This window comes from Paenibacillus sp. FSL H8-0537, assembly GCF_038051995.1.
Lineage (GTDB): Bacteria > Bacillota > Bacilli > Paenibacillales > Paenibacillaceae > Pristimantibacillus.
This window is the reverse complement of the sequence record NZ_CP150290.1, coordinates 758,870-874,212: the sequence shown is the minus strand read 5'-3', so window position 1 is coordinate 874,212 and position 115,343 is coordinate 758,870. Positions and strand designations below refer to the sequence as shown.

Annotated in this window: 97 protein-coding genes and 1 pseudogene (2 of these 98 running past the window's edge); 31 read left to right on the top strand and 67 right to left on the bottom strand. The window is 49.3% G+C overall.

Features of this window, described 5'->3' with window-relative positions; translation table 11 throughout:
• Both MHB80_RS03680 and MHB80_RS03675 read left to right on the top strand, forming a co-directional pair.
• Window positions 1-365, top strand: the end of a protein-coding gene (locus MHB80_RS03680; RefSeq protein WP_341280900.1) for an alpha/beta hydrolase. Its footprint begins 442 nt before the window's first position; 365 of the gene's 807 nt are visible here — the last part of the coding sequence; its start codon lies beyond the left edge, outside the window; its stop codon occupies window positions 363-365.
• Window positions 366-422: 57 nt separating this feature from the next.
• Entirely contained in the window at window positions 423-1,409 is a 987-nt protein-coding gene (locus MHB80_RS03675; RefSeq protein ID WP_341280899.1) for a sensor domain-containing diguanylate cyclase, read from the top strand.
• Between the two features lie 154 nt (window positions 1,410-1,563).
• Here the strand turns inward: MHB80_RS03675 and MHB80_RS03670 are convergent, their stop codons facing one another.
• From MHB80_RS03670 to MHB80_RS03630, 9 genes are all read right to left on the bottom strand, one after another.
• Complete coding sequence (locus MHB80_RS03670) at window positions 1,564-2,418, bottom strand: AraC family transcriptional regulator (protein WP_341280898.1); 855 nt, start codon at window positions 2,416-2,418, stop codon at window positions 1,564-1,566.
• 96 nt (window positions 2,419-2,514) lie between these two features.
• Entirely contained in the window at window positions 2,515-3,435 is a 921-nt protein-coding gene (locus MHB80_RS03665; RefSeq protein WP_341280897.1) for a hypothetical protein, read from the bottom strand.
• 745 nt (window positions 3,436-4,180) lie between these two features.
• A complete protein-coding gene (locus MHB80_RS03660) occupies window positions 4,181-5,917 on the bottom strand; it encodes an ABC transporter ATP-binding protein (RefSeq protein ID WP_341280896.1) in 1,737 nt (578 codons plus the stop codon).
• Window positions 5,886-7,811 carry an ABC transporter ATP-binding protein gene (locus MHB80_RS03655; protein WP_341280895.1) on the bottom strand — a complete coding sequence of 642 codons (1,926 nt, stop codon included), beginning with the start codon at window positions 7,809-7,811 and terminating at the stop codon, window positions 5,886-5,888. The genes MHB80_RS03660 and MHB80_RS03655 overlap by 32 nt, the downstream gene beginning before the upstream one ends.
• Before the next feature lie 16 nt (window positions 7,812-7,827).
• Window positions 7,828-8,022 (bottom strand): nitroreductase family protein, encoded by a 195-nt coding sequence (locus tag MHB80_RS03650; RefSeq protein WP_341280894.1) that lies wholly within the window; start codon window positions 8,020-8,022, stop codon window positions 7,828-7,830.
• 220 nt (window positions 8,023-8,242) lie between these two features.
• Window positions 8,243-9,217: an AraC family transcriptional regulator gene (locus tag MHB80_RS03645; RefSeq protein ID WP_341280893.1), complete on the bottom strand. Its 975-nt coding sequence runs from the start codon at window positions 9,215-9,217 to the stop codon at window positions 8,243-8,245.
• A gap of 197 nt (window positions 9,218-9,414) precedes the next feature.
• Window positions 9,415-10,458, bottom strand: a complete 1,044-nt coding sequence (locus tag MHB80_RS03640; RefSeq protein WP_341280892.1) for an ABC transporter substrate-binding protein — start codon at window positions 10,456-10,458, stop codon at window positions 9,415-9,417.
• A 93-nt stretch (window positions 10,459-10,551) separates the two neighbouring features.
• Window positions 10,552-12,225: an AraC family transcriptional regulator gene (locus MHB80_RS03635; RefSeq protein WP_341280891.1), complete on the bottom strand. Its 1,674-nt coding sequence runs from the start codon at window positions 12,223-12,225 to the stop codon at window positions 10,552-10,554.
• Window positions 12,226-12,262: 37 nt separating this feature from the next.
• Window positions 12,263-13,306, bottom strand: a complete 1,044-nt coding sequence (locus MHB80_RS03630; protein WP_341280890.1) for an NAD(P)/FAD-dependent oxidoreductase — start codon at window positions 13,304-13,306, stop codon at window positions 12,263-12,265.
• Between the two features lie 412 nt (window positions 13,307-13,718).
• On the opposite strand from MHB80_RS03630, the gene MHB80_RS03625 reads away from it, so the two are divergent.
• Window positions 13,719-14,063, top strand: a complete 345-nt coding sequence (locus MHB80_RS03625) for a hypothetical protein (protein WP_341280889.1) — start codon at window positions 13,719-13,721, stop codon at window positions 14,061-14,063.
• 81 nt (window positions 14,064-14,144) lie between these two features.
• On the opposite strand, the gene MHB80_RS03620 is transcribed toward MHB80_RS03625, so the two are convergent.
• Window positions 14,145-15,083 (bottom strand): aldo/keto reductase family protein, encoded by a 939-nt coding sequence (locus MHB80_RS03620; RefSeq protein WP_341280888.1) that lies wholly within the window; start codon window positions 15,081-15,083, stop codon window positions 14,145-14,147.
• Between the two features lie 118 nt (window positions 15,084-15,201).
• Window positions 15,202-15,504 (bottom strand): annotated as a pseudogene (locus MHB80_RS03615) (helix-turn-helix domain-containing protein); the annotation flags it as partial.
• A gap of 200 nt (window positions 15,505-15,704) precedes the next feature.
• Between MHB80_RS03615 and MHB80_RS03610 the strand changes: the two are divergent.
• The 4 genes from MHB80_RS03610 to MHB80_RS03595 all read left to right on the top strand — a co-directional run bounded on the left by MHB80_RS03610 (window position 15,705) and on the right by MHB80_RS03595 (window position 18,869).
• On the top strand, window positions 15,705-16,439 hold the full coding sequence (locus MHB80_RS03610; protein ID WP_341280887.1) for an SDR family oxidoreductase: 735 nt from the start codon (window positions 15,705-15,707) through the stop codon (window positions 16,437-16,439).
• 204 nt (window positions 16,440-16,643) lie between these two features.
• Entirely contained in the window at window positions 16,644-17,246 is a 603-nt protein-coding gene (cysC, locus tag MHB80_RS03605) for an adenylyl-sulfate kinase (RefSeq protein WP_341280886.1), read from the top strand.
• 50 nt (window positions 17,247-17,296) lie between these two features.
• Complete coding sequence (locus MHB80_RS03600) at window positions 17,297-18,055, top strand: sulfotransferase family 2 domain-containing protein (protein WP_341280885.1); 759 nt, start codon at window positions 17,297-17,299, stop codon at window positions 18,053-18,055.
• 43 nt (window positions 18,056-18,098) lie between these two features.
• Complete coding sequence (locus MHB80_RS03595) at window positions 18,099-18,869, top strand: HAD family hydrolase (RefSeq protein ID WP_341280884.1); 771 nt, start codon at window positions 18,099-18,101, stop codon at window positions 18,867-18,869.
• Between the two features lie 219 nt (window positions 18,870-19,088).
• Here MHB80_RS03595 and MHB80_RS03590 read toward each other — a convergent pair whose 3' ends face one another.
• The 4 genes from MHB80_RS03590 to MHB80_RS03575 form a co-directional block, all read right to left on the bottom strand.
• The gene (locus MHB80_RS03590) at window positions 19,089-20,066 is read right to left on the bottom strand and encodes a diaminopimelate dehydrogenase (protein ID WP_341280883.1); all 978 of its coding nucleotides are present in this window, start codon (window positions 20,064-20,066) and stop codon (window positions 19,089-19,091) included.
• Window positions 20,067-20,132: 66 nt separating this feature from the next.
• The gene (locus tag MHB80_RS03585) at window positions 20,133-21,392 is read right to left on the bottom strand and encodes a Glu/Leu/Phe/Val dehydrogenase (RefSeq protein ID WP_341282852.1); all 1,260 of its coding nucleotides are present in this window, start codon (window positions 21,390-21,392) and stop codon (window positions 20,133-20,135) included.
• 505 nt (window positions 21,393-21,897) lie between these two features.
• The gene (locus MHB80_RS03580) at window positions 21,898-23,697 is read right to left on the bottom strand and encodes a HAMP domain-containing sensor histidine kinase (RefSeq protein ID WP_341280882.1); all 1,800 of its coding nucleotides are present in this window, start codon (window positions 23,695-23,697) and stop codon (window positions 21,898-21,900) included.
• Window positions 23,694-24,449, bottom strand: coding sequence for a response regulator transcription factor (locus MHB80_RS03575; RefSeq protein WP_341280881.1), 756 nt, complete (start codon window positions 24,447-24,449; stop codon window positions 23,694-23,696). Before MHB80_RS03575 ends, MHB80_RS03580 begins: the two co-directional genes overlap by 4 nt.
• Before the next feature lie 221 nt (window positions 24,450-24,670).
• Here MHB80_RS03575 and MHB80_RS03570 point away from each other — a divergent pair, with 221 nt between their 5' ends.
• On the top strand, window positions 24,671-25,753 hold the full coding sequence (locus tag MHB80_RS03570; protein WP_341280880.1) for a peptidoglycan DD-metalloendopeptidase family protein: 1,083 nt from the start codon (window positions 24,671-24,673) through the stop codon (window positions 25,751-25,753).
• 112 nt (window positions 25,754-25,865) lie between these two features.
• Here the strand turns inward: MHB80_RS03570 and MHB80_RS03565 are convergent, their stop codons facing one another.
• Window positions 25,866-26,276 carry a GNAT family N-acetyltransferase gene (locus MHB80_RS03565; RefSeq protein ID WP_341280879.1) on the bottom strand — a complete coding sequence of 137 codons (411 nt, stop codon included), beginning with the start codon at window positions 26,274-26,276 and terminating at the stop codon, window positions 25,866-25,868.
• 780 nt (window positions 26,277-27,056) lie between these two features.
• Between MHB80_RS03565 and MHB80_RS03560 the strand changes: the two genes are divergently transcribed.
• From MHB80_RS03560 to MHB80_RS03550, 3 genes are read left to right on the top strand one after another with little or no spacing between them, the layout of a single operon-like run.
• Window positions 27,057-27,929, top strand: a complete 873-nt coding sequence (locus tag MHB80_RS03560; protein WP_341280878.1) for an ATP-binding cassette domain-containing protein — start codon at window positions 27,057-27,059, stop codon at window positions 27,927-27,929.
• Window positions 27,929-28,735: an ABC transporter permease gene (locus MHB80_RS03555; RefSeq protein ID WP_341282851.1), complete on the top strand. Its 807-nt coding sequence runs from the start codon at window positions 27,929-27,931 to the stop codon at window positions 28,733-28,735. The genes MHB80_RS03560 and MHB80_RS03555 overlap by 1 nt, the downstream gene beginning before the upstream one ends.
• A gap of 7 nt (window positions 28,736-28,742) precedes the next feature.
• Window positions 28,743-29,519 carry an ABC-2 family transporter protein gene (locus tag MHB80_RS03550; RefSeq protein ID WP_341280877.1) on the top strand — a complete coding sequence of 259 codons (777 nt, stop codon included), beginning with the start codon at window positions 28,743-28,745 and terminating at the stop codon, window positions 29,517-29,519.
• 21 nt (window positions 29,520-29,540) lie between these two features.
• Here MHB80_RS03550 and MHB80_RS03545 read toward each other — a convergent pair whose 3' ends face one another.
• The 4 genes from MHB80_RS03545 to MHB80_RS03530 form a co-directional block, all read right to left on the bottom strand.
• Window positions 29,541-30,044 (bottom strand): hypothetical protein, encoded by a 504-nt coding sequence (locus tag MHB80_RS03545; protein WP_341280876.1) that lies wholly within the window; start codon window positions 30,042-30,044, stop codon window positions 29,541-29,543.
• 93 nt (window positions 30,045-30,137) lie between these two features.
• Complete coding sequence (locus MHB80_RS03540; protein ID WP_341280875.1) at window positions 30,138-31,979, bottom strand: ABC transporter substrate-binding protein; 1,842 nt, start codon at window positions 31,977-31,979, stop codon at window positions 30,138-30,140.
• 165 nt (window positions 31,980-32,144) lie between these two features.
• On the bottom strand, window positions 32,145-33,653 hold the full coding sequence (locus MHB80_RS03535) for an ABC transporter permease (RefSeq protein ID WP_341280874.1): 1,509 nt from the start codon (window positions 33,651-33,653) through the stop codon (window positions 32,145-32,147).
• Window positions 33,654-33,667: 14 nt separating this feature from the next.
• A complete protein-coding gene (locus tag MHB80_RS03530) occupies window positions 33,668-35,089 on the bottom strand; it encodes an ABC transporter permease (RefSeq protein WP_341282850.1) in 1,422 nt (473 codons plus the stop codon).
• 177 nt (window positions 35,090-35,266) lie between these two features.
• Between MHB80_RS03530 and MHB80_RS03525 the strand changes: the two genes are divergently transcribed.
• A complete protein-coding gene (locus MHB80_RS03525) occupies window positions 35,267-37,003 on the top strand; it encodes an ABC transporter ATP-binding protein (protein WP_341280873.1) in 1,737 nt (578 codons plus the stop codon).
• Between the two features lie 102 nt (window positions 37,004-37,105).
• On the opposite strand, the gene MHB80_RS03520 is transcribed toward MHB80_RS03525, so the two are convergent.
• Together MHB80_RS03520 and MHB80_RS03515 are read right to left on the bottom strand one after the other, a co-directional pair.
• Window positions 37,106-38,005, bottom strand: a complete 900-nt coding sequence (locus MHB80_RS03520; RefSeq protein ID WP_341280872.1) for a manganese catalase family protein — start codon at window positions 38,003-38,005, stop codon at window positions 37,106-37,108.
• Between the two features lie 155 nt (window positions 38,006-38,160).
• Complete coding sequence (locus tag MHB80_RS03515; RefSeq protein WP_341280871.1) at window positions 38,161-38,985, bottom strand: AraC family transcriptional regulator; 825 nt, start codon at window positions 38,983-38,985, stop codon at window positions 38,161-38,163.
• A 126-nt stretch (window positions 38,986-39,111) separates the two neighbouring features.
• Between MHB80_RS03515 and MHB80_RS03510 the strand changes: the two genes are divergently transcribed.
• Window positions 39,112-40,572 carry an alpha-L-fucosidase gene (locus tag MHB80_RS03510; RefSeq protein WP_341280870.1) on the top strand — a complete coding sequence of 487 codons (1,461 nt, stop codon included), beginning with the start codon at window positions 39,112-39,114 and terminating at the stop codon, window positions 40,570-40,572.
• Between the two features lie 119 nt (window positions 40,573-40,691).
• Here the strand turns inward: MHB80_RS03510 and MHB80_RS03505 are convergent, their stop codons facing one another.
• Together MHB80_RS03505 and MHB80_RS03500 are read right to left on the bottom strand one after the other, a co-directional pair.
• Window positions 40,692-41,336: a DUF3885 domain-containing protein gene (locus tag MHB80_RS03505; RefSeq protein ID WP_341280869.1), complete on the bottom strand. Its 645-nt coding sequence runs from the start codon at window positions 41,334-41,336 to the stop codon at window positions 40,692-40,694.
• Between the two features lie 16 nt (window positions 41,337-41,352).
• On the bottom strand, window positions 41,353-41,787 hold the full coding sequence (locus tag MHB80_RS03500) for a GNAT family N-acetyltransferase (RefSeq protein WP_341280868.1): 435 nt from the start codon (window positions 41,785-41,787) through the stop codon (window positions 41,353-41,355).
• A 158-nt stretch (window positions 41,788-41,945) separates the two neighbouring features.
• Between MHB80_RS03500 and MHB80_RS03495 the strand changes: the two genes are divergently transcribed.
• Window positions 41,946-42,485, top strand: a complete 540-nt coding sequence (locus MHB80_RS03495) for a hypothetical protein (protein WP_341280867.1) — start codon at window positions 41,946-41,948, stop codon at window positions 42,483-42,485.
• Window positions 42,486-42,605: 120 nt separating this feature from the next.
• Here the strand turns inward: MHB80_RS03495 and MHB80_RS03490 are convergent, their stop codons facing one another.
• Window positions 42,606-44,243: an alkaline phosphatase gene (locus MHB80_RS03490; protein WP_341280866.1), complete on the bottom strand. Its 1,638-nt coding sequence runs from the start codon at window positions 44,241-44,243 to the stop codon at window positions 42,606-42,608.
• A 374-nt stretch (window positions 44,244-44,617) separates the two neighbouring features.
• On the opposite strand from MHB80_RS03490, the gene MHB80_RS03485 reads away from it, so the two are divergent.
• From MHB80_RS03485 to MHB80_RS03465, 5 genes are all read left to right on the top strand, one after another.
• Window positions 44,618-47,500, top strand: coding sequence for an S-layer homology domain-containing protein (locus MHB80_RS03485; protein ID WP_341280865.1), 2,883 nt, complete (start codon window positions 44,618-44,620; stop codon window positions 47,498-47,500).
• A gap of 314 nt (window positions 47,501-47,814) precedes the next feature.
• Window positions 47,815-49,356, top strand: a complete 1,542-nt coding sequence (locus MHB80_RS03480) for a spore germination protein (RefSeq protein ID WP_341280864.1) — start codon at window positions 47,815-47,817, stop codon at window positions 49,354-49,356.
• A 41-nt stretch (window positions 49,357-49,397) separates the two neighbouring features.
• Entirely contained in the window at window positions 49,398-50,618 is a 1,221-nt protein-coding gene (locus MHB80_RS03475; RefSeq protein WP_341280863.1) for a Ger(x)C family spore germination protein, read from the top strand.
• Window positions 50,619-50,652: 34 nt separating this feature from the next.
• Window positions 50,653-51,753 carry a GerAB/ArcD/ProY family transporter gene (locus MHB80_RS03470; protein WP_341280862.1) on the top strand — a complete coding sequence of 367 codons (1,101 nt, stop codon included), beginning with the start codon at window positions 50,653-50,655 and terminating at the stop codon, window positions 51,751-51,753.
• Window positions 51,754-51,839: 86 nt separating this feature from the next.
• Window positions 51,840-53,141, top strand: coding sequence for a PucR family transcriptional regulator (locus tag MHB80_RS03465; protein WP_341280861.1), 1,302 nt, complete (start codon window positions 51,840-51,842; stop codon window positions 53,139-53,141).
• 23 nt (window positions 53,142-53,164) lie between these two features.
• Here MHB80_RS03465 and MHB80_RS03460 read toward each other — a convergent pair whose 3' ends face one another.
• The 11 genes from MHB80_RS03460 to MHB80_RS03410 form a co-directional block, all read right to left on the bottom strand.
• Window positions 53,165-53,428: a hypothetical protein gene (locus tag MHB80_RS03460; protein ID WP_341280860.1), complete on the bottom strand. Its 264-nt coding sequence runs from the start codon at window positions 53,426-53,428 to the stop codon at window positions 53,165-53,167.
• A gap of 30 nt (window positions 53,429-53,458) precedes the next feature.
• A complete protein-coding gene (gene hydA, locus MHB80_RS03455) occupies window positions 53,459-54,910 on the bottom strand; it encodes a dihydropyrimidinase (RefSeq protein ID WP_341280859.1) in 1,452 nt (483 codons plus the stop codon).
• A 3-nt stretch (window positions 54,911-54,913) separates the two neighbouring features.
• A complete protein-coding gene (gene preA, locus MHB80_RS03450; protein ID WP_341280858.1) occupies window positions 54,914-56,218 on the bottom strand; it encodes an NAD-dependent dihydropyrimidine dehydrogenase subunit PreA in 1,305 nt (434 codons plus the stop codon).
• A 76-nt stretch (window positions 56,219-56,294) separates the two neighbouring features.
• Window positions 56,295-57,653: an NAD(P)-dependent oxidoreductase gene (locus tag MHB80_RS03445; RefSeq protein ID WP_341280857.1), complete on the bottom strand. Its 1,359-nt coding sequence runs from the start codon at window positions 57,651-57,653 to the stop codon at window positions 56,295-56,297.
• Between the two features lie 63 nt (window positions 57,654-57,716).
• Window positions 57,717-58,988: a M20 family metallo-hydrolase gene (locus MHB80_RS03440; protein ID WP_341280856.1), complete on the bottom strand. Its 1,272-nt coding sequence runs from the start codon at window positions 58,986-58,988 to the stop codon at window positions 57,717-57,719.
• Window positions 58,969-60,387, bottom strand: a complete 1,419-nt coding sequence (locus MHB80_RS03435; RefSeq protein WP_341282849.1) for an aspartate aminotransferase family protein — start codon at window positions 60,385-60,387, stop codon at window positions 58,969-58,971. The genes MHB80_RS03440 and MHB80_RS03435 overlap by 20 nt, the downstream gene beginning before the upstream one ends.
• 284 nt (window positions 60,388-60,671) lie before the next feature.
• On the bottom strand, window positions 60,672-60,830 hold the full coding sequence (locus tag MHB80_RS03430; protein ID WP_341280855.1) for a hypothetical protein: 159 nt from the start codon (window positions 60,828-60,830) through the stop codon (window positions 60,672-60,674).
• A gap of 139 nt (window positions 60,831-60,969) precedes the next feature.
• Window positions 60,970-61,686 carry an SDR family oxidoreductase gene (locus tag MHB80_RS03425; protein ID WP_341282848.1) on the bottom strand — a complete coding sequence of 239 codons (717 nt, stop codon included), beginning with the start codon at window positions 61,684-61,686 and terminating at the stop codon, window positions 60,970-60,972.
• Between the two features lie 293 nt (window positions 61,687-61,979).
• The gene (locus MHB80_RS03420; RefSeq protein WP_341280854.1) at window positions 61,980-62,837 is read right to left on the bottom strand and encodes an aminoglycoside 6-adenylyltransferase; all 858 of its coding nucleotides are present in this window, start codon (window positions 62,835-62,837) and stop codon (window positions 61,980-61,982) included.
• Between the two features lie 27 nt (window positions 62,838-62,864).
• Window positions 62,865-63,284, bottom strand: a complete 420-nt coding sequence (locus tag MHB80_RS03415) for a GNAT family N-acetyltransferase (RefSeq protein ID WP_341280853.1) — start codon at window positions 63,282-63,284, stop codon at window positions 62,865-62,867.
• A gap of 206 nt (window positions 63,285-63,490) precedes the next feature.
• Window positions 63,491-64,654: a Gfo/Idh/MocA family oxidoreductase gene (locus MHB80_RS03410; protein ID WP_341280852.1), complete on the bottom strand. Its 1,164-nt coding sequence runs from the start codon at window positions 64,652-64,654 to the stop codon at window positions 63,491-63,493.
• Between the two features lie 166 nt (window positions 64,655-64,820).
• On the opposite strand from MHB80_RS03410, the gene MHB80_RS03405 reads away from it, so the two are divergent.
• The 3 genes from MHB80_RS03405 (at window position 64,821) to MHB80_RS03395 (ending at window position 66,641) form a co-directional block, all read left to right on the top strand.
• On the top strand, window positions 64,821-65,672 hold the full coding sequence (locus MHB80_RS03405) for an AraC family transcriptional regulator (protein ID WP_341282847.1): 852 nt from the start codon (window positions 64,821-64,823) through the stop codon (window positions 65,670-65,672).
• Between the two features lie 198 nt (window positions 65,673-65,870).
• On the top strand, window positions 65,871-66,242 hold the full coding sequence (locus MHB80_RS03400; RefSeq protein ID WP_341280851.1) for a hypothetical protein: 372 nt from the start codon (window positions 65,871-65,873) through the stop codon (window positions 66,240-66,242).
• Between the two features lie 114 nt (window positions 66,243-66,356).
• Window positions 66,357-66,641 (top strand): hypothetical protein, encoded by a 285-nt coding sequence (locus MHB80_RS03395; protein WP_341280850.1) that lies wholly within the window; start codon window positions 66,357-66,359, stop codon window positions 66,639-66,641.
• 162 nt (window positions 66,642-66,803) lie between these two features.
• Here MHB80_RS03395 and MHB80_RS03390 read toward each other — a convergent pair whose 3' ends face one another.
• The gene (locus tag MHB80_RS03390) at window positions 66,804-67,655 is read right to left on the bottom strand and encodes an AraC family transcriptional regulator (protein WP_341280849.1); all 852 of its coding nucleotides are present in this window, start codon (window positions 67,653-67,655) and stop codon (window positions 66,804-66,806) included.
• Between the two features lie 122 nt (window positions 67,656-67,777).
• Here MHB80_RS03390 and MHB80_RS03385 point away from each other — a divergent pair, with 122 nt between their 5' ends.
• From MHB80_RS03385 to MHB80_RS03375, 3 genes are all read left to right on the top strand, one after another.
• Entirely contained in the window at window positions 67,778-68,776 is a 999-nt protein-coding gene (locus MHB80_RS03385; RefSeq protein ID WP_341280848.1) for a Gfo/Idh/MocA family oxidoreductase, read from the top strand.
• Between the two features lie 48 nt (window positions 68,777-68,824).
• A complete protein-coding gene (locus MHB80_RS03380) occupies window positions 68,825-69,763 on the top strand; it encodes an aldo/keto reductase (protein WP_341280847.1) in 939 nt (312 codons plus the stop codon).
• 426 nt (window positions 69,764-70,189) lie between these two features.
• A complete protein-coding gene (locus MHB80_RS03375) occupies window positions 70,190-72,145 on the top strand; it encodes an AraC family transcriptional regulator (RefSeq protein ID WP_341280846.1) in 1,956 nt (651 codons plus the stop codon).
• A 97-nt stretch (window positions 72,146-72,242) separates the two neighbouring features.
• Here the strand turns inward: MHB80_RS03375 and MHB80_RS03370 are convergent, their stop codons facing one another.
• The 4 genes from MHB80_RS03370 to MHB80_RS03355 form a co-directional block, all read right to left on the bottom strand.
• On the bottom strand, window positions 72,243-73,391 hold the full coding sequence (locus MHB80_RS03370) for a stalk domain-containing protein (RefSeq protein ID WP_341280845.1): 1,149 nt from the start codon (window positions 73,389-73,391) through the stop codon (window positions 72,243-72,245).
• 145 nt (window positions 73,392-73,536) lie between these two features.
• The gene (locus MHB80_RS03365) at window positions 73,537-74,499 is read right to left on the bottom strand and encodes an ABC transporter substrate-binding protein (protein WP_341280844.1); all 963 of its coding nucleotides are present in this window, start codon (window positions 74,497-74,499) and stop codon (window positions 73,537-73,539) included.
• Between the two features lie 86 nt (window positions 74,500-74,585).
• Window positions 74,586-76,253, bottom strand: a complete 1,668-nt coding sequence (locus tag MHB80_RS03360; protein ID WP_341280843.1) for an AraC family transcriptional regulator — start codon at window positions 76,251-76,253, stop codon at window positions 74,586-74,588.
• A 145-nt stretch (window positions 76,254-76,398) separates the two neighbouring features.
• Window positions 76,399-78,345, bottom strand: coding sequence for a helix-turn-helix domain-containing protein (locus tag MHB80_RS03355; RefSeq protein WP_341280842.1), 1,947 nt, complete (start codon window positions 78,343-78,345; stop codon window positions 76,399-76,401).
• A 349-nt stretch (window positions 78,346-78,694) separates the two neighbouring features.
• On the opposite strand from MHB80_RS03355, the gene MHB80_RS03350 reads away from it, so the two are divergent.
• Both MHB80_RS03350 and MHB80_RS03345 read left to right on the top strand, forming a co-directional pair.
• On the top strand, window positions 78,695-79,273 hold the full coding sequence (locus MHB80_RS03350) for a GNAT family N-acetyltransferase (RefSeq protein WP_341280841.1): 579 nt from the start codon (window positions 78,695-78,697) through the stop codon (window positions 79,271-79,273).
• 41 nt (window positions 79,274-79,314) lie between these two features.
• The gene (locus MHB80_RS03345; protein WP_341280840.1) at window positions 79,315-80,796 is read left to right on the top strand and encodes a methyl-accepting chemotaxis protein; all 1,482 of its coding nucleotides are present in this window, start codon (window positions 79,315-79,317) and stop codon (window positions 80,794-80,796) included.
• Between the two features lie 110 nt (window positions 80,797-80,906).
• Here the strand turns inward: MHB80_RS03345 and MHB80_RS03340 are convergent, their stop codons facing one another.
• The 3 genes from MHB80_RS03340 to MHB80_RS03330 form a co-directional block, all read right to left on the bottom strand.
• Window positions 80,907-81,656, bottom strand: a complete 750-nt coding sequence (locus MHB80_RS03340) for a (S)-benzoin forming benzil reductase (RefSeq protein WP_341280839.1) — start codon at window positions 81,654-81,656, stop codon at window positions 80,907-80,909.
• 27 nt (window positions 81,657-81,683) lie between these two features.
• Window positions 81,684-82,283, bottom strand: coding sequence for a TetR/AcrR family transcriptional regulator (locus tag MHB80_RS03335; protein WP_341280838.1), 600 nt, complete (start codon window positions 82,281-82,283; stop codon window positions 81,684-81,686).
• 461 nt (window positions 82,284-82,744) lie between these two features.
• The gene (locus tag MHB80_RS03330; protein ID WP_341280837.1) at window positions 82,745-83,101 is read right to left on the bottom strand and encodes a nucleotide excision repair endonuclease; all 357 of its coding nucleotides are present in this window, start codon (window positions 83,099-83,101) and stop codon (window positions 82,745-82,747) included.
• A 173-nt stretch (window positions 83,102-83,274) separates the two neighbouring features.
• Between MHB80_RS03330 and MHB80_RS03325 the strand changes: the two genes are divergently transcribed.
• Window positions 83,275-85,260, top strand: coding sequence for an AraC family transcriptional regulator (locus MHB80_RS03325; protein ID WP_341280836.1), 1,986 nt, complete (start codon window positions 83,275-83,277; stop codon window positions 85,258-85,260).
• Window positions 85,261-85,453: 193 nt separating this feature from the next.
• Here MHB80_RS03325 and MHB80_RS03320 read toward each other — a convergent pair whose 3' ends face one another.
• The gene (locus MHB80_RS03320; RefSeq protein WP_341280835.1) at window positions 85,454-86,344 is read right to left on the bottom strand and encodes a YwqG family protein; all 891 of its coding nucleotides are present in this window, start codon (window positions 86,342-86,344) and stop codon (window positions 85,454-85,456) included.
• A gap of 57 nt (window positions 86,345-86,401) precedes the next feature.
• Entirely contained in the window at window positions 86,402-87,394 is a 993-nt protein-coding gene (locus tag MHB80_RS03315) for an ABC transporter substrate-binding protein (RefSeq protein WP_341280834.1), read from the bottom strand.
• A 222-nt stretch (window positions 87,395-87,616) separates the two neighbouring features.
• Here MHB80_RS03315 and MHB80_RS03310 point away from each other — a divergent pair, with 222 nt between their 5' ends.
• Window positions 87,617-88,606: an ABC transporter substrate-binding protein gene (locus MHB80_RS03310; protein WP_341280833.1), complete on the top strand. Its 990-nt coding sequence runs from the start codon at window positions 87,617-87,619 to the stop codon at window positions 88,604-88,606.
• A gap of 177 nt (window positions 88,607-88,783) precedes the next feature.
• On the top strand, window positions 88,784-89,686 hold the full coding sequence (locus MHB80_RS03305) for an AraC family transcriptional regulator (protein WP_341280832.1): 903 nt from the start codon (window positions 88,784-88,786) through the stop codon (window positions 89,684-89,686).
• Between the two features lie 49 nt (window positions 89,687-89,735).
• On the opposite strand, the gene MHB80_RS03300 is transcribed toward MHB80_RS03305, so the two are convergent.
• The 7 genes from MHB80_RS03300 to MHB80_RS03270 all read right to left on the bottom strand — a co-directional run bounded on the left by MHB80_RS03300 (window position 89,736) and on the right by MHB80_RS03270 (window position 97,988).
• Window positions 89,736-90,023 (bottom strand): hypothetical protein, encoded by a 288-nt coding sequence (locus MHB80_RS03300; RefSeq protein WP_341280831.1) that lies wholly within the window; start codon window positions 90,021-90,023, stop codon window positions 89,736-89,738.
• A 122-nt stretch (window positions 90,024-90,145) separates the two neighbouring features.
• Entirely contained in the window at window positions 90,146-91,738 is a 1,593-nt protein-coding gene (locus MHB80_RS03295; protein WP_341280830.1) for a response regulator, read from the bottom strand.
• Window positions 91,728-93,698: a histidine kinase gene (locus MHB80_RS03290; protein ID WP_341280829.1), complete on the bottom strand. Its 1,971-nt coding sequence runs from the start codon at window positions 93,696-93,698 to the stop codon at window positions 91,728-91,730. The genes MHB80_RS03295 and MHB80_RS03290 overlap by 11 nt, the downstream gene beginning before the upstream one ends.
• Window positions 93,699-93,749: 51 nt before the next feature.
• Window positions 93,750-95,420 carry an extracellular solute-binding protein gene (locus MHB80_RS03285; RefSeq protein ID WP_341280828.1) on the bottom strand — a complete coding sequence of 557 codons (1,671 nt, stop codon included), beginning with the start codon at window positions 95,418-95,420 and terminating at the stop codon, window positions 93,750-93,752.
• Between the two features lie 37 nt (window positions 95,421-95,457).
• On the bottom strand, window positions 95,458-96,345 hold the full coding sequence (locus tag MHB80_RS03280) for a carbohydrate ABC transporter permease (protein WP_341280827.1): 888 nt from the start codon (window positions 96,343-96,345) through the stop codon (window positions 95,458-95,460).
• Window positions 96,346-96,362: 17 nt separating this feature from the next.
• Window positions 96,363-97,328: an ABC transporter permease subunit gene (locus MHB80_RS03275; RefSeq protein ID WP_341282846.1), complete on the bottom strand. Its 966-nt coding sequence runs from the start codon at window positions 97,326-97,328 to the stop codon at window positions 96,363-96,365.
• Window positions 97,329-97,829: 501 nt separating this feature from the next.
• Entirely contained in the window at window positions 97,830-97,988 is a 159-nt protein-coding gene (locus tag MHB80_RS03270; protein WP_341280826.1) for a hypothetical protein, read from the bottom strand.
• A 156-nt stretch (window positions 97,989-98,144) separates the two neighbouring features.
• Between MHB80_RS03270 and MHB80_RS03265 the strand changes: the two genes are divergently transcribed.
• A complete protein-coding gene (locus MHB80_RS03265) occupies window positions 98,145-98,798 on the top strand; it encodes a YfbR-like 5'-deoxynucleotidase (protein ID WP_341280825.1) in 654 nt (217 codons plus the stop codon).
• Window positions 98,799-98,899: 101 nt separating this feature from the next.
• Here MHB80_RS03265 and MHB80_RS03260 read toward each other — a convergent pair whose 3' ends face one another.
• From MHB80_RS03260 to MHB80_RS03195, 14 genes are all read right to left on the bottom strand, one after another.
• Window positions 98,900-99,334, bottom strand: a complete 435-nt coding sequence (locus MHB80_RS03260; RefSeq protein WP_341280824.1) for a GNAT family N-acetyltransferase — start codon at window positions 99,332-99,334, stop codon at window positions 98,900-98,902.
• A 72-nt stretch (window positions 99,335-99,406) separates the two neighbouring features.
• Window positions 99,407-100,978, bottom strand: coding sequence for an ABC-F family ATP-binding cassette domain-containing protein (locus MHB80_RS03255; RefSeq protein ID WP_341280823.1), 1,572 nt, complete (start codon window positions 100,976-100,978; stop codon window positions 99,407-99,409).
• A 55-nt stretch (window positions 100,979-101,033) separates the two neighbouring features.
• Entirely contained in the window at window positions 101,034-102,326 is a 1,293-nt protein-coding gene (locus tag MHB80_RS03250; RefSeq protein ID WP_341280822.1) for an extracellular solute-binding protein, read from the bottom strand.
• Complete coding sequence (locus tag MHB80_RS03245) at window positions 102,304-104,076, bottom strand: sensor histidine kinase (protein WP_341280821.1); 1,773 nt, start codon at window positions 104,074-104,076, stop codon at window positions 102,304-102,306. The genes MHB80_RS03250 and MHB80_RS03245 overlap by 23 nt, the downstream gene beginning before the upstream one ends.
• 171 nt (window positions 104,077-104,247) lie before the next feature.
• Complete coding sequence (locus tag MHB80_RS03240; RefSeq protein WP_341280820.1) at window positions 104,248-105,921, bottom strand: ABC transporter substrate-binding protein; 1,674 nt, start codon at window positions 105,919-105,921, stop codon at window positions 104,248-104,250.
• Window positions 105,922-105,950: 29 nt separating this feature from the next.
• Window positions 105,951-106,820, bottom strand: coding sequence for a carbohydrate ABC transporter permease (locus tag MHB80_RS03235; protein WP_341280819.1), 870 nt, complete (start codon window positions 106,818-106,820; stop codon window positions 105,951-105,953).
• 17 nt (window positions 106,821-106,837) lie between these two features.
• Window positions 106,838-107,812 carry an ABC transporter permease subunit gene (locus MHB80_RS03230; RefSeq protein WP_341280818.1) on the bottom strand — a complete coding sequence of 325 codons (975 nt, stop codon included), beginning with the start codon at window positions 107,810-107,812 and terminating at the stop codon, window positions 106,838-106,840.
• Between the two features lie 200 nt (window positions 107,813-108,012).
• Window positions 108,013-109,560, bottom strand: coding sequence for a response regulator (locus MHB80_RS03225; protein WP_341280817.1), 1,548 nt, complete (start codon window positions 109,558-109,560; stop codon window positions 108,013-108,015).
• Between the two features lie 240 nt (window positions 109,561-109,800).
• Entirely contained in the window at window positions 109,801-110,886 is a 1,086-nt protein-coding gene (locus tag MHB80_RS03220) for an S-layer homology domain-containing protein (protein ID WP_341280816.1), read from the bottom strand.
• A 136-nt stretch (window positions 110,887-111,022) separates the two neighbouring features.
• Window positions 111,023-111,805, bottom strand: a complete 783-nt coding sequence (locus MHB80_RS03215) for an SDR family oxidoreductase (protein ID WP_341280815.1) — start codon at window positions 111,803-111,805, stop codon at window positions 111,023-111,025.
• A gap of 364 nt (window positions 111,806-112,169) precedes the next feature.
• The gene (locus tag MHB80_RS03210) at window positions 112,170-112,382 is read right to left on the bottom strand and encodes a hypothetical protein (RefSeq protein WP_341280814.1); all 213 of its coding nucleotides are present in this window, start codon (window positions 112,380-112,382) and stop codon (window positions 112,170-112,172) included.
• A 225-nt stretch (window positions 112,383-112,607) separates the two neighbouring features.
• Entirely contained in the window at window positions 112,608-113,186 is a 579-nt protein-coding gene (locus MHB80_RS03205; protein ID WP_341280813.1) for a TetR/AcrR family transcriptional regulator, read from the bottom strand.
• A gap of 53 nt (window positions 113,187-113,239) precedes the next feature.
• A complete protein-coding gene (locus MHB80_RS03200) occupies window positions 113,240-114,238 on the bottom strand; it encodes an NADP-dependent oxidoreductase (protein ID WP_341280812.1) in 999 nt (332 codons plus the stop codon).
• A gap of 72 nt (window positions 114,239-114,310) precedes the next feature.
• Window positions 114,311-115,343: the 3' portion of an alkene reductase gene (locus tag MHB80_RS03195; RefSeq protein WP_341280811.1), read on the bottom strand. The gene runs 53 nt beyond the window's last position; the window shows 1,033 of its 1,086 coding nt (coding positions 54-1,086); its start codon lies off the right edge, out of view; its stop codon occupies window positions 114,311-114,313.

Here is a 115,343-nt window from a genome sequence, read left to right as displayed (position 1 = left end):
TGGAAATGAATTTTATTGGCTGGGCCAGCTACCTGGCACCCATTGTGATGCAAAATAACGAGCGCAAGGAACTAAGCGAGGAACTGGAAAAAAGCTTTTGCTCCAGAGACCCGCATATTGCGAGGCAGTTTGCAGAAGTCACTTTTTTCTCCGATTGCCGAATCAGCCTTCAGCATGCATCTGTGCCTACACTGATTCTTCAATGCACCGACGATAGTATCGCTCCGGTGGAAGTAGGCCATTATTTGCATGCTCATCTCAAAAACAGCGTCCTTCGGCAGATGACGGCGACCGGACATTATCCGCATTTAAGTCAGCCTGAAGAAACGAGCCAGATGATTAAAGAATATTTAGCCAGTGTGTAATAGGCAAGGTGAACCGGTTCATATCCTTTTCTATATTTAAAGAAAGGCAGCCCTTATATGGATACTCAATTAGATAAAGCTCCCTGCGGATATTTTTCCTTTTCGGACGCAGGCTTGATTCAATCAATTAATCAGACTTTACTGGACATGCTGCACTATGAGCGCGATGAGCTGCTTGGTCAGCATATTCACTCCACCATGTCGGTGACGAACAAAATGTTTTTTCAAACGTATTTTTATCCGTACATTCAATTGTATGGACATGTCGATGAAATGTACTTTTCTTTTCGGACGAGCAGCCATGAAGATGTGCCTGTATTGCTAAACGGGGTCAGGCAGGAGCGTGACGGAGTCACATTCATTGACTGCGTTGTCTTAATGATGCGCAAGCGTATCGAGCACGAGAAGGATATTTTACAAACAAAAACCAAGCTTGAAGAGTTGTATCAGGCGACCAATGAAGCCAATAGAAAGCTCGAGCTCCTGCATGCGGAATACGAGCTTAAACAGCAGGAACTGCTAGGGATAAACCATCGTCTGGAAACGATGGCCTCCACGGATGCACTAACCGGGCTTAAAAATCGGCGTTTTTTCCAAGACAGCCTGCTGGCACAGCTTGCCTTGTTCCAAGAAACACAGCAGCCCTTCTCGCTGCTCATTATTGATATCGACCATTTCAAAAAGATTAACGACACGTATGGACATCCGGTCGGCGATCTCGTGCTGACTAACCTGGCCCGCTTGCTGCAATCGATGTCACGGGAGAGAGATATCGCCGCCCGCTATGGGGGCGAGGAATTTGTCATCATTCTTTCCGGCGCCAATCAGGAAAAAGCGATCGTTGCCGCAGAACGATATTGCACGACGATAGCTTCTACCGATTGGGGCGAGCACAGTATTACAGTCAGCATTGGCGCAGCAACCGTTACGCCAGGAGATACCGACCAGACGCTGATTCATAAAGCCGATACTGCGCTCTATGCTTCAAAGACGGCCGGAAGAAACCGTATTACTCATGCTGACCATTTAGTGAACAGCAAATAGCAAGTAGTAGGATAGATATGCCCCAAGTGAAAGAAGAAGCCGCCTGCGCTGCGAGGCGAAGACGGCTTCTTTTTTTGTTATATTTCACACTTACTAGCTTGCCGAAATACGAGCAAATCACCTGCTAAATCGTGCAGCAGTTTCGTTACCCCTATTAAGCTTTCGCCTCAACTGCCACCCACAGCTCGTTACGGTTTTCTTCTGGCGGCAAATAACATTCGATAGCTGGCAAATTAGCCAGCCCGTAGGCCGAGGTAGGCAGCCATTCCGTATACAGCCGCTTCCAAATACCGCCCAGTTGATCTGGCCCGCCCTCCACTTCAAATACTACCCATGACGAAGGCGAAAACTCGCGGCGGACCATAGCCTCAGGAGCCTCTTGCTCCGTTTCAATCGCTAAAATGTAGTTCAAAAACTCATTTTGCCCATGCCCTCCATCAGCGCATACGCCAAGTATGCCGCGGATACCGGGCTCGGTCGCGCGAATCGTCCAAAGCTTTTCAAACAGTCCAGCCTGTGCTGCCTCAGCCCATAAACGCGGTACCGTCTCAAACACCTCGCTATTGCGCACCTGCTCGGAAATGCCGACGACGGAAAATGCGCCAAGCTCCTCGATTCGATAATTCATAGCTGCTGCTCCTTTTACTGAAATTTGAAAGGATAGGCGCGGATAGGCCTTCAGCTTCGTTCCGGCACTTCTTGCAGCAGTCGGTGTTGTACCATGCAGTTGCTGAAAAGCGCGGGCGAATGCTTCGGGGGAATCGTAACCATATTTGAGCGCCACATCGATGACCTTTACCGTGCTGTTTTGCAGTTCAAATGCCGCCAGACTGAGCCGCCGCCTGCGAATGTATTCCGATAACGACACCTCCATAATGTACGGAAACATCCGCTGAAAATGATAGAGCGAACATCCAGCAATACGGGCGGCTTCCGCATAATCAATCTCATCAGTCAAATGATCTTCAATATAGCCAATGGCCGCATTCATATGTAATACCCAATCCATAACCCAGCCCTCCTATGTTCATTACTATACCTAAACTAACATAGAGCAGCCTTGCATTCTCTGCACAAGAATGCAAGGCTCCTCCCTTGTAACCTATTATACCTCGTGCCCCAGTGATGGGCTGCTCACCTCTGAGCTCTTCCCGCCTATTACGGACTGCCATAACATATAGCACCCAGCGCCGATAGACAGCAAGAAGAAGAACAAAGCGAGCAGCGGCAGCGGCGACAACTCCAGCATGGCACCACCGATCCAAGTTTGCCAGCCTACTTCAAGCAGGCCAATGGTATAGGCTATTCCCGCCACATGTACCCACTTGCGGCGATCTTGGGGACGCAGCCTTGTGCGCTCCGACAGCCATGCGACAAGCGGCACAGCTTGGATAGCATGAAATCCAAGCCCATGAAGCCAGATGATATTCCCATTTCCTCCTGTCAGGCGGCTCTCCGTAATGGAAAGCCAAATGCCAGCGGCGAAGGAAAGCAATACCGCCACCATCGCGTAGCGGATCGCGAGCACAAGCTCCGGTCTTAGCTGATACGATCTGCTGCGGAAGAAAGCAACCGCCAGCACGCAATAAAACACGATCAGCAGCATGGCCACGAGGCCAAAACCGGCCGCCACAGCTATATCAAAAGCTGTACCGCCTTCTGCAAAACGCGGATTCATGCCGCGCATATTTTGCACATTTTCAGCGAAATATGAATATAGGGAGAGGATCACATAAGACCAGCGAAAAATTGCCTTCCCCCTTATACTCATAGCAGACAAAGGCAATACCGCCGCCGTCGAGAGCAGAAAAATGCCCAATGCTGCATTAAAGGAAGCCGCTTTGCTTACATCCCCGTTTGGCGCAACCTCGCCACCATAAAGCAGCATCCAGACCACACATACCGCTGCCAGCACAAAGCCAAGTATGCCTAGCGCCGCCAGCAGGCCTTCTCCCTGAAACAAGCGAACCCTTCTTGCTGGCCCCTCCCCTTGCAGGCCATCTTCCGTACCTAAATTCCGAATCATAATATCCCACCCATTCCCTACTATCTTCTTTCCTTAACTTTAATGGAATGGACAGGGTAACCGGAACGGACCTTTAACCAGTATTTCACAGGACGGAAAGCCGATTTTGACTCAGACCCCAGACGGAGAGACTATCTCCCCGGTAATCCCCTCTAACTGATGAACGCCCAAATCGGTATTCGTCATAATAATGGTTCCCGTGCCTGAGTAAGGGGATGGCAAAGCAATGCCCTAAGCGTAACTTTGCTGCTAGCAGTCCATGGATGAACCGGAACCTTCCATGAAGCAAGCCTATCATTTACATCCTCATCTAATGAGAGAAGACTATCCTCGACTAATTTCATAGCGAGCATGGACGTTAAAAACCTGCTAATGGAGCAAGCATTGAAAATTGTATCGTTATTCACCAGATGCGAGGCCCCTTGTTCCAGAACACCAAAGCTTTCTGCCGCACTCAGCTGTCCATGCCGAATAAAAGCAGTACTCAAACCTGCCACCCCATAATGCTACATACGTTCAACCACATTAATATTTAACGGCATATTCTGTATTAGCCCTCCCTCATTCCAATTCAATCTACTTTATTCCAATCCTTTCCTCACATTATAGAACACACGTTCCTATATCTCAACTATTAATTATAAGCTTTATCCTGCTCCCTTTTTAAAAAAAATGCCGAATGGATAAGCTCCATTCGGCATTCATTCCCATTTGGCCTCACTTTATCCATTCAGCCTGCAACCATTCAAGACGAAATCTGCCAGCCTGCCGTCTGCTGCTGCAGCTTCCACAGACGCGCATACAGGCTGTCTGCGACCAAAAGCTCCTCATGCTGGCCCTGCTCAACGATTTGGCCTTGATCCAGCACAATAATCTGGTCGGCATTCATGACCGTTTTCAGCCGATGGGCGATCGCGATAACGGTACGCCCTTGAATGAGGCGGTCGATCGCCTGCTGAATATCGGCTTCATTTTCAGGATCGAGAGAAGCCGTCGCTTCATCCAGCAGCACAATTGGAGCATCTTTCAATATCGCCCGCGCAATGGAAATCCGCTGCTTCTCCCCGCCGGACAATGTACTCCCTCCTTCTCCAACCAGCGTTTCATAGCCCAGCGGCAGCTTCATAATAAAATCATGGCAGCACGCCTGACGGGCTGCTTGCTCCACTTCATGCTGGGTGGCCCCGGCTTTGCCGACACGTATGTTATTCGCGATTGTATCCTGGAACAAATACACATCCTGAAACACCATAGATACTTTGCGCAGCAGTGCCTCCGGGTTCATCTCCCGAATATTTTCCCCGCTGAGCAGCACCTGCCCCTCGCTAGGATCGTAGAAACGGGCAATCAACCGCAGCACGGTGCTTTTGCCGCTGCCCGAAGGGCCGACCAGCGCGGTGAATGAGCCTGACGGCAAGCTTAAGCTCGCCTGTTGAATAACGGCATGCTCATTGTAGCCGAACGTGACATTGTCGAAAACAAGATCATGCCCAGCAGGGGGCTGCTTCTCTCCCGACATGACAGGCTCCTCTAGCAGCTCGATGATTCGTTTTCCCGCCTGCTCATTGTAACGAAACTCTGCATAGCTGGTCAGCGCAGTCGTCAACGGATCATAAATCCTCGTGCCTATAAGCAAGAAGGTTACGAACGTAATCAAATCCAGACTGCCGCCGAGCAGCAAATGGACTCCGATGATGGCCATGAGCGTCAAACCTGCCCGCAGTAGAGCAACGGCGCTTAACACGACTGGCCCCAACATCCCTTCAATGCGAATGCTGTGTTGCATGAGATCTTTAAACGACTGCTCCAGCCGGACGAAGCGATCACCCGTCAAATTAAACGCCTTAATGACCTGTATCCCGTTTAAATATTCCTGCAAGCGGTTGGAGGCGTTAATTTTCGCCCGCATATGATTCGCGCCAAGCTTGCGGGTGAGGCTGCTCGTTGCGAGCACGATTAAAATGGTAAAAGGCAGAGTCGCAAACAGGGCAAGCGCAAGCCGCCAATCGAGCAGCGAAAGTCCCAGCAGCGCCAAAATTGGCGTCAGTGCTGCCGCAAACAGCTGCGGTGCAACATGGGAAATACCATGCTCAACGAGCGCAAAATCTCCCATCATCATATTGGCGAGGTCGCCGGGATCACGTTTATTCAAATAGCCAAGCGACAGCTTGCGAAGATGCTCCGCAAGCCGGCTTCTCCCCTCTACCGCCGTCGTATAGGCACCGCGATATTGCGCTCGATAAGCGGGAATTTCACTTATAAAGAGCAGTACCATGGCTCCCGCCATGCTGGCGCATATCCACCACAGCCGCGTTATATCGAGTGAGGCAGCCGGATCGGCAAAGGAGGTGAAAATAATTTTGGCTACCTCCACCAGCAGCACAAACGGGATAATCGCAACCAAGTTGGAAAGCACGGTATAGGCAATCGGCTTCCATAATGCTTTGGGACTACCTGCTGTTATATTGCGCATCATTCCCATGCTGTTTCTCTGCCTCCTTTCCTAATCCGATTCGCCAGCCCGTCGCTGCCGTATATGCATCCCACAATTTCGCATAAAGCCCGCGGGCTGCAAGCAGCTTCTCGTGTTTCCCTCGTTCCACAATGCGCCCGTTGTCCATGACAATTATTTGGGCCGCATCGCGAATTGTAGATAGACGGTGGGCAATGACAATAACCGTCTTCCCCTTCGTCAGCTCCTTTAAGGCGAGCTGCATTTCAAATTCATTTTCAGGATCGGCAAAAGCTGTTGCTTCATCGAGCACAAGGATCGGAGCATTTTTCAAAATCGCCCTTGCTACTGCAATCCGCTGCTCCTCGCCGCCGGACAAATAGACGCCGCCCTCGCCAATCAACGTATCGTAGCCGTGTGGAAGCTGGCTAATAAATGTATGGCACTGTGCCGCTTTGGCTGCCGCGTATACCGCTTCTCGAGAAGCATTGGGCACGCCAATCGCAATGTTGTTGTAGACGGTATCATAAAATAGGAACGTCTGCTGGAAAACAAACGCTACCGTATTCATCAGCTCATCCGCAGCCATGTCGCGAATATCGACGCCGCCTATTTCAATAGAGCCCGACTGGGCATCCCAGAACCGCGGCAGCAGGCTCGCCACCGTCGATTTTCCTGCCCCGGAAGGACCGACAAGCGCGGTTACTTCCCCTTGCTGCGCCACGAAGCTGACTCCAGACAACACATACCCATCTTCGCGTTCCATTTCAGCTGCACGATCACTCTGCTTCTGGCCCGCGTTCCTGTCCTTGTCCACGTTCTCATCCATCTTGCCATAGGTGAAGGAAACCTCATTAAAGGACACCTCATAGGTAGCAGGACGCTTCGGATATTTCGGTTCCGGAATAGGCTTCTCGGCGAAGATCAGGTCAATCCGCACAACGCCTTCATTAATATCGCGCAGCGACGAGGCGATGTGCATGATTTTGAACATCGGCGCAGAAATGCCTGGCGACATAATGAGGAAAAAGAGCAGCATCGCGGCAAAAGCCACATTGCCCGGATCACGCTGGAGCAGAAATACGCCAACCGGCAGCAAGAAGGTGGCAAAGGAGCTGAGAATGACTTTGAAGGATAAAAAGCCGTACTGGAAATGATCCGTATATTTCACGCAAAAATCCCGGTATTTGACCATATCGTCGTAAAACTGGCGGAAGGAAAATACCGTTTGTCCAAACACCTTCACAACGGGCATTCCCCGCACGTATTGAACAGCCGAGCCATTCAGCCGCTCCAGCGAATCGTAATATTGCTTCATGCTGTTTTGCGCCTCGGAGCCTGACATCATTAGCCCCTGCAAAATGAACCCGATCACAATCGGAATCAAGCAAGCCGCAGCCAGCCAAACGTTGAGCCAAAACATTGCAATGATCATCAGTATGGTCGTGACTGCCATATGAACGAGATCCGGCAGCTGATGGGCAACGAACGTTTCAAGCTTTTCAACATTTTGATCCAGCGTCTTTTTAACCGCACCGGTAGATGTGCTGTTCAGCCAGCCGAGCGGCAGCTTTCCAATATGCGCGGACAGCTTCACCCGCAGCCCATACAATATCCGAAAAGCCGCAATATGCGAGGCCAGTCCTCCGCCATACATAAGAAGCAGGCTGCCCAGTAAGCCGCCCAGGGCCACCATGCTCCAGCGAACCATAAACCCGCCATCGGCAGCGAGCGGATTTGCCGCATGCTCCAGCAGTTCTTTTATAATAAAATAAACCGATACATACGGAACCAGCATGCAAACCGCGCTTATCGCTGAAAGCACCCCTGAAACAGCAAGCAGCCCGCGTTTTTCCCCCGCCAGCTCCAGCAGCCTTGCGATTCCCGTCTTATTAGCCGTTTTACCAGCTGTTTTTCCCGCCATTATAGCTTCCTCTCCTTCAAGCAATATGATCCGCCAGCCTCGCTTTCGACTCCATATCCGCTGCACAAATGAAGCGCCATGGCTCGCGCAGCTTATGATTTGGCGCCCACACCGCAATATTCATCAGCTCCAAAATCGTCTCCTGCGAAAGCGGCTGCGTATTAAACTTCCGTATCGTCCTTCTGTCTTTAATCAATTCCTGTATACTCAAGCGAAAAGCCTCCCTTAATGACGCTACTACTGAGAAACATTATCATCTTTTATGAAAATCAACTACCTCTGGACGGATTATTCCTAACGGTGGACGGAGGAACAGTTAAATATCAGCCTCTTTATATTAAAAAAAGCCGAAGCCCCGTCCGCTATCGTCATTTCTAACGTCAGCGCCACCGTGGCTCCGGCCCTCCTATGCTTTTCAATCGGGTTGCCACTCACATGGAGCGGCTCTGCTGCCTGGCATATTCACTCGGATTAATGCCGAACGTTTTGCGAAACAGCGAGGCAAAGTGGCTCATATTCGTATACCCGACCATAATCGCCGCTTCGCTGACATTCATTCTCCCCTGCTCCAGCAGCTGCTTCGCCTCCCGCATCCGCTCCTCGCGAATATAGCCGAACACAGTTGTGCCGAACAGCTCCTTAAAGCCTGCTTTCAGCTTAAAATCATTCAGTCCCGTCTGGCGCGCCAGCTCCAGCAAGCCCGGCGGATTGGTGCGATTGTGGTATAAAATATTTTTCGCCTGATGGAGCCGCTCCACATCTGCCGTCTTCAAGCGCGAAGCCGCCGACTCCAGCTCGCTCTTCTGCTCCAGCCCGTACCAAAATAGGGCAATCAGCTCAAAGGCTTTGCCTTCCAAATAATGCTGCCGAATTGGGCCAGTATACGGACAATTTTTCAACTGATCGAATACCTGCTTAATTTCCGGTGTCAGCTGCTGCTGCTCGCAATAAAACGTATCGCCAGCCTGCCAAGGGAAATACGAGAATAGATGCTTCCATATGCTAAAATCGATCCGCAGCTCCATATGGGCAAGCCGATCCGAATGCAGCTGCTCGAAATGGATACGCGTATCGTGCAAATAAATCATTTGCGTCCCGCCCGAGCCCATCGCCCGCTCCCCGCGCCTGCCCTCAATCGACCAACAGCCGTTGCCGTGCTGCGTTAATGAAATTTCCAAATGCGGATACTGCACATCAATATGAAAAATATGATTTTCATGCAGCTTTACATCAATCGTATGCAGCTCCATGCCCGGCCGCAGGCGCGTGCGCTGCAAATAGCCATCTCCCCAATGCTCAGGAAGCTTAACCGTATCTGCAAGCTGCTCCACCGGAACGCCTAGCTCTGCGCCGATCCATTCATTATATAAAGATTCGATATGTTGGGCTTCCAACGTATGTTTCATCCTTATTTCCCCACCTTTATTGAGAAACGTTTTCAATTAGAATTGTATCAGTATCGCGCCGGAATGAAAAGCTTTAAGTTGAATTGTACTCTTCAGCGCAAGCCGAACAGGAGCAAGCCTCCTAGTGTCCAAAATCAAGCAAGCCGCCGAAATTGCTTCGGCGGCTTTTCATTTTGAAAGCTTAATGCTGCTAATGATTAATTGCCTTTACTAAGCCAGTCCGCAAGCTCCTCGGTCTGAGCCAGCACCGCAAGCGGATCATAGTACCACGAGCGCTCCTCCGGCCATACGTACAGCTTGCCGTTTTTCACTGCCGGAAGGTTGCTCCAAATCGGATCAGCCTCAAAATCAGCCAGTGTCCAGACGTTCGAGGTCATGACAATATAATCCCCAGCATATTCTGGGACAATCTCTGCTGAAAGCTCGGCCCACTGCTTCTCCATAATGACGTCTGCTATTTCGGCTGGCGGCTTGCGTCCAAGCGCTTGATATACCGGCTGTCCGCCACGTCCAAAATTATCTCCGTAGGCATAGGTCGATTTCTCCGTATGCTCAAAAATGGAAAAGGTTGCGTCTGCCGGAATGGCCGCATCCACCTTCGCCTTCGCTTCAGCAATGCGACGGTCGAACTCCTCCAGCCATGTCTTCGCTTCCTGCTCCTTGCCCAGCACTTCCCCGAAATAAGTCAGCTCTTCATGCGCATTTTTGAGGTCGCCATATGGAATATGGAGGGTAGGTGCAATTTTGCTGAGCAGATCGTAGTTATCTCCATTGGCCGTAATAATCAAATCGGGAGCAAGAGCTGCAATTTTCTCGGCAGACGGCTTGCCATATTCCCCCGTATCATCAACGCCGGTAAGCGCCTCTTTAAAATAATAGTTTTTCAGCGTTAATCCCGGCGCCCCGACTGGCACAACGTCAAGGGCAATCAAGCTGCCAAGGTATTCTTCAGCCACGATGCGCTTTGGCTGAGCTGGAATTTCGATATCGCCATTTACAGTAGAAATCGTTCTGACTGCGTTCGGATCAGCGCTCGCTTCTGGTGTTGCTTCTGCAGCACCAGCATTGCTTGCTTCACTCGATGCCAGCGCCGTCGCTTCACTGCCTGCATTCGCCTTGCTTGTCTCGTTCGACTCTGCTGCTGTACCGCATGCTGTAAAGATGCTTACGCATAGCAGCAGCATAATTAGCATAGCAGCCATGCTGTGCTTATAATTTTGGCCTTGATTTTTCAGAAACACGTGTAAATCCCCCTCATTTTAAATCGATAATCATTCTCATTTACACTTTAACGTGTAAGCGAACAAATGACTATGCCTTAAAATGATCTGGCACTATGCAAATTTATGATGCGGCGCCAGTACGCTGGCCAGCTCCCCAAGCTGTGCCTGCGAGGACAAAGGGTCATACCCGTAGAACAGCTCCGACTCCTTCAAGATATGCACGCGATTCTCGCGCACAGCGTCCAGCTTCCTCCAGCTTGCGGATTGAAACAAACGCTGTACCCGCTTCTTGTCATCAGCATAAGTTGGCAGACCTGTTATAAAAATATGATCTGCCGGATAGGCGGCCAGCATCTCGATGCCGGTTTCGATGAAGCCTTTGGCGGTAATATTTTGTTCCACCAGCGGTGCTGGAGGGCGAAAGCCCATATCATCGTAAAGAATCTGACAGCCTCTTCCAAAGCTGCTGCTGAAGCAATAAGCGGTATTGTGGCCGATTTCCCAGACAATTGCCGTCCCCCGACTGCCCAGCTCCCGATCGAGCTGGCGGTTAATGGCATAGATTCGCTCATCGTATTGCAGCAGCCATTCCTCCGCCTGCAGCCTGCGATCTACGATGCCAGCAATCAGCAAAAATTGCTCTCGCCAGTTCATCGTCCGAATGGACAGCTCAATAACTGGAGCAAGCGGCAGCAAACGCCTATTCTCCTCTGCACCGCTGTAGTTGATAATGACATCCGGCTTAGCTGCCGCAATTGCCTCGTAAAACGTCAGCGGCGTATGCCCGTAGGGGTTAAAGCTCCCGTTTCCGTTTCCGTTTCCGTTCCCGCTTCGGCTTCCGCTCTGACTCTGGCGCAACCCCGGCTGCAAGCCTCCCCGCATCCCTTCCAGCCATGACGTATATACGCCGAGCTCCGGAATAATGCCGAGTGCCATTAGGCTGGCGGTATGGTTCAAATTCAGCGAAACGAGCCGTTTGGGCTTGCGCAAATAAGCGGTCGGAGACAAGCCGATGCCTTCCTTAAACTTGCGGCTGAGATAGATGCCCTCCTTGTAGCCAACCTCCTGCGCCAGCGTGCCAAGATCAGACGCTGTTCCCTCCAGCAAACGCTGCTGCGCACTCCGTATACGAAGCAGTGTCAAATGGGCATTGAATGTCCTGCCCGTATGCTTGCGGAACATTCGTGAAAAATGCTCTGGGCTGACCCCGGCGCGGCTCGCCATCTGATCCCTTGTTATATCCTCGCTATAATGCTGCTCGACATAAGCCTCTGCTTGCTCCAGCCATGAGCTGGCAGGCTTTTGCCGGCTTGCAAGCTCCTTATGCAGCTCAGCAAGCAGCTCGGTAAACAGCTGTTGAACGCGAAAAGGCGAATGGGGATCACGCTGATTCCACACATTCGCCAGTTCGCTGGCAAGCCGAAGGATGACAGCCGGGCAGTGCTGCAGCGGAGCCGAATGCTCAAGCCCGGCTCCTGCTTCGCCAGCAGTTGGAATACAGCTGTACTCCAGCAAAATGCCTCGCAATTCCGAACGCTGCTCTATTTGAAGCTTAGGCAGCGAAGGGCCGCTGAGCCACACGCTACCCCGGGACAGTTCATGATAATAGTTATGAATATAAAGTGCGCCCTCTCCGCCCCACACAATGAGGATCTGGTATAGAGGAGCAGCTGCTTCCTGATGTTTTTCTTCCAGGACCTGTTGAAGCTCCTGCAGCCGCACAGGCATATAGAAGCTATGCTGGACTTGAGGCCGGCCAGCATTTGCCGAAGAGCGCAGCATCATTTTTCACATCCTATCTAAGCTAATCTTCTTTCCTTCATTAAGCATCTTCTTCTTTAACGCCGAGGGCTAGATTTTTCTCCTTAAAGCGGGAATTATGCGAGGATACGTAAGCTACCCCATCCGCCTTCGGGTCTATGAAAAGCTTCGCACTGTTGACCGCTAGCGCGGCATCGGTGAACGCTCCAGCGATTAGATTCAGCTTGCTGTCATAAGAAGCAAAGTCTCCTGCGGCGAAGATGCCTGGCAAATCTGTCTCCAGCTTCGGAGTGACATATACGCACCACTCATCCATGCCAATGCCCCAGTCTCTAATGCCGCTGAAATCGGACTTCAGCCCGTGGTTGACGATGACCGCATCCACCTCCAGCTGCTCTGTTTCCTCCGACTCCAAATGTCTCACCGTTACCTTGCTGATCGTAGATCCATCGCCGCTGTACAGCTGCGTGACCTCCCATGGCGTGCGGACATCGCAGGAGGAGGTTTTCATCTTGATGACATTTTTCTCATGGCCGCCAAAATACTCCCGGCGATGAATGACCGTCACCTGTGCCGCAATCGGCTCCAGCTCATTCGCCCAATCGACAGCCGAGTTGCCGCCGCCGGAAATGAGCACCCGCTTGCCTCTGAAAGGCTCCAGCTCCTGCACCGTATAATGCAAATTGGATACTTCGTAGCGCTCGGCGCCCTCCAGCTCCAGCTTTGCCATCTTCAAGATGCCCCGGCCAATCGCCAAAATAACGGTACGCGTCCAATGCTTCTCCCCCGTGGATGCTTCAAGCATATACGTCCCATCCTGAAGCCTCGTCAAATTACGAATTTGCTGCCCAAGCTCAATGGTCGGGTCAAAGGTTTGCGACTGCTGCTTGAGCTGTCCAATGAGCTTCTCGCATAAAATAGGGGTGACTCCACCTACGTCCCAAATCATTTTTTCCGGGTAAATGAGCATCCGTCCGCCCAGCTCTTCCTGAGCATCAATCACCTTCGTCTTCATGTCCCTCATCCCGCTATAGAAAGCAGCATATAGTCCGGCAGGACCGCCGCCAATAATCGTTACATCGTATAATTCCAGCTGTTCTGACACTATTGTCCCTCCCAAACCTTGAATTTGATATTCATTCTCACTACACTCTTTATTGTAGCCTTCCTTTCCGGCAAAGAGCAATGGACAAAATAGAACAATCCTTTAGACAAATCTAATAAGAGGCTGTCTATATAGCTAGTCTTGGCGGACACAGGGGCCGCTATTTCAATAGAATAACGGGTGTGGCACAGGCTGCGGACACAGGAGACGCTAATGTACTGCCCATTGCCATTTTGACGGGATGATGCAGGTAATAGCGGCTTTCCTGTCCGCTTACAGCCTAAAATCGGAGCAAAAGCTAGAATAGCGGAACGTGAGTCCTCACAATGTTGATTTTTTCAAGTTTGGATCCACAATATTAATAATCTAATGTACAATAGTATAGATGGTGTAAGTCTGGAAAGAGGCATATATGAACAATCCTTCATTTCGTATTGTTGGTGAACTTTCAAGCTTGGTATTAGCTATATTTCTAATAAGTAATGATTTCATCTTCCTCGGAGCGCTTATTATCGTAGGCATAATATCCGATTTCATCCTGCACTTTGGGGTGAAGATGAATGCTAGTTCGGTGGAAGCCCGTTCTTTATTATTCAAGAAAACAGGCCACTATTCTTATTTGTTTAGCTTAGGTTATATAGCCATTATGCTATTTTTGGTACAGTTCAAATATCTAAGCGCTGATCTTGCTTTATATTTCATTATTATTGGCGTCATTCTTTCATTTCCTTTAATAGCGTTATTTCAAAAAAAATGAATTCTGTCTACTCAAAAAGCCGCTTGAGGAATAAACCCCAAGCGGCCTTCTCTATTTTCACTCACATATTCCGATTATCTATTAAGCCAATATTTCCTCGATTCGCTCCAAAACGTCAGCGCTAAGCTCTACGCCTGCTGCTTTGGCATTCTCTTCGACCTGTGCCGGGCGGCTGGCGCCTACAAGCGCACTGGACACATTCGGCTGGCGCAAAATCCAGGCCAGCGCCAGCTGTCCAACCGTCAGCTCCAGCTCGGCAGCAATTTTGCCCAGCTGCTGCACCTTGGCGATTTTCTCGTCGGTCACATTTTTGCGCATGTTTTCAAGCTTGGCTGCCCGGCTGTCCGCCGGCAGCTCACTTGCCGAGCTGTATTTGCCCGTCAGTAAGCCTTGCGCCAGCGGCGAGAACACCACTTGTCCAATGCCGCCACGTTCCCCGAAAGGAATGACTTCCTTCTCAATGTAACGGTTGAACATATTATAGATCGGCTGATTCGCTATGATGCGGTCCAGCAAATATCGATCGGCAATCGCATGCGCCTCCGCCATCTGTGCCGCTGTCCATTCGCTGATGCCGACGTACAGCACTTTCCCCTGGCGAACCAGATCGTCCAGTGCACGCAGCGTCTCCTCCATCGGCGTATTTGGATCATGACGGTGGCAGTAATAAAGATCAATATAGTCGGCGCCCAGACGCTTCAGGCTGGCATGGCACTGCTCCGTAATATGCTTGCGGGACAGCCCTTGGTCATTCGGGCCATCGCCCATTTTGCCAAACACTTTCGTTGCAAGCACGTACGATTCGCGAGGATACGCACGCAGCGTTTCGCCCATCACCTTCTCAGCCTCGCCCCGTTCATACACATTGGCGGTATCAAAAAAATTAATGCCTAAGCCATAGGCGGTCTCAATCGCCTTGACGGCGTTGTCGCGCTCCACGTAGCCCCCGTATGTCAACCAGCTTCCCAGACTGATCTCGCTGACCTTCAAACCGCTTCTTCCTAAATTACGAAATTGCATTTGAACTCATCCCCCCATACGTCCGGTCCGTCTTCCCGTTCACCTCGGCTGATGCCTTTGGTGGGAGGGAATTCGTGGCCTTATTGGTTTCCAGCTCTTTCACAAACCGGGCATGCTTCCTGCCCCAGCCGCACATGCTGTCCAGCACTGCCGACACGCTAAGCCCATGGTCGGTCAGACTGTACTCTACACGGGGCGGGATCTCCTGAAATATATCACGCTGCACAAGCCCGTCTTCCTCCAGCTCACGAAGCTGCTTTGCAAGTGTTCCTTGCGATACATCGGGTATCAACCGCCGCAGCTCGCCAAACCGTTTCGTACCTTCTACGAGTAAAATAAACAGGATGAGCGGCTTCCATTTGCCTCCGATTACTTCCAGCGTTGCAATAACCCCTGCCAATCTCGGCTCTTGTAAATTCATCCCAGTCTACTCCCCTCTCTATCATCATACCAGCTAAATGCCTATTCTGCACGCCCGCCGCCTAGCCTCCGCGCGCTTGCTGATGGTACGAAATTTCGGACTATGTACGAAAAAACTGCGTACTTGGCAGCGGTTATCTTCTCTCCAATAATAACTGTAATGGCAATAATCGCCCATCGATACAATCAGGAGGTTTACCTATGACCGCTCTAACTTTAAACAATCAACGCGTCGTCATTATTGGCGGCAGCTCGGGAATTGGACTGGCGACAGCTCGGCAGGCACTTGAACAAGGAGCAGCCGTCGTCATTGCCGGCCGCTCCGAGGAGAAGCTGACAGCCGCCCGGCAGCTGCTCAGCTCTGACAAGGTTGAGACGTATGCGCTGGATAATCGCGACAACGGCCAGCTGGAACGATTTTTCAAGCAAATCGGCAGCTTCGACCACTTGTTCACCCCGGGAGCCTCTTATGTGCGGGGGCCAATCACTTCGGATGAAGCGACAGCGGAAAGCTGCTTCAAGGCGAAGTTCTGGCCGCAATATTATGCGGTGAAATACGCACTCCCTTATCTTCAGCCAGCCGGCTCCGTCGTGCTTATGTCCGGCGCATTCAGCCAGCGGCCGCTTGCGGATGGAGCATCCTATGCCGCCTGCAATGGCGCGATTGAAAGCTTGGGCAAAGCGCTCGCTGTCGAGCTTGCTCCTAAGAAGATCAGAGCTAATGTCATCTCGCCGGGCACGATTTATACGGCATTCAATTGGGAGGGCGCCGAGCAAGCAACCCGCGATGCCTCTTATGAGGCCTACACGAATATGAATGTGCTGGGACGGGTTGGAGAAGCGGCAGAAGCCGCGCATTCAGTTGTCTATTTAATGACAAACAGCTACACGACAGGCACGACGCTGCATCCCGACGGCGGCTATTTGCTGCGCTAGCTCTATTCGTTTACACGAGTAGGACGTGAAGCCCGCATCAACGACTCTGGCAGCAAAACGGGGCAAAGAGGGGCTGTTCCGTCCCCATAAAATCAGGCACAGGCCACTGTGCCTGATTTTGTGTTATTGTACGAACGATTGTCGCAGCGAAACATAATTTAGTATAAAAAGGACCGTAGCGCCCTCCGGAAGCGAAGTGGATATATGAAACATGAAACGCCCCCTAATGTGCGGCATTCTCCCAAAGTAAGCAAGGACGTGCGGCATCAGCTGAATGGGCATAAAAGCTGCGTGCTATGGTTTACCGGCTTGTCAGGCTCCGGCAAATCGACGTTGGCTTACGAAATGGAGCATGAGCTGTTTAAGCGCCATATGCACAGCTATGTTTTGGATGGGGACAATCTGCGGCTTGGCCTAAATCAGGGGCTCGGCTTCAGCCAGCAGGACCGCAGTGAAAATATTCGCCGCATTGGCGAAGCCGCTCGGCTGTTCTCCGATGCCGGATTAATCGCGCTGGTCGCTGCCATTTCCCCCTACCGAGCCGATCGCGAGCGGGTCAGATCCTTTTTTTCCGAGGATGAGTTTATTGAGATTTATGTCAAATGCCCTCTTGTCGAATGTGAGCGCCGGGACCCGAAGGGGCTGTACAAAAAAGCCCGCGCCGGTAAAATTCAAGATTTCACGGGCATTTCCTCCGTTTACGAAGCGCCAGAGCAGCCTGAAATCATCATCGAAAGCGACAGGCAGACGCCTAAGGAATCCGTCCGCCTCATTTTGGATTATTTAAGAGACAACGGCTGCTTATAAGCGACGGAGGCATCCGCTAGTATTTCACGAATAAGGTGAGGTGCAAAATAATGAAAACAGCCAAGGAGCCACTGCTGCTCTATGTACACATTCCAAAAACCGGGGGAACCTCCTTCACGCAGGCGATTAACGAGCATTGCCCAAACGCTGTTTACTATTTTCAGGTGGCGGATAAACCCGACTTGCTGCGGCAAACCCTCAAACAGGCCGATGCGCTATGCGGCCACCTCCCATTTGGACTTCACAAAGCCACTAGCCGTCCCTGCCAATACGTGACGATGCTGCGTGATCCGGTGGACCAGATCGCCTCCTTCTTTTATTTTAAATACAAAAATAAGAGCTATCTCGATAACTACAATCCCTATCTTACGTTCGAGGAGTTTCTGAATAATTCGTATTTTGATCCCGAATATGTAAATTTGCAAACCCGGTTTCTGAGCGGAGAGCTATGGAGCACGACTCCCGATTTGAGCTTGGCGACCAGAAATTTGGAGCAGCATGTTTCATTCGCCGGCATTACGGAGCTGTATGCGGAATCGCAATTTTTGTTTATGAAAACAATGGGCTGGGAGCCGAAGGTTTATTCGAAAATAAACGCCAATAAAAGCCGCCCGCCAAAAACGGAACTGACCAGCGACATCATTGACATCATCCATAGCAAAAATGCCAGTGATGTTGAGCTGTACTATTTTGCTCGCCAGCTTCTGCTGAAAAAGCTTTATGCGCTTTCACATGCTTCTCGGGAGGAGCTCCGCCTGTATAAACGCAATTGCTGCTGGCAGGGCGAAGACCAATTGGGTTACTATTAGAGGAACTGACAATGAAATAGACGAAAACGGGAGAGAACTCGCCATGACGGATAATAGCTTAAAAAAAGGTGTTTTTTTCGATGTGGATGATACGCTGTATGATCATTTGCCTCCTTTTACGAAAGCAGTACAAGAAGTGCTTCAGCTTAGTGAAGCCTTCCCTTATGAAGCAGCCTATTGCCGCATGCGGCACTACAGTGATGTGCTATCCGAGCAAATGGGCGGCGCTGGCGCACTGGAGGCTGGGGCTGCGACGGAGCTGATGCGGACGCGCCGCTTCCAGCTGGCGCTAGGCGAGTTCGACGCAGCGCTTACGGACGAGCAGGCCGCAGCGATGCAGGCTGCCTACATTGGCTGCCAATACGACATCGTGATGTTTCCGGGGGCAAAAGCAATGCTTGAGCGGCTTGTAAAAGCCGGGTATATCGTTGGCCTCATTACCAACGGAGCTGGCGCCCATCAACGCCGCAAAATCGAAGCGATGGATATCGACGATTTGATCCCGCGTGACCGTCAGTTCATTTCCGGCGAAGTCGGCTGGGACAAGCCCGACCCGCGAATTTTCAAGCGGGTGAATGAGCGGACAGGAACGCTGCCGGAGAATTGCATCTACATAGGCGACTCTTGGAATAATGATGTAGTAGGCGCCCTGCAAGCAGGCTGGACCTCCATTTGGTTCAATCACCGTCAGGTGCAGCCGTTAACGGAGCATGCTCCTGCTTACATCATGTCTGGTTACTCAGATTTGCAGGAACAGCTGGTGAAAATGGGTGTTTTGCCTTTGCCAGATCACAAAGACGGTTACTCCAACTAAGCCAAATAGCATGGCGTCTATCTGACCTGTTGCTGATGCGTTATATGCCATTCAAAGTAACGCTTGCTCACAACACGCCGATTCAGCTGTTCCGTGCCAATCCATACAGCAAAAACAAGCCGCCCCTCCGCAGAATAAACTGCTGAAAGGACGGCTTGTTTTTCTTTTATAGCGTTAATAACTAGCAAAATATATACGAGCTAGTCTGATGTGAACGAATTACAGCAATTCCTTACGCAGCTGTGCTGCGGATTTCGGCGATAGCAGACCGAACGGAATATCAAAGACGGTTTTCGCGCCAGTTCCACCCTCTTGAGCAAGCTTGTAAGCTGCTCTCGCATAAGCGACAAGCACGCTTGCCGTGAACTCAGGGTTGCTGTCCAGCGTTAAGCCAAACTCAATGATTTGTGTGCTGTTTGCTCCGGTTTTGCCGCTGCGCAGCACTGTGCCGCCGTGCGGCATTGCGGAATGCTCCGCTTTCAGCGTCGCTTCGTCTACGAAATGCACAACCGTATCATAGTCGGCAAAATAGTTCGGCATATTGCGGATTTCATCAGCAATTGCTTCCTGATTCGCGCCTTCTTCTGCTACGATATAACATTCTCTAAGATGCTTCTCACGCGTTGTGAGCTCAGGATTTTCCCCGCTCCGCACACGATTGACCGCTTCTTCAACGGGAATCGTATATTGCACGCCGTTCTTCACGCCATTGACGCGGCGAATTGCATCGGAGTGGCCTTGGCTAACGCCTTTGCCCCAGAACGTATACTCCTTGCCCTCTGGCAAAATCGCTTCCGCCAGCAGACGGCTAAGGGAGAACAAGCCCGGGTCCCAGCCAGTGGAAATCACGCTGATCTTGCCGCTTGCTTTCGCAGCTGCGTCCACCTGCTCAAAATATTCAGGAATGCGAGCATGCGTATCAAAGCTGTCGACGGTGTGGAACAGACGGGCAAAAGCAGGTCCCTGCTCCGGCAAATCGGTTGCTGAGCCGCCGCACAAAATCATAACGTCAATGTCGCCAATAAATTTTTCTGCGTCTTCAATGGAATAAGCTTTCGTCTCAGACGGAATGGAATCTGGATTTCTGCGAGTAAAGATAGCATCCAGACGCAGGTCCGGACTTTGTTTGATGGCAAGCTCCACGCCGCGGCCCAAGTTGCCATAACCTACGATGCCAATGCGAATTTGTTCAGCCATGTGTATCGCCACCTCTTATATAAATTTAAAAAATGATTGCAGGCAGATCGGCACTAAAAGTCCGTTCTACACCCAGCCTCTTGCTTCCATTGCTGCAGCAATACGCTTGATGGAAATCATATAAGCCGCTGTACGAAGGTCAGTGCTGTGCTCTTTCGCCAAATCACGAACAGCCACGTACGACTGAATCATGTTCGTTTCGAGCTTCTCAAGCACTTCAGCCTCGCTCCAGTAGTAATTCATCAGATTTTGTACCCACTCAAAATAGGATACCGTAACCCCGCCTGCATTTGCAAGGACATCAGGAATAACAACGATGCCCTTCTGGAACAGAACGCGGTCTGCTTCCGGCGTCGTTGGGCCGTTTGCTGCTTCAGCGATGATTTTTGCTTGAATGCGGTCTGCATTAGCAGCTGTAATCACATTTTCCAGCGCAGCTGGTACCAAAATGTCAACATCCAGCTCCAGCAAAGCTTCGTTGGAAATAACGAAGGATTCGCCGTAGTCCAAAATGGACGCATTGTCCTTAAGGTCGGAAATTTTATCGATGTCCAGTCCGTTTGGATCGTAAATACCGCCGCGCGAATCGCTGATCGCCACGATTTTACAGCCTGCTTCGCTAAGCAGACGAGCTGCGATTCTTCCTGCGTTGCCGAAGCCTTGAACGGCTGCAGTCGCATTTTGTACCGGAAGATGCTTATCTTGGAGCGCCGCCAAAATGGTATACACACAGCCTTGAGCTGTCGCTTCATTACGGCCTTTCGAGCCACCGATAATAAGCGGCTTGCCTGTAATGACACCTGGGGAATATCTGCCCTTCATCTTGCTGTACGTGTCCATCATCCAGCCCATAATTTGCGGCGTCGTATACACGTCTGGTGCAGGAATATCTTTATCCGGTCCAACAAAGTCGGCAATAGCTTCCATAAATGCGCGGCTTACGCGTTCCAATTCGCCTTTGCTCATTTTGCGAGGATCACAGATAACGCCGCCTTTGCCGCCGCCATAAGGCAAGCCAACAACGCCACATTTGAAGCTCATCCACATCGACAATGCTTTAACTTCATCAAGCGTAACGTCTGGGTGGAAACGAATGCCGCCTTTAGTTGGCCCAATCGCATCATTGTGCTGGGAACGGTAGCCTTCAAAAACTTGTACAGAACCATCATCCATACGAACCGGGAAGTTAACCGACAATACGCGCATCGGATGCTTCAAAATTTGAGTTACATGCTCAGGCAGCCTCAGATGGGCAACCGCCGTATCAATCTGCTGCTGGGCAATTTTATAAGGGTTTAATGTTTCTTCTGCAACAACGACTGTCATTTTCGAAATCATTCCTTCACTCTAAATTGGTCTGCTTGAAAACTGCCGCTTTACCGCGACCGCGCACTATCGAATTACACCGACAATGAGTTTTTTTCATTTTACCTTTTTCACCTGCATATTAAAAGAATTTTCTTGATAATAATGCAAAAAAATATTCAAATCGTCCATTGTAATGTTATGTTTCTTTAAAAGTTATAAGAAGTGACATATGACATCAATTGATATATAAATCCGTGATTTTGTGTCAAAACTTGATTTTAAGCTCGGAAATTAATAACAAGTCAGGTTTACTACCACTTTATTTTTCGTCTCCGGCAAATCAAAAGCTTGTCTCGTCGTTTTCATGGCATTCATTGTCACACGAAAAAATGATGAAAGATAACAATAGCCTTGCCCGCTAAAAAAGAAAGGCTGGACGCTTTATGCATCCAGCCTTGCACTATTCCAACCTTCCTCCTGACCGGAAGGAAGCAATAATGTCATTTTTCCCTCTAAAGCTCCTCTAGTCGGATACTCCAGTAGTATGTGCCCTCACTATTATATCGCTCCAAATAAGCCGAATGATCGTGCCTTCCCCTAGAGTAGTCACGACCGAGATTTTGCCGCCCATCGCTTCTGTCAGCCCTTTCGCAATCGCCATCCCAAGGCCCGAGCCATTTGGCGAAGTGGCGGTATCCGTGCCGCGATAATACCGTTCAAACAGCCGATTCAGCGTGTTCTCGTCCATTCCGTCACCATTGTCGGCAAATTCGATCGTTACGCCTTCATTTTTTTTCTCATCCGCAACGATCAACGAGACGCTTAGAACCGTATCCGGCGCATTATGCAAAAACGCATTTGCAGCAATATTGTTAACGACACGCTCCAGCCACGGGGTATAGAGCTGAACCCATACCGTTTTCTGAGCAGACGCTTGGAACCGGATTCTACCTTTGCCAAACATGGGATCATCTGTCGCCAGCTGCAGCGTGTCCCGCAGCCAGCCATTCAATTCCACTTCTTCGATCTCGGGCGGCAAAATCCCCGTCTTCAAGCGATAGGTCATCGCCAGGTCGCTGATCAGCATGTCCATATGAGCCGACTTTTCCAGCATCGTTGCTGAAAATTTGCGCACATCCGCCTGTGACCAATCATATTTGGGCTCCATGAGCAGATGGGCATAGCCCGTAATGGAGGACAAAGGCGTCTTCAAATCATGGGTAACGCCCGCTATCCATTCCTCCCGCAGGCTTTCCGTCTGCTTCCGCATCTTCTGCTCGCGCTGCAAAGCAGCAGACAGCTTATCAATGGATAAAATGACATCGGCGAAAACACGGTATCGCCGCCGCCATTTGCCAGAAGGCATCCGGCTGCGCGGCAAACCCTTGCGATCCAGCGGCTCTTGGTAAACAGCATGGCCGATGGCATCGAGCCATACCAGCATATGCAGCAAAGGTGCGCCAAACCGGCGCGCCTGCCACAGCGACAGCAGCAGGAATAGAATCAGCATCGCGGCAAACATCGCAACGACGCCAATAATGACAATTTGTGCCTCGGCCGGAATGATCGGCTTCCTGCCCGAGGCCCCTGCTCCCGTATTTTTTTGCCCAACAATCCATGTCTGCTTCGTCTGTGCATTGTAGGAAGATTGAATGAGATAGCCATACCTCTCGGAGTAGAGCGATCGAAGTACCAGCTCCTGAACGGAATATTTCCCCGGAATGGTGTCCGGCTTATTGTAGGAAGCAAGCTCCGTGCCTGCCTGATCCAGCAGTTGCACGAACACTTGGCTCTTCATCAGCTCGAATCCCATCTCATCAGGAAGCAAAAGCTGCCCGTCTTGCGCTGCAAATCCACCATCGTTCACCTGCGTAAGTACCGGCTGCATATAATTCGGCGCGCCATAAACGAGCGTGTAAAGCCTTCCGTTCTTCTGTTGAATCCATACGGCCAAATGGTAAGCAAACGGCTGCTTCCCTGTCCAATAAGCGACCAGTTCGCCCGGACCATATTGCTTGGGAACATCCGCAGGCGTATTATAGGAGGTTTCCACCTGCCCGAGCTCATCCAGGCTTTGCAGCCAGCCGCCATTTTCCTTCACCTGCTGCAGCAGGCTGGGATCAAAGCGAATCCCCTCTGCTCCAAGCTCCGACGATTCGACTAGCTTCTCCAGTCCAACGTTGGCAAAATCACGCGTAATGCTAATTTCGTTAAACTTTTGCAGCATCCAGACCACCGTTACAGCAGACATAAGCAATACGATAGTGCCCGCTATCCCCAGCTGGAGGACAAATCTCAACGTCAATTGCCGCCGCATATTCATTGCGTGTCATTCTCCCGCAGCGGCCCTTGAACGAGCTTGTAGCCAAGCCCTCTCACGTTGACGATAAACTTTGGATTGGAAGGATCGGCCTCAATTCGTTCCCGAATCCGATGAATATGAACCATTACGGTATTATCGTCGCTGAAGGCATCGTCGCCCCAAACCTTCTCGTAAAGCTCGCTTTTGCTGAAAATCCGGTTCGGGTTTTTACATAGAAACAGCAGCAGTTGAAATACAAGCGCCGGGCAGGCAACCGCTTGCCCTTCCACCGTCAGCTCGCCCGCTGCTTCATCCAATTGAAATCGTCCATAATCAAAAACAGGGCTGTCAAGTCCCCGCTCCATCTCCACCGCTCTGCCGCCATTTACTGAAGCAGGCGCGCCAAAATATCGCCGCAGCTGCACCCTTATCCTCGCTACCACCTCAAGCGGATTGAAGGGCTTCGTAATATAATCGTCACCTCCGATAGCAAAGCCGGTCAGCTTGTCGAAATCGGAAGTGCGCGCGCTCAAAAATAAAATCGGAGCATCTGTCGTTTGCCGGATAAACGGACATACCTCAATTCCACTGCGCCCCGGCAGCATCACATCCAAGACGATTAAATCATATTTTTTCGCTGTACAGGCAGCAATCGCCGCTTCTCCTGTGCCAACGCTGTCAATATTCGTGTAGCCTTCCTTGCGCAGCACCGTCTGCAACAGCTCCAGCAGCGCCTGTTCATCATCCACAAGCAAAATCGCTGCATTTTCCACTACGCCGCCTCCTTTCATTATCTGTGCTGTATTTACGCTATTTCTCCATCATAGCATGATCGCCCTGATTAAATATGCTATGCCGGCTTAACGGAAGCTTAATTCGACAGATCGGCTCAGCGCTGAAAGTTAAGACAGCGTTAAGCCGCTGTTTCATAGCAGCTAAGAGTGGACTGCTACTATAGGTTATAGACGATAGGAATATAGAGGAGGAGATTGGAATGCAGAAACCATCATTTAAGAGGATCAAACAAGCCGGGACTTCGGTTAAAATAGCTGCTGCTGTCGGCACGCTAGCCGTGATTTTAACGGCCTGCGGAGGCGGGGATACAGCAGCAACGAGCAATAGCGGGGCAACAAATTCCGCTGCCGCTACTAATCAGGCAGAAGGTGCTGCCTCAAATCCGCCAGCTGCGACGGAGTCAGCAGCAAATCCAAGTGAAGCGCCGGTAACGCCGGAGCAATTGCCAGAGGCACTGCTTGCCGGCAATTATAAAGGGGTTTATGAGCGCTTTAGCACTCCGTTCAAGGAACAGGTTAGCGAGGCTGATTTTATAAAAATGGCCGAGTCCTTTATGAGTGGCGTGCAGTCGCTCGAAAACTCCTCTATTTTGAACAAAAGCGGCGTGGAGCAGCGCACATGGGTGAGCGATTCCGGGAATAAGGGAATGGTCGGCATTTTTGATACGGAAGGCACGATTCTTGGGCTGCAAGTAAAGGAGCTCACTCCTGCAACGGAAACAGACAGCATACTGACCAAAAATAGTTACAGTCTGCCCTTTCGCGGGGAACGGCTTGTCATTTGGGGCGGAAACAATGTGCTAGTCAATTATCACTATGAATATGAGAGTCAGCGCTACGCCTATGATTTTGTCCAGGCGAAGGACGGTTATTCCTATGAAGGCGATCCGTTGAAAAATGAAAGCTACTTCGCCTTTGGCCAGGATATTCTAGCCCCTGCGGACGGTACAGTCGTATCGGTTGTTAACGATATTGCCGATAACGAGCCCGTTGGCGTCATGAATGAAAAGGCGCCTGCCGGCAATGTAGTTGTCATTGATCATGGAGGCGAATACAGCTATCTCGCCCATTTGAAAAAAGGCTCTGCCACTGTAAAGCCTGGTGACAAGGTCCGCAAAGGCGATGTCATTGGGCTGACGGGCAATTCCGGCAACTCCAGTGAGGCCCATTTGCATTTTCAGCTGTCTGACGGGAAGGATTTGTTCACCTCATCAGCGATTGCAGTGAAATGGGAAGGCGACATTAAGCCTGTGCAAGGAGAAACGATTGGCAGCGCTGAATAAGTTAGTATAAAAACAGCTGCAAGCATCGGTCTTTACAGACCCAGCTTGCAGCTGTTTTTTTGTATCTCACGATCTTTTGAGCCAAACGGACGCAAATTTTTCTCCGTATTTTTCAATTAAACCGGATTAAACGTTTATAGACGAATGTTGTTTTGCGATAGTCCTGCTCCTCATCAAGGGGCTGGGGAGCCTCAAGCTGCTGCCCTATCTTGAACAGCGCTTCCGCCTCCAGCAGCAGCTCTTCCCCTACGCCTCTGTCCAAGTATTCTGGATGTACGATCAGTCCGCCGATATATGGAACTTCCCCTCGCACATGCAAATGGATAGAACCGACGATGGACTCGCCATCTACAACCGCTTTGAGAAAAATATGGTCTTGAAACTGCTCCCTTATAGCCGCCAAGGACGTAATTGAAGGCTCCATCCTATACGTTCCGAATCGGCCGACCTGACCTCTGCTCGCCGCTTGCTTCAGCGCAGTAATTGCTTCGGCATCGGATACGAGCGCTATTTTTATTATCATCTGCTCCATCACCTCTTTGAGCGTACAATCTTCTTCGCGTCATTTATTATTCATTATATAAAATATAACTGAACTGATTCTGAACACTAAAATTTAAGCGCCTGTTCAAGGTGCTTTTACTTTTCTTAAAACCTGATCGTTTCTTTCTATAAACGAGGACGTGTAGGCAAACGTCAACAAGCCAGATCCCCATAGATGCCAGCGTCTAACATACTCCTGCTATTAGCGGGAATTCCCCCCTCATGAAGGTGAACCTACTTACTTAAAGGCAGCTTCACACTCTTCGTTCCAAGGCTTTGCTTTCAGGATGAATACACAAAGATATACTTGGAGGACACAGCGGCCGCTATTTCAGCTGAATCACTGGTTTTGGCATCAGCTACGGACTCAGGGGCCGCTAATGCGCTGCCCATCATCATTTTGAGAGGATTACTTAGACAATAGCGAATCTCCTGTCCGATTAAGGTCTGAAACGGGATCAACAGCCAGAATAGCGGAATCTCAGTCCTTCCAAAAAGGAGTTGAGCATCCCAAGCTGCGTGTTCCCAGCCACAGTGTTTTCTGCAACTGCGTTTTCAGAAACAATTGTATGCTGTGGTTCCTTAAGCCTTGAATTGTCAGAGGAGATTGCCCTCGAATATAGCATTAAGCAAGGAGCAATAGAAAGACTTCCCGCTTGCATAAACATTCTAGTCAACAACAAAAAATGGATTGACAGCGCTTCCCATAAAATGATACTATCTTCTCCCTGTCATTTTAACAACGTGAGGAGGAAAGCACTTGATTGAGGTTAACGGAATTAGCAAGTCATTCCTGGTGTCGAAGCGGCCGCCGGGCTTGGCGCATGCGGTAAAATCGCTTTTTCGGAGGGAGTATACGGTGGTGGAGGCACTGCAGGATATCTCGTTTACGATTGGCTCCGGCGAAATTGTCGGTTACATTGGCCCGAATGGAGCCGGAAAATCGACGACGATTAAGACGATGAGCGGTATTCTCGTACCAGATAGCGGGACGTGTTCGATTATGGGGTACACCCCTTGGAAGGATCGCGTTTCGTATGTGAAAAATATCGGCGTTGTGTTCGGACAGCGCTCGCAGCTATGGTGGGACGTTCCGGTACTGGACTCCTTCGAGCTGCTGCGCGACATCTATCGCATTCCTCCGCTGGAATATCGCTCTACCCTAGCACTGCTCGTGGAAACGCTGGATTTACAAGCGCTGCTGCATACTCCCGTTCGCCAGCTCAGTCTTGGACAGCGCATGCGCTGTGAAATTGCCGCTTCGCTGCTGCATAGTCCCAGCCTGCTGTTTCTGGATGAGCCGACGATTGGGCTCGATGCCGTATCGAAAATTGCCGTCAGGCAGTTCATTAAAACGATCAACGAGGAAAAAGGCGTTACCGTCATTTTGACGACCCACGATATGTTTGATATTGAGGCACTCGCAAGCCGCCTGCTGCTCATCGGCAAAGGCAAGCTGCTTTATGATGGCACCGTGCAAGGACTCCGCAGCCGTTATGGAGGCAAAGGCGGAACGGCACAAGCTTCACAGCTCCAGCAGGCATCGAATTCACCAACTGAGCAGGACCCGTCCAATGACAGCCTGTCCATCGAAGACATTGTTGTGCAAATGTACAAGGAGTACGCACTATGATTAAACCTTATTATGCTGTACTCAGACTGCGGCTCAGCAACGGGCTGCAATACCGTGCCGCCGCATATGCAGGCATCGGGACGCAGTTTTTTTTCGGCTTTATTTTCATTATGGTGTTTGAAGCTTTTTATGCCCAGACTAGTGCAGCCGCACCGCAGATGAGCCTCTCCGAGGTTGTCGCCTACTGCTGGCTCAAGCAAGCGTTCCTTGCCTTCATCGTATTATGGCTGCGGGACAATGAGCTGTTTCAGCTCATTACAAGCGGCAATATTGCCTATGAGCTGTGCAGGCCAAGTGGCCTTTACGGCCTCTGGTATGCCAAGCTGCTCGCCCAGCGGCTGTCCAGCGCTTTGCTTCGCTGCCTGCCGATCTTGCTGGTGAGCTTGTTTCTGCCTCAGCCCTACAGGCTCGAGCTGCCGCCTGACTTTGCCGCCTTTTTCCTATTCGTCTGCTCGCTTATTATAGGCTTGTTCCTAATCGTAGCCATCTCCATGCTTATTTATATTTCCGTATTTATTACGATGTCTCCAGCTGGCTCCCTGCTGATGTTCAGCGTGTTTGGCGAGTTTTTCGCCGGCATGATTATTCCGGTGCCGCTTATGCCGGATTGGATGCAGCGAATCGTCTACGTCCTGCCCTTCCACTGGACCGTCGACTTCCCGTTTCGCGTCTACACCGGCAATATTCCCAAGCTGGATGCAGCAACGGGGCTGCTGTTTCAACTGCTGTGGCTTGCCGCCCTTATTTTCATTGGCAAAATCGCGATGAGCAAGGCGCTGCGACGCGTCGTTGTACAAGGAGGTTGATGCGGCGATGACGCTTTATTTTAAATACATGCTGCTGCTGTTCAAAGCGCAAATGCAGTACCGCGCTTCTTTTCTGCTGCTCGTGCTTGGACAATGCTTAACGCCCTTCACTGTATTTGCCGGGTTATATTTCATGTTCGAGCGTTTCGGGGAAATGAAGGGCTGGAGCTTTTACGAGGTGATGTTATGCTTTGCCCTTACACATATGGCTTTCTCGATTACCGAATGCTTCGCCCGCGGATTTGATATGTTCTCCTCGCTAGTTGTCAGTGGGGATTTCGACCGGCTGCTCGTTCGGCCGCGCGGCACCATTCTTCAGGTGCTCGGCTCCAAATTCGAATTTTCCCGCGTCGGGCGCCTGCTGCTTGGCATCGGCGTGCTGATCTGGGCGATTACGAATCTGGGCCTCGAGTGGACGCCGCTGAAAATAACCGCACTCGTGCTCGCGCAAGCGTCCGGAGTTATTATTTTTGCCAGCATCTTTATTCTGTGTGCCTCATTTAGCTTTTGGACCGTGCAGGGGCTCGAAATCGCTAATATTTTGACCGATGGCGGCCGGGAAATGGCGCAATACCCGCTCAGCATCTACCATAGGCGCATTCAGCAATTTTTCACCTTCATCATCCCGTTCGGCTGTGCCAACTATTTGCCGCTGCAATACATACTCGGTCGCGTGGACAACCCGATGTATGCCTTTCTGCCGCTGGCAGGGCTGCTGTTCCTTGCGCCATGTCTGCTCATCTGGCAAATCGGCGTTCGACGCTATCGCTCGACCGGATCTTAGTGCTGCGGGATAAGCAGCTTATTATTGGACTGCCGGATAAATGCGATAGGCGTCGCGGCCAGCCGCGCCCGGTACGCCCGATGCATCGACGGTATCGGCAGCATTAGTTACTTGGAGCGCTGCACTATCCGGCTTGGACAACGACCAACCGTAAGAAAGCACCGAGGCAAGCCGATCAGCTTCCTCATTCGTTAGCCAAACATGGACCGCTCCGCTGCCTGAATCCAATAGGAGTTCCGCCTCCTGCTGGAAGGCAACCTTGATCCAGCTGTGAATGCCGCGAATCGTATTGTATTTAATTTGATAGCCCTCGGTCACAGCCTGTGCAAAAAGCTCCGCATCGCTGCTGGCTAAAGTATTCAATAGGCCGTAGTCAAATTGAAAGGGGCTCGTATCCTCGGGAAAGTCCCCCGCATGCACCTTGCGAATCAATTGCTCATTCGTCCAGCCGTAGGACTTAAGCGATTCCAGCAATAGCGCATCCCACTGCGATAGTTTAATAGCCGTTCCTGTCTTTGCATCCATGTTATTCGTCTCCTTTATCTGTGCTAATCCTTGTCCTAATATGAGTAAAGAGATTGCCCCAGCCATCATGAAGGAGGGGGCAATCTCTTTCTATTATTTAGCTGCTGCGCCTGCTTGGTAGGCATTCAAAAACTCTTTTACTTTTGCCGAATCAGCTTTCAGCTCAAGGCCTGTTTTCACAAGCGGGCTAAGCGTAGAAATAGCTTTAAATTTATTGCCGCCGTAATAGGCCAAAAATTCATCCTGATTGATGGAATAAAGCACGGCTTTTCTCAAATCTGCGCTTTCTGCAACCGGACGGTTTTTCGTATTGAATAGCAGGTACGAAGCCGCGTTGCTCGGAAGCGTCTGGAGCGCCAGCTTGCTGTCGCCCTTCACAATGTCAAACTTCGTTTCAGGCACGCTGTAATAAAGATGAATTTCGCCGCTTCGCAGTGCGGACAATGCACTATCGGCATCTTTTATAAAACGAACCTTAATCGACGTGATTTTCGGCTCATGCTTCGTGCCTTTCATGTAGCCAGGGTTTTTATAGAAGACAGCTTCGTAGTCGTTTTTGTGAGCCAAAATATACGGACCGCTTGTGTACAGCGTATTGTTGTATTGGTTGCCCTCGGTTACCGTGTTTTGGTCGCCGTAAGGAATATCCTTGTTTACATCAAATTTAGCTACATCGTAAGTATTAATTTTTTCTACCTGCTTCTTGGATACGATCCCTGCAGATTGGTGAGCCAAATAATTCAGCACTTGCGGGAAGGGAACCGTTGTTGTCAGCTTCACAACCTGATACTTGCCTTCCTTGCTGCTCGCTTGCGCCTTATCGGATACGAGCTCGGAAATTTTGGCTTCGAGGCCTTTTTCCAGTTCATTTTTCACATTATCGCTGCCGCCGGACAGCTTAACGGACTCAAGCACTGCTGGGTCAGTAACCAGCTCAATATTTTTAATATGCTCATGCAGCGTGTATGTCCGGTGGTCAGGAACGGAATCTTTATTTTTCGCGCGATCCAGGGAGAAAATAACATCGTCGGCGCCTACACGCTCGCCAGAATCGGCAACGAGCTTGTCTTTAATTTCTGCGAAATGGATATCATCACGCAAGATGAAATAATAATCGGAATTGCCTTCGGCAATCGCAAAGTTATACGACAGTGAGCCTTCCGCCGTCAGCTTGTCATCATCGGTCAGATTGAGCAGACGCACGTATTGGTTCGTATTGATGATATTAATGGAGCCGTCATTGCCTTTAATCGGGTCAAGCGAAGTCAAGGTCGCCATTGTCGATTGCAGCACCAATGCTTCCGTATTGCGCTTCGATGCGTCTTTAAAATCCAGCTCTTCCCAAGGAAGCGATCTGGACTTGGATAGGCGAACGCTGTCCTTATTCAGCACTTCTTGATTAAACGCCTGCGATTTAAGCGAGCTGTAAAGTGGAGCAATGTAAGCATTGTCGAAAACGAGCTTTTGCTCCAATTGTTTATACGTTTCTGTGTATTGATCCGGTGTTTGGGTGGAAGCCGTATCAATGAGGGCATCAATGTCCTTGTCGCTCATAATGCTATAGTCACCGCCGGTTTTAAACAGCGAACGCACCGCATAGTCCGGGTTTCCAGTAACTGTCGTCCAGCTGGACAACGCAATATCATAGTTGCCAGCATCCTGCTGGGCTTTAAAAGTACCGTAATCGGCTTGAATGTTCAGCTTTACGTTAAAGCCGTTTTTCGTCAGCTGGTCGCGAACAATGTTCAGATCCGCCTCGCTGCTGCTCATTCCGAGCAATTCAATATCAATCGGCTTGCTGTTAACAACCGCCTCTGCGCCTTCTGTCGCTTGCGGCGTGCTTGCAGCCTCATCCTTCGTCGTCAATGTGCAGCCGCTCAGCATAATAGCCAGACTGAGCAGAATAAGTGAAAATAGCTTGCTTGTGTGTTTCATGTTTCTCTCTCCTCTTTGTCATTATTCTATAGTCTATAAGTTAACTCACATTCGTACATCGCCAATACATCGTTTCGTAACGTAGCTTTGGGTGGAATATGAATGAGGTTACAGCAAAAAATAGGCCATTACCATTACCGTTGCAATTGCCGCTTTAGCGCCGCTCTAATCCAGCTTCGGATCTAATGTATCCCGCAAGCCATCGCCGAGAAAATTAAACGACAGCACGAGCGCAATAATGGCAAGACCCGGATATATCGCCGTATAGGCGTGGGTTTCCAGATAGGTGCTGCCCAGCCGCAAAATATTGCCCCACTCCGGGATATGCGGCTCGACGCCCAAACCGAGATAGCTCAAGCTGCTCGTTGAAATAACGGCGGTGCCTATCGTAAGCGTCGATTTCACAATCATAGGAGCGATGGCGTTCGGCACAATATGCTTGAACAAAATAACGAGGTCGCCTGAGCCGAAAGCCCGCGCCGCCTGTACATATTCGAGCGTCGATACGAGCAGCACATTCGCCCGCATCGTTCGGGCATAGGTCGGAATCGCGCCGATACTCAGCGCCAATATTAAATTAGTCGTGCTGGCTCCAAAAGCCGCAATAATGGCGATAGCCAGCAAAATACCCGGGATGGCGTACAGCACATCCAGCGCACGCATAATGATGTTATCCGCATGGCGGCCATAATAGCCGGATACGGCACCCAGCACACCGCCGATTAAGACGGGAATGAGCGTAGATAGAAAGCCGACTAGCAGCGAGATTCTGGCACCGAATACGATGCGGGAAAGCAAATCCCGGCCGAAATTGTCCGTGCCCAGCGGATAAGCGAGGTTTGGATGCTGCAAAATCGCTCCATAATTATTATCGATAGCCAGTCCATAATCAAAGATTAAATAGCTGGTGACCGACAAAGTCAGCAGGAACAAAATAAAGAGCAGTCCCAGCATCGACGTTGAGCTTCTGGACAGCTTCTCCACCACATCGCTCAGCCGTGAGCCGGATGTAAAGCTGCGATCCCGCAGCTTGGCGATAAGCAGCAAGCCGAGGAAAAGTGCAAACAGATTGCCGCTCGCTGCCGTTGCGATCAGGATCAAAGCGACGAGCCACATCCAGCGCGGCAATTCCGCCCGGTCAGCGTATTTGGCCACAAGCAGCAGGCTCGTGAGCTGGATAACCGCTGAGATGAGCAGCAGCACCATACCGGGCAAAAACGTATTCGCCACATAAGGCTTGAATACATTCAGAGCAGATACGGCGAACACAAGCAAAGTGGTTAGCAAAGTGTATACCGCAAGCGTATACGCAGCGCTCTTCTTCCGCTTAATGAGTTGGAGTGCTGCGGTGGCAATGAACACATTCGCCGTCGCCAAGCTGAGCAGCAGTACGTAGCCAAGCGCTCTAGTTGAACGGCGAAGCTCGCCGCCTTTCAGCAAATCGCGCCGTATGATTGCCCATACCGCAAGCTGCAGCAGCGCAAAACCAAAATAGACAGCGCTTAGGGCAAGCCCGCCCGGCTGGAATGAAGCGTCGGCGGGCGCGTAGCTGCTGAGGAGCAGCACTATTGCCAATGCCAAGGAGACAATGCCAGCAAAGCTGGCCTGGCTGTACTCCAGGCTGGATTTTAATCTAAAACGAATTTGCTGCTTGCTTATTAAATCATTGGACACGGATAGCACCTGCTTTAGTATTGTTTCATTTTGGAGCGAATTCTAGGGTCAAAAAAGGCGTAAAGCAGATCTACAATGACGTTAATAATCGATATTGTAATTGCCGTGTAGACAACCCCGCCCATAATGGCCGGGATATCCGGAATAAACTGCTTATCTACAATGTAGCTTCCAATCCCGCTAATATTGAACACTTTCTCCGTCACCGCCGCTCCGCCAAGCATTGCGCCAAATTGCAGCCCAATTACCGTAATAATTGGAATAAGCGCATTGCCTACAGCATGCTTCCAAATGACATGTCGGCGGGCCAGCCCTTTCGCCCTGGCGGTCGTAATATAATCCTCGTGGATAACCTCCAGCGTTGAAGAGCGGGTCATACGCGCAACCGCCGCTGTCAGGCCAGTACCCAGAACAACGATCGGCATAATTGCCGACAGTGCATTTTGCGGATTATAAGTAGCCGGCAGCCAGGATAGCTTGATTGAGAAATTCAAAATAAAAATCAAGCCTTGCCAGAAATTTGGAATCGACAGCCCCAGCAAGGCAATGAACATAAAGGTGTAGTCGAAAAAGGAGCCTGGCCTCGTTGCCGAAATAATGCCGATCGGCAAAGCAATCAATACCGCGATCAGCGTCGAAATGAAGGTTAACGTCAGCGTAACCGGGAATTTGCCCGCAATAGCTGTCGTTACACTCTCATTGCCTGCGAAGGAACGGCCCAGATCAAAGGTCAATATGCCCTTAATCGTATTCCATAGCTGAACGAGATACGGCTGATCCAGTCCGTACAGCTGGTTAAACGCCGCAATTTGCTCTGCGGTTGCTGTCTCCCCCAATAGGTTAGCTGCCGGATTCATTGGCGAAATGTACAAAATCGTAAAAACTAAAAAGGCTACACCGAAAATAACTAATATCGCCATAAACAAACGCTCTGTAATATATTTCACATACGGGTTCGCATAAAGGGCCATGATGGCATACATCAGTAGTCCAGGAAGCAGCGATAGTACGAAAAAAGCGGGCCGCTTGAGCAGAGAATCGAATGTATCACTGAACGTTAGCTTCCCTTGCTGCTCCTCTGACAGACGTTCCAATACGCGGGCGGCCAGCTGCTCTTTAAATTTAGCGGCTGCGATTCGCCTCGCTTCCTGCTCCGTTTTGTCTGCGCCGGGCGTCTGGCCGAAAAATCGCTGCTTGCGCTGGATTTGATCCAGTGCCTCCGCCAGCAGCTTGTCCATGCTGCCTGCTTGCAGCAGCTCTTCTCTCGTCTCTTTCTCAATCCGGCGATAGCCATGCCGGGCTTTACGATATAAATAAACCGCGAATACGAACGCGGATACGGGTGCGCCTGCGATGAGCAGCAGCAGCCTGTAGGCTGGATGCTGAAGCATTTTACGATAGACAGCAGCCGCCCAGTCTGTGATGCCATTTCCCATTTTCAAATCTTGCCCCGTCAAGCATGCCCGCCCCTTTTAGTCTAGTAATTTTAATTGCATTATTCCGATGGATATAGTAGATTTTATTTTAAGGAATACAAAATGTCAACATTCTATTAGAAATGATTTATATTTATTATTTTTTCTAATGAAAACTAATCCATTGTAGGTGACGATATGAAACCATTATTACAAGTAAATCATTTGTCCGTTTCCTTCTTTTCTCGTGATTCAGAGGTTGAGGCGGTACGCGGGGTAAGCTTTGAAGTCAGGCAAGGAGAGACGCTCGGCATCGTAGGCGAATCGGGAAGCGGCAAAAGCGTAACTGCACGCACGATTATGCGCTTGCTCCCTTCTCCCCCCTCTATAGTTAAGGGCGGCGAGGTGTTATTTCAAGGTGACAATCTCGCTCATAAGTCAGAGCACGAAATGGAGCAAATACGCGGCAAGGATATCGGCATGATTTTTCAGGACCCAATGTCTTCGCTTAATCCGACGATGCGTATTGGCCGCCAAATTGAAGAAAGCTTAATCAAGCATAGGAAGCTTGGTAAACAGGAGGCCCGCAAAGCCGCAATCCAGATGCTGGACATGGTTGGCATTACAAATAGCGAGGCCCGCTATTTTCAATATCCCCATGAATTTTCCGGTGGCATGCGGCAGCGAGTGATGATTGCGATTGCTCTCGCCTGCCGGCCTTCCCTGCTCATTGCAGACGAGCCTACGACTTCACTGGATGTAACGATTCAGGCGCAAATTTTGCAGCAGATGAAGGAATTGCAGCAGCAGCTTGGAACGTCCATTATTTTGATTACGCATGATTTGGGTGTTGTAGCGGGGATGTGCGACCGCGTAGTCGTCATGAAGGATGGAGAAATCGTGGAAAGCGGCACGACGGAGCAAATTTTCGCAAATCCACAGCATCCTTATACGGTAAAGCTGCTTCATGCCCTGCCGCGTCTCAATGAGAAAAAGAAGCCAAAGCCGAAGCCGTTGCTAGCCCGTCCGGAGGACAATGTACCGCTGCTTCAGGTGCGCTCGCTTAGACAGCATTTTGACCTTGGCAAAGGCCAGATTGTTAAAGCGGTTAACAATGTGAGCTTTGACATTCAAGCGGGCGAGACGCTTGGCGTCGTTGGCGAATCGGGCAGCGGCAAGTCAACGACAGGCCGCACGATCTTGCGCTTGAACGAAGCGACAGGCGGGGAAGTGCTGTACCGTGGCATTCCGCTCCAGCATCTAAATCGGGCCGAGATGAAGCAAATGCGGCGGCATATGGGCATTATTTTTCAAGATCCCTATGCTTCGCTCAACCCGCGCCTGCGCATTGTGGATATTATTGGCGAAGCGTTGGATGCTCATGCCCTAACGAAGGGCAAGACGAATCGTCTCAAACGTGTAGAGGAGCTGCTGGAATTGGTCGGGCTGAACGCCTCCCATGCTCTCCGCTATCCGCATGAGTTCTCCGGCGGGCAGCGGCAGCGCATTGGCATCGCCCGTACGCTGGCGGTCGAGCCGGAATTTATCGTCTGCGACGAGCCGCTGTCTGCTCTCGACGTCTCGATTCAGGCGCAAATTGTGAAGCTCTTGGAGGAGCTTCAACAGCGGCTTGGCCTGACTTACCTGTTTATCGCCCATGATTTATCCATGGTTAAGCATATTAGCGACCGGGTCGCGGTTATGTACAAGGGCAAAATCGTTGAGCTGGCTGAAAGCGAGGAGCTCTATACGAATCCACTCCATGCATATACGAAGTCGCTGCTCGCAGCCATCCCTGTTCCTGATCCAGCCATTGAATCGAAGAAGCGGCTGCTGCCACATACCGAGGCTTCCAAAGCCGATCCATACGGACTGGAGCATTCTTCCTTTATAGAAGTGAAGCCGGGACATTTTGTTGCCGTTGCAGGAGCTTAAGCTTTAAAATAAGCCGCAGCATAGATTTGAAAAATAAACAGCCAGCATTAGCCGAAAATAGACGGCAGGTGCTGGCTGTTTAGCGTTCTTTTTCAGGCTAAGCTAATGAATGTTTCCCGCGGCCTTCAGCCGCTCCGCAATGGCAGCAAAATCCTCCGCGGAAATGCCCGGCGCAAATTCTTCCTCCACCTCTGGATATTCCGGTACAGGCACGCCTTTCGGCACCCCATGAATAACCTCAAGCGGCTGCCCATCCTCTGGATGCGTGCCCTTCCAAATTTGATCAATCGTTTTAAAATCATTATCGCTGTACGTATACAGCTTCGTATGAACGCCCTTCTCCTCATACTTGCGCGCTTCATTGAACGCTTTGTTATTAAGCGAAGGGATCGGAATCAGCTTGGTCACATCGACGCCGGTCGCCACTTGCAGCGCCTTGGCATAGGCCACGACATGGACGCCGCCCCGCACGAGCAAATAGCCCACCACTTCGCGCGCAGCTGGATGGGAGGTCATTTCATACACCTTCATTTTATGGGTTCTGGCACCCACTTCAAGGAAGAAATTATGCAGCAAATCTTCAACGAGATTCCCGCTGTTGAACACATGCTCGCCCGTCCACGGCCTGCCCATTGAATCAACAGGCAATGCGCCTTGTCCACCGGACAGAAACGGCAGCGACATGCGCCAGTCCTTGACGGATTTCAGCGGCGATTCATCCGGCTTGCCCGGTGTGGTCGAGCCATGCAAGCAGTGGTTAATCGCGTGTGAGACAAGCTCGACATGGCCAAACTCCTCGGCCGTAATGCTCGTAACCAAATCATAAAACGGGCGCAGCTTCGTTTTCGAGCGAAAATTAAACGATTGGTACAAATAGTTGTTTAGCGTGGACATTTCGCCAAATTTCCCGCCCAGCAGCTCTTGCACCGCAGCCGCCGCGTTCGGCTCAGGCCGCCCGACATTCGGAATTTCGATCAACACTTCATCCAAGCGTTTGAACATGCATCTGCCTCCAGTATTCTCAAGAATGGACTCTTCTGACAGCGCCAATAAATTGCGACACTTTATTATTTGCTTCATCAGGGAACGATATCCGTAATTGAGAAGATGGAGGGGATACAGTTATTTTTTAGACCTCTCTAGTACTCTGTTGTTCTTTATGGTCCTTGTTTTCTAAACTCCGTTGGAGACAGGCCCGCGATTTTCTTGAATTGCTTTGAAAAATAAAACAGGTCATTAAAGCCCGCCTGCTCGGCAACCTCGCTAACGCTGAGCGATGAGTCGGCCAGCAGCTCCTTCGCTTTTTCGATTTTCAAACGAGCGATGTATTGAATTGGCGGCACGCCCATTTGCTCCTTGAACATTCTTATAAAATAGTTCGGATGCAGGCACGCCCGCTGCGCCAGGTCTTGTATGGTGATATCGCTGCCGCTATTCATATGGATATAGCTCAAAATTTCCGTCAGCCGCTGAGTGGCAGCCGCATTTTTCAAGCTGATGCTCTCCTCGCCCTGCTGCATAACGAACAACGAAAATAGCTCCAGCAGCTTCGCTTTGGCAAGCAGCCTAGCGTAGATCGTCTGATCGTTCGCATAAAACACCAGCTCGGCAAAAATCGTCCGTACCCGCTCCTGATCAGCAGCCGTGCAAAGATAAGGCATATCCAGCAGCTTGAACAGGTTGATTTCCCCGACCTTGGCGCTGAAATGGCACCAATATTTGCGGTAGGTGTCGCTCCCCTCTATGACCGAATACGATTGGGGCACTCCCTCCGGCATTAGAATAAGCTGGCCCGGAACAGGAGCATACTCCTCATCGCCAATTTTGAGCCAACCGCTGCCATGCTCGATGAAATAGAATTTGCTGTAATCCGGCGTAAAATCGAGATCACGCCATTCGGTGCTGACCGTATTGTGATGGGCGATAAATAGCTCGACCTGCATATGGGACAAATAATAGGCGAGCAAGGAATGAGCATTCATGAGGCAAACCTGCTTCCATGGTTAATTTTATACAAATAAAAGTTAGTGTCCCACATTCTTAATCCTGTTAGCGCTTGCTAGAATAGCCATATAGATTTGCATTCGGAAAGGACGGTAGCAGAAACCATGGATAAACAAAATTATTTGAACCAAATAGCCGCCACCATTGCGCAGGGCCCTTATCGTGACGATTGGGAATCGCTCGGCGATTTTGAAATTCCGGCTTGGTATAAGCAAGCTAAATTCGGCATTTTCATTCACTGGGGCGTGTACACCGTTCCCGCCTTCGGCAACGAATGGTACCCGCGAAATATGTATATCCAGGACAGCAAGGAATATGAGCATCATATTGCCACCTATGGCGAGCATAAAAACTTTGGCTATAAGGATTTTATCCCGATGTTCCAGGCTGAAAAATTTAATGCTGACGAATGGGCCGACCTGTTCCAGCGCTCAGGAGCGAAATATGTGATGCCCGTTGCGGAGCATCATGATGGCTTTCAAATGTACAAAAGTGCCGTCTCCCGCTTTAACGCCTACGAAATGGGACCTAAACGGGATTTGCTGAATGAAATGAAAATCGCTTTTGAGCAAAAGAATTTGACCTTCTGCGCCTCGTCCCACCGTGCGGAGCATTGGTTCTTCCTATCGCATGGCAAGAAGTTTGAATCCGACGTTCATGAACCGCTTGCATGCGGCGACTTTTACTGGCCATCCATGCCAGAGCCGGAGGATCATTTCAGCCTATATGAATCCCCTCCAACAGATGAATATATGGAGGATTGGCTCATTCGCTGCTGCGAGCTGATCGATAATTATGAGCCGAAAATTTTATATTTTGACTGGTGGATTCAGCATGCCTCGTTCAAGCCGTATTTGAAAAAGCTCGCGGCGTATTATTACAATAAATCCGCCGAGCTGGGCTTCCAAGGCATTATTAACTATAAGCATGACGCTTATATGCTGGGCAGCGCTGTTCCCGATGTGGAACGCGGACAATTCGCTGAGCTGAAGCCTTATTACTGGCAGACGGATACCGCTGTAGCCCGCAACTCATGGAGCTATACGCCTAACAATGATTATAAATCGCCGCTGGAGCTCATTCAAGATTTGGTCGATATCGTCAGCAAAAACGGCAATCTGCTGCTCAATGTTGGACCGAAAGCCGATGGCACGATTCCTCAGGAGGATCAGGACATTTTGCTTGCAATTGGTGGCTGGCTTGAGACGAATGGCGAAGCGATCTATGATACGAGCTATTGGCGTACTTATGGGGAAGGACCGACGAAGGTTGCAGAGGGACAGTTTACAGACGGTAAAAGCAAAATATTCACACCGCAGGATATCCGCTTTACGGTGAAGGGAAGCAGCCTGTATGCGACTATACTCGTCTATCCAGAGGACGGCGAGGTGAAAATTACGTCGCTGAAGGAGAAATCCCACGATTTCCAAGGCATTATTCAACAGATCGAGGTGCTCGGCTTCGAGGAGCAGCCTGTCTGGGAGCGTACAGCAGAAGCACTCGTCGTGAAGACGAATGAGGTTCGCAGCCCATATCCGGTTGTGTTGAAGATTACAGTGGACTAATCAAATCAAGTCAGCCATGCATCTATAAAGCAAACCCACCAACAGCCTAATGAAGGCTAAAGGTGGGTTTTGTTGTTTTCCAGTCCAATTATCCCTCCAAAAATTCACAACATAAAGCTTCACACCATAAACCATTCGTCTACTTTCTTCCGATCATGATCTAATATCCAATCATTATACTGCTCATATATCCCCCGTAATGTCTCCACTTTATCAGCGATAATGTCCAGTCCTCTGTCATCATAGAGGTGAAATATCGTTTTGTTCGTTTCATTAATGATATAGATGTCCCCATCAATAATAGGATCAAGACCAAGCGAACGATTCGCAATCGCCTCCAAAAGATTACTGACGTTCAAATTCTTAAGCTTCACGCGGGCACAGTACCTCACTGTCACAATATCATCCGCATCATCCGGGCCCTTGTATCGATATTCCTGCTCTTGTTTTGACACTTCACTCATATGAATGCCATTAACATAATTTTTGAAAGTCTTATACACTTCTTTTTCAAAAAAAGTAACCGGGTGCTCGTCCCAGCTATCCATGAACAGCACAAAATAAATAAGATCATCGCGATGATTCACCGCATTAAATAAGGCCATCGCTCTACTTTTGACTTTCTCCGCTCTTGCCTTAGCAACACATACTTCTCCGCCCATTTCGAATCTAATGCCCACTGGCGCATTATAAAATATCGGGCTTTTTAAAGGCAGACCTTTAAAATAACGCCTTAAAAAGTGATCTAAATGTGATTCATTCACCCCATCATCACCACCTTCAAACCTTATTAATTTGCACCGGCCTGCGCATAAACCGCGTCTGATCCCGTTCGAAGCCATATTGCTCATACAGACCTTGCGCGTCCTTCGTACCGAGCAGCCCTGTCATACCTTGGAATTCCGGGGCATTCGTTATCGTTTCTATCAGCTTTTTGGAAATGCCCTGACCGCGGTAAGCCTCCAGCACAAACACATCGCATAAATAATAGGTCGTTGCACAGTCGGTAATGATTCTGGCAAAAGCAATCATTTGCTCCTGCTCGTTCTCTAGCTCGTAAACGCCATAGCAAATGGAATTTTCAATTGATTTGATAATCTTCTCAGCAGGCCGATTATTCGCCCAATAGCTGGTTGCTAAATAATCCACGACCACCTGCACCTGAATACGCAGCTTATCATCACTCACCACATAAGATTTGAAATTCAGCTCCATACGGCACCTCCAACGATTTAAATCTCTAATGTTAAAAATAGTATAACCGCTCTTTCCCACCTCCACCAGAAAACCGTTGTATAATAAATACAGCTCTATTGAAACGCTTCAATATTTGCTTAGACATATAAAATACGACCATTGCGAGGGAAAAAAAGATGTTTGATCCAACCGTATTCGATAATTTGAAGGTTGCTTTTGAGAATCAGCTGTACGACCTGGATACGCTGGACGAAACGATTCAGATTACAGGCCGCAAAGATACGATGGAAATGTCCGTGATGGGACGAGCCTTCAGCCTTGCCTTCCACTTAACTGGGCAGGAAGCGGTAACTGCCGAGCTGCGGCTTGAAGCCTCCTTGAAGGAGCTGGCCGCCGAGCTATTAGAGCTGCCGGGAGAAGCGCCCGGCTGCGAGCTGAGCTTGCTTTTTCATATGAGGGTGAAGGATTTCGAGCAGCAATGTCCGCAGATTGAGGCGGTATTCCAGCGAATTTGGCCGGAAAACCCCGTCCCTGTGCAGACGCTCAGCTTTGTTTACTCAGAAGGAGCGGCCACACCTAAGAATGAGATTAAGCTGCCGTTCAAGCGCAAAATCAACGAGGAGCAAATGGAGGATATTTCGAGTCTGCTGGAGCATGTTCTGTTGACGCTGCGAGCACTGGGCGAGGTTTCCGCTGCAAGCATCGTAGAGAAATAGGCGGCCCACCGCATAACAGGCTAACTATCCCATAGCCAATACAGTCTACATCATCATAAAAAGAAGAGCCCGCAGCCAATGCGGGCTCTTGCTCCTTGCACTATTTTCACAAGCAATCGCTTATTTAATCAGATCTACAGCATCCTGCGGCACAAATGCATCGGTTCCGTTGTACACGATAACGCCCTTAAGACTCGTTTTCTTCCCGTTCAGGACGGCGATGTTTTTGTAAATGTGCAGCTCCAGCTTCTGGCTGCCCTTCGTCACGAGGATAGTAGGGTTTTTCGCATCCTTCAGGTTTAGCTCGTATTTCGCTCCTTTAGCTGTAAAAGCCTGCTTCGCTGGCACGAATAGTTGCTTGCTGACCGCATCCAGATCAAGATCCAGCACGCGGGCCATATACTTCGCAACATCGGTATTGTCGATGACGCCAAACGGACGGTCATTATTCGGAGCGTACGTGTAAAGCACCGCATCTCCACCTGTATGTCCGCCAGTCGTCCAGCCAATACCTGCACGCTTGCTGATCATCGGGCCTACTGCATAATTCATTCTGCCCGGCTCCGCAGCTTTAATCGCCGCCATTTCCTCCGCCGTCAAATCCGAAATGCCATAATATTGCTGAAGCACGGATTTAATATTCGTTCTCTTCGCATCGAGCTTCGCTTCCAAGCCTTCACCCGTCAGCTTCGCTTTCTTCAGCGGGCCAATGAAGGTGGACAATGGCTCTTTATCGTAGGTGCCTGTCGTCGCAGCGTTGCCAATCGTCAAACCGCCATTGCCATGGTCGGTTACAGCAACAACCGCGGTCTGCTTGTCCTTTTTCGCAAAATCCAGCGCTACCTTAACCGCATTATCAAACGCCAGCACATCGCTGATAATACCGATTGGATCGTTGGCATGAGCTGCCCAATCCACCTTGCTGCCCTCTACCATGAGGAAAAAGCCGTCTTTATCCTGGGAAAGGATGTCGATCGCTTTTTGCGTCATATCGGCGAGGCTTGGCTGCTTGGCGGGATCGCGGTCCATATCATAGGACATACCTGCTGGAGCAAACATCCCCCACAGCTTACCCGACTTGGAAGCTTTCATCGCCGCTGGCGTCGTCACATAGTCGTAGCCGAGCGCTTTAATGGAAGTCACCAAATTTTCGCCATCGCTGCGGCCGGATGGAACCAAATAATCGCTGCCGCCGCCTAATACAACATCGACCTGATTATATACCTGCTGCTTGCTTAGGGCATCGTAGTTTTTACGGTCTGGATAGTGGGCGGTAAAATCAGCCGGAGTCGCATGCATGATCTCCGAGGTTGCAATGATGCCAGTCGCTTTTCCCGCAAGCTTGGAAGCTTCCAGCACGGAAGCGACAGGCTTTCGCTCATCGCCCGGTGCAATAGCTTTTTGACCTGGCATTGTCGCCTTGTCTGGCAAAACGCCAACAAAACCCGTATGCGATTTATGTCCAGTGGCAAAAGCGGTACCGGCAGGTGCAGAATCCGCAATCGGCGCATCTGCCGAGTGGGTGCGGACCATTCCGCTCGCCATTTGATCAAGCGTTAATGAAGAGCCTTTATACCATCTGGCGAGCGCCGTTGCATCATTTGCCATGCCGTCAGGAATGAGAATGATCACATTTTTAATTGGCGATTGCTCATCCTCTGCGCTCACTCCGCTGTTTCCCCCTACAGTTGTTACTGCCACAATAGTCGCTACGGCAAGTGCCACCTTAGCTGCACGAGCATGGAACCTCTTTAACATGTACATCCCCCTATTAACTAGATTGGATTGGATAAGGCTTCAACACAACTAGTTTAATAGGGAATTGATAGAGGAATGTAAAGATGGCCTTGACGTTTTGTAAATTTACAACAATTGCCCAAATTTAGTTTATCGCTTGAAACCTTACGTATACATGCGTTTTTTCTGCTTTTTTCAACTTTATTCAACAATATATTTTGATAAATTCAATAAAACATCTTCCCTCCACATAATTTTCCATGGTAGTATTATACTATTGAGCAAAAAGACCTATTTTTATCATCTTCCAGAGTGAGTACATAGTCTTAATATTTTAGGTCCTATGCACAATATGCAATTGTTTGGCAAACAGAGAATAGATAAGGGAGAGAGTTATGATGATTGGCAACATGGCAAGCAAACGTATTTCTGTCGCACTTGTTTTTGCAATGGTCTTATCCATTTTTTCCACGAACTACATCGCATTTGGGGCAGAGGCTGCCTCCTCCTCCGTGTCGTTCACAGACATCGAGAAATCTTATGCTAAGGATGAAGTAACCGCTCTAGTAGAAAAAGGTATACTCGGCGGTTATGGCGATGGCAGCTTTAAGCCTTCGAACTCCATTACACGCGCGGAACTAGCTAAAGTACTTGTGCTTGCTCTAGGTAAAGAGCAGGATGCTGCAAGCGCAGCACCTTTCAAAGATGTGGACAGCAAAAGCTGGTATAGCGGCTATGTTGGCGCACTGGTGAAATCCGGCATTACGCAAGGCATTTCCGCCGACCAGTTCGCTCCGAACAAAACCGTTACACGCGAGGAGCTCGCTGTATTTTTTATTCGCACCTTCGGTTTGGACCAAGCTGCTCAAGCGGTACCGCTGGATGAGAAGCTAACGGACATCTCCACCGTGTCGACATGGGCGAAAAGCTACGTTTCCTTCGCCTATCAAATCGGCTTTATTAAAGGCGTAGCCCATGCAGACGGTACGACTCGCTTCAATCCGTCGGGCGTAGCTGATCGTCAAGCGTTAGCGCGTCTAGCCTACGAATTCGTCTTCAATAAGACAACCTATGAGCTGGCTGCAGCTTCGCTTGGTGCAGCTGCTACACCAGCGCCATCTGCTACACCGACTCCTACAAACCCGCCGAAGTCATCAGACAGCAGCAGCGGTGGTGGAAACAGTGGCGGGAACAATGGTGGGAATAATGGCGGATCGACGAGTACTTCCATTAATTCCGCAGGTGAACACACACTAGGTGCGGTGACTGGCGATGTGCGCATCACTGCTGCTAATGTTACCCTTAAAAACACAACGATTACGGGTAATCTATCCTTGGAAACGAGCATCGGAAATGGCGATGTAACGCTCCAAAACGTTACCGTTAGCGGATCGACGACCATTAATGGCGGAGGCCCTAACAGTATTCACGTACAAAACTCCACTTTGGCAACCGTCATTGTAGACAAGCAAGACGGAAGCATTCGTCTCGTATTGGAGAACGGAACGGATGTTCAGCAGGTTACCATTCGCTCTGGTGCGATTATCGAAACACAGCCAGGGGTTGGACAAGTTGGAAACCTCAACATCTCAAGCAACGTTCCACATAATGCGCAAGTTTCGTTAAACGGCGTATTTAATTCGGTTTCCGTCTATGCCGAGCAAGCGGCCATCACGCTAGGCGAGAACGGCTCTATCGGTCAACTGGATGTATTCGCAAGCGCACTGAATACCGTTTTCCACCTGGAACAAGGCTCTAACGTTGCAAATGCCGTACTTGATTCGATCGTTTCCTTCCTTGGACAAGGTTCGATTACTGATGCAGTGGTCAATGCAGACGGCGTGGACTTCAGATCGCTGCCAAGCCAGCCAAACCTGCAAGCCGATCCTGCGGTTTCCAGCATCATTGCAGAACCTGCAATAGGCTTTGAGCTTTCAGCTATTGGAGCAACTCGTCAAATCGTAGCGACAGGCGTCAAATACACAGCTAACGCTAGAGATATTACGACTCAATCCAACTGGACCAGTTCAGATGCATCTGTAGCCGAAGTCGTATACGGCAAGGTTAAAGCGGTCGGCGAAGGTACGACCTTCATTACAGCAACCTATGGCTTGTACAATGTACAGGTTCCTGTAACGGTAGCCGTTTATGAGCAAGGGTACCCGACGATTTCAGCGGTACAAGTAATGAACGGCGCAGTTGATGTTTCTTTTGATCAGCTGGTAGATGATGTGAATCTATCTGATTTCGCGATTTCCGCAACGGTGAACGGAGCAGCTTATGAGCTGAGCGGCTTGCAATATGCGGATGGCAAAATCACCTTTAATCCAGTTGACAGCTATGGCTCCACACTGTACGTACATGTTGAAGCGAATGAAGCAAAATCCAAGTTCGCAGGCAGCCAGAGCGGCGCGGTTAAACTGACAGGCTTTGGCGGTAAAATTATTGATGTTTCCCGCAATCCTGTAGCTAACCTGACGATTGAGTTCCGTAAAGGACTCGGCGCTACAAGTGGCCCAGTTGTTGGAACAGCTGTAACCGATGCTAACGGAAGATATTACATTTATTTAGCTCCTGGCATTTACACAGGTGAGCTCGGCGGCGTAGGCACGCCATATGTAACGACCTATATGACCGCAGTATCAGCTGTCAATGTAAATAACCAAGATGAAAACCAGACTGCAATCGGCATCCCATCCGAAAATGAAACGCGTATCGTATTGACATGGGGCAAGGACCCTGCCGATCTGGATTCGCATTTGCTTGGACCAGCCGTACAAGGAGGAATCTTCCACACTTGGTATGCGGATAAAGTTTATTATTATAACAATTCCAAAATGGTCGATCTGGATCTAGATGACACCTCGTCCTATGGACCTGAAACAACAACGATCCGTAAAGATACAAACGGCACGTACACTTTCTATGTGCATCATTACTCCGGAGCAAGCACGATTTCGGCTTCCGGTGCGAAAATTGAAGTGTACCGCGGTTCTTCCCCTACACCAATTAAAGTGTACGAAGTGCCAACGGATAGAGGCAACGAGCGTTATTGGACTGTATTCACGATGACCATCACGGGTGGTCAAGTGACATTCACGGATGTTAATGCATTCTCGAATACCAATCCTGTATGGGGTCTGAACATTGTAAATAACGGTCAAAGACCTTCTGAAGAACCAGAGCAAGAAGAAGAAGAGCAGGAACAACAGCCCGAGCAAGAGCCACAACCTGAGCAGCAACCAGAACAGCAGCCTGATCCACAAACTGCACCTTAATAGGTGGCACAAGGTGAAACGGCTTTCGCCGTCCTCTGGCGGCGCGTTTCATTCCGAGAAATAGAGAGAAAGGATGGAAAAATCATATCCTTTCCTATATTTTAAAAAACAGCCCGTCGGTACCGCCTTATACTTCAGGCAACCGCTGGGCAACCAACAAAAGCAGCATGACCGCTGAATCGGTCATGCTGCTTTTTTGCCTTTTTAAATATACGATTGCGTCACTCGCTTCCCCGCTTACATAAAAAGGTGGCTACTTAGCCAAATTATGACTTGGAGCACTTTGGAGTTCGGTTAAGGAGGTTGACGCTGGCATGTTTTTCAATCATACAAATTCTAGTGGCACAAAACAGCCGAAGGGCGGCTCGTCCCGAAAGGAAGGAAAGGAAGCTCCCTTCAGCCCGTCGCTCAAAAATAACATCGATACCTTTTCCCGGAGGCTGGGCCATAGCTCGGATCTGGAAATCAAGTCCTTTGTTAGTGACTTGGCTCCCGATATTACGATGTCTCTCATTTATTTGAGCGAAATGGTGAATGAGCAGACGTTGAATGACTTTATCCTCCGCCCTCTGATGGTCGTAAAAGCACAAGCCGAGGAGCGCAGCGATGATTTGATTCGTTTAATAAAGGAGCAAATGATCCAAGTTGGCTCGACCTATTCGACCGATTCCATTGAGGAGGCGATCGATATGCTTCTTAATGGGTACTGCCTCATGCTCATCCAGGAGTCGACCACCGGGCTCATGATCAATGTGAGCAGCAAAGAAGGCCGAACCGTCAGCGAGCCGACGACCCAAACCGTTCTGCGCGGGCCGCAGCAAAGCTTTAATGAAAGCTTGAGCACCAATATTAATCTGATTCGCCAAATTATAAAGTCGCCTGATTTGCATATTGAATCCATGATCATCGGCACCCAGACACGCACACAAATTGCAATGGTCTATTTGCATGGAATCGCCTCGGAGGATGTCGTCAAGACGATTTATGATCGGCTTGCCGCTATTGAGGTCGGCAGCATACTCGAAAGCGGCTATATCGAAGCGCTTATTCAAGATAAAGTATATACGCCCTTCCCCACCCTCATGAATTCGGAACGCCCCGATGCGGTAGCGGGAGGCCTATTGGAGGGACAAATAGCGGTTTTGGTTGATGGAACGCCCTTCGTACTGCTCGCTCCAGTGACGCTGTTTCAATTTTTTCAGACGCCAGAGGATTATTATCATCGCTTTGATATCGCCACCTTTCTACGGTTGATTCGCTTCGTCGCTTTTCTGATTTCCATGCTGCTGCCAGCTTTATATATCGCGGTAACGACGTTTCATCAGGAAATGCTGCCGACCACGCTGCTCATTACGCTTGCAGCCCAGCGGGAAGGCATTCCTTTCCCCGGACTAGTCGAGGCGATGAGCATGGAGCTCACCTTCGAGGTGCTGCGTGAAGCGGGCGTGCGAATGCCGCGGGCTATTGGACCAGCCATCTCCATTGTCGGCGCACTCGTTTTAGGACAAGCGGCTGTGGATGCGGGAATTGTATCAGCGGGTATGGTCATGGTCGTATCCTTTACCGCCATCTCAAGCTTTGTCATCCCGCAGTTTAATATTGCAATTTCTGCCCGTCTCATCCGTTTTACGTTTATGCTGCTGGCCGGCGTATTCGGCTTTTTGGGCATTGTCGCCGGTTTTCTCGCGATGCTTATTCATTTGGCAGGGCTCGAATCGTTTGGCGTGCCCTATATGTCGCCGCTCGCTCCCTTCAACTGGTCCAGTATGAAGGACACATTCATCCGCGCGCCGCATAAGGTGCTGCTGAAGCGTGAAGCTACCAATAAAATTAACCGCTCCAGCAAGCTGGAATAAACGATAGGTCCAAACGACAAGCACTGAAAGGAGGACTCGCCATGTATCGGCTGCTGACGCGCACCATCTGTTCGTTTCTCATCCTCATGCTGCTTGGCGGCTGCTGGAATCGCGTCGAAATGAATGAAATCGGCATTATTTCAGCCACAGCTGTAGATTGGGAAAAAGGAAAATGGGTCGTATCGTACCAATTGGTCATCCCGCAGGCCATTTCCTCTCAAGGGAACAGCTCAGCAACGGGCGATGCGCCGGTAAATGTATTTTCAACGGAGGCGGAGAGCATCCGCAAAGCGATCGGTGATGCCAGCCGCGAAATGTCGCGCAAGCTTTATTTTGCCCACAATCAAATCATTGTCATTAGCGACACCGTGGCGAAGAAGGGCATTTCGCCGCTATTGGAAATTTATATGCGCAACACCGATGCCCGCGAAACGGTATCCATGTTTATAGCCAAGGGCAAAGCTCGCAAGCTCATTGAGCAGCTGCTGCCTGTCGAGAAAATCCCAGGAACAGCTGTACAGCGTCTGGTTGAAAATGAAGCAGCCAGCAGCTCCGTCTATCCGGATATGACGATGTATCGCATTTTGCTCGATCTGCTTGGTCCTGCGCAGGCAACCGGCATTCCCCAGCTGATGATTTCCGGCGCCAAGCAGCCGCTCAGCTCCGTCGACAACTTAAAGGAGACGTACACGCGGGCCAAAATCAAGCTGGGGGAGCTTGGCGTTATTTCTGGAGACAAGCTCAAGGGCTGGCTTACGCCCGATGAGGCGGCAGGCGTCATGTGGCTATCCGATAAAGTGAAGCGCACGACGCTGGAATTTGATTGTACAAATAAGGGCGAACCGAAGGATTCCTCTATTATTATCGGCGGTGCTAAAACCTCGCTAAAGCCGGAGCAGCGCTCTGACGGGCGCTGGATTATGAATATAAGCGTCAAAGCGAACGGAACGCTGCTTGAATATACCTGCCCAAACGACCTCCAGAAGCCGGAGCTGCTCAAGCAGGAGGAGCAGAAAATCGCCGAGGAAATTAAAAACAAGATGGAAACGAGCTGGAAAGCGGTGAGCCGCCTGCGAACGGATATAGTCGGCTTCGGGAAAGCGATCAGCAGCAAATACCCGAAGCAATGGAAGCAAATGCAGAAGGATTGGAATGAAGAATTTCCCGAAACGGTGCTGAATATTGACGTCAAGTTCAAGCTCGCCCGCATTGGCTTCAGCAACCATACATTCAAAGAAGCGCAGTCGAATACGAGAAAGTAGAAGCAAAGTAGGCTTGGAGAGGAGGAGCAAGGCGATGACGAAGACGCCCAAAATCGGCAAAATGCAGCTTGCTGTCATGATTTTATTATTCGAAATCGGCAGTACTCCGCTCTTCGAGCTGGGCGTAGGCGCCAAGCAGGATTCCTGGCTTGCAATGGCCGTCGCAGCAGTGATAGGCGGTGCTTTTCTTTGGATGCTGCTTCGCATTCAGATGCGGTCGCCGGACGCCGATATGCCCGAGCTTTACAAGCAGCTGTTCGGCAAATGGCTGGGCGTAACGCTTGCCGTTCCGCAAGCGCTCATTTTCGCCTACGAATCAATGCGCAACGTTCGCGATTTTGGCGAGCTGACGGTGATGACGATTTTGAATAAAACGCCGCAATGGAGCATTATGCTGCTCATTATTTTGCTCTCCTTATACGCCATATGGAAAGGCGTCGAAGTGTTTTTTCGGCTGGTGGAGCTTTTGTTTCCGATCGTATTTTTCAGTTATATTTTTCTGATTGCTCTGCTTATTCAGTCCGGGCTGCCGGACTTCCACCGTCTGCTGCCCATTATGGGCAATGGAATTGGACCGATTTTCAAAGCCGCTGTGCCGGATATCGTCGCGTTCCCGTTCGCACAGATGCTGACGCTGTTGATGTTCTGGAAATATGTGAAGCCGGTTGCGGCCAGATTAAAAACAACTTACAGCGCGTATACGATTGTGGCGCTCTTCCTGATTTTTATGAACATGCTCATTATGTCCGTGCTTGGACCCGCATTATCAGGCTACAGCATGATGCCCTTTCTGGAGGTTGTCCAGCTCATTCGGATTGCCGATTTCCTCGAACGACTGGATGTGGTGGTGACGATTTTGCTGATTATCGGATTATTCGTCAAGCTTTCACTGCTCTTTATGGCCGCTGTGCTGGCATTAAGCTCACTTCTGCGCATTCCATACCGCAAATGTGCCGTCATAGTAGCAGCTCTTATTTATGGAGCCTCCTTCCTTGAAGCCAACAACACGGTCCATCTATGGGTTGGATTAAAATACACGGTAAAATATGTGACTCCCGCCCAAATGTCTATACTGTTTATCGCGTTCCTGATCGGTTTCGTTCGCAAAACAAAGCCGCCGGAACGCTCGCACTAGCTGGGAATCCTCACTTTTTTCATAGCCCGCTTCTATTTTCAAGGCTATATCCTGTATAATAGTGTCAACTATCTTCACATGAGGAGGTGGACGCTATCGTACAAACGCTGCTGCAGCTGACAATCCGTGATATTTTACGACGGCCCTTGTTCCAAAAAGCCGAGGTGCTCGCAAGTGAAGAAGCGTTGAACCGCACCGTCAGATGGGTCCACATTATGGAGGTCATTCAAGCTGGGCAGCTTTTAAGCGGCGGCGAGCTTATATTGACGACAGGCATCGGCTGGCAGGAGGATGAGGAGCACAGTCTGATTTTTCTACAGCAATTGCTTAATTCAGGCGCTTCTGGGCTCTGTATTAAGCTGGTCCCTTATACGGCTAGACTACCGGAACGCATGCTGGAGCTGGCAAAAGACGAGCATTTCCCCATTCTCCTCTTCCACGAGCAAGTTCGCTACATTGACATCACCCAGGATCTTCATGCCCACTTCATTAATCAGCATCATAAAACAGTGTCCGAGCTGGAAGCATTATCTAAGCAGCTCGGACAGCTGAGGACCCAATATATCGAGGAAAAACGCCGTTATCAAGATGACCTATGGCTCGCTGACTGGCTTTCCGGAAAACACGGCTTAACCGAAATCAGCTATTATATTCGCTATATTAAACCGTCTGCCAAGCTTGGCAGCATAGCGGTATGCGTGTTTCAATTGGAAGCCGCGCAAATGGAAACGAAGGATTTTGAAGCGCTGATGCTGCAGCGCAATATGGTGGCGCGTGCGATTTTTGAGGGGGAAGGCTTTCATTTGTTCCCGTTGCTGCTCCAAGGGCAAATGGTGTTTATTTTACTCGATCAGCTGGAGCAGCTTAATTGGAAGGAACGGGTGCTGCGAGTCGTTGAGCGGCTGCGCCGGACGGACATGAAGCAGGGGCCCGCATTGTTCTCGGGCCTTTGGGGCATCGGAAAGTCGAGGGTGCAGCCTGACCAAGCAGCGGAAAGCTATGCAACCGCGAAGGAGACGATAGCCATTCAGCTGGATGCCGGACCGCTGCCAGCCCCCTTTTTCGACGAGCTGCACACATACAAAATCATTTCCGCGCTGAAAAAAAGCGGGATGCTGGAAGCGCTGATCCGTGATTACATTGAACCGCTTGCCTCCTATGACAAGGAAAAACACGGCCAGCTGCTGCTCACGCTGAAAACCTATTTAATCCGTTCCGGCTCGAAGCAGGATACAGCCCGCGAGCTGTTCATCGCCCGGCAGACGCTTTATCATCGCTTGGATAAAATCATTGCGCTGCTGGGCGAGGACTTTATGAACGCCGATAAGCGGCTCGCCATTGAGCTGGCTGTTAACGCCTATGAATATACGCGTGGAGCCATCCGTTAAAAGGGGCAAGAGGATGGCGAGGATTACGCAGATGGCGCGGCGCTTGAGCTGGAGGAGGATGCAGTAGTTGATGCCTTAGCCTGTGCCAGCTGCTTGATCAGCAAATTGGTTAAATGCTTGCGCGCATCGGCAGTAAGCAACTGCACCGTCGCGGCTTCTCCTCCCGGATGCTGGAGCGTTACCGTCGCTCCGCTCAAATTTTCCTCAATGTCGATAAATATAAACTGCCTGACCATATAGCCATCCAGCTTCGCCTTCTCCTCCAAAACCTGCTGATAGTCCGACACTTCGATCCCTCCTCGCTATCGTTGAACCGTCTATTTGCTGCTTGTGCTGCCTGCTGTATCAGGTGCAGCAGGCAGCTCCCCCTGCACAGGCTGTTTGTAAGACGCGCGCTTCACATATTGTCCGGCGCCTGCTCTTCCGACGAAGGCCAGATCGCGAATGACAAACTCGCCGCGCGACAGCACGCTGACCGGAGCTCCGGTTACAGCCATTCCTTCAAACGGATTATAGTCTACATTCATATGATGCGTCGCTTCCGAAATGACCCTCTGGATCGTCGGATCGAAAATCACGATGTCGGCATCGCTACCTACCGCAATCGTGCCCTTGCGTGGAAACAACCCGAACAGCTTCGCGCTGCGCGTCGAAACCAGATCGACAAACTGGTTCAGCGTTAATCGCCCTTTCGCCACGCCTTCGGAATAAAGCAGTGAGAAGCGGTCTTCGATGATGGGTCCGCCATTCGGGATTTTGCTGAAATCATCGCGTCCGAGCTCTTTTTGCCCGCTGAAATTAAAGGAGCATTGGTCCGAGCCAATCGTTTGCAGCCCGCCCGTGCGCAGCACATTCCATAAGACCTCCTGATGCCGAGCCTCGCGCAGCGGCGGCGACCATACGTATTTGGCTCCCTCAAACTCCGGCAGCGCCAAATACGATTGATCAAGCAGCAAATATTGCGGACAGGTCTCTCCCCAGACGTCAAAGCCCTGCTCCCTCGCCTCAGCAATGGCTTTTACCGCCTCCTCGCAGGTGACATGCACGACGTACAGCCTCGCTCCGGTCAAGCCCGCAAGCTTCGCGGCTCTTCCCGTCGCCTCTCCCTCCAGCATCGATGGGCGGGTCAGCGCATGATAGATCGGCTCCGTATGCCCCTCCGCCAATGCCTTGGCAATGAGATAGTCGATGACATCGCCGTTCTCGGCATGGACCATAACCATCGCTCCCAGCTCGCTCGCGGTCAGCATCGTACGGTAGAGCGTGCCGTCGTCGGCTTGGAACACATTTTTGTAAGCCATAAACACCTTGAACGACGTAATGCCCTCCGTGTGGACAATATCCGGCAGCTCGGCCAGTACCGCATCGTTGATTTCGCCAATCATCAGATGAAAGCCGTAGTCGATTGCCGACTTGCCGGCTGCTTTGGCATGCCACTTCTGAATCGAATCGGCCAGTGGCTTGCCTTTATCCGTCAGGCAAAAATCAATAATCGTCGTCGTTCCGCCAAATGCGGCAGCCATCGTCCCCGTCTCAAAATCATCCGCCGTCACGGTTCCGCCGAACGGCATATCCAGATGTGTATGCGGATCAATGCCGCCGGGAAATAGATATTTCCCAGAAGCATCGATGATTTCCGCGCCGCCAGCCACGCCAGCAGCTTCAAGCTCCGTCCCGATAGCCTTAATCGCGTCTCCTTCAATCAGCACATCCGCCTGATACGTATCCGCAGCGGTTACGATCATCCCATTTCGAATCAGCTTCGCCATAGGCTACACCGCCTCTCTCGCGCTTGATTTGGCATTTCCTTCGCCGCCGCCCAAGCCCGCAATCGCTTCCTGACGCTCGTTCCATGACATCGGCATTGCGGAAGACGGCACCTCTATCATCGAGATCGCACCTTCGACCGGGCAAACGATTGAGCACAAATTGCAGCCGACACAGTCCTCCTCCCTTACTTTCAAGTAAGCGCGCCCGCCTTCGTCCGTATGCCGCTCAATGCATTGATGCGAGGTGTCCTCGCAGGCGATATGGCATTTGTTGCATACGATACATTCTTCCTCATGAATGCGGGCAACGACTTGGTAATTCAAATCGAGATCGCCCCAGTCCGAATAACGGGACACCGATTTGCCGATCAGCTCCATCGCCGACGATAGTCCCTTGTCGCCTAGGTAATTGTTCAAGCCGTCAATCATATCCTCGACAATGCTGAAGCCATGATGCATCGCTGCTGTGCACACTTGAACCCCCGTTGCGCCCATCAGCATAAATTCGACCGCATCGCGCCAATTGGAAATGCCGCCGATTCCCGAAATTGGGATGTTCACCTGCGGATTACGAGCACATTCCGCGACCATGTTCAGCGCAATCGGCTTCACGGCAGGGCCGCAATAGCCCCCATGCGCACCTTTGCCGCCCACATGCGGAATCGTGAGCCAAGAATCCAGATCAACGCCAGCGAGCGAGTTAATCGTGTTAATTAGGGAAATTGCATCCGCGCCGCCCCGCGTCGCCGCCTTTGCCGTCGCCGTAATGTCGGTAATATTTGGCGTCAGCTTCACGATAACCGGCGTCTGCGCCGCCTCCTTCGCCCACATCGTCTGCGCTTCGACCAGATCCGGCTGCTGCCCGGAGGCTGCGCCCATGCCGCGCTCTGCCATGCCATGCGGACAGCCGAAGTTCAGCTCAAGGCCATCTACGCCGACCGCCTCGACCTTTTTGACGATTTCATGCCATTTCTCGCGGCTTGGCTCGACCATCAGCGAAGCGATGACCGCATGATCCGGGAATCTTTTTTTCGTCTCATAGATTTCCTTTAGGTTGATCTCCAGCGGACGATCCGTAATGAGCTCAATATTGTTGAAGCCCGCAACCCGCTGCCCGTTAAAATGAACGGCGGCAAAGCGCGAGGACGTATTGATAATGGGATCACCCAGCGTCTTCCACACGGCGCCGCCCCAGCCCGCCTCGAATGCGCGCTGCACCTGATAGCCTGTATTGGTAGGCGGCGCAGATGCCAGCCAGAACGGATTCGGGGATGTTATGCCCGCTAGATTGATGCGCAAATCTGCCATTGTCGTTCCCCCCTAGAGCAATCGGTATCGTTTCGCAGTTGTATAAATTTGCAATTCTAGTTGCAAAGCCGTCTAATCATGCCGGCTCCTCCTGCCGCTTGATCAGCTGCTTATAAATGGCATAGGCTGCCTTCTTGCCCTGCTGGGCGGCCGAGACGACCATCGCCTCTCCTTGACCTTCGCCAAAAATAACGTCCCCAGCGGCAAAAATTTGCGGATCGGACGTTTGATAGCTGCTTTCGTCCACCGTCACAATGCCGCGCTTATGCGCGATGCCAAGCTGCTCAATCAGTGGTAGATGGCGCGTTTGTCCAATAGCCAAAATAACAGCGTCCACTTCCAGCTTGAACGCCGAGCCGGGAATCGGCACCGGGCGAGCACGCCCTTCCTCTGTTTCCTCCAGCTCCATCATGAGGCATTCCAGCGCCGTCACATGCCCCTTGGCATTGCCGATAATGCGAGCTGGCGCCGTGAGCCATTGAAATTCGACGCCATCCTGCTTGGCGAAATCATATTCGAACGCATAAGCCGTCATTTCGGCGGCGCTGCGGCGATAGACGATTTTCACATTCATCGCGCCGAGACGCACCGAGCAGGTGCCCGCATCGATTGCCGTGTTGCCCGCGCCGATTACAGCCACGCGCTTGCCCGCCATGTCGGTGCGCACAGTCGTTTTCGTCGACTCCACAAAATCAATGGCATCAAATACGCCGTCCAGCGTCTCGCCTTCAATGCCGAGCGACGACACCTTCGACATGCCAATCGCCATCACGATGGCATCATATTCGCGGCGCAGCTCCTCAATGCCCACATCTACTCCGATTAGCGTATTCGTGCGAATGTCTACGCCTAGCCGCCGCACTTGCTCAACCTCCCAGAGCGAAATTTCCTGCGGCAGCCGGAAGGAAACGATGCCGTACGTATCCAGACCGCCCGCCTGCTCCTTTGCCTCAAACAACGTCACGGCAAAGCCGAATCGCGCCAGCTCTCTTGCCGCAGACAGCCCTGCCGGCCCGCCGCCAATAATCGCGACCCGCTTGCCATTGCTCTTCCCGGCCGTGAACAGCTGCTGCTCATTGTGAATGGCCCAATCCGTAGCATAGCGCTGCAAATCGCCAATCCGAATCGGCGTGGAGGAATGATTCAGCACGCATGCGCCCTCGCACAGCTCCTCGGTTGGACATACGCGCGAGCAGGTCGCGCCGACGGGATTCGCATCCATAATCGCTCTGGCGGAGCCCTTCAAATTGCCGGAAGCGATCTTTTTAATAAAAGAAGGGATATTGATACCGGTTGGGCAGGCCGTAATGCACGGCGCGTCATAGCAATACAGACAGCGATTCGATTCATCGACCGCTTCCTTCCGCTTCATGCCTGCCTTCACCTCGGCAAAATTGCGCCGGAGCGATTGCTCCGATATAAAAGCGATGCCCATAGCTGCTTCCCCTCCTATTTTTCAAGCGTCTGGTTGTGATGAAAATGATCCGCTCACCCTGTCTCACTCCTTCCCCTCAGCAATCTGCACAGCCGCGCGGTACAGCAGCTCCACTCCAAGCGCAATATCCTCCGGCGCGGCATACTCCCGCGGATTATGGCTAATCCCTTCCTCGCAGCGGACAAAAATCATGCTGTAATCGCACACGTAAGACATCGTGAGCGAATCATGAAACGGCCCGCTCATCAGCTCCTGCGGCGCAAGCCCCAGACTAACGGCCTCGCGGTGCAAAATCGTTTTCAGCCAGTCCGCGCAATATCTCGGCTCGCTGTTCGTATCCTCACGGATCGTATACGCGAGCCCATGCTCCAGGCTGACCTGCTCGATAATGCCTCGCAGCTCTCGCTCCAGCTCGTTTCTCCGCTCCAGCTCGATGTCTCGGAAATCCACGGTAAAGCTGACCTTCTCCGGTATAATGTTGCGGGAATCCGGGAAAACAGCGACCGAGCCGACGGTGCCGACCGTCGGCGCACCCGGCTCGCGCCGCGCCAGCTCATCCAGCGCGACAATAACCTTGGCGCAGCCGACCATCGCATCGCGGCGCATCGCCATCGGCACGGAGCCGGCATGCCCGGCGAAGCCGGTCATTTCGACCGTCCACCAGACGGGGCCGGATATGCCGCTGACGATGCCGATCGGCTCCTTTTTCGCCTCCAGCACTGGGCCCTGCTCGATATGAAGCTCCAGAAAAGCTCCGATTCTTCCCTCCTCAAAGGAATAGCTGTCATATTGGGCTGGGTCACAGCCAAATTGCAGCAGCGCTTCCCTGCGGGTTACGCCATTTTTATCGGCTCGCTCAAGCTCGCCCTCCTCCAGCTTTCCGGTCATTCCCCTTGCCCCGAACAGCCCTTTATTGAAGCGGCAGCCCTCTTCATCGCAAAAGGCGACGACCTCTATATTCATCTCTGGCCGAGTGCCGTGCTCCGCCATCGTCTGCACCGCTTCAATCGCGCCGAGGACGCCAATAACGCCGTCAAAACGGCCCCCATAAGGCTGCGAATCAATATGCGAGCCCAGCATAAGTACTGGTGCCTGCTCATCTTGTCCCTTATATACTCCGATCAAGTTGCCAAAAGGATCAATTCGCGCCGACATGCCCGCCTCCTCCATCCAGCCCTTTACGAGCTCCACTCCTGCGCGGTCCTCCGGGGATAATGCGAGACGGCAGACGCCTGTCGTGCCGATCTTGCCGATTTCCGCAAGTGCCATAATCCGCTGATGAAGCCGCTCCGCCTGAATATGATGCCTATTCTCCTTAGCCTGAAGCGGCTTCATGCCGCATCCCCTCCTCTGTCGTATCCCCTGCGGCTCCGAAAACGGCCAGCAGCGTATCAATAATAAAAGCGATATCTTCATCCGTCGAAGAAAGCGGCGGACTAAGCGTCAAAATATTCATAAAGCCCGGGACGGTATCTCCGTTTTTGCCAATGAGCAGGCCTCGTGCCTTGCAATCGGCGATCACGCCAGCAACAAATGCAGCAGCGGCAGGCGTCTTCGTCTCCTTATCCTCGACCAGCTCGATGCCGACGGCGGAGCCGAAGCTACGAATTTCTCCGACATTCGGATGCCGGAGCAGCGGCTTCATGCGGCTGCGCATCCGCCTGCCAATGATAGCAGAGCGCTCAATTAAACCTTCGCGCTCAATAATCTCGAGATTTTTCAGCGCAACGGCACAGGACACCGGGTTGCCGCCAAACGTATTTACATGGCGGAAGTGGCTGTCCGGCCCTGCTTCCTTGAAGCTTTCATACAGCTCGGCGGACACCGCCGTTGCCGACAATGGCGAGTAGGCGCTCGTTAGCCCCTTCGCCATCGTGACGATATCAGGCCTTACCCCAAAATTATGATGGCCGAATTTCCTCCCCGAACGGCCGAAGCCGCAGATGACCTCATCGACGATGAGCAGCACATCATGCTTGTCACAAATCTCGCGCAGCTTCGGCAGGTAGCTGTCCGGCGGCACGAGCATGCCGCCCCCGGTAATGACGGGCTCAACGATAATGCCGGCGACGGAGTCCGGCCCCTCCCAGATGATCGCGTCCTCATAGGCTTTGGCGCATTGCAGCTCGCAAGCTCCGCTAGTTTGGCCGAAAGGGCAGCGGTAGCAATAAGGCGGCGGCACATGGGAGAAGCCAACCCCTAGCGGCTCGTATTTCAGCTTCCTCTGCGCCTGCCCCGTTGCGCCTAGCGCCCCCATCGAGTTGCCGTGATAAGCGCGGTGGCGCGAAATGAACTTGTGCTTGGTCGCTTTTCCACGTTGATGAAAAGCTTGGCGGGCGATTTTGAAAGCAACCTCGTTTGCATCAGATCCGGAGTTGGAGAAGAAAATCCGGTATTCCCCCTCAAGCCAGTCGCTCAGCCTCGCCGCCAGCTCAATGCCCGGTACATGGGATTGAATGAGCGGCGAATAAGCAAGTGTCGTCATTTGCGCAGCAGCAGCCTCGGCAATCTCCTTCCGCCCATGCCCCACATTGACGCACCATAGCCCCGACATGCCGTCCAAATAGCGATTGCCGTCCACATCCTTGATCCAGCTGCCCTCCCCTGACGCTACAATCATCGGATGATCATTATGGGGAGTAATATGATGCCACAGGTACGCTCGATCCTTTTCCAGCAGCGCTTCCTTAAGCTCGCTTGCCTGTGCGGCTGCATGCTTGGCTTCTTCATCCATTGCTTCGTGATTATCCATCAGCATCTTCACCCTTTCCGCCGACTGCCGTCTATATGCGTGATCTGCCGTTTATGTTGTCTATGCCCCGCAACCGCCATTTATGCGCGAGCCTAAGAGGCCCTCGTCTTTAATTTCGGAATATTCAGACTTTTTAAGCCTCATTATTTCGATTGGCAGCTCAATATTGTCCTTGACCGTGCGCTATTCAAACTTCAAGCAGCACTATCTTTGTGTAATATTATATAACACTCAGTTTTAATTACATTAGACAGAGTGTTACATAATCACAAAAGTTCATTGTACATATTGTCCATGTGAGCTGGAAATAGGCCAGTATACCTAACATAAACCGCGCCGCCAGCAGGAGCAGGAGCCCATGCCGGCAGCGCAAACTCCTCCAGACATTTGTCCTTCCCGCGGCCGGGAATAAACAATAACGCCATATGCCGTCCCTCCCAGCAATATCCATCGTTCATTTATTGTGGCATACGCCTAAAAAAATAAAAGCGGCCGCATTATAGCAGCCGCTTCCTATAAAATATTTAAATACATTGGTGAATCAAACCAATCTGAAGCATTCATTTACTTACCTAAAAACCCGCCTTCGGATCTAATGACCTGACCCGTAATCCACTGTGCGTCGTCGCTGGCTAGGAAACGGATCGTCTTCGCCGCATCCTCCGGCAAGCCAATTCTCCCCATTGGGAACAGCGGCAGGAAGTGGGCTTTCATCCCATCATCCATCCAGCCCGAATCAGTCGGCCCCGGATCGAAGCCATTGACCGTTATTTGCAGGGGAGCAAGCCCTACTGCAAGCGGCTCGATGAGAGCGATTAAAGCGCCTTTCGTAGCCGTATAGGCGAGATTGTCCGCATCCGGCCCTTTAGACACCATAAATATGATTCTTCCATTCGTTCCTGATGGTTGGTTTTGCTCGAAACGCTTTGCGAACTCGGTACTAAGCAGCATCGTTGTACGGTTGTTCACCACATAATGCTGCTCAAGCAGTGCCAGATCCAGCGTCCGCTCTACCTCATTCATAATGAGAGAGGGCATATCGGGATTGGAAAAATCAGCTTCCATATGGCTTGCCCTTACGCCTAAACGTTCCAATTCACCATGCAATTGCTCCGGCCAAGCCTGCTCCAGGCCATTACCCTCCACCTCATCAAACGCTCGCCAATGGGTAAAAAAGATATCGATTCCGCTACCCGCGAGCGCGCGACAGATCGCTGTTCCAATGCCCGTGGAGCGGCTTGCGCCTGTCACGATGGCAATTTTATTTTTCATTGAAGCTATTGTAGAAGTCATGTGTAATTCCTCCATTCATTATTGGAGGATAAGAAGACATTAGGCATTCATCCGAGATGCTGCACTTCCCCATAACGAACAACGGCTGCCTATAGGCAGCCGCTGACAGGGGTATATGAAATCCCCAGCCCTGCTTATCCTGTAAGGTTTGCGAAAGGAACGCCAAATACAATAGCAAGCTAAAACCATTTGCTAAAGCGGCATTCTATTCTACTAGCAACCTCTACAGGAACATCCGCATGACTGGTTCAAGTCTATAAGCTGCATGCAGCTAAGCCATTTTAATTAACTTTGTCCATCTGTCTCGCTTGCAGCCAAGCTTTAATATGGCTATACAAGCTGTGCGGGTAATCATAATGATTAACCTGGGCTGTCTCCAAAGACAGACGGCTGAATAAGTCAAAGGAAACGATCAAGGCTTTCCAGCTAGCAAGCTGATCAAAGCCTCCGAACGATTGTTTTAAGTCCGCTATAACCGCAGCATCTGCCCAGTCTGCAATAAACTTGCCTGCATGCCAGGTGTCATAATTTTGTCCATGAATCGCCTTGGCATGCCACTCCATCATTTGCAGCAGCAGCTGCTTGCAATCATGATCCCTTTCGCCAGCGACCCACAATTCACCGCGCAAAATTTGCTTCGCCACATACAAGCAGGCAAACCCATATTGGTTAACGACCTGCTGGAAGGCAGCTTCCGTAATCGGTGGCGGCAGGTCAGGGACGGCTATTTTAGGAATCAATTTGTCCCCTTTGCCCGTCTTGTCCAGCAGCAGCTTCACCCCACGCCTAAAGCCTTGCGGCACTTGTCCAATAGCAGCCATACGTTCCAGTTCAGCAATAGGACAAAACAAGAAATCCACCTGCAGCCCCTCGTCGAAAAGCACTAATTTCTCAGGATCTCCTCCTGCCGTTCGATACATGAAGCTCGTCCATACTTCCCCAATGTTTAGCAGCCAATCATTATTTTGAAAATAGTAGTCCGGATTGGTCGAATAAATGACAATATCCAGATCGGAAAATTCATCGAATGGCTTTTCCGTTCTTGCCCGTGAGCCCATGACATACATCGCCTGTATTTCTTCGTTTTCACCAGCCCAGCTTACAATTCGCTGCTCCAGCATTTCGTATAAATCCGCCATTTCCGATCCGCCTTTACCTATGGAGTATTAAAGATCCTTTTTCAAATAATAATGCTGATGGCCACCGGCGTTGTCTATCGTTCCATACACCTCATAGCCATGCTTCTTGTAAAAATCCAACGCTTGGAAGCTTAACGTATCCAGCTTAATAAAATCGCATTTTTTCTCTTTGGCAAGCCTTTCCGCTTCTTCCATGAGCTTCGACCCATATCCGATCTTGCGCAGCTCCTCATCTACATACAAAATGTGCACCTCCAGCCAGTTCCAGCACACTTCGCCCAGCAGCCCGCCATACACGACGCCATCGTCCTTTTTTAAAATCAGATTAATCTCTTGGTATCTGTCGCTTAATTCCTTCGGAAAATGCCTCCTATTAAAGGCGATTAGCTTATTTAGCACAGCTTTCTTATCGGCTGAATTAGATTCATTAATGATTTGAAGCTCCATGAGATGCTCCCCCTCTACTTTCTCCTAGATAATTCCTATCCCATGCTTGTATTATCAACCGCAAATGGAAAAAAAGCTATATCCAAATCAATCATTTTTTACAGGGGAAGCTTACCTTTTACCCATTCCTACCGGATGATTAAAAATAATAACAGCCTAGCTCAAGCATCCGAATGCTTGGGCTAGGCTGTCGTTCATTTGCAGGGCTACGCTTTATTTTCCAGGCTGCTGCCTGTCGTAATGGCGGCTTCCTGAAAATTTTCAACCGAGGCGCTCTTCTCATAAAAACGGGGCGTATTCGCCATCAGGCCTTCGCGCGTATAGAAAGGGTCGCTTTCTGCTAGTGGAAACGTGACCTTTTCTCCTGTGCTTGCCGACTTGTAAATGCCCGTAATAAATTCAAGCGTGCTGCGGCCGCTGATACCGTCAATGAGAACAGGCGCGCCCGTCTCAATCGCGGTCAGAACGTTATCAATTTGTCCGAAATGGCCCGTATACGCCACCTCTGGAAGGCCGTCATACAGCTTCTGCAGCTGCTGCTCCAGCTCTTCATTGGCTATCGGGAAGCCATTCGGCTGCGAGATGGAAGCCTTCATTTCCCATGGAACGGATACACGGGCCTGCTTGCCTTGAAAAATCAGCTGCTGCTCCTCGCCATGATGCACGACCGAGCTGGTCACCATGCCGAGCGCCCCTTGCGGGAAGCGCAGCATCGCCATCGACAGGTCCTCAACCTCCGCATTATCATGCGATGTATTCGTCATAAATGCTTGCAGCTCGCTGGGCTCGCCCATCATCCACAGCAGCGCATCAATGTGGTGCACCGCATGGTTCAACGTACAGCCGCCGCCCTCCTTCTCCCATGTGCCGCGCCACCATAAATCGTAATAGCAATGCCCCCGCCACCAGAAGGAATCGACCTGGGCATGGACGATAGGCCCCATCAGACCGCTATCCACCACCGATTTCAACTTCATCATCGGCGTTTTAAAGCGATTTTGCGCCACAACGGAAAGGATTTTCCCGCTGCGGCGAGCCGCTTCGTTCATTAGATCGCATTCCTGCAAAGAAGAGGCCATCGGCTTCTCCACGAGTACATGCTTGCCATCGTTCAGAAAATCGACCGCAATAGGCGCATGGGTATACGGCGGCGTACATATGGATACCAAATCGATATCCTCTCCCAGCAGTTCCTTATAATCAGCTACAATTTTAACGCCTTCTAATTGAAACTGCTCCAGTCTCACCTGTGCCTTATCGATGTAAGAATCGCAAATCGCTACAACCTTGCAGCGCTCTCCGAATGTTTTATACGCTTCCAAATGTGCGGAGCTAATGGCTCCTGCTCCAATTACCGCTACTTTCAGCATAAAACGAACTCCCCCGTCCGCGAATGAGTTGATGTTTTCCTCTTTATTTTAAAGGAAAATCTACATCATTTATGATTGGGAATTGTGATAAAATACAACTATATTGCGGTTTTTGAAGCGTTTGCATTTATTTGCGAGATAAGGAGGCTGGGCAGCCGTGCACAAAATGGAGGAGCAGTTTTCGTTCAATTATCGCATCTCATCCGATAGCAGCTTCTGGGAGGTGTTTCATGCCCATTCCCAAATGGAGTTTTCCTATGTCCATGCCGGACATGGGGATCTCATCGTCGAAGGCAAGCGCTACCGGGTTGAGCCCAATACTTTAATGGTTTTCCATCCCTTTCAGCTTCACCGGGTACAGATGGATATATCGGCGGAGCAGCCGTTCATCCGCACCGTGCTCATGTTTGAGCCGTCGCCGCTCAAAAAATACTGGAGCGCCTTCCCACTTCTGAAAGCCTTTTTCGAGGAACTGCTGCTCCAATCGAGCGGCGAGCCCTGGTACGGTATTGCTGAGACATCGCCGCTTGCGCTGCTGTTGAAGCAATTTAAGGAAACCCGGGAGCAGCTCGCCGCTGATGAACAAGCGGAAGAGGAGGACGACCATTTTCTGCTGCTGGAGCTGCTGCGGCAATTAAAAGCCATTCGCCAAAAGCCCGGCAGCCAGTCCGCCTTGCGAACAAGAAGGCCGAGCCACCGCGCAGAGGAAATGATGGAGTGGATCGAGCAGCACTATCAGGAGCCGTTTCGACTGGAGCAAATGGCCGAAGCGCTCCATCTGTCCCGCTATCATGTCGTCCATTTGTTCAAGCAGGCCACGGGCTCGACCATTATGGACTACACCAAAGCGACGCGCGTCCGTCATGCCTGCCTCTATTTAATCCAAACGACGCTGACTGTACCTGAAATCGCCACCCGTGTCGGCATGGGCAATCCCTCTTATTTCTGCAAGGTGTTTCGTCAGCAGATGGGACATACGCCGCATCAATATCGGCTGCATATTCAGCGAAGAAAATAAAGCTGACCTATCCTTATAGAAAACATGCTAGCCTTTTTTACATTTCCATTTTCTATGCCGGCGAGGCCTCGCTTTAACCCCAATTTCGACCGCGGTTATGGAAGTGATTTTAATATAAGTAACAACACCCCTCACGTTAAGAATGGCGCAGCCGTCGGAAGCTCCCAAAAACACGCCGACATGGGAGGTACCGTCAAAATGAATGCGAATATTAGGAGTACCCAAACCAATACGCATAAGAATATTCCGAATGCAGCTGTTGCTGTCCTCCCTTTTATTGCATCCGCTTTGGTTGCGGTGGATTCGATCGCCTTTGCTATTATGGTCATAGCTTTTATGATCGTTGTTTTTATGATCGTTGTTTTTATGATCGTTATTTTTATTTCCGTTGTTTTTAATTCCGTAGCTTGTATTTCCAAAGCTTATAATGCTGGGGCTATTGCTTCTATAACTTTTGCGTCCATAGCTGCGACTGCCGAAACTCTTAATGCCACAGCTCCGGCTGCTGCTTCCTCCTTTTCTCGACAAAAATACCATCTCCTTCGTCATAGAGTTGATATTATTGTATGAAAGTTAATAGATTATGGTGTGTGTCTTTTATGCTATTCCATTTCCTTCTCCCACAATCAAGCGCTTTATAGTAAAATAGAAGCATGCTCTACGATATGATAAAGAGGTGCCTGAATGTCCATTAGTTTTACTTCATCGATTATAAGCCGGCTCAAAAGAGAAATTGCTGCTTTAGAAGCCCAAAGCCTACTGGAAAAGAATAAATCCATAAAAGCGCAAGCGAAGCTGAAGCAGTTGCAAAAGGATAGCAAAAAAAGCAGCTTGCCCAGCGATTTAAGCAGCAAACTGACCCGTATTAATAAACTAAATGAGGAAATCGCTGAAAGCACCAAGACCCAAGCCGAAATCTCCAGGCAATTGGTTTACAAAAAGTCTGAGTTAAAAAAGCATTCCTCATAGACCTCCACACCCGATTGGCAACTAACGAAAGCACACTTGCCGCAAACGGAAAAAGGTTGGATTTTCCTTTAGTCGAGGAAATCCAACCTTATTTAATTTCCCCTTACAGCGCCGGGATACTCACGTTTGGCTCCCAGTCTGCTAGTACTAGATCACGCCCCATTATTCCTTGCCATGTATCCCATAAAGTCTGCGGTAAGCAGTCGGCGTCATCCCCTCATGCTGTATAAACCGCTTATTGAAATAGCTGACGCTTGGATAGCCCGCCTCTTCGGCAATTTGCCCAATGTTGTCGTTTTTGCGCTCCAACAGCCATTGCTTAGCCGCCTGCAGACGACAGCGCGTAATAAAATCCATCGGCGTCATCCTCGTCGCCGCCCGAAACAGCTTGCAGAAATAATAAGGGGATACTTTGATCCTCTCCGCCCATTCATCCAAAATAAACGGCTTCACCGCCTCCTGCTGCATCAGCGGAAGCAGCTCCATAATACGGTCGGCGGACGTTTCCGCCTTGCCTCGATTCAGCGCCACTGCCTGCTCGACGAATATCGTAAGCAAAGCATAAGTAAGCATAGAGAGATGAGCCGGATGCAGCATGCGATAAGTCTCCGCTTCACTCAGCATCTCCTCATGAGCCTTCTCCCAAATCGAAGGCTGACGAAGCCTCCATAAGGGGCTTTTATGCAAGCCCTGCTCAATCAAATAATCACGGAGCCCGCTGCCGCCATAAAAATGAACCCAGCGGATGTCCCACGGTTCATCCTTGCTGCTGTAATAACACTGCTTTTGCAGCGGAAAATAAAGCACCGCCTCCCCCGCGCGCAGCTCATGGACAACACCGTCCAATTCGACAAATCCTCTGCCTGCGGCAACAAAATGGATATTAAAATTGTTCAAGGCGCCCGCTTCCCTATACACGCTATGCTCGGGCTGCTCACTGTAATTCCCAATCGATTCCGGAAAACAAAAGTAAGGCATATTTGGAAGGGTAAGCAAATGGCTTTGACGATGCAAATTCAACACCTCAATGACAATATTGTTTTAATAGGATGCAAAATACTATCATTTTAATTTTAATTCACATCCTCTATAATCGCAATATCATCATAAATCAATATACAAAGCGAGGTTGAATCATGAGCAAAAAGTTGAAATGGGGCATTGTAGGCTGTGCTGGAATTGCGAAACGCGCTGTTATCCCGGGGCTGCATTTATCCGAATTAAATGAAGTGTCAGCCATCGCCAGCCGCGACGGAGAGAAGGCAAAGCAAACTGCCGAACAACTCCAAATACCAACTGCATACGACAGCTACGAAGCCCTTTTGGCGGACAGCTCCATCGACGTCATTTATATACCGCTTCCTAACCATTTGCATAAGGAATGGGCGATCAAGGCTGCTGCTGCGGGCAAGCATATTTTATGCGAAAAACCGCTTGCCCTTACGGCTCGCGAAGCAGCAGAAATGGCTGAAGCCGCTGATCAAGCTGGCGTCCTACTCTCCGAGGCCTTTATGTATCGCTACCATCCCCGTTACGAAACGATTAAAGACTTGATTGCAAACGGTGCCATCGGTGAAGTACGCGGCATTCGCAGTGCTTTTACGTTCAATAATGCAGGCGATACAGCAAACGTCCGCTATCGCAAAGCTTGGGGCGGCGGCTCCCTCTATGACGTAGGCTGCTACCCGATTAATGCAGCCCGCCTATTGCTCGGCAAGGAACCCGAAGCGGTAACGGTAAACGCCCAATTTTCACCCGAGCATGACGATGTCGATATGATGGCATCCGGATTAGTCGAATTCGAGGGCAATGTATCGCTCACCTTCGATTGCGGCATGTGGTCCGCTTTCCGCAACCCGCTTGAGATATTAGGCAGCGATGGAATGATTGAGGTTCCTTCTGCTTTTATTACGCCTACGCCAGAAAGCGGCACGATATTCGTCACGTCTGGCGGCGAGCGCAAGGAAGTTGAAGTCCCTTATGTCAATGCCTATACCGCGCAAGCGGACCATATGGCACGAGCCATTACAGAAGGCAAAGCTTTAACCTTCGGTGCTGCGGATGGCATTCGCAATATGAAAGTGATTGATGCCTGCCTGCTGTCTGCGCGCGAGCGTCAAAGAGTTATTTTATAAATAAGATAACTTCAAGCATATTAGCCTATTAAGGAGGCCTCGACAACAATGGAATATTTAAAGGTGCAAGGCTTGGACAAACCGGTATCCCGGTTAATGAAAGGCTCCGATTATTTCATACATGAGCGCTACGATAAAGCTGCGGCAAATTTGGATGCGTTTTTCGCCATCGGCGGCAATTCCATCGATTCGGCTCATATTTACTGCGGCGGGCAAAGTGAAGAAGTCATCGGCCGTTATTTGAAGGAAAGAGGAAATCGCGAGCAGTGGGTTATTTTGACCAAAGGCGCGCACCATGATCAGAATGGACCACGCGTAAGCAGCGAAGCCATTCGCAGCGATTTAAACAAGAGCATCGAGCGTTTGCAAACCGACTACATTGATATGTATGCGCTGCACCGTGATGATCCAGCCGTTCCCGCTGGTGAGATCATTGACATTTTGAACGAGCATGTCGCCTCAGGCGCCGTCCAGACAATTGGCGTGTCCAACTGGGCATGGCAGCGTATTAAGGAAGCGAATGATTATGCAGCAGCCAAAGGCTTAGTCGGCTTTTCCTTCAACAGCCCCAACTTCAGCCTGGCAAAAGCAAACGAACCGTTCTGGGCAGGCTGCGTTTCCGCCGATGAGGAGACATCCGTGTGGCATGAAGCAACGCAAATGCCGTTATTTTCATGGTCGTCCCAAGCAAGAGGCTTCTTCACGGAACGCTTCACACCCGAGGATCGGTCGAATGCCGATCTGGTCCGCGTCTTCTACAGCGACGGCAACTGGGAAAGGCTTGAGCGTGCCAAGCAGCTTGCAGCACGCAAAGGCGTCACAGCCATTCAAATCGCACTTGCTTACGTGCTGAATCAGCCGTTTCCAACCTGTGCCTTAATCGGCGCACAATCATTGGAGGAGCTGCGCTCCTGCGATGAGGGCTCGCTCGTTACATTGACAGCGGAAGAGCGGAATTGGCTGGATCTGACTTCGGATCGCGGCTAAGATTATAGGACAATAATTTTAACAAGTACTAGAGTATAGATTCAAAACAGAGTCGGCCCTCTGTTCCTTTCCTTGCGCTTATTCACGGCAAATCTCATTTGACGATTCAAGGCTTAAGGAACCGCAGCATGCGATTCTGCCTTGCCTACGTTTGCATACACGCCTTAGGTACGTATGCAAAGACTGCTGCAACAATCGAGCCTGATTCAATAATTAAAATCAGACAAATTGCAAAGGGGTTGCCCCAGTCATCCAAGATGGCTGAGGGGCAGCCCCTTTCTATTTTTCACCACACCCTCTTCATCATAAAATACAACCGCCACAGTTTGCGGTACCGCTGGTTGTTGATCATAAGAGCTGTCCATTATAATAGGTCGTATAAGCACGATGCAGCCCGGCATTTATTGAGAAAGCAGGTTTCAGAGCATGGACGTACATGATCATATCGCGATATGGAATTACACCTATTGCAGGCTGCTGGATGTTCGCCGTGTTAGTTTGAAACCGGATGAACCCACTCGTCCATATAAAGCACCTGCCAGCCTGTTTATTATGTGTATACGTGGAAGCGCACAGGTTCAGGTTGACGGGGAATGGCATCCTTTAAGCCGTTTTAAGATTTTGCATACGGGTAAAGGAACCTCGCTTGATTTTCAGGCTGGCGAGGACGGCTTTGAATATTATAGCGTCTATTATAAAGCGACAATTCCGGAGCCTGCGCCGCAGCACGTTATTGAGCTTGCTGAACAGCTGCGCCCTTTTCACACGCTATATGAGTTTGCGCCTGCCCACCCCGTCGTTTTATTCCGCTGCTTGACGGACATGCACAAGGAATGGAACAAGGCGGAGGCACTTGGACAGCTGCGCGCCAAAAACCTGCTTTCCCAGTTCGTCCACGAACTATTAAATCAACTGAAGCTGCAGGGTACTCGTGCAGAAAAACGTGATTTGGCGGCGCAAATCATTGCGATCATTCATAAGCAGTATGCCGAGCCCATCACGCTTGAGTCTTTATCGGAAAGCTTGAATTACAGCGTCCCTCACTTATCCTCCTATTTTAAAAGCCGAACGGGCGTTAGCCCCATTGATTATTTGATCAAGGTCCGTATCGACAGGGCTGCGGCTCTGCTGCTTGAAACGGATGCCACGTTAAGCGAAATAGCGGCAGGTGTTGGCTACCGTGACCCTTATTATTTAGGCAGACTGTTCAAAAAATATAAAGGCGTCTCTCCCTCTCTATTCAGAGCGGAGCATTCCACTAAACAAAGCTTAGAAGATTGTCCTGCTACAATCATGAGATTCTCCATTGCCCCTCCAAAAACGCTCCGCTATACTGATGTAGCTGATAACGATTATCAACGTAGCGAAGAGGGAGAGTCTGACATGTTTAGTGAATCAAAACCGTCCATGGCGGCGGCATTATTACTCAGCTTTATGTTTCTTCTCAGCGCCTGCGGAACGCAAGCGTCTAGCAATAATGCTGCCACTGGTGCAGCAAGCTCTACCGAACCAAGCAATTCACCGCAAGCAACGGCAACTACCGCGCCTGAGCAAGAGGGAACTAAAACCGTATCAACTATTATGGGCGATGTTGAGGTTCCGCTGCATCCGAAGCGCGTAGTGGCCGGAGAATATTTAGGCAGCCTGCTGGCACTCGGTGTGATTCCGGTTGGAACCTCCACCCACCATCTTTCCAATCCTTATTTAAGCGAAGCTTTAAAGGATGTAGAGGATTTAGGAGACGGAAACGGCAGTCTAGAGAAAATTGTTTCCATGGAGCCTGACCTGATCATTATGGATGACATGTATACTGAAATGAATGATCAGCTCAGCAAAATCGCACCCACTATTATTATTCCTTATGCTTCGCTTAAATCGGTACATGAGGAAGTTTCCTATTTTGGCGAGCTGCTGGGCAAGGAGCAGGAAGCAACTTCATGGCTTGCCGACTACGATAAGCGCATAGCAATAGCAAAAGAAAAAGTACTTGAGGTCATTCCCGCAGACAGCACGTTTTCCGTCTTGGAATGGATTGGCAAAGACGTTTCGGCGGTTGGCGCCAACTATGGCAAAGGTGGGCAGCCCATTTACAATGTTTTTGGCTTTAAGCCTCCTGCTGCAGTAGCTGCTGAGATACGCGATCCAGGCTGGGCGACCCTTTCGAATGAGGTATTGCCTCAATATGCGGGGGATTATATTGTGCTCACGACCGATAAGCTGTCCATTGACGATCTCAAAGCAGACCCTATCTGGTCCACGCTCGACGCTGTCAAAAATGACCGGGTATTTATCTGGGGCAAAGAACGTTCCTGGTACTGGGACCCGATCGCCATCCTCACCCAAACGGAAGAGTTAGCTGATTGGCTTGTGAGTACGAAATGATTATTTAATGGCGTTTAGCTAATAGATAATGAAGTGAAATATTAGCTCCATAAAAACAGGCAGCATCGGCGTAAAACGCGCGTTGCTGCCTGTTTTTTCATTCTACAAGAGCCGAATGAAGCAATATATAGCCATTTAGATTGTAGTACCATTTGCCATCAGTTGACTTGCTTAAATCCCGGAGTGCATACCCACGGTAATAGTTTTCTGTACTTTCTTCGTTATTTTTTATCGTATAGACATAATATACTTTCGCTTTATTCGGCTCATATGAAACAATCGTAGCTTGCTCCAGATTATATTCAAAATCATCGCTCTTAAAACTATAATCAAAATAGACTTCCATTTCTTCCTTCGTTGGGGAATCCTCTCTCAACCAAAAATCAGGATGGAGCAGTATGACCATATCTGTGGAATTTTCATCATTTAAAGCTTTCATATTTGCCGATACTGTGTCATAAATAGCTGACTTATCGGCATCTGGCACAGCTACCTCTTTTTGAGAGAGAGATTCATAATCAAGATATTCGATATCCGATGAAATATTAAATATCGCCCAGCTCTGGCCCTCTTCGCGGCTCATTTCAATGGTCGCATGCTCGATTCTGTCAAGTAGTTCACTGTTGCCCTTCGGTACAACAACATCCGTAGACACCGTGACATATGTACCCCAAGATGCCAATTCGAAGCTTGTTATCTCAGCAGCAGGACTAACGGCTAGATAATAATCATCTAATATAGCTCGTATCATTCTTAGATCGGCTTTCTTTGGTTTTCCCCACGCACTCTCATATACCTCTGCGATATTCTTGTCTGGATAATAATCTGCATACAAATAATCAGTAGCATGAAATAAATGCCCCAGTACTAATGTATTTGCCCCAGATTCAATAATAGCAGGCGTCTCCCAATCATACCTGAACATTCTTCCGTTAACGTAAGTCGTCCCACTATTTAAATCAATTTTGAAAAAGGCATCCTCTGATCTGGCCGTAATGATCTTCCTCGACTTATCATAGTTAAAAGTAAAGCCTAAAGCCTTCACGGCGCTGCGAAACTCAATATACACCCGTCCTCCACGAATAATGGGGGCGTTAACGGGCTTAATTTCTTTACCCTGTACATAAAATTTTATCGGCTTCTCGACTGGGACAGCTGCTGCCGATACTGATGATATAGACATCATAATTAATACTAAAGCTAGTAGCAGTAATAAGCTGCCTTTAGCTGCTTGCTTTCTGTCCATCTGTTTATCCCTCCGTATATCCGTATACTATTGTAATTATCGGCATGAAACAGTGTTTATTAGAGAGTTCAACAATAACCGCATAATAAAAGAAGCTGCCTCCAGCACAACGCCGAAAGCAGCTTCATTTTTTAAAATAAGGAATTTATGGTGCCAATACCGCGAGCACATCATCGATTTTGCTGCTGTCAGCAATTGGGCCGCTCTTCATCCACGTCTCGAAATTCACTTCATGGACGCTGGCATTCTTAACAGCAGGCAGGTTTTTCCACAGCGAGCTTTCGAGCAGTTCCTTCGCTTGTTCCTCCGCACCCGTATCTACCGTCAGAAAAATATGATCAGCATCCAATTGCGGAATCATCTCCATTGACAAGTTGACCACCTTCTCCTCCTTGTCGAGCACGAGCTCCTGCACCAGCTTGCTTGGCTTCAGCTTCAACTCGTTGTATACGACAGGTCCTGCATAACCCGGTCCTCCGTAAAGTCTAAGCGACTTGGCATGCACACGCAGTATCGCGACCTTCTCCTCACCAATGGAAGCTTTAAGGACAGCTGCGGCTTCCTCCGCTTTTTTATCATACGAGGCAATAACCTCTTCCGCCTTATCCTTCTTGCCAAGCAAGTCCCCTAGAGTCCGAATCGTGGAACGCCAGTCCGCGCGTGCATCCGTAAAAGCGTACATCGGAGCAACCTTGGATAAATGTCCATATTGCTTTTCCTCGTACACATTCGTCAAAATCAAATCCGGCTCCGCCTTCACAAAAGCCTCGACATCGCCTTCAATATCAATGTCCTCTACCGTAAGTCCCAAATAGTCTTGTCCGCTCCATGTGCCAATTCTTGATTTGCGGATCGGCGTAACGCCCAGTGCCGTTAATTCATCCTCTAAATAAATGCCGATAATTTTGCTCGGCTCAGCCGGAATCGTAATTTCATGCCCAAGCTCATCTGTAACAACGCGTTCTGCTGCCGTGCTCGTTTCCGTTGATATTGGTGCACTTTCCGTTACCGCCTCTGCGGAGCCGGAGCCAATTTCTGATGCCCCACATCCCGTAATCAAAATAATCAGCACCAGCATCATGCTGGGCAATAAGCCTGCCTTAAACATCTTTCCAACCACTCCCACGAATATAATGATAATCGTTATCACTATATTCCTTTTTCATTGGTTTCCCAAGGACAAATCGAACTTTTTCATAGGATTTTTGTGTCCTGAGGGTGAATAGCAAACAATTGCAGCGCTTCTGCTATTTTTAGCTTATCCAACTCCATGCCGCTGCTCATCCACGTAAAATAGTCGGCCATATAGACTTGTCCATTTCGGACAGAAGCAAGCTTGGCCCACAGCTCTCCTGCCATAATACGCTCCGCTTCTTGCTCCATGCCAGGATCTATAACGATTAGCAAATGCTCGGCATCCAGCAAAGGCAGCTGAGAAGGCGCAAGTGTAGCCCACCATTTATCCCATGTCAGTTGCTGAACAAGCCTTGGCGGCTGCAAATTCAAATCACGATAGAGTATAGGACCGACGAAGCCCTGCTTAGGGCCGCCATATAGGCGCATTTGCTGTGCATGAAATCGCAGCATCGCGACACTTGCGCGCCCTATCCTTCGGCTTAATTGCTCACGGGCATGCTCCAGCTGTTTATCGAAGCTTTCAAGCAGCAACACGGCTGTCTCGCGCCTTCCCAGTAGCCTTGCTATTTCCAGCAAATCGGTTCGCCGGTCTCTTCTCCAAGTAACAGGTACCGTTGGTGCAATACGACTCAGCTGCTGCTCCTGATCAGGATGAATATAGTCGCTGCACAAAATCAATTCCGGCTGCTGCTCCTCCAGCAGGCTAGCCTCACGTTCTCCGAACGCCGCCTCCGCGCTTCCTATGTGTATCGACCTCTCCAGGCGTCCGCTCAGCGGATGGGCCGAATCGATCATGACTGCGGATGGTATCACGCCCAGCGCCAGCATGCAGTCGATAAACGGTGGATAAAGACAGACGACCCGCTGGCGTGGCTGCTTCTGATAGACTGTCGGCGAAATGCCGAGCACATTTTTGAATACACGGCTAAAATAATAAGGCTCTCCAAAGCCGGTATATTCGGCAATCTCGCTCATTTTGTCGCTGCCTTGAATGAGCGCTTTTTTCGCATGATTGAGCCGGACTCCTGTCCAATATTCCTGAGGCGTTTTGCCCAGCGCCTTCTTGAAGGCACGAGAATAATACGGGGCGCTCATGCCAGCCATTTCCGCCATTTTATCCCGCGATAACGGTTCATGAAAGTTTCGCTCCATGTACCTTGCAGTCAGCAGCAGTGAATCACGCTGGCTCATGCCCTCCTTCTCCTCCACATCCTTCAATAGTCGATACAGCAGCTCCTGAAAATCAATGTGCAGACGGAATCGCTCCAACTTGCCTTGATTAAGGCGATTCACATACAGCTCCTTTACCTGGTCAATAAGCTGCCTGACCGCACGCTTGGACAGCTCAGCATTATAGCAGTAAGCACTTGAATTGCCAGGCAGCGTATCATACTCAAAAATTAGCTCATAAAAACCAATCGCCTCTTCATCCGCAGCAGTAACAACAAAATCCACTCCCTGCATGCTGATGCAAAAGCTGCCCCGTCTTATCGCTCGTTTGGCTTCTCCGCTGCCGGAATCTAATACGCCTTCACCGCTTGCAACGAGCAACAGGCTCCCGCCATCTCTATTACTCAACCGAATATGCTCGTCACCTTCCAAGCGTTCATAATGAATATGTTTGATTCGTACATTCCCCGCAATGAGTGCTAGCGTCATTTCCCTGCCCTGTTCCATATGCTTCACCTTGTATGCGTATTTGATATGAGGTTGCCCTTCAACCATGTTACCTTCTATTTTAGCAGAAAGGCCAAAGTGCGACCGTGATAAAGGCTGTAACCAAAGCAAATAGAAGAAAGCAAAAAAAGCCCAGGAGGCAAGCTCCCGGACTTTCAGCATTATTTTCAAACTCAGGCTCTATGATACATGCTTATTTCTGCAGCTGAGCTACCTTCTCAATCATCTCATCAACCGCTTGCTCCGCTAAATAAGGGCCGTAGTTCCATTTGTCGCGGGACACATTGATAATCCGATTATTTTTGATCGCAGGGATCGATTGGTACAGCGGCTCTTGGAACAGCTTATTCATTTCCACTAATTCCTCGTCGGTCATTTGCGTGAAGAAATAGTCCGCTGGGCGATCGGCCAGCGACTCCATGGATAGTGCGGCTCCGCCATCCGCATATTGCTTGAACTGCTCCGGCATTTGGTAGCCGAAATCCTCGTAAATCAATTTGCCAAGCGTGCCGCCTTCGCCTCCAAGAAACAGCTCTCCTTGGTAAAGAATAAAGGTGATAGCCGTTTCGCCCGGCGTCACTTTTACTTCAAGCTGGTCGCGGACGCTTTGCAGCTTCGCTTCAAATTTAGCAATCCACGCTTCCGCCTCTTGCTTGCGGTTCATAATATCGCCCATGTCCCGCAGCGTATTGATGACATCAGGATCACCGCCCCATGAGACAGCAACGGTTGGCGCGATCTTTTCAAACTGGGTGTAGGCCGCTGGATCATGGTATTCCGGCAAAATAATCAAATCCGGCTCAAGCGCAGAAACAGCCTCGACATTGCCAAGCCCTTCACCAATGCTAGCAACGCCTGCCAGCTCCTCCGGATAATGATCAAGCACCGCCTGATCCACGCCAACCGGCTGCAAGCCCAGCGGCAGCAAATAACCGCCATAAGTGATAACAACCACTTTGCTAGGGTTCGATGGAATTTCCACCTCACGTCCGAGTGCATCCTTATACATTCTTGTCGTTGCTGCTGGTGACTCCGACGCTGCATCAGCAGTGGCCGTTGCATTTGGCTGAGCATTGCTCCCTTGAGCGCTCTGCTGCGGCTCTGCAGCTGTACCGCCACATGCAGCAAGCAGCAGCGACAAGCTAAATAATAACGTTACGGCAAAAGATGGCTTAAAACCCCACTTCATTTCATTCACTCTCCAAGTGTTATGTTGATAATGATTCTCGTTATTATCAATATAGCCTTGTCCAGCCTGCGGAGCAATGAACGATTCGGGCATCATTTTTGGACGAATTGAACCTATTGAGCCGAGATTAAGCTTTTTAAACTGTGTAGGAGTGACTCCTGTCAGCTTCTTGAACAGACGGCTGAAATAATAAATATCGGTATAGCCCACCTTTTCAGCAAGGCTGCGAATAGGCATATCCGTCTCCGTAAGCAGATATTTGGCTCGATTAATCCGAGTTTGCAACAAATATTCCATGGGGCTGCAGCCGAATTTGCGCTTAAACACCCTTGCCAAATAATGCGTGCTGTAATGAAATTTCGCAGCCATCGTTTCCATCGTTACCGTTTTTTGAAAATACTCGTGAATGTACTCAGCGATTTGCTCTGGTAATTCTGGTACCGCTGCTTCGGCCTTCACCATTTGCAGTTGGCGAAACTGTTCAACCACGAATTGATAGAAAATTCCCGTTACCTGTAGACGATCCAGCTCCTCGCTGCTTTCCCACAGCTGAGACATCTGCTCCAGCAACGACAGCAGCGACAAAGCATGCATCACCTCAAAGACATAGCGCCGCCCGAACACATCCTGCTGTTCTAAATCACCATGCCTTACTTGATTGTTTATCAAGCCCCGTGGTTTATACAAAACTAAATAATAGTCAAACGGCTCATCCCCGCACCATATGCTCAGGTTAGCTCCTTTTCCACTATGCAGCAAATAACCATTATCGCAAGGAGCTTCCAGCTCCTCCATTTCCAGCCTGGCACTGCCTTGATTGGCATATACAAAAGCATTTGCAGGAAGTCGATAGGCTAACCGCTGCTCTCCCGGCTTCATCGTAAGATGGCGAATATCCAGCACTTGAACAGGCCTTTGGTTCCATAATTGGATCGTATTCTGCCATTCCATAAAAACACCTCGAAACGAAAATGAATGCTGAACCTGCTTCCTTTATTATAAAGGATAACCTCCAAGCAGCAAGTAAGTCAGTCCTTTTGCTTTTCTTTTTGCCGATCGGATTTCCAATAACTTAATATGGATTTGAATCTTCATTTGATTTGATAATTTGGCATACTGCTCCATATTGAAAAAATCTGTTTGTAAAGAAATGATAGATATAAAGCTGATAAATTTTTCGACTAAACGTAAAGCAAATTTTTATTTGATACATGTACATTATTAAGTGAATTATCCCGATAAATATACTATATAGATCATTCACTTGGGAGAAAGAGAAAAACCAAAGGAGAGCATACGTATGATTAAGCGGGTGGAGAATGAGCTGGAGCTAGCGATGTTTAATGGTGTTTGGACAACCGTCTGGAGGGAAAAAGGATTTGATCTTGAGTTTTCCGCTCAAGCACTGGAGCGACTTATGATTATCACGGCGGAGGGCCATTATGTAGGCACGGCTGAGATCAAGCCGTATAGTGCTGCAAGCACGATTAACGAAGCCGGATTGTTTCAGGAGCACCCGGAGCTGATGCGCGCACAGGGAGAAATTGCGGAAATTGACAAAATAGCCTTATTAAAGCCGTATCGAGGGCAGCAATACATAACTGAGCTGCTTTCCTCCCTTATCTACAGTGCGGAGGAACGGCAGATCAAATATTTTGTTTCGTTGCTGGAGCCTGTATTTTTTAGGGCATTGCGGGTTACCTTCAAGGTGCCATTGGAGAAGCTTGGCGAGAAGGTATTTTACAAAGGCGATTATGTCGTTCCAATGGTAATTAATGTAGAGCAAATGTATTCAAACAAACAAAAATATGCTTGGCTTTCCTATTCGCAGCAGACCGTTTTCACTGCACACGCTAGCAACGCAGGAATCCAGAACTGAATCGGCTTAGCTGTACAAATTATAAAAAGGTGGATTTGAGGATGAAGAGAGTACTAACGGAGCTTGATAAGCGGAACCGATTGTTAATAAAAATTCTTTGGAGTGTGCTCGTTCTAGGAGTTACCACAGATATTGTTATCGGTCTGGATAAAAATATGATTCTTTTTCTTGCCTCCGTTGGAGGCGGAACGAGTGCTGTCGTCACTTTTATGACTTATAGGGGTATCCTTACAGACTATATTAAGTATATGGTTCCGTGCATTTTAACGATAATTGTCTCCTTTCTTATCATTTCCGATCCAAATCCAGTCGTAAGCACTTATTTTATTGTTTATGTTAATCTCGCAATCATCACCTTGTACGCCGATTATCGGCCTATTATTTTCACAGGCATACTGGGAGCAGCGCTGAGCACTTATTTATTTATGAACCCCGTGCTTCAGCCTAAGCTATTCCCAGGAGAATCACTCGTCTATTTGTATTTGTATTTAATGTTTGCAACAGGGACGCTGGCATTCTCGGCCAGCTTCACCCAGCGGCTGCAGAAGCAGGTTACAGACAAGCATCGCGAGGCAGAAGCCTCCAAGGATATGGCGGAGGAGCTGCTTACCAAGCTGAAATCCTCGATTCTTGTGCTTACCGAGTTCAGCAGCAGCCAGCAAGCGACGGTTCGTTCAACCGGTGAAATCTCCAAAGAGGTGACGGTGACCTTCTCGGCCATGTCGGCTGCCATTGAGACACAGACGGGAACCATTATGAATATTAGCGATACGACCCAGATAATAGACACAGCTGTCAAGCGCTTGCTTAATGGAACGGAACTGCTGCGACAATATTCAGCGGACAATGCCGCATTGACCGTGGAGAATCGGGATCAAATGGCTGCATTATCAGGCGAGATTGAGCATGTTAGAGCAATCATCATGCATACAGTCGAAATGATGAACCAGCTTAATGAGCAAAATGATCGCGTAAGCTCGATTGTCGGAACGATTAGCGAGATTGCAGAGCAAACGAATCTGCTGTCGCTTAATGCCGCTATTGAAGCAGCACGAGCAGGCGAGCATGGCAAAGGCTTTGCAGTCGTATCCGACGAGGTACGTAAGCTTGCCGATAACTCAAGAGCTGCGGCACACGAAATTACTACGATTTTAGCTGGTATTCGTTCGCAAATCAGTGCTGTTCACGTGCAGGTAACAAGTGGACAAGCAGCAGTGACAACCAGCAGGGATGTTTCACTTCAGTTACAGCAGCTTATTGATCGCATCAGCGAAAATATGGAGCTCGTGAGGCAGCACTCTGATACAGTAGGCAGTTCTGCGGGTGATCTGCATGAGCGTTATGCAAGCATGGCCGATGAGATGGTCAATATTGCTGCTACGACTGAACAGAACATGGCTTCCGTTGAAGAGGTTCATGCTAGTATGGAGACGCAGGATGTGAAGATACATACGATGGTACAGGAATACGGTCAGTTGGACCAGTTGTTGTCAGAGCTCAAGGCGATGGTAGCAAAGCAGTAGCCTCGGCCATTTGTGTAGGCAAAGCCGATGCTTCGGCATCGGCTTCTGCCCACTGTACTCAACCGAGCACTTTCCCTTTTTTATAAATGTTAATGATTCTCTCTCATAGATTATAAGTTTTCAACCACGACGTTGCTGCCAAAATCTTCGCTAAACAGCAGCTCAATTAATTTTGCCGCCGTATATTCTGGGGTCTGCAGCTTGCCCTCTTCCGCGATTTGAATGAATTGATCAACGTAGGGGAAATCCGCCTTGGGTACCGAACGCATCTCAGCTTGCATTTGGGTATCAATCATCCCCGGATAGACGGAAACCACCTTTGCCGGATACGGCTGGTTCAGCTGCTCCAAGCTCACGCTTTTGGAAAAGGAGTCCAAACCCGCTTTCGATGTGCTGTAACAGCTTTGCGAAGGCAGCAAATAGCGGGCAGAACCGGAGGAAATATTCATAATCCGCTTATCCCCTTCATAGTCCTTTGTAAGCTTGAGGAAATTCGCAGTAATAATCATCGGAGCGAGCAAATTAATGTTCACATTTTCAATCATGCTTTGAGCTGGGTTCTGTTCGATTGGTGCCACTGGAGCCAGCATCCCCGCATTATTAATTAAATAGAAGCCTGTTATTTCTTTGTCCTGCGGAATCATGCTGAATAACGCCGTGAACATAGGCTCAATTTGCAGCAGCTGATTCAAATCAAAAGGATAATAAGTCATACTCGTCTTGCTGCGAACCGCCTGCTCAATCAGCTGTCCATTCTCCGCCCGCGATAGGCAAAATAAATGATGATCCTCTGCCATCAATTGCTCCGCCAATGCTTCCCCAATCCCTCTAGACGTGCCTGTAATAAAAAAGATTTTCATTTAGCATTTCCTCCCTATTCCGCTTTTCTAATGCTCCTCTTTCGCCGCTTCCAGCAAGATGCTATCGACCGTTTCGCCCCAGACTCCCTGATAGTCCATGATCACCTTCATCATCATGCAGCGGGATAAATTATCGATGACCAAGGCGAGCATATGGGCTTTGTACGCTACATTCCGCGAAGCTACCGCCCCTAATTCCACGCCTTTCAATAGCAGATCATGAAATCCGTTCAAAAACTCCTGCTGCATATCGGTCAGGCGCGCTCGGTACAGCTCATCTCTCTCGGCAAGCATCATAAATTCGCTCAACACCCTGAGCGAGGCTAAATGCTCCTTGCTGCCATCCGGAAGCATATGTAGTCCGCCCTGATACAACGTTTCCCGAAAGCTCGCGCTCGTAACGGGCTCCTCTTGAAAATATTTACCGAAATGATGATTTTGAAAAATATATTCATACGTCCGGCTGACCAGCTCTTCCTTCGTCGAAAAATGATAATAAATCGACGGCTTCGTAATGCCGACTTTGCCTGCAATCATGCTTAAGCTCGTTCGTTCGATCCCATGCTCGGCAAAAAGCTCAAATGCCGCCTCAATAATTTGCTTCGTTGTAAGCTCTTTTTTCTTCAACCTGCTCAACTCCTTATTTCGCTCTGCTGGAATTGATTATAGGCGATAGGAAGACGGTTCGTCAATAATTTAACTACCGATAGTTAAAAAATATTTATAATTTTAAAAAAGGTTGCCCTGCTCATGCCCGATAATAGGCGTAAGCAGGGCAACCCTTTATTTTTTCATAGGTCTGCAAATTTATATGTATAGCTCTAGGCTATTGCGACGGCGTCTTGCTCTGTTTTCTCGTCTTATAAACAATGATGCAAAGCTAAAGTAAGCAGAATTGTTTTCATATAACCTCCAAAATGGAATCATTAGCTGTAATCGCTATCCTTTTATTATACATTAATGGCTGTATCAAAGAAGCATTTTACCCCTCAAATTTCCGAAAAGCATATAAAAAAAGAGGCCATGAACACCGTCTCAACAGACGGTATACATAGCCTCTTTGCAATCCTAACTCTAAAACTTACAACTTACTTAAAGAACACCTTGTCCACATTGTATTTCGCTCTTAGCTTATTCACGACATACGTTTCGTAGATTTCTCTATCCACCGGCTCTTCAATGATGCAAACCTCGATCGTCGTCACTTCGTCGCGATGCGGTTTCATTGGGGATACCGCATCTTCAAAGTGCTTCTTAATTCTTGGTCTGAGCTTTCTTGCTTTGCCGACAAACAGCAGCTCCTTGCTCTTATTGTAGAACATGAAGATGCCGCCCTTGTCGCGAGGGATCAAGTGAAAATCAGTAAAGCCATAAATATTGCTAAGCTCTGGAGAAATTTGCTTCTCGATTGTTACATCCGGTGTTGGTATCGTAATATTAATCACGCGCTGCTCACGTCCTCATTCAATATAAGAGTAAATACTACCACAAAACCGGCCGCAACACCATTTCAAATTTCCCCCTTATTCTCACCCCCTGCGTATTTACGCTTAAATGGTGTAACCCTATAATGAAGGAAGAAGAAAGTGGCCCCATTTAGGAGGATTAAAAGACTGTAATGAAACTAGACGATCATATCATGCTCTGGAATCATGCTTCTGTGAAAATAATGGATTTTCGCTATGCACGGCTGGAAGCCGGAGAAAGGCTGGCCCCCTATCGTCTGCCGGCTAATGCTTTTCTCTATGTCATTGAAGGCAGCGCGCAAGTACAGCTGGATCACTCGCAGCATCCTATGGAGCGATTCCATGTCCTGCACGGCGGACGCAGTGCGCAGCTCTCGATTACGGCTGAGCAGCCCTTTGCCTATTACCTTATTCTGTACAAGGCCGTTGTTATGCTGGCCCCTTCGCAAAAGCTGGTGCAGCCTAATGATTCGGACCGCCCTTTCCAATATGAATATCGCTTTGTCCCCTTATATCCTTTGCCTTTGCTCGAGACGATGGGAAAAATGTATACGGCTTGGATGAAGCTTGATCCCCTTCATCTTTTGCACGCACGGACTTTATTTTATCAATTTGTGCATGAGCTTCTTTGGCAAATGCAGCGACAAGGAATTGAACCAGCTCGCCCAGATTTATTGGCACAAATGCTGCGATATATGCAGGAATGCTACAGGAACCCCATTACGCTGGAAACGATGTCGGAGCTGTTCGATTGCAGTGTAAGCTACTTGACCAAGCTGTTCAAAAAGCAAATGAATGAGAGCCCCATCCGCCTGCTAACTCAAATTCGCGTGAGAAGAGCTGCTGAATTGCTGGCGCAAACCGAAACCTCCCTGCAAGAAACAGCGGAGCTTGTCGGGTATCCCGACGCCCATACACTTGGCCGCAGCTTCAAAAAATATTATGGACTGCCGCCATCGGAATTTAGAACAAAATACCGTCAAAACAGCCTTATACCAAAATCGCCCGCCTTTCGTACTAAATTTGCCATTGTCCCTCCCTATACGCAGTGCTATAGTGTGAATGATTACGAGTATCATTATCATTCAACGAGAAGTGGAGGATTTTCTGTGTCAAAAATAAACAAGCCCTATTCCATGGCGGCAACCCTCCTGCTATGTATGACCTTACTGTTAAGCGCCTGCTCTGGCGCAGCTAACACAGGCGCAAGTCAGTCTGGGACAAGCAGCAGTCCTGCCGTGCAAAGCTCAAGCCAGCCTTCGGCTGAAGCATCACCAACGAGCAGCTCTGCAGCAGCAACGAAAACCTATACGGATAGCACAGGAACGGTAACCATACCCGCAAACCCGGAAAGGATCGTTGATTTGACAGGGAGCGCAATCGGAAATTTGCTTAAGCTGGATTTGAAGCCGGTCGCAGCTTTGGCAGAATCATTGGTTAACCCTTATCACGAAGGCAAATTGGATGGCATCGCAGATCTGGGGGATGGCACTAATTTGGAGGCTATACTGAATATCGACCCGGATTTGATTATCGTCTATGATTTTTTGGAAGAAAGCGAATATGAGAAGCTGGGTCAAATTGCTCCGGTTGTAAGGCTTAAATACGGAGCAGGCACTCCTGCGGAGCTGTTAACCGAGTTCGGGAAAATAACAGGCAAGGAACAAATCGCCGAGGCCTGGATCAAAGAATGGCATGCAAAAATTGCCGAGGTTAAGCCTAAAATCGCCGAGGTCGTCGGAGATAAAACCGTCTCGATTTTACAGCCTTATGCGAAAGGTATTTATGCTTGGGGCAATAAAGGCGGCAGAGGCGGAGAGATCATCTACGGTGATCTAGGCCTGAAGGCTCCTGCAATTATTCAAAAGGCTCTTATTGATGGCGCCGAGTTCGGCTCAAGCCTGTCTCTTGAACAGCTGCCGGAATATGCTGGGGACTATATTTTCACAAGCAATTGGGGCTGGGATGATGGAGACCCGGACATCGTTTACGGGAGCAGCCTATGGAAAGGGCTTCCTGCCGTGAAGCAAAATCAGGTTTATTTTATAAACGCTGAGGGCTCTTATTTTAATGATCCCATCTCCCTCGAGGCTCAATTGCAATTTATTGTAGAGAGCTTTTTAGGCAAAAAGGCTTAACGCCTGCTTAACACAAGGTGAAACGGCTGTCACCGTCCTCTGGCGGCAAAGCTAGCGATTCGCGTAGAAATATAGAGAAAGGGTGGGAAAATTATATCCTTTCCTATATTTTAAAAAAAGCATGTTCACCAGCAGCTTGATGCCAGTGAACATGCTTTTTCTCATTTGGCTTCGCAATCGCCGTTAGCTTCCTTTAGCTGGAATACAGCGAACAATAAGTACGCGTGAAATTCCCTGCCAGCAAATCCTCTTTGCGAATATAAAATTGCAATTCCCCGGCATCCCACCAGCAGAAGCCTACGTCATTATCCGAATCAAGAGTCAGCAGCACGAGCGTATCCGCAACCTCCTGCTCCGCTTGTCCAGCATCGCCTCCGAAGTGGTCCGCCAGCTGCTTCATCGCTTTGTCTGGGCTGTATTCATAGCGCTTGCCCGTCATTAGCATCAGCGCCGCCTCTATCTCGCAGTCGCCATGCTGCGTTGCCGGATAACCGAACATGACAGCCAGATCGCCAGCCTCGCTGCCGCTCAATTCATGCACCAAATCATCGTATTCCTCATAATCATGCTCATCATCTTCAATTTGCTCTTCATCAACATAGCCATAGCCTGGAAGCTCTATCGAAGCTCGGCCCACCACCTCATAGCCTGTGAAATCTGCATCCTCCAGCGACGTTTCCTCAGGAGCAAAACGGCGCTTGGCGCCTGCAAGCTGCTCATCCTTCAAATGCAGGACGAAATGGTCAATATGATACGCAGGCTCATCCATTCCGAGGAAAAAATAAAGCATGCCGCCATGCGATAACCGCGAAGCCGCATCCTGCGGTGCCAAATCCTCCAAACGCAGCTGCGCCAAAAAAGTCATCGGTGTGCCGTCTTGATCAAGCGGCCATTCTATGTCATCCGGAAGATCGGGATCTCCGCCAATACGCGATACGCAGGTTTTAGCATAATCTGCTAGGTTCCGCTTGGCTAAACGCACACCTTCACGGGCATGTGACATTAAGTAGTCCAAGGCATGGGTATACTCCTGTTCTTGCAGGAAGTGTTCCAATTTCTCCTGATTGGGTTTCGTTAATGGCATGAAATCAAACTCCTCTTGAAAAATATAGTAGACCCTTCGTTTATTGTAAACGATTGCCTACTCTATGCCCATAATTTTCGGGAGTTCGTCCAAGAAACGTTCCATTGTAATGGGATCACTTGCGTTCCAGCTAATATCAGCCGTATAAGCATGATTGTTTTTAACAGCAGGGATCGACTTCCAAAGCGGACCCTCCATCAGCTTTTTCGCCTCTGCTTCATCATCTGTGCCGGGCGAGCTGAGTAAAAACACGTGGTCCCCCGCATAATCAGGCAGCACCTCCATTGAAATGAGCGAGAACACCTCCTTCTTGTCGATGAGCTCCTGCACCTTGGCGCTTGGGCTAAAGCCGCCTTGCTGGTACAGAGACATCGTTAAGCTGAAATTGCCCATAACATAGAAGTCGCCGGCTAGGCTTAGGTAGACCGTTGCCGACTCGCCTGGCTTCAAGCCGATTTTATCCCACATCGCCTTCGCCTTAATCTCATAGCTGGCAATCCAAGCCTCCGCCTCCTGCTTCTTATTGACGATGTCAGCAACCTCTCGCAAGCGATCAAACGTTGCCGCATCTCTATTGAAAATGACCGTCGGCGCGATTTTGGACATTTTCTCGAAAATTCCGTTATCATCCGGCCCGCCATATCCAGCCTGCAAAATCAGATCCGGCGCAAGCTCCAGCACCTTCTCCATATTATGCGGGTAGCCAATATCGACAACCCCGACTAAATCGTCTTTATAAATGTAGGGCTCGTTTACCCAATCGTTCCCCACAGGTGTAATGCCCAGTGCCAGCAAATCCCCTGGAATGTCGCCGAGCAATACGATTTTCTGCGGATGTGTTGGAATTGTAACTTCATGCCCGCTAAAATCCTTGTAGATGCGTGTTGCTGCCTCTGTCGCAGTTGTCGCAGCCGGATCAGACTCGGTTGCTGTTGCAGCTGGTGCCGACTCCGTTGCTTCTACACCACCAGTGGAGCCGCAAGCTGCTAATAAACCGAAGGTTAATAACAGTATGGCGGCAATGAACATTCTGACTTGTTTCGTAGACATGTGAAAACCCCTCATATATTTAATGATAATAATTATCAATATACTGGATACTGCCATCTAGCACAATGGACAAAACAGGCTTTCTGCTGCATTACGCGTTCATCAAGTAGCAAATTATCCGTATGCGGGCAGCAATCCTCCTTCTGCGAGTAGCAAACGCTTTGACTCAGTGATAATCTTTATCAATAAGTAAATACTGCTTGCAAGCAAAGGGGAATTCTAATGAAAAAATTGACTAAACCATTTTCAACTATTGTATTTATTGCTCTATTGATTGTTGTTACTGCCTGCTCGTCGGCAAGCAATAATGCCGCGAACCCAGCAAGTACCGAAGCCAGTGCTCCTTCCGCCTCGTCATCTGAACAGTCAACTACAAAAACCTTTAAGCATATGAAGGGTGAGACGGTTATTCCCGCTCATCCACAGCGTATCGCCGACATATCCGGCTCTTCGGAGGAGCTGGTGATATTGGGGCATAAGCCCGTCATTACCGCCAATACGGAATTCGACGCGCCTACTGTCATCCCAGAGCATTTGCGCGAATCCCTTGCTGGTGTACCTACAGCTGGCTATTATGGCAGTGGGGAATTAAATCTGGAGGCCATTGTACAATCAGAGCCCGATCTAATTATTACCAATATCCGTCATGAGAAAGTGTATGAGCAGCTTTCCAAAATCGCACCAACGATTATGCTGACCGACGACATGACCTATATCGACTGGCGCGGCCGTTTTACGCAAATCGGCGATATTTTGGACCAGAAGCAGCAGGTCGCAGACTGGCTGGCAGCCTATGATGCCAAAGCAGCCAAACTCCACGATGAAATCGTTGCAAAGACGGGCGCTGAGACATTTGCGGTCATTGAAGCCAATCAAAAAACAATTCGCATTTATGGTACGTCCGGCTATGGCTCTCTGCTTTTCAATGATTTGAAACTGCCTTACGCTGAAGGTACACCGATCAAAGATTGGGGCTTGGAAATCGATATAGAAGGGCTGTCCACCATTAATCCCGACCATATTTTCTTCATGTATACGGATGGCAGTGAAACCGACTTGGTCAATAGCGCGATTTGGAAATCGAAGGACGCGGTGAAGAACGGAAACGTGTATCGCGGCAGCAATAACGATCAGTGGAATTTATCCTTCACCCCGCTTGGCAAGGATATGCTTCTAGATCAGATCGCGGAAATGATTTTGAACAAAAAATAGCAGGCCACATCTCGGACTGCTCAAGGAACTGGCCTACAAGTCATTGCACAATGACTTGGGTCCAGTTCCTTTTTTCCATTGCGAGGTGTATGAAAGCTTGAAGGTTTGACATCCCAAATGAAAATTGTTATCATTTACCCATTCATCTGTTCGTACCCGTCAGAGGTGGTTAACCCATTGAGCACATTTCACTCTATATCATCAGAAGTAGATACACCCTCAGGCAGTGGCATTACCAGCTACTCCTTTCGCCGCGGCATTAAGCTGATTAAAACGGATATCAACATCCCTGATAACTATTTTCGTTCATTTGAGCTTTCGGTACCGTCATTTGAGCTGAGCTTTTGTTCCAGTGGTATCGCAGAAAACGATATTCAAAGCGATGTGCATCGGTTCGAGCCAGGACAAAGTCATCTTGGATTGATGCATCCATTGCGGGCGAACGTGTCTTATCCTAGCAGCGGACAGCTATCTTATATCCAGCTCTTCATGACCCCGGTTGGCATGAACGAGTGCTTGCAGGATATCGGCTGTGCCAGCCACGTTGATTTTAACTATTTGCTAGGAAATAATCACTATCGATTTATGCTGGGCACGATTGAGCCCTCCACCGCACTGGTGTTGAATCAGATTAAAGATTCGCTCCGCGAAGGAACCGCCGTGAATCGGCTCTATTTGGAATGCAAGCTGCTAGAGCTGCTGGCGCTCTACTTAGACAGGCTGGTTGACCAGCGTGGAGATGGTGAAGCCACCTCCACTATGCGTATGGATGACAAGGATAAAATCCATCTGGCCGCAACCTTGCTTATCCAGCGTCTTGATAATCCTCCATCGCTGCTGGAATTAGCCAAGCTCGTGGGCATGAACGATTTCAAGCTAAAAAAAGGCTTCCGCCAATTGCACGATACGACGGTATATGGTTATTTACGCGACAGACGAATGGAGCAGGCACTGAGGCTGCTGGAAGGCAGACAAGCCAACGTAAGTGAGGCCGCATTCGCCGTCGGCTATACAAATGTTAGCCACTTCTCCGCTGCCTTTCGCGAGAAATATGGCATCAATCCCAGCAAGCTTCTCTAAGTGAAAGAGAAAGGCAGGAGCCTTGAACGGCCCCTGCCTCTATCTTTTTTTATTCCACGATCATGTCAATTTCCTCATGCCGCTCGTCGAACGTAATACGCAGCCCTTTATTGTCGAGATACCACAAATTGGCTTCCTCTATAAAGAAGGTGATCCCTTCAACGGTAGTGCTGAGCCCCGGATTTATTGGCAGTTCCTTATTAACGCCTAGAGACAAGCCGGGTACGACAGTGCTGCAGCCGCCAAGCTTTACAAATATTCTGACCGACTCTCCATTTTCCAGCTCCAACTGCTGCTTATACCAGCTCGCCGCTGGCTGCTCAACGATTAATTGCATATGTGTCAGCCCCTTCCATTCCCTATTCGCCTCTTGAGCAAAATAATCCAAGAACGAATACCTTCATCATCGCCAATTGACGGGCTGCTGTCAATGCAGCTGCATGTATTTGCTTTGGTCGTTCATTCCCCCAAGCCGGCAGCGGCTCTAACCTTAAGCCTGTATTCCTGTGGAGAAATCCCTTCCAGCTCCTTGAATACACGAGTAAATTGCTTGCTGCTCTCGAAGCCTAACGTGCTTCCGATATCCTGCATTTTATCATTCGTGCTTTCCAGCAGTCCCTTGCCTCTGCGGATACGAAGCTTTTTCAAATACAAGACGAAGCTCTCTCCTGTATGCGCCTTAAACGCTTCGCTGAAATAGGAGTAATTGAGGCCGACATAATTGCTGACAACCGCCATATTAAGCGGACGGGCATAGTTCGTCTCCATATAAGCGATAGCCGCATTGATTTCTGCGTGCTCGTTATAGGCAGAACGAATGCCTTTCACATACTCATTTACACTGTACAGCAAATGCTCCAGACTGCGGTAATAGTCATGAAAGCTGCGAAAATTGTCCATGCTGCCGACCCTGCGGTACAGCTTCAGCACGTCAATAGAAGCTTCTCCGTATAGGCGAAACACCTCATCGAGCACCTGCTCATTCATTCGCTTGCCCACCTGGCGCAAATAACCGATATCTACATCAGCCAATTGTTCGATCCGAAAAATAGCTTTAAGCAGTGCTTGAATTTCCTTCTCCCGCTCGGTACCCAGCATATTGCCAAGCTTGCGAATGTCTTCATCCGGCATCGGATGCATGCGGCGCTGCGGCGCGCGAATATCCTGATACTGGAGCAGGCGGCTCCCCGGATATAGAAAGGAATAGTGCAGCGCTTCCTCTGCCTGCTTATAGCAGCTGCGCAAATCCTCATACCTAGCTGCCTCTGTGCTTAGTCCCAAGCGCAGCCCTTCCAGCTCCTTGCCCCCAGTCAGCCTCAGCAGCTCGTGAAACTGCGCTGCCCGGTCCCCTATCAGCACAAGCCTGCCCGCGCTATCCACAAAGGATGCAGCGACCGTTCCGCCCAACTGCCCGAGCAGACTCCGGGCGAGCGGCGCCAGCTCATCGCGGTTCAACGCTTCCCCGTTCTCGGATTTATAGCTGAGAACAGCTACATGGCATGGCAAGGTGATCGCTTCGAATGGTATATCTAGGTCACGGCGCAGCTCCTGCCCCTGCTCCTGCATTAGCTCGCCTTGAATGAGCCATTCCTTCAGGCGACTCATTCGGACCTGCTCGCGGTACTTGTCGCCCTCCGCTGTTTTACGTGCAAGCTCAGCCTGAGCCTGCAAAATATTTTCGCTCTTGCGCAGCGATTCAAACAGCTCATCCCGGCGAATCGGCTTCAAAATATAATCTCTGACTTGATATTCAATCGCTGCCTTCGCATAAGTAAATTCATCATAGCCGCTCAAAATAATAAAAACAGGCTTTCGCTTCTCCTCCGGCTGCTTCATCACTTGCTTGATCAGCTCAATGCCATCCATCACCGGCATGCGAATGTCCGTAATGACGATATCGGCCTGCTCGCTCTCATATTGCGCCAGCGCATCCTCTCCATGAATGGCTAGCCGAATATGGTAGTGATCTGGAAATTCTCGCTCAATCATCGTTTTCAGGCCAATTCTTATATTTTTCTCGTCGTCTACGATCAGCAGCTTTTTAATCGTCATTCCCTCCTCCTGCAATCAACACCTTGGGCAGCGTTATGATGACTTCAGTAAAATGGCCTTCCTCGCTGCGTACCTGCAAGCCATAGGGCTTGCCGTAATAGATGCGAATGCGCTGATGCACATTGCGCAGCCCTATGCCGTACAACGGCTTTGCGCTTCGTTCATATTCATCCATCAGGCGCTCGCCCGCCCGTTCCAGCTGGATGCGTTCATTGAGCAGCGCAAGCGGCCCAGAAGCGATTCCTGCGCCATTATCGCGCAGTGTAATGACAATTACGCTATCCGATTGCTCAAAAGCAGCAATCTGGATAAGGCGCTGCTGCTCCCCCAGCTCTGGCCAGGCGTGCTTAAGCGCATTTTCAACGATTGGCTGCAAGGACATTTTAAGCATCTCCACCTCCAGCAAGTCCGGCTCGATGCTCGGCTCAAGAACGATTGGCTCGTCAAAGCGAATATTCATGACAGCAATATAGTTTTGAATATGGCGAATTTCATCCTGCAAGCGCACATATTCGCCTGACCACTTGAAGTTGTAGCGCATCATGCCGCCTAGCGACGTAAGTGAGTCAGAGATGGTGCGCTGGTTTTCAATTTCGGCCAGCATTTTAATATTTTCCAGCGTATTGTACAAGAAGTGGGAGTCGATCTGGCTGTGCAGCGTCCGCAGCTCCGCTTCCTTCGTCAGTGCCTTCTTTCTTACGCCTTGGGCAATTAGTTCATTAATCGTTTGCATCATTTTGTTAAAATGGAATGCCAGCTCGCCGATTTCCCCGCCCCCGCTCAGGGGCAGCCCCGCCGGCGTCTCGCCCCGCCGAACCTTCTTCATCGCTTCGGTCAAGCGCCGCAAATTTTTGAGAATAATGGCATTCATCATATACGTAATGATAGACAGCAAGCCAATCAGCCCTACATTAACCGCCATAATTCGAAATTGCGCATGTGATACGCGTTCATACACGAGCTCCAAGGAAATAATATGGAGTAAATCTGCTTCCGCTTGCTCCACGGGCGTACGAATGAGCAAATAAGGATGATCATCCACCGCAAAACGTATTTCCTGCTGCCCAAGCACCTTCATTGCAGCGAAATTCTCCTTAATGGCTGTTCGCAGCCTCGGATTGCTGCCTGTACCCGCGAAAGCTTGGAGCTCATCAAGCACAATGCTTCCCTTGCTGTCGGCCAGCATCATCTGCGAGCCCTCATCCTGCAAGCTGGCAAATGCCTTTGGCGCAAAATGCTTCAGCAGCATTTCCACCTGAATGACGCCAATCCGCTCGTTGCCTGCCCGGACGACCCGCATCAGGGAAACCTTCGGCAGTTGGTTATGGACATCCGTCACATTGCGGTGCAAAATATCGGCATCCTCCTCCTTAAACACCCACAGCTCCTTGCCGCCGAGCTCCGCTAGCTCTGAATACCAAGGCTCCTTCTGAATACGCCGCTCATGAAACACGATCGGCCACATTTCCGATATATAGTCATTGTCTGCAAACAGGCGCAAATGGGCGATGTTCGGATTGTTCGTTTGAATATTGATAACATCGGTTAGCGGCCCCCGGTACAAATCGAGCAGCTCCTCCGTCGTAAACTCCTTATGTGCAGACACATAGCCGGTAATATCCGCGCTTAGAAGCGTAAGCTGGGCTGCCAGCTCCATCGCTTCGATTTGGTTAAGTATATTTACCTTCTCCAGCTCCACCAAATACTGCCCCTGCCTAAGCGTATCATTAATATGGCTGTCTCTAATTTCACCAAACAAATAATTCGACACCACCATGCTAGGAAACAGCAATATAAAAATATACGCGGCGACCAGACGGCTTTGCATCGATCTTCTGCCCAGCCAATAAGCCGTCGTTTGAAAATAGCTCTGAATTTGCCTTCCCACGTTAGGCTCACTTCCATCTTCGCGGCCCAGCCCCTGACTTGCTTGCAGGCGGCAAAAAGCGCGCCAGTCCATAATGGATTTGGCGCACCTGATGCCGGAATGTATGCCCGGGTCTGGCCTGTATTAGTTAATGAATGCTGCCAGCTTCGCTACGTTCTCTTCATATTTTTTCTGCTTATAGGCCTGAACGGTGCCAAAGCCAAGAGCATCGCGCTTACTCAAATACTCCTGCCATAAGCTATCGAACTCGGCATCTGACTTCGCAAGCAGCAGCCTCGGAAGCGCCTTGCCAAATTCATGATCCAGCTTCGTCTTCATAATGCCTTCCTCCGAAGCCCCCGTCGGATCAAGCTGATCAAATTGCGACAGGCTGAGCGCCTTCCCGCGCGTCCAGTCCTCCATCTGCTTGAATGGCTCAACGGCTGGCGGCGACCATTCCGGCGTCAAATTCGTATCCATCAGCATCCAGAAGGTATGGGAGGCGCCATATTTTTTATCAAAGGCCCCACGGTCGGAATTAAGCAGCTCCAATACATTAGGAAGAAATTGGGCTTTCCCGTCTATTGTATCCCAGGTTACGCCCTGCTTGCCGAAAAACATATCCCGCTGGCCCTCTTCGGAAATGAGGTAGTCCAGGAAACGGATAGCCCGCGCTTTATCCTTCACATTTTTGGAGATGAGGGTAACGGTCCAGCCGGAAATGGATGGCCCTGCAAGCGTTGCCTGAGCCTGCGCAGCATTAGCTGGCCCATCCACCGCAATATAAATGGAGTTAGGATCGTTTGCAAATAGCGCATTTTGCTGGTTAGCCAGATCAGACCTCGAATACAGCATCGCAAAGTAACGGCCTTGGGCGATTTTCTCCTCCATTTGCGGGCGCTTATCGATGAATATGTCTTTCGAGAGCAGGCCGTTTTCATTCGCTTGGCGCATCGTCTTGAGCCATTTTACATATTCAGCGTCTGTGTCGCGATCATACAGCTGTCCATCCTTTTCATATGGAATAGCCAAGAAGTTTTGAATATAAGCTTGCAGCGAGCTGTTTCCCTTTTCATTAAAATCATACATCCCCAGCGGAATTAACGGCTGGCCGTTAATGTCGGGAAATTTCGCTTTTGCAGCAGCCAATGCTTGAAGGAAACCTTCCGTTGTCCGCATATCCGGGCTGCCGATGGCCTCATACATGTCCTTGCGTACGAGGAACGTCTGTGTAGAGGTGATGCTGTCGCCAAACTTCTCGTAATCCTTCGGCGAGGAGGAGGCGTTCGGATACCCATAGATATGGCCGTCCTCTTGCTTGTACCAGGCGAGCTTCGCCGGGTCTGTCACCTTGTAGAAATAAGGATCATACTGGTCAGCCAGCTCATTAAGTGGAAGCACCATGTCGCCTTCTATCATCTTCTTGACGGCATCCTCGTACCAGCCGAGCGTAATGAAATCAGGCAGGCTGCCAGAGGCAATCATCGTATTCATCTTCTCCGCCTCATTTCCAGCAGGGACGATGAAGTTAATGTCTACGCCTGTTTTCTCCGTAATATACTTGGATGTGTCATCTAGGCCCCACTTATTAGGAAACCACGAGAAATTAATATACCAATCGAACGTAATCGGGCTTTTATCCACTTCCCAGCCTTTATCCTCCTGCGTCAGCTTCACCTCAGCAGAAGCAGAAGGTGTGCTCCCATTCGTTGCCCCCTCGTTCGTATTGCTGTTTGATGAGCAGGCTGCCGTAAATACGAGAGCAGCGGCAAGCGGCAGCACCAGCAAACGTTTTAATGCGGGTTGTTTAACCATGTTTATTTTCCCCTTTTCTATTTGAGTAGACTGTAGACTAGCCCTTAATAGAGCCAATCATCATGCCTTTGACAAAATACTTTTGCAGGAAAGGATAGACCAGCACAATCGGAAGCGTCGTGACGACCATCGTTGCCAGCTTGATCGACTGCGACGTAACCGTTTTGCCGACGCCTCCCGGAATGGCGGCAACCATCTGATTCGAACTGGACTGTGCTACTACCCGGTACAAATACGTTTGGATCGGCTGCAAATCCATGTTGTTCATATAGATGACGCCGGCAAAATAGTCATTCCACTGATAGACCCCATGGAACAGCGCAATCGTCGCAATGACCGGCAGCGATACGGGCAGCACCACCTTGAGGAAAATGCCCCAGTCATTCGCTCCGTCGATTTTCGCCGCTTCCTCCAGCCCATCCGGAATTTCCCGGAAGAAGGTCATGAAAATAATAAGATCGAAGAAGCTGAACATCGCTGGAATAATGTACACGAGAAAATTGTCCAGCAGATGCAAATCTCTAATCAGCAAATAGGTAGGGATCAGGCCGCCGCCGAAAAACAAGGTGACCGTGCCCAATAAAATGTAAATCTTGCCGCCGATCAGCCCTCTGCGAGAAAATGCATAGGCTACCATCGCGGTGAAAAAAACATGCAGCAGTACGCCAAGCAGCGTTTTCGCTACCGTAATGCCCATTGCCGTCATAATGCCCGCGCTCTGGAATACCGCCTCGAAGCTTTCTATGCTGAACACCCGTGGCCACCAGTAAATGCCGCCGCGCATGCCGTCCTGCCCTTCATTGAATGCATTCACGAGAACGTACCAGATGGGATACAGGGTCGCAAAGCACACGAGCAGCATGCCAAAGCCGTTGAAGAAGTCGAATGCCGCTTCTCCCTTTGTTTTTCGTTTCAAACTGAGCAAAGCCAGCCGCCTCCTTCCTAAAACAACGATGTGTTATTGATTTTTTTCGTTACACGATTGGCGATGAGCAGCAAAATAAGGGCGATAACGGATTTGAACAAGCCGACTGCGGTTGCATAGGAATACCGTCCCTGCTGCATGCCTGTCTGGTAGACGAACATATCAATCACATTGCTTGCGCTTTCATTTAAAGCGTTTCTCAGCACCAAAATTTGATCAAAGTTGGAGTTCAAGACGCCACTGACTGCCAGAATGAACAAAATCGAAATCGTTGCTTTGATGCTCGGCAGTGTAACGTACCACATTTTTTGAAAGCGGCCCGCCCCGTCAATCGTAGCGGCCTCATACATTTCGGGCGATACGCTCGAAATCGCGGCCAAATAAATAATGGCGGACCAGCCGAGCTCCTTCCAAATATCCGAGGTAATAATAATGCCCCAGAAATAATCGGGCTCTGCCAGATACGAGATCGGTTCCTTAATGACGTTAAGCGCTAACAGCACATGGTTAACGATACCGACATCCGACAGCCAAGTCGTCAGGATGCCGCCAAGGATAACCCACGATAGAAAATGCGGCAAATAGGATATCGTCTGCACCGACCTTTTGAACAGCACCGACCTTACCTCGTTCAAAAATAAAGCGAATATAATCGGCAGCGGAAAGCCGATTGCCAGCTTAATCAAGCTGATGCCCAGCGTATTGCGCATCACATTGACAAAGCTCTCATCTTGGAAAAACTCTTGAAAATGCGACCAGCCTACCCAAGGAGCCGCGCTGATGGGCTTAACGATATTAAATTCTTTGAACGCTATGATAATGCCGTACATGGGAACATAATTAAAAATAATCATCCATAATATGCCAAACAATGCCATCACCTGCACATGCCTCTGGCCGTACAGCTTCCTGAACCATCTGCTGCGCTTGGCCGCTCTCGTGCTTGCCGCAAGCGCTGCCGCCGACTGTGCTTCGTGCCGTATTTTCACCGTCTAAATCCCCCATACTACATTGGAATCGTGCTCTTCAGACTGAAATGCCTTCTTTATCCATTGTAGACGGCAGCCTCCGTTCCAGTAAGGCTTCAAATTTCGTATTTAGGGCTCATTTTTCGGATTCGCTGCAAAATAAACAGGCCCATGCTTATGCGCATGGACCTGCCTAAATGCAAAGATCTATTTTCAATTAACTAGGGCGTGTATGCAAATGGAAGTTCACACCTCATGAATGTGAAATACGTGCCGAAAGGCAGCTTCATGCTCTTCGTTTCAGGAGGGCTCTCTGTTTGAAGCTAGACTTGGTGGACACAGCTGCCGCTATTTCAACAGGATTACGTGTTATGGCACAAGCTGCGGACTCAGGAGCAGCTAATACGCTGCAAATGGCGATTTTGATGGGCTGATGAGAGCCATAGCGGATTTTCTGTCCGCTTACGGCCTGATATCGCAGCAAAAGCTAGAATAGCGGAACCTCAGTCCTTCAAATCAAGGAACCGGTTGTTCTTCCGCGCCGATGGTAATCAACAGCTTCGGCGGAGGCTCTTCCTGACGAAGCCATGCTGCAAATGCAGGCTCATCAAAATGCTGCTCCATAAAGCGGCGAATACTTAATAAATCCGACTTTGGGTGCTGATTACGATACATGACGCCTCCCTGTCCCTTGCTTGGATCTATGCCATTCCTGTTATCGCTATCAATGAATTTGAAAATTGACCTGAGCGACACATGGCGTTAATCCTGAGTTGACATACCTGGCGTATAGTCGAATCATACTCAACTAAATAAAGGATGATGGCACTTATGGGCATTCATACGTACTTTAGATCGCTTAACGATTTAGAACGCATTATCCGTACTCCTGGCAAATTCAAGTTCGAAGAGCACAGCGTGTCGGCTCACTCCTGGAAAGTCGTCCAGTACGCCAAGACGCTAGCCGATATCGAGGAGCAGCACGGCGTCGCGATTGACTGGAAGAAGCTTTATGAAATTACAAGCAGTCATGATTATGGGGAAATTTTTATCGGAGACATTAAGACGCCCGTCAAGCATTATTCCCTTGAACTGCGCTCGATGCTGCAGCAGGTTGAGGATGGCATGGTCGAGCATTTTATTCAGGACAATATTCCCGAGGAATTTCAGGCTATTTTTCGCAGGCAGCTGCGCGAGGGCAAGGACCATTCGGTAGAGGGCCTGATTTTGGAAGTCGCTGATAAAATGGATCAGGTATACGAGGCTTTCGCTGAGCTGCAGCGCGGCAATACCGAGAAAGAATTTATCGTCATGTACCGCTACGCCATCATTAAAATCAAAAACATTAATCTCCACTGCGTAAAGTATTTCCTCGAGCATATTCTGCCGGATATTATTCATGAAGGCACCCTCTCCCCCATCGATATTCGCAAAATAACAGAAGAAGCGCTGGCGCAAGGTGAAACGGTCGTCGCTGTCCTTTAGCAGCGCGGCGCGTTTCATTCCTATATTTCAATAAAAAAAACGGAACTCCATCTTTTTTGATGAAGTACCGTTTTTTTGAGCTTTTCAGCAAATTAGTACATTTACACTTTAAAATATTGCTCGACAACTGGTTGGCCGTCCTCTTCTCTTTCCAGTTCATAATATTCCACTTTTCTCGCTGCATAAACCTTCTTCCAAAACTTTATCGCCGGAACGTTTCGTTTTAATTGCCCGCAGCAATACCTTCCCGGGTAACCTTCGAAAAAGGCTAATGCTGCAGCCGTTCCCATCCCTTTACCCCGATATCTTTTTAACATAAAAAAAGAATTTAATACATAATCAGCATGCTCTGGATTAGTATACGCGCCGCTCTGAATCAGGATAAATCCAATAAGCTCACCATCCGCTTGGATGAAAAAGGGCGTCAGCCCATCCTTTTCAAAAAACAAGTCCAACACATCAAAACGATGCATGCCGGTATCATCTATTTTAATATCGTCTGCATATTCAGAAAGATCATGCAGAAAAAGAGCCATGAGATTTTCCAGTCTGCACTTCTGCTCCCTTACGATTTTCGGAAAAGTATAGTTCATCGGCATCATCCCCTATTATAGATTTTGCTGCGTAATACCTAATTCCGGGTCGAACACCAGCATCTTTGTGCCAATTTTATCAATGAAAAACCGGTCATGGCTTACGGTAACGACAGCGCCAGGAAAATGAATCAGCGCCTGCTCCATCACCTGAATGCTCGTTAAATCCAGATGATTCGTCGGCTCATCCAATATGATAACCGCTGCACCTGAAAGCAGGCATTTAGCCAAGGCAACTCGGGCCATTTGCCCACCGGAAAGACTACCAATGACTTTGCTTAAATCCATCTCGGAAAATTGCAGCATCGACAGAAATTTATTTACCTTTTTCCGCGGAGCATCGAGTCCTAGACCGTACGTATTGACGGCATGGCTCACCGTATCCTTAGGATCAAGCTCCTCCCACATCCGGTTGAAATACGCGTAGCTGACTCCTTTTTCCCAAGTAACCTCGCCGGATTCAGGCTTCTCCTGCCCCGTCAGCACCTTGATCAGCGTGGACTTTCCGCTCCCGTTCGGGCCAACGATGACGAGGCGATCCTCCTTCTGAATGTCAAAGCTGATGTTCTGAAAAATAGAGCGCTCCTCATAGGTTTGTCCGATTTGCTTGACCTCGCACAGCTTGTCCGGGAAACGCAGCTTCTCGTAAATATCCGTAATCAGCACGTTCACCGGATTGGGCTGGGCTCGCTTCTTATTATCCGCCAATTTGCGGGATAACCGATCTTTGGACGATTTTTTGCTGGCGCGGCTGTCGATGGCTTCCGACTCCATCAGCAGCAGCTCTTCCTCCCACTCGAACTGGCGGTCAAGCTCCTTCTTGCGCAGCTTCTTCTTGCGAATATAGTCCGTATAATTGCCATCGTATGGCTGAAAATGATAATTTTCAATCTCGATGATTTGCGTGACGACCTTGTCGATAAACTGCCGATCATGTGAGATCAAGATCATGGCGCCATTAAACCGGTAAAGCCACTGCTCCAGCCACGCGATGCCTTCCATATCCAAGTAGTTTGTCGGCTCATCAAGCAATACAACATCGGGCAGCTCAATTAGCATTTTCGCTAAAGCCGCACGGTTTCTCCAGCCGCCAGACAACTCATCGATGGGCTGATGGCGTGAACGATCGTTGAAGCCCAGCTTCGTCAGAACCGTGTTGATCTCGACGGAAACGTTCCAGCCATCCAAATGGTCCATTTGCTCGAAAAGCTCCGCCTGCCTCGCCAGCAGGTCATTCATTTCGTCATCATCCGAAACCAAGCCCAGCTTTTCCCCAACCGCTTGCAGCTCCCGTTCAATCAGAGCAACCTGCTCGAAGCACATTTCCAGCTCCTGCTGGACAGACAGGCTTCCGCGCATTTCTGAAAATTGCGAGAAATACCCGATTTTCACCTTCGGATCTATTTCCACTTTGCCGCTTGTTGGCTCTTCTTTCCCCATAATGAGCTTGAACACCGTCGACTTGCCGGCCCCATTTCGCCCAATGAGACCAATTCTTTCCCCCTGGCTCACGCGAAAATAAATATCGCGAAAAATCATAGCCTCTTCATATTTCTTTGTCACATTTTCCAACCGAATTACACTCATGCCATCACCCTTCTAGCTCCGTCAGTCTACTAGCCATTATAACATTAGACGTTCTTTATTTTTTGTTGCGCGCCAAAATTTCGCTTGCCTTCATCCGAAACTCGGCGGCCGCTTCCTCGGGCGTTATTTTGCCAAATAGCAGCAGATCATGAAGATCACGCAGCACTACGGTCACTTCTGCCGTTCCGACCGGGTCTGGCGGGTCCATGGGACTGCTATTTTTCTCCACCCAATCGAGATATTCAAAAATCTGAGCAAGCTCAGGCTCAACAAACGGCTTCAGCTCCTCCTTTAATCTGGAGGATACGGGCACGCCTCTCTCTCCCTTCAATAGCTTGTTTGCCTCCAGATCGTTGACGAAGAAGCTAATAAATTTAGCCGCCTCCTCTTTATTTTTCGAATTTTTTGTAATCGAGAAAAACATGCCCGGCTTCAAAAATAGCCCTTGCTTGCTGTTTGGCCCAGGCAGCGGCACAATAGCCAGCTGTTTGCTGTAACGCTCAACGATGTTGATGTACTGATTGGAGTAGCCCCAGCCTAATAAAGCCTCTCCTCTATAAAAGGGGTCTGCGTCGGATTTATTAGTTTCGGTCGTCCAAATATCTGGCAAAAAGATCAGCTTATCCAACGCCAGCCTCTGCATCCGTCCAAAATAGTCGATAAACAGCTTGTCATCCTCGTAACCTAGACTAGTGCCATCTTCTGCAAACAAGGTGAAGCCATGCTGTCTAAGAAAATAGGCAAAAAATTGCTCCGGCGTTAGCACCGTTCCTAAATAAATGCCTTTGCCCTTCAACTGCTCCCCCATTTGGTCAAAATCCGCCCAAGTCCACGAGGCCGTTGGCGGCACTATGCCGTTAGCCTTGAATACCTCGGGGTCATATACGGCAAAAAGAGCGTTAACGCCCAAATTCATGCCATATAATTTCCCTCCCCATTTCCCGTTGGAAAGATTGCTTTCATTGATGCTGGAGGCGTCCAGCAAGCCGCTTTGAATATACGGCTCCAAATCCTCCAGCAACTCAAGCGAGCTGTACTGGGACAAATACGAAATATCCATCTGAATGATATCCGGCAGCGCATTGCCCGCCGCGTATGGTGCAAGCTTCCTCCAATACTCATTGAAAGCGCTGTATTCAAACTCAATGTTAATATGGGGATTCAGCTCCTCATACATATGAATAACCTCAATGGTTGCATGGTTGCGAAATTCATTGCCCCACCAAGCGATGCGAAGCGTAATCGGCTCCTCCTTCAGCTTGTTCAGCGGGTCGGACTGCCCAGGAACACAGCCCCAGAGAGCGGCTAACAAGCACAGCATTACGCTAATTCGGATCGTCGTTCGCATCTTCTGCTTCATCCCCCTGCAAAAGCGGAATAAGGACGCTGACCTTCGTACCGCCCCCCGCTCGACTGTCAATTCGCAGCCCATAGCTTTCGCCGAAAGCGAGCTTGATTCGATTTTTGATATTCAAAATGCCTATCCCGTTCCCTCGCGCTTCCGCCTCTCCACTCAGTACACGCTGCGCGTACGCTTCCTCCATGCCCGGCCCGCAGTCCTCGACAATGAGCGCAAGCTTTCCTTCGGCCCATTCCGCATAAAGCCGGATCGTGCAGGGCTCGATCATAGGCTCCAAACCGTATTGAACGGCATTTTCCAATAAAGGCTGCAGGGTAAGCTTAGGAATTGCAGCTGCATGACAGGAAGCAGGCACATCCATATGAAAATCCAACCGATTTTGAAATCGGTATTTTTGAATCGTAATATAATGCTTCACCGTTTCAAGCTCCTCCGCAACCGTAATGACATTTTGCTTTAGGCTGATCGAGGAGCGCAGCAAATAACCAAGCGAGACGACCATGCTGGATATTTGCTGCTGCGCATTTTTCTTGGCCAGCCAATGGATGGAATCAAGCGCATTATACAAAAAATGAGGATTAATTTGCGCCTGCAGCGCCTTGAACTCCGTTTCCTTAATGATCAGCTGGCTGGCGTAATTTTCTTTAATCAGCGTATTAATGCGTGTAATCATCATTCGATACGTTCGCTGCAGCAGCCCTACTTCATCCATTTGCTGAAACGATGGCGCGGTCATGCTTGCATCCATGCTGTCCAGATCGCCATACTGCACCTCTTTCATCTGGCCGATTAACTGGCGAATGGGTCTCGTCAAGCTTCTGGCGAAGGCCATCCCAATAGCAACAACGACAACAAAGGTCAAGCCATAGACGATAACCAGCAAATTTTTCAGCCACACGACCGTTTCGAAAATATGATTGTAAGGGACGATATTGTAATACATCCAGCCCGTATAGGAGGATTTTCTCTGCGACAGGAAGGTCGTCTCGCTGTTCACCTTCTTAATCTCGTAGCCGTCTCCCGCCTGTAGCGGCTGAAGTGCTTCAGCAACACCTTCGGGCATTTGCCCGTACGGATAGACGACCTCCTCCCCTGCTTTAAGCAGAATATCACTACTGTGACTTGCAGTGCCCGCATAGTCCTCAACCAGTCTCTCCATATTAATCCGCAAAAATAAAATGCCAATGGGCGCAAGCGTCAAGGGCTCATACGCCCGCACTTCCCTGACCATAATTAGCATAGGGTCGGAATCATCCGGGTAAAGCCAGCGGACTTCTCCTTTTCCTGCTACAGCTTCTTTCATCATGTGGGCATATTTCTCCTCCGAGAAAGAGGGGGATTCCCCATACTTGCTGACCATCTGCCTGGAATCGATAAGATGAACAGATTGCACATAACGTTCAGCGGTGCTAATATGCGTCCACAATTGATCGGTTATCTTCTTGCGAGTCATATAGCCAGTATATTCCGCATCGTCCTGAAGCAAATCCTTTAATCCCTGCTGAATTTGAGAATCTGCAATAATGGTAAGCGACATCGACTCCAGCTTCTTCAGCTCCATATCTACCGTTGTAGACGATAAATTCAACAGCCGATAGGATTTGTCATACAGCTGTTTGTCATAAATCGAATAGGCGTAATATAAGGAGCTGTAAGCAATCGTAATGATAAGGGTCATGATCAGAAAGACCATGAGAAACATTTTTCGCTTGATGCTCAGATTTCGATATATCGCCATTAAACAGAGCGCTCCTTTGCACAGGTCATACACTAGATATAACACAATCGGTAACAACCAGATACACTAGGGGAACCCGGAGCTCTATTTTCACAAAGAAAAGACTACTTTGGGGCGTTTTGCGCCCCAATCAGCAGCCTTCATCCGTCTATGCATTTTTTACGCTGCCGCTTATTTCGCTTGGTATCTCTCGTAAGCCGCTTGGTGCATTTCGACAGCTTGCTTAATGCCCATGCTCTTAATCGTCTCTACCATTTTGTCAAACTCGGAAATCGGCTTCTGCCCGTTAATGATCGCTGTCATCGTCTCATTCAAGTACGTATTGACTTGGCTCATAATGGAAGTAACCGTGCTCGCTTCGTCCATCGTCAGGCGGATAGGAGGAAGCGTCAGCTCGGAGCTCGCTTTCATCCACTCGGTGTTGGCATCCCGCTGCCCTTGATCGAACAGGAGGGCGTCCAAATATTTGCTGTCCTGATTGATTGGGCCATCCATAATCGAAAGCGCATAGGAAGCCAGCGCCTGATCATAGGTCAAACCGCTCGGATTATCCGTGATGATATCCGTAAACGTAATGGCGTCGCCGTCTTTCTCGTAGCTCTCGCCCTCGATGCCGAAGTTAAACAAGTCGCTGCCTTGCGGACTGTAATTAAAATCCATCCATTGCACCATATATTTCAGCTGGTCTTCATCCGCGCTTGATGTGATCGCTTCGCCATAGCTCAGCACTTTATTGTTCATGTTGAAGGTCGCATAAGCATTGCCATCCGGCGATACTGGCCATGGAACACCTGTCAAATTAAAGCTTGGGTCGGTATCTCTCATCAGATTAAAATATTTGCCCATGCCGCTGAACACACCGCCCAAGTAGGAACCGGCTAAATTATTCGTTATTTTATAGTCAAAAGATTTGCCGTCGTTCGTCATAATTTCCGGATCGATCAGCCCTTCTTTATACCACACGGCCATCGTTTCCAGGAAATTCTTATATTCGGGCTCAATTGGACCGAAAGCCACCTTTCCTCCCTTCATTTCAAAGCCGCCAATGACTCCGAAGGCTGGAGAAAAGTCATGCAGCTTCGTCAAATTGCCCGGTCCCCAATTGCCGGTAAACGGGAGCTCATCCGCCTTGCCATTGCCGTTCGGGTCCTGTTCCTTGAAAGCCTTAAGCACCGTATGCCACTCATCAATCGTTGTAGGCGCTTTCAATCCAAGCTTATCAAGCCAATCCTTGCGCACAATGGGGCCCGATGTCGCATTCAGCTTGAGCGCATCCAGCTTCAGGAGCGGGAACATATAGATCGTGCCGTCATCGAGCGCAATTTGCTTCTTCACATCCGGGTCGGATTCAATGATGTTCTTCAGATTTGGCGCGTATTGGTCGATCAGCTCGTTCAAGCGGATAATTCGGCCATCCTCAATCATTTTCTCAGGGCCGCCTACTGCATCCGCCCAGTTGTAGTAGATGACGTCTGGAAGCTCCTTCGTGGCAATGAGCAAATTGAACTGATCCTTTTGCTGTCCCAGCGGCGGGTGGGTAAATTTCACCTTGATGCCCGTCAGCTCTTCCTTTTTCTTATAGGAAGCCATTTCGCCAAAGTTATCCATCGAGGCGGTCAGCTTCGCATCATTCGCACGCCAATAATTAATCGTGAATGCTTCATTCGTAATCGGCAGCGGAATTTCCGTCAGCTTCTCTCCACCGGCTGGCGATTCTGACGACTGCGTATTAGCCGGACTGCCTGCTGCGGCTCCTTCATTGGCTGTATTGTTTTGCGAGCATGCCGACATCAGGCCGACTAGCAGCGCCGAGGATAAAAGGACCAACCCCATTTTTCTTTTCATCAAAATCGCCTCCACAAAGTAATTGATTTTTATTGTTTCACGGCACCAATTAAAGCGCCTTGAACAAAAAACCTTTGAATAAACGGATACACCAGCATAATCGGCAGTGTAGAAATAATAATCGTGGCGTATTTAATGTTTTCTCCAATTGCAAAACCCGTGTCCACGCCTGCCCCCATCGATTCCGTACTGCTGCTAATCAAAATATCCCGCATGACAATCTGAATCGGATACAGCTCCTGGCTTCGCAAATAAAGCATCGGGCCCACATAATCATTCCAATGGTCTACAGCATAGTACAGCGACATGACCGCCAGAATGGATTTGGATAAGGGCAGGACGATGCGAAACAAGATTAGAAAATCATTCGCTCCATCCAGCTTGGCGGACTCGATCAAGCTGATTGGAATGCTCTCAAAGCTCGTTTTCATAATCAGGAAGTAGAAGGTGCTGATGGCACCCGGGATGATCATTGCCAGGCGAGTATCCACCAGCCCCAAATTCTGAATAAGCAGGAAGCTCGGAATCATGCCGCCGCCAAAAAACATCGTAAAGGTAATGAGCTGCATCAACGTTTTTCTGCCGAATAAATCCATTCTGGACAGCGCATAGGCAGCTAAAGCCGTCATCAGCAAATTGACCAGCGTTCCAGCTACGACATAAAATAGCGTGTTCAAGTATCCGTTATAAATTTTCGGATTTTGAAACACATATTTATAAGCCTCAAGCTGGAAGCCTTCGGGCAGCAGCATAAGCGACCTCGACCGCAGCAATTGATCCGGATCGCTAATCGAAGAATTCAATACATACAGCATGGGATAAAAGGATACGGCTATGATGCAGCACAGCATGATCACATTGAAAAAGTCAAAAATATGTTCCCCTGACGAGCGTTTCATAGTAGGTCACCTCCTGTTTACCAAAGACTGGTTGAATTCACTTTTTTACTAATCGCATTGGCCATTAACAGCAGCGAGAAATTAATAATGCCGTTAATTAATCCGATTGCGGTCGAATACGTATAGTTCCCTTCTAAAATGCCGGAACGGTAGATGAAGGTGGAAATAACGTCTGACGTTTCATAGGTCGGTGCCGTCTGCATGAGCAAAATTTTCTGGAAGTCGGCGTTCATAACCGCACCAAGACGCAAAATCAACATAATGACAACCGTCGGCATAATGCCCGGGAGCGTAATATGCAGCAGCTGCTTCCATCTGCCTGCACCATCCATCTTGGCCGCTTCATAGAGCTGGGGATCAATATTGCTGAGCGCCGCCAGAAAAATAATCGATGCCCAGCCCGCCCCCTGCCAGATGTTCGAAAGAATGTACATCGGCCGAAACATATCCTTTTCCGCTAGAAACATAATCGGCTGCAGGTCAAAAAAGCTGCGAATCACATTAAACAGGCCGCCATCCAGCGAGGAGAAGGTTTTCAGCATCCCGACAACAACGACGACCGATATGAAGTGGGGCATGTAGCTGATTGTCTGTACCGTGCTCTTGAACCACTTTTTGCGGACCTCATTAAGCAGCAAAGCCAAAACAATCGGTGCCGGAAAGCCAAACAAAATGCTATAAAAGCTGAGGATCAACGTATTTTTAATAATTCGCCAAAAATAGTAGCTGTTAAAAAACATCGTAAAATTGTCAAAGCCGATCCATTTCCCTTCCAAAATGCCTTTGATCGGACTATAGGATTTTTGAAAAGCCATGAGCAGGCCGTACATCGGTCCATAGTGAAAAATGAAATAATACGCTAGGACCGGAATCAACATGAGGTAAACATATTTATTCCGCATCCATTCCTTTTTGAGGAAAACGAGTTTGCTTTTTTCAGCTCCGCTGCCCTTGAGCAGCTGTTGCTGCTCTTCCTCCAGCTTCAACTCCATCCTTCTGCCTCCGCCCTAAATGTTAATCGGTTAATATTGATGTTTATAAATATACAAGTACGGCTCCGGTTTTCACATGTTCATTTCCGATGGTTTTATGTTCAAAACCGTATAATTGCTTATATTCGCAAAAAACACCCTGCGGTCGTATTTCGACGACTTCAGGGTGTAAAGTGATATCCATAATATAAATGACAAGCCTATGGCGTTTTTTTATATTCCGAAGGAGAAAATCCCGTATACTTCTTAAACATTTTGCTAAAATAAGATGAATTGCCGCCGAAGCCCGTTTCCTCGGCCAGCGCCGCTATCGTAAATTCCCCGCTTTGGCTGATAATCTCCAACGCCTTTTGAATCCGAAAGCTCATCATGTAGTTCGTAAACTTTTCCCCTGTCTCCTTCTTGAACATTTTGCTTATGTAATCCGGATTCATATAAATCTCCCCGGCAATGGATTGCAAAGTCAGCGATTCATCCTTGAAGCGGCTTTGGACAATATTTTTCATGTGAAGCACCATCTGCGATTGTCTGCACCGATTCCGCTCATAGTTGTGGAGAGCAATCTCTTGGGCAATGCCCATTACATATTGCTGAAAGGACTGCAAGGTGCTCGTTTCGATTAAATCTGGGAGCTTATCCATATACGTTTTCATTTCGGAAGGCCCACAAAGCCGGATTAATTCCATAAACATCTGAATCAGATATGATTTCGTTTTGGATATGTCATAGCGCAGATCAGAAAGCAGCTGAAACATTTGCCGCAGCTCTTTTTCCGCCTCCTCCCAATGCCCTGCTTTAATCGCTGTCACTAAACGCCCTTGGTCATACTCCCATTCAGAGCTGTCCCTTTCGCCAGATAAGGAAATGTCGCGCTCCATAATAAGACTGCCTTCACCGAGATAGAAGCGGTGGTTCAAGCAGACGAGTGTCTGCGCATATAAACGCCGCGCCTGTGCCAGCTCTCCCGGCTCGCTGAGGGCGGCGGTCAGGTCAAAATGATAATATTTCATGAAGGTGGCGCGGATGCTGTCGATTTTCTCGAAAAATTGCGCCTCTGACAGCTCGTCCTCCATGAGCAGCAGGACATGCTGGCCTACGGTAGAGCAGAGTATGGGATTGGGAAAGATATCCTCGGCAATATTTTTGACAGCAAACAGATGCTCATACTCATGCTCGCCCTCGATTTCCACCAGCAGCAGGCGTACGCTTTGCGTTTGGAAATGCAGCCCGAACAGGTCGCCAAAATACTGCCATTCTCTTACCCCATAGGTTTTATTCGTTACGAACTCCTTTAGAAAATGCTCCTTGGCATGCGGCAGCACGCGCTCTAAATCATACTTGATCGATTGTACGAAGCTCTCCTGGCTGGCCCGTTCCTGCTTCTCCTGCACGATCTCCGTGATGGCCTCCACCAAGCTTTCCTCGCTGCACGGCTTCAGTAAATAGTGCTTCACCCCATGCTGCATAGCGGTTTTCGCATAATCGAATTCCGAGAAACCCGTCAGCATAATAAAAGAAATCCAGGGATACTGCGCCGCAACAGCTGCTACGAGCTGCAAGCCATCCATTCCCGGCATGCGAATGTCGGTAATGACGATGTCGGGCGGACTTTCCCTCACTATTGTTAGCGCTTCCAAACCATTTTGCGCTGTTCCTATTAATTGTGTACCTAGCCTCGCCCAATCCATCACGGAAGAAATACCGTCAAGAATGAGCCATTCATCATCAACCAAGAGAACCTTGTACACCGCTACTCCCCCTGCCCTGTTGCCAGCCTGATAAAAGCAACTCCCACTATACTAGATTTTACCTTGCTATGACAAACCAAGCAATGAAAGGGATTTGTGCAAAGAGAAGCACCATTAGAGAAGTACAATTAACAGTAATAGCAAAAAAAGCAAAGGCAGCTTTAACTGCCCTTGCTCTTTATTGTTCATAAATAATAATATCATGAATGTTGTCGATATTAATGCCTTCCCTGACTCCCGTTACGGTATTTCCGTTGGGATTGGTGGTGTCGGGATGTATGGTGTCGGCATCGGGATGTATGGCGTTGGCATCGGGATGTATGGTGTTGGCATCGGGATGTATGGTGTAGGGATTGGTGGAAGCGTCGGCGTTGCCGTCGGTTCTGGCGTCGGCGTTGCCGTTGGCTCTGGTGTTGGCGTTGCCGTTGGTTCTGGCGTCGGCGTTGCCGTTGGCTCCGGTGTTGGTGTTGCCGTCGGCTCTGGTGTTGGCGTTGCCGTTGGTTCTGGCGTCGGCGTTGCCGATTGCTCCGGTGTCGGCGTCGCCGTTGGCTCCGGTGTTGGCGTTGCTGCCGGACTATTGGTTGATGATGAAGCCGATGTCGATGTTGGCGATGGAGTAGGTGTTGGTGTTGGTGTTGGTGTTGGTGTTGGTGTTGGTGTTGGCGAAGGAACAACATCGTCTACAACACCTGTCTGTACAGCTACTTCATAGGAAGTGACAGTAAGCATTTCTCTTGTGGCATTGCTTTTCCCCCCGAACGTTCCATCAGGGTTATTGCTCACAAGCTTTTTGTCAAGCGCATAAGCGACATAACCCTTAGCCCATTCGGATACCGAATTGTCGGTAACACCCGGTGTTTGCTTCGCATCTGCTTGTTTGCCCAATCCTTTGATCAAGAAGGTTGCCAGCTGCTCTTTCGTAACTTTACCCGCCGGGTTGTAAATGCCTTCCCCGTATCCATCTGTAATTCCTGCTGTTTTAAGAGCTTCGATATAAGGCAAGGCATAACCGTAGGATTCACTATCAGCACCTACATCTTTAAAGCTTGATGTTTTAAGCTCAGAATCCACTTTCAAACCAAAAATCAAAGCAGCTACCTTTGCAAATTGAGCGCGATTCATCTCTTCCTTCAGCCCAAATGTGCCTTCCGAAACACCCTCGAAAATCCCCTTACTAATCAGTGCATCGAACTTGGCTTTCGTAGCAGCATCCAAATCCTTCAAATCCGTGAAATCAGCTGTTGATTTCGTAGTCGCGGCGAATAAAGTCGTACTCGCTAGACTTAAAAGCAAGCAAATCATTACACTTAACTTTACTAATTTCATGAGTAAACGCTCTCCCTTCGAGTATCTCTGTATTTTAGCTATCAAGTAATCTATCGGCATAATTGGTGGATTTTCGAAGTGTTTTTTTAGAGGGGCTATAATTATTTTTTCAACCGCCAATTTTTAGATTGAGCCATCAATGCCCTGTTCTATCCTGTGAAAATCTAATGATGCGGGTCATCAACTTTCGAGGCAACAACCGCGGTATAAAGGCGATGAGCCGGTTTCGAGCACCTGGCATAATTAACGTCTGGCCACGCAAAAAACCTCGATATCCTTCTTCAGCCACCTGACTGGCTTCCATGATCACGCCTTTCACCATCTTCGATGCCCCCATGCCTGAACGATCAACAAAACCAGTTGATGTCAGCCCTGGGCACAGTGCCGTCACCGTAACTCCTGTTCCGCTTATTTCGTTCTCCAAAGCCTCGGTAAACGATAACACGTATGCCTTCGTCGCGTAATAAACCGACATCATCGGTCCAGGGAAGAAGCCCACCAATGAAGCCACATTCAACACTCCGCCATGTCCACGTTTAATCATCTCCGGCAAGAAAAGCTTCGTCATAACCGTCAGAGCCTTGATATTAACGTCAATCATATTTATTTCCTGCTCCATATCCGTCTCCATAAAAGTCCCAAACAGACCGAAGCCGGCATTGTTGACAAGATAGTCAACGACGATTTCCTTCTCCTTAAGCTCGTTGAAAATCTCCACTGGAACCCCAGTTGCCGCAACATCCTTGGCAATGACCGTCGTTTGAATGCCATATTTATTCTGATACTCCTGCGCAAGCTCCAATATTTTACCCTCGCTGCGAGCCACCAGCACGATGTTATGTCCATCCTTGGCAAAACGATCTGCTAACTCTTTGCCGATCCCACCGGATACTCCTGTGATTAAAACGGTCTTTCTCATTTTGAGCCCACCTTATTTTTATTTTAGGACATGTATGCAAACGCAAGCGAGCTAGATCCCGAAAGAAGCGATCCTATAAGAAGCCAGCGTTCAAACGTCTTCCCTCTACTACCGAGAATGACACAACTCATAAATATGAGCCTACTTACTAAAAGGCAGCTTCATGCTGCTCTTTTCTGAGCTTTGCTCCCTGCACGAAGACACAAAGATAGACTTGGAGGACACAGCAGCCGCTATTTCAACCGAATCACTGTTTTAGCACCGGCTGCGGACTCAGGAGCCGCTAATGCGCTGCTCATCGTCAGTTTCAGAGGATTATGGAGGCAATAGCGGATCTCCTGTCCGCATAAGGCCTGAAATAGGATTAAGAGCCAGTATAGCGGAACCTCAGTCCGCGAAAAAAGGAATGAGCTTCCAAAACGAGCAACGACGTATTCTCAGCAACATTGCTCTCTGCAACATTACTTTCTTCTGCAACTGTGTTCACAGCGACTGTGCTTTCTGCGACTGCACTCTCTGCAACTGTGCTCTCTACAACTGTGCTTTCTGCGACTGTGCTTTCTGCAACTGTGTTCACAGCGACTGTACTCTCTGCAACAATCGCATGCTGTGGCTCCTTAAGCCTTGAATGGTCAGAGGAGATTGGCCTCGAATACGTACTGAGCAAGGAGCAGCAAGAAGACTTCCATTTGCATACACATCCTAGAGTTTAAGTCATATTAATAGCATTTTTCAGATCGCTAGAATTCACAGCACTGCATTAAATAATTAGAACGATCATTCTAATTATGCAAAAAAACTGTCATTTTACGATAAGCTGCATAGATAGATAAGCTATTCGGAGAAGTTTTTCTTTTCCAAGCGAAGTTCTGGCCATCACTCTTAACCCAACCCATACATTATGCATATATTCGGCCAATTCCCCAGCATCGTACTCTGATGTGAACTCGCCCTCTTGCTGCCCCCATCGAATAATGTCCTTGCATAGCTGCTCTGCATTCGAAAACATCTCTATCGATCTGTTATTCATATCTGCATCGCGAGCCGCCAATTCCACCGTCGAATTCACGATTAAGCATCCAGAAGCCGGCTTCTCTTCTCCGCAGATCAAGAACGCAACAATAGACTGAAGGGCTTCCGTTGCCGTTTTGGAGCGCTTTACCCTTGCTGCAAGTGCGGTGCTGGTTTTATGATCATATAGCTCTACTGCCTTTAGAAACAGCGTATGTTTGTCAACAAATGTGTCATATAAGCTTCTACGGTGGATTCCCATTTGATTGACCAGATCGGCCATGGAAGTCTTCTCGTAGCCCTGTTCCCAAAAAAGTCTCATCGCTTTATCTAATACAACGGACTCTTCGAACTCTTTGCTTCTGGCCATTTGGATTCCCCCTGTCAAGAAACGCGAGCCGCTTCACTGAAATTGTTTAGTATTTAGAAGGTCACAATCACTTTACCCTGGGAGTGACCCGTCGACACTTTTAACAACGCCTTATTAAGGTCATTAAACGTATAAGCTGCATCTATAGAGGGCTTAATATTTTCTTTTTCAATAAGCTTAGTGATTTCTTGCAATTGACTGCCATTAGCTTGCACAAATAAAAAACGATATTCATTTTGGTTCTTACGTGCTAAAGAGTCAAAGCGGGCACCCGCTAGAGCAAACAACGCTTTTTTCCACATCGGAAAATGATGGTCAACCGCAAAGCGATAATTAGGTCCGGCCTTTAAGGATACCAATTTCCCTTGCGGCTTTAAAATGCTCAGCTCAGCCTTGATCTCTTTGCTGCCCAAGGTGTCGATCACATAATCGATATCGGACAGCATGTCCGCATAATTTTCCGTCTTATAATTGATGAATTGATCGGCCCCGAGCGACAGTGTGCGTGATTTGCCTCTTTCACTGCCACTTGTAATCACATATAATCCCATTGATTTGGCAATGGGGATTGCCATGGCGCCAAAGCCTCCGGTTCCTCCAGGAATGAATAGCTTTTTATTCGGCTGGGCGAGGAGCACATCGTGCAAGGCTTGATAAGCGGTCAAGGCAGTAAGAGGTACCGCAGCAGCTTCCATAAAAGATAAATTGCCAGGCATAATGGATAAAGCATCTTCATGCACGGCCGCATATTCAGCAAAAGCACCGATTTTATGAAGCGGCAGCCTCGTATAAACAGCGTCCCCAACCTTAAAATTCAACACAGCATCACCAACGGCTTCAATAACGCCCGATAGTTCATTCCCTAACGTTAATGGGAGCTTATAGTCGGCAATCATCCGAACGCTGCCATTCAGATTAAGAATGTCCAGCGGATTTACGCCTGCAGCTTTTACTTTGACAAGCACCTCATGGCTATTGATTTGTGGAATGTTAATCTCATTCCATTCAACTTGGATTTTTTTTGAATAGTTCTGTATTTGTGCTGCTTTCATCTTTCATCCTCTTCCTTTAGATTAAAATATGGCGCACAATTTTCAGTTGTACGCCATATTTCACTCTTTATGCTATTGTAACCCCGCTTGCGCTTCTAATTCTTCCAACGTAGGATAATCCGTGTACCCTTTACTGCCCAGACCAAAAAAGGTTGTCGGATCGGCTTCATTTAGCGGCGCACCTTTTTGCAGTCGTTCCACTAAATCGGGATTGGCTAATGACCATACACCTACAGGAACCAAATCAGCGAGACCACTATCTATATCCACACTGAGATTCTCCAGAGCTCTTCCAGCCCGATTGATTAGCAATGGCTTCGTCCAGATTGAGCGAATGTCTTGGAGCAGCTTTTCATTTCCAAGATGCATAACATGAAGGTAAGCTAAATCCAATTGGGCTAATTCCTTTACAAGGTACCGATAAAGTTCAGGACCTTGTTCACCATCTTGAATCCCACCTAGAGGAGTCCCGGGGGAGATACGGAAGCCTGTTCTGTCTGCTCCAATTTCTTCGACGATGGCTTTCGTTACTTCGATCGCAAAGCGAGCACGATTTTCTATAGATCCCCCGTATCCATCCGTCCGTGTATTCGAATTTTCTCCGATAAATTGATTAATCAGATAACCATTGGCTCCGTGAATTTCAACGCCATCCGCACCTGCTTTAATAGCAGCTGCTGCCGCTTTCCGAAAATCTGCAATGGTCGTTTGAATATCCGCTTCACTTAACTCACGAGGAACGGGAATGTCCTGCATACCTTTAGCGGTGAACATTTCCACACCCGGTGCGATAGCAGATGGCGCAACAGTCTGGCGATGATGTGGGGTATTGTCAGGGTGCGCCATGCGACCGGCATGCATCAATTGGATATACAAATACCCGCCTGCATCATGCACGGCATCTGTAACCTTTTTCCACCCTTCTATATGTTCATCCCTATAGATCCCAGGAGACCATAAGTAACCTTGCCCATCATCAGAAGGCTGTGCGCCTTCCGTAATAAGGAGTCCCATTGACGCTCGCTGAGCATAATAAAGGGAAGTTAGCTCTCCTGGTGTACCATCTTCTTGCGATCTACTGCGAGTCATTGGTGCCATTGCTAAA

What these genes read in the sequence shown, in the direction of transcription:
- MHB80_RS03675 (WP_341280899.1), top strand. Translation starts at nt 423, where the DNA reads ATGGATACTCAATTAGATAAAGCTCCCTGCGGATATTTTTCCTTTTCG.
- MHB80_RS03670 (WP_341280898.1), bottom strand. Translation starts at nt 2,418, where the DNA reads ATGGATTGGGTATTACATATGAATGCGGCCATTGGCTATATTGAAGAT.
- MHB80_RS03665 (WP_341280897.1), bottom strand. Translation starts at nt 3,435, where the DNA reads ATGATTCGGAATTTAGGTACGGAAGATGGCCTGCAAGGGGAGGGGCCA.
- MHB80_RS03660 (WP_341280896.1), bottom strand. Translation starts at nt 5,917, where the DNA reads ATGGGAATGATGCGCAATATAACAGCAGGTAGTCCCAAAGCATTATGG.
- MHB80_RS03655 (WP_341280895.1), bottom strand. Translation starts at nt 7,811, where the DNA reads ATGGCGGGAAAAACAGCTGGTAAAACGGCTAATAAGACGGGAATCGCA.
- MHB80_RS03645 (WP_341280893.1), bottom strand. Translation starts at nt 9,217, where the DNA reads ATGAAACATACGTTGGAAGCCCAACATATCGAATCTTTATATAATGAA.
- MHB80_RS03635 (WP_341280891.1), bottom strand. Translation starts at nt 12,225, where the DNA reads ATGATGCTGCGCTCTTCGGCAAATGCTGGCCGGCCTCAAGTCCAGCAT.
- MHB80_RS03625 (WP_341280889.1), top strand. Translation starts at nt 13,719, where the DNA reads ATGAACAATCCTTCATTTCGTATTGTTGGTGAACTTTCAAGCTTGGTA.
- MHB80_RS03620 (WP_341280888.1), bottom strand. Translation starts at nt 15,083, where the DNA reads ATGCAATTTCGTAATTTAGGAAGAAGCGGTTTGAAGGTCAGCGAGATC.
- MHB80_RS03610 (WP_341280887.1), top strand. Translation starts at nt 15,705, where the DNA reads ATGACCGCTCTAACTTTAAACAATCAACGCGTCGTCATTATTGGCGGC.
- cysC (WP_341280886.1), top strand. Translation starts at nt 16,644, where the DNA reads ATGAAACATGAAACGCCCCCTAATGTGCGGCATTCTCCCAAAGTAAGC.
- MHB80_RS03600 (WP_341280885.1), top strand. Translation starts at nt 17,297, where the DNA reads ATGAAAACAGCCAAGGAGCCACTGCTGCTCTATGTACACATTCCAAAA.
- MHB80_RS03595 (WP_341280884.1), top strand. Translation starts at nt 18,099, where the DNA reads ATGACGGATAATAGCTTAAAAAAAGGTGTTTTTTTCGATGTGGATGAT.
- MHB80_RS03590 (WP_341280883.1), bottom strand. Translation starts at nt 20,066, where the DNA reads ATGGCTGAACAAATTCGCATTGGCATCGTAGGTTATGGCAACTTGGGC.
- MHB80_RS03585 (WP_341282852.1), bottom strand. Translation starts at nt 21,392, where the DNA reads ATGACAGTCGTTGTTGCAGAAGAAACATTAAACCCTTATAAAATTGCC.
- MHB80_RS03580 (WP_341280882.1), bottom strand. Translation starts at nt 23,697, where the DNA reads ATGAATATGCGGCGGCAATTGACGTTGAGATTTGTCCTCCAGCTGGGG.
- MHB80_RS03570 (WP_341280880.1), top strand. Translation starts at nt 24,671, where the DNA reads ATGCAGAAACCATCATTTAAGAGGATCAAACAAGCCGGGACTTCGGTT.
- MHB80_RS03565 (WP_341280879.1), bottom strand. Translation starts at nt 26,276, where the DNA reads ATGATAATAAAAATAGCGCTCGTATCCGATGCCGAAGCAATTACTGCG.
- MHB80_RS03550 (WP_341280877.1), top strand. Translation starts at nt 28,743, where the DNA reads ATGACGCTTTATTTTAAATACATGCTGCTGCTGTTCAAAGCGCAAATG.
- MHB80_RS03545 (WP_341280876.1), bottom strand. Translation starts at nt 30,044, where the DNA reads ATGGATGCAAAGACAGGAACGGCTATTAAACTATCGCAGTGGGATGCG.
- MHB80_RS03540 (WP_341280875.1), bottom strand. Translation starts at nt 31,979, where the DNA reads ATGAAACACACAAGCAAGCTATTTTCACTTATTCTGCTCAGTCTGGCT.
- MHB80_RS03530 (WP_341282850.1), bottom strand. Translation starts at nt 35,089, where the DNA reads ATGGGAAATGGCATCACAGACTGGGCGGCTGCTGTCTATCGTAAAATG.
- MHB80_RS03525 (WP_341280873.1), top strand. Translation starts at nt 35,267, where the DNA reads ATGAAACCATTATTACAAGTAAATCATTTGTCCGTTTCCTTCTTTTCT.
- MHB80_RS03520 (WP_341280872.1), bottom strand. Translation starts at nt 38,005, where the DNA reads ATGTTCAAACGCTTGGATGAAGTGTTGATCGAAATTCCGAATGTCGGG.
- MHB80_RS03515 (WP_341280871.1), bottom strand. Translation starts at nt 38,985, where the DNA reads ATGAATGCTCATTCCTTGCTCGCCTATTATTTGTCCCATATGCAGGTC.
- MHB80_RS03510 (WP_341280870.1), top strand. Translation starts at nt 39,112, where the DNA reads ATGGATAAACAAAATTATTTGAACCAAATAGCCGCCACCATTGCGCAG.
- MHB80_RS03500 (WP_341280868.1), bottom strand. Translation starts at nt 41,787, where the DNA reads ATGGAGCTGAATTTCAAATCTTATGTGGTGAGTGATGATAAGCTGCGT.
- MHB80_RS03495 (WP_341280867.1), top strand. Translation starts at nt 41,946, where the DNA reads ATGTTTGATCCAACCGTATTCGATAATTTGAAGGTTGCTTTTGAGAAT.
- MHB80_RS03490 (WP_341280866.1), bottom strand. Translation starts at nt 44,243, where the DNA reads ATGTTAAAGAGGTTCCATGCTCGTGCAGCTAAGGTGGCACTTGCCGTA.
- MHB80_RS03485 (WP_341280865.1), top strand. Translation starts at nt 44,618, where the DNA reads ATGATGATTGGCAACATGGCAAGCAAACGTATTTCTGTCGCACTTGTT.
- MHB80_RS03480 (WP_341280864.1), top strand. Translation starts at nt 47,815, where the DNA reads ATGTTTTTCAATCATACAAATTCTAGTGGCACAAAACAGCCGAAGGGC.
- MHB80_RS03475 (WP_341280863.1), top strand. Translation starts at nt 49,398, where the DNA reads ATGTATCGGCTGCTGACGCGCACCATCTGTTCGTTTCTCATCCTCATG.
- MHB80_RS03470 (WP_341280862.1), top strand. Translation starts at nt 50,653, where the DNA reads ATGACGAAGACGCCCAAAATCGGCAAAATGCAGCTTGCTGTCATGATT.
- hydA (WP_341280859.1), bottom strand. Translation starts at nt 54,910, where the DNA reads ATGGCGAAGCTGATTCGAAATGGGATGATCGTAACCGCTGCGGATACG.
- preA (WP_341280858.1), bottom strand. Translation starts at nt 56,218, where the DNA reads ATGGCAGATTTGCGCATCAATCTAGCGGGCATAACATCCCCGAATCCG.
- MHB80_RS03445 (WP_341280857.1), bottom strand. Translation starts at nt 57,653, where the DNA reads ATGGGCATCGCTTTTATATCGGAGCAATCGCTCCGGCGCAATTTTGCC.
- MHB80_RS03440 (WP_341280856.1), bottom strand. Translation starts at nt 58,988, where the DNA reads ATGAAGCCGCTTCAGGCTAAGGAGAATAGGCATCATATTCAGGCGGAG.
- MHB80_RS03435 (WP_341282849.1), bottom strand. Translation starts at nt 60,387, where the DNA reads ATGGATGAAGAAGCCAAGCATGCAGCCGCACAGGCAAGCGAGCTTAAG.
- MHB80_RS03430 (WP_341280855.1), bottom strand. Translation starts at nt 60,830, where the DNA reads ATGGCGTTATTGTTTATTCCCGGCCGCGGGAAGGACAAATGTCTGGAG.
- MHB80_RS03420 (WP_341280854.1), bottom strand. Translation starts at nt 62,837, where the DNA reads ATGGCGGATTTATACGAAATGCTGGAGCAGCGAATTGTAAGCTGGGCT.
- MHB80_RS03415 (WP_341280853.1), bottom strand. Translation starts at nt 63,284, where the DNA reads ATGGAGCTTCAAATCATTAATGAATCTAATTCAGCCGATAAGAAAGCT.
- MHB80_RS03410 (WP_341280852.1), bottom strand. Translation starts at nt 64,654, where the DNA reads ATGCTGAAAGTAGCGGTAATTGGAGCAGGAGCCATTAGCTCCGCACAT.
- MHB80_RS03405 (WP_341282847.1), top strand. Translation starts at nt 64,821, where the DNA reads ATGGAGGAGCAGTTTTCGTTCAATTATCGCATCTCATCCGATAGCAGC.
- MHB80_RS03400 (WP_341280851.1), top strand. Translation starts at nt 65,871, where the DNA reads ATGAATGCGAATATTAGGAGTACCCAAACCAATACGCATAAGAATATT.
- MHB80_RS03395 (WP_341280850.1), top strand. Translation starts at nt 66,357, where the DNA reads ATGTCCATTAGTTTTACTTCATCGATTATAAGCCGGCTCAAAAGAGAA.
- MHB80_RS03385 (WP_341280848.1), top strand. Translation starts at nt 67,778, where the DNA reads ATGAGCAAAAAGTTGAAATGGGGCATTGTAGGCTGTGCTGGAATTGCG.
- MHB80_RS03380 (WP_341280847.1), top strand. Translation starts at nt 68,825, where the DNA reads ATGGAATATTTAAAGGTGCAAGGCTTGGACAAACCGGTATCCCGGTTA.
- MHB80_RS03375 (WP_341280846.1), top strand. Translation starts at nt 70,190, where the DNA reads ATGGACGTACATGATCATATCGCGATATGGAATTACACCTATTGCAGG.
- MHB80_RS03370 (WP_341280845.1), bottom strand. Translation starts at nt 73,391, where the DNA reads ATGGACAGAAAGCAAGCAGCTAAAGGCAGCTTATTACTGCTACTAGCT.
- MHB80_RS03365 (WP_341280844.1), bottom strand. Translation starts at nt 74,499, where the DNA reads ATGTTTAAGGCAGGCTTATTGCCCAGCATGATGCTGGTGCTGATTATT.
- MHB80_RS03360 (WP_341280843.1), bottom strand. Translation starts at nt 76,253, where the DNA reads ATGGTTGAAGGGCAACCTCATATCAAATACGCATACAAGGTGAAGCAT.
- MHB80_RS03355 (WP_341280842.1), bottom strand. Translation starts at nt 78,345, where the DNA reads ATGGAATGGCAGAATACGATCCAATTATGGAACCAAAGGCCTGTTCAA.
- MHB80_RS03350 (WP_341280841.1), top strand. Translation starts at nt 78,695, where the DNA reads ATGATTAAGCGGGTGGAGAATGAGCTGGAGCTAGCGATGTTTAATGGT.
- MHB80_RS03345 (WP_341280840.1), top strand. Translation starts at nt 79,315, where the DNA reads ATGAAGAGAGTACTAACGGAGCTTGATAAGCGGAACCGATTGTTAATA.
- MHB80_RS03340 (WP_341280839.1), bottom strand. Translation starts at nt 81,656, where the DNA reads ATGAAAATCTTTTTTATTACAGGCACGTCTAGAGGGATTGGGGAAGCA.
- MHB80_RS03325 (WP_341280836.1), top strand. Translation starts at nt 83,275, where the DNA reads ATGAAACTAGACGATCATATCATGCTCTGGAATCATGCTTCTGTGAAA.
- MHB80_RS03320 (WP_341280835.1), bottom strand. Translation starts at nt 86,344, where the DNA reads ATGCCATTAACGAAACCCAATCAGGAGAAATTGGAACACTTCCTGCAA.
- MHB80_RS03315 (WP_341280834.1), bottom strand. Translation starts at nt 87,394, where the DNA reads ATGTCTACGAAACAAGTCAGAATGTTCATTGCCGCCATACTGTTATTA.
- MHB80_RS03310 (WP_341280833.1), top strand. Translation starts at nt 87,617, where the DNA reads ATGAAAAAATTGACTAAACCATTTTCAACTATTGTATTTATTGCTCTA.
- MHB80_RS03300 (WP_341280831.1), bottom strand. Translation starts at nt 90,023, where the DNA reads ATGCAATTAATCGTTGAGCAGCCAGCGGCGAGCTGGTATAAGCAGCAG.
- MHB80_RS03295 (WP_341280830.1), bottom strand. Translation starts at nt 91,738, where the DNA reads ATGACGATTAAAAAGCTGCTGATCGTAGACGACGAGAAAAATATAAGA.
- MHB80_RS03290 (WP_341280829.1), bottom strand. Translation starts at nt 93,698, where the DNA reads ATGGACTGGCGCGCTTTTTGCCGCCTGCAAGCAAGTCAGGGGCTGGGC.
- MHB80_RS03285 (WP_341280828.1), bottom strand. Translation starts at nt 95,420, where the DNA reads ATGGTTAAACAACCCGCATTAAAACGTTTGCTGGTGCTGCCGCTTGCC.
- MHB80_RS03270 (WP_341280826.1), bottom strand. Translation starts at nt 97,988, where the DNA reads ATGTATCGTAATCAGCACCCAAAGTCGGATTTATTAAGTATTCGCCGC.
- MHB80_RS03265 (WP_341280825.1), top strand. Translation starts at nt 98,145, where the DNA reads ATGGGCATTCATACGTACTTTAGATCGCTTAACGATTTAGAACGCATT.
- MHB80_RS03260 (WP_341280824.1), bottom strand. Translation starts at nt 99,334, where the DNA reads ATGGCTCTTTTTCTGCATGATCTTTCTGAATATGCAGACGATATTAAA.
- MHB80_RS03255 (WP_341280823.1), bottom strand. Translation starts at nt 100,978, where the DNA reads ATGAGTGTAATTCGGTTGGAAAATGTGACAAAGAAATATGAAGAGGCT.
- MHB80_RS03250 (WP_341280822.1), bottom strand. Translation starts at nt 102,326, where the DNA reads ATGCGAACGACGATCCGAATTAGCGTAATGCTGTGCTTGTTAGCCGCT.
- MHB80_RS03245 (WP_341280821.1), bottom strand. Translation starts at nt 104,076, where the DNA reads ATGGCGATATATCGAAATCTGAGCATCAAGCGAAAAATGTTTCTCATG.
- MHB80_RS03240 (WP_341280820.1), bottom strand. Translation starts at nt 105,921, where the DNA reads ATGAAAAGAAAAATGGGGTTGGTCCTTTTATCCTCGGCGCTGCTAGTC.
- MHB80_RS03235 (WP_341280819.1), bottom strand. Translation starts at nt 106,820, where the DNA reads ATGAAACGCTCGTCAGGGGAACATATTTTTGACTTTTTCAATGTGATC.
- MHB80_RS03230 (WP_341280818.1), bottom strand. Translation starts at nt 107,812, where the DNA reads ATGGAGTTGAAGCTGGAGGAAGAGCAGCAACAGCTGCTCAAGGGCAGC.
- MHB80_RS03220 (WP_341280816.1), bottom strand. Translation starts at nt 110,886, where the DNA reads ATGAAATTAGTAAAGTTAAGTGTAATGATTTGCTTGCTTTTAAGTCTA.
- MHB80_RS03215 (WP_341280815.1), bottom strand. Translation starts at nt 111,805, where the DNA reads ATGAGAAAGACCGTTTTAATCACAGGAGTATCCGGTGGGATCGGCAAA.
- MHB80_RS03205 (WP_341280813.1), bottom strand. Translation starts at nt 113,186, where the DNA reads ATGGCCAGAAGCAAAGAGTTCGAAGAGTCCGTTGTATTAGATAAAGCG.
- MHB80_RS03200 (WP_341280812.1), bottom strand. Translation starts at nt 114,238, where the DNA reads ATGAAAGCAGCACAAATACAGAACTATTCAAAAAAAATCCAAGTTGAA.